Annotated in this window: 101 protein-coding genes (2 of these 101 only partly in view); 48 read left to right on the top strand and 53 right to left on the bottom strand. The window is 58.2% G+C overall.

Annotation, left to right across the window (positions count from 1 at the left end):
• The 4 genes from NH395_RS10280 to NH395_RS10295 all read right to left on the bottom strand — a co-directional run.
• On the bottom strand, positions 1-3322 hold the 5' portion of the coding sequence (locus tag NH395_RS10280) for an NAD-glutamate dehydrogenase (RefSeq protein WP_253024505.1). 1502 nt of this gene lie to the left of the window's left edge; the window shows 3322 of its 4824 coding nt (coding positions 1-3322); the start codon lies at positions 3320-3322; its stop codon lies beyond the left edge, outside the window.
• A 164-nt stretch (positions 3323-3486) separates the two neighbouring features.
• Complete coding sequence (gene trmA / locus NH395_RS10285) at positions 3487-4599, bottom strand: tRNA (uridine(54)-C5)-methyltransferase TrmA (RefSeq protein ID WP_253024507.1); 1113 nt, start codon at positions 4597-4599, stop codon at positions 3487-3489.
• Between the two features lie 40 nt (positions 4600-4639).
• On the bottom strand, positions 4640-5473 hold the full coding sequence (locus NH395_RS10290) for an aspartate/glutamate racemase family protein (protein ID WP_253024509.1): 834 nt from the start codon (positions 5471-5473) through the stop codon (positions 4640-4642).
• A 135-nt stretch (positions 5474-5608) separates the two neighbouring features.
• Positions 5609-6154, bottom strand: coding sequence for a hemerythrin domain-containing protein (locus NH395_RS10295; protein WP_066318002.1), 546 nt, complete (start codon positions 6152-6154; stop codon positions 5609-5611).
• A gap of 111 nt (positions 6155-6265) precedes the next feature.
• Between NH395_RS10295 and NH395_RS10300 the strand changes: the two genes are divergently transcribed.
• On the top strand, positions 6266-7600 hold the full coding sequence (locus tag NH395_RS10300) for a replication-associated recombination protein A (protein ID WP_253024511.1): 1335 nt from the start codon (positions 6266-6268) through the stop codon (positions 7598-7600).
• A gap of 30 nt (positions 7601-7630) precedes the next feature.
• Here NH395_RS10300 and lolA read toward each other — a convergent pair whose 3' ends face one another.
• Together lolA and NH395_RS10310 are read right to left on the bottom strand one after the other, a co-directional pair.
• Positions 7631-8287 (bottom strand): outer membrane lipoprotein chaperone LolA, encoded by a 657-nt coding sequence (gene lolA, locus NH395_RS10305; protein WP_253024513.1) that lies wholly within the window; start codon positions 8285-8287, stop codon positions 7631-7633.
• Between the two features lie 142 nt (positions 8288-8429).
• Positions 8430-11456 (bottom strand): DNA translocase FtsK, encoded by a 3027-nt coding sequence (locus tag NH395_RS10310; RefSeq protein ID WP_253024515.1) that lies wholly within the window; start codon positions 11454-11456, stop codon positions 8430-8432.
• A 130-nt stretch (positions 11457-11586) separates the two neighbouring features.
• On the opposite strand from NH395_RS10310, the gene aat reads away from it, so the two are divergent.
• From aat to infA, 3 genes are all read left to right on the top strand, one after another.
• A complete protein-coding gene (gene aat / locus NH395_RS10315; RefSeq protein WP_253024517.1) occupies positions 11587-12321 on the top strand; it encodes a leucyl/phenylalanyl-tRNA--protein transferase in 735 nt (244 codons plus the stop codon).
• A 59-nt stretch (positions 12322-12380) separates the two neighbouring features.
• Positions 12381-13115, top strand: coding sequence for an arginyltransferase (locus NH395_RS10320; protein ID WP_066318012.1), 735 nt, complete (start codon positions 12381-12383; stop codon positions 13113-13115).
• Positions 13116-13265: 150 nt separating this feature from the next.
• Entirely contained in the window at positions 13266-13484 is a 219-nt protein-coding gene (gene infA / locus NH395_RS10325) for a translation initiation factor IF-1 (RefSeq protein WP_066318014.1), read from the top strand.
• A 135-nt stretch (positions 13485-13619) separates the two neighbouring features.
• Here infA and clpA read toward each other — a convergent pair whose 3' ends face one another.
• From clpA to NH395_RS10340, 3 genes are all read right to left on the bottom strand, one after another.
• A complete protein-coding gene (gene clpA / locus NH395_RS10330) occupies positions 13620-15896 on the bottom strand; it encodes an ATP-dependent Clp protease ATP-binding subunit ClpA (protein ID WP_253024519.1) in 2277 nt (758 codons plus the stop codon).
• Positions 15897-16033: 137 nt separating this feature from the next.
• Entirely contained in the window at positions 16034-16342 is a 309-nt protein-coding gene (clpS, locus tag NH395_RS10335; RefSeq protein WP_085917897.1) for an ATP-dependent Clp protease adapter ClpS, read from the bottom strand.
• A 246-nt stretch (positions 16343-16588) separates the two neighbouring features.
• Positions 16589-18823, bottom strand: a complete 2235-nt coding sequence (locus NH395_RS10340) for an NADP-dependent isocitrate dehydrogenase (protein ID WP_253024521.1) — start codon at positions 18821-18823, stop codon at positions 16589-16591.
• A 237-nt stretch (positions 18824-19060) separates the two neighbouring features.
• On the opposite strand from NH395_RS10340, the gene NH395_RS10345 reads away from it, so the two are divergent.
• The 9 genes from NH395_RS10345 (at position 19061) to NH395_RS10385 (ending at position 27829) form a co-directional block, all read left to right on the top strand.
• Entirely contained in the window at positions 19061-19675 is a 615-nt protein-coding gene (locus NH395_RS10345; RefSeq protein WP_253024522.1) for a pseudouridine synthase, read from the top strand.
• Positions 19672-20115 (top strand): NUDIX domain-containing protein, encoded by a 444-nt coding sequence (locus NH395_RS10350; RefSeq protein WP_253024523.1) that lies wholly within the window; start codon positions 19672-19674, stop codon positions 20113-20115. The genes NH395_RS10345 and NH395_RS10350 overlap by 4 nt, the downstream gene beginning before the upstream one ends.
• Before the next feature lie 69 nt (positions 20116-20184).
• A complete protein-coding gene (gene mnmA / locus NH395_RS10355) occupies positions 20185-21339 on the top strand; it encodes a tRNA 2-thiouridine(34) synthase MnmA (protein ID WP_253024524.1) in 1155 nt (384 codons plus the stop codon).
• A complete protein-coding gene (gene hflD, locus NH395_RS10360; protein ID WP_092825785.1) occupies positions 21336-21974 on the top strand; it encodes a high frequency lysogenization protein HflD in 639 nt (212 codons plus the stop codon). The genes mnmA and hflD overlap by 4 nt, the downstream gene beginning before the upstream one ends.
• 42 nt (positions 21975-22016) lie before the next feature.
• Positions 22017-23402 (top strand): adenylosuccinate lyase, encoded by a 1386-nt coding sequence (purB, locus tag NH395_RS10365; RefSeq protein ID WP_253024525.1) that lies wholly within the window; start codon positions 22017-22019, stop codon positions 23400-23402.
• 113 nt (positions 23403-23515) lie between these two features.
• Positions 23516-24700, top strand: a complete 1185-nt coding sequence (locus NH395_RS10370) for a cupin domain-containing protein (protein WP_253024526.1) — start codon at positions 23516-23518, stop codon at positions 24698-24700.
• A gap of 1 nt (position 24701) precedes the next feature.
• The gene (locus tag NH395_RS10375) at positions 24702-25139 is read left to right on the top strand and encodes a GNAT family N-acetyltransferase (protein WP_253024527.1); all 438 of its coding nucleotides are present in this window, start codon (positions 24702-24704) and stop codon (positions 25137-25139) included.
• Between the two features lie 304 nt (positions 25140-25443).
• On the top strand, positions 25444-27042 hold the full coding sequence (locus NH395_RS10380) for an isocitrate lyase (protein WP_253024528.1): 1599 nt from the start codon (positions 25444-25446) through the stop codon (positions 27040-27042).
• Positions 27043-27361: 319 nt separating this feature from the next.
• Positions 27362-27829 carry a glycine zipper 2TM domain-containing protein gene (locus NH395_RS10385; protein ID WP_253024529.1) on the top strand — a complete coding sequence of 156 codons (468 nt, stop codon included), beginning with the start codon at positions 27362-27364 and terminating at the stop codon, positions 27827-27829.
• A gap of 97 nt (positions 27830-27926) precedes the next feature.
• Here NH395_RS10385 and NH395_RS10390 read toward each other — a convergent pair whose 3' ends face one another.
• A complete protein-coding gene (locus NH395_RS10390) occupies positions 27927-28205 on the bottom strand; it encodes a hypothetical protein (RefSeq protein ID WP_253024530.1) in 279 nt (92 codons plus the stop codon).
• 174 nt (positions 28206-28379) lie between these two features.
• On the opposite strand from NH395_RS10390, the gene NH395_RS10395 reads away from it, so the two are divergent.
• Positions 28380-28862 carry a peptidylprolyl isomerase gene (locus tag NH395_RS10395; protein ID WP_253024531.1) on the top strand — a complete coding sequence of 161 codons (483 nt, stop codon included), beginning with the start codon at positions 28380-28382 and terminating at the stop codon, positions 28860-28862.
• 75 nt (positions 28863-28937) lie between these two features.
• Here NH395_RS10395 and nikR read toward each other — a convergent pair whose 3' ends face one another.
• Entirely contained in the window at positions 28938-29339 is a 402-nt protein-coding gene (gene nikR / locus NH395_RS10400) for a nickel-responsive transcriptional regulator NikR (RefSeq protein WP_092825799.1), read from the bottom strand.
• Positions 29340-29425: 86 nt separating this feature from the next.
• Here nikR and NH395_RS10405 point away from each other — a divergent pair, with 86 nt between their 5' ends.
• From NH395_RS10405 to NH395_RS10425, 5 genes are read left to right on the top strand one after another with little or no spacing between them, the layout of a single operon-like run.
• On the top strand, positions 29426-31015 hold the full coding sequence (locus tag NH395_RS10405) for an ABC transporter substrate-binding protein (protein ID WP_253024533.1): 1590 nt from the start codon (positions 29426-29428) through the stop codon (positions 31013-31015).
• Positions 31006-31986: an ABC transporter permease gene (locus NH395_RS10410; RefSeq protein ID WP_253024535.1), complete on the top strand. Its 981-nt coding sequence runs from the start codon at positions 31006-31008 to the stop codon at positions 31984-31986. Before NH395_RS10405 ends, NH395_RS10410 begins: the two co-directional genes overlap by 10 nt.
• Positions 31983-32783, top strand: coding sequence for an ABC transporter permease (locus NH395_RS10415; protein WP_253024537.1), 801 nt, complete (start codon positions 31983-31985; stop codon positions 32781-32783). Before NH395_RS10410 ends, NH395_RS10415 begins: the two co-directional genes overlap by 4 nt.
• 20 nt (positions 32784-32803) lie before the next feature.
• Positions 32804-33619 (top strand): ATP-binding cassette domain-containing protein, encoded by an 816-nt coding sequence (locus tag NH395_RS10420; RefSeq protein WP_253024539.1) that lies wholly within the window; start codon positions 32804-32806, stop codon positions 33617-33619.
• Entirely contained in the window at positions 33609-34229 is a 621-nt protein-coding gene (locus NH395_RS10425) for an ATP-binding cassette domain-containing protein (RefSeq protein WP_253024541.1), read from the top strand. Before NH395_RS10420 ends, NH395_RS10425 begins: the two co-directional genes overlap by 11 nt.
• Here NH395_RS10425 and NH395_RS10430 read toward each other — a convergent pair.
• The 23 genes from NH395_RS10430 to ltnD all read right to left on the bottom strand — a co-directional run bounded on the left by NH395_RS10430 (position 34222) and on the right by ltnD (position 60893).
• Positions 34222-35406: an MFS transporter gene (locus tag NH395_RS10430; RefSeq protein ID WP_253024543.1), complete on the bottom strand. Its 1185-nt coding sequence runs from the start codon at positions 35404-35406 to the stop codon at positions 34222-34224. The two genes, NH395_RS10425 and NH395_RS10430, sit on opposite strands and share 8 nt — an antisense overlap.
• Positions 35407-35433: 27 nt before the next feature.
• The gene (locus NH395_RS10435) at positions 35434-36129 is read right to left on the bottom strand and encodes an NlpC/P60 family protein (protein ID WP_253024545.1); all 696 of its coding nucleotides are present in this window, start codon (positions 36127-36129) and stop codon (positions 35434-35436) included.
• 113 nt (positions 36130-36242) lie between these two features.
• Positions 36243-38705, bottom strand: a complete 2463-nt coding sequence (locus NH395_RS10440; protein ID WP_253024547.1) for a YbeU/YbeR family protein — start codon at positions 38703-38705, stop codon at positions 36243-36245.
• Between the two features lie 399 nt (positions 38706-39104).
• Positions 39105-40616, bottom strand: a complete 1512-nt coding sequence (locus NH395_RS10445; RefSeq protein ID WP_253024549.1) for an amidase — start codon at positions 40614-40616, stop codon at positions 39105-39107.
• A gap of 59 nt (positions 40617-40675) precedes the next feature.
• The gene (locus tag NH395_RS10450; RefSeq protein ID WP_253024551.1) at positions 40676-42373 is read right to left on the bottom strand and encodes a nitrilase-related carbon-nitrogen hydrolase; all 1698 of its coding nucleotides are present in this window, start codon (positions 42371-42373) and stop codon (positions 40676-40678) included.
• Between the two features lie 17 nt (positions 42374-42390).
• Positions 42391-43389 (bottom strand): acetamidase/formamidase family protein, encoded by a 999-nt coding sequence (locus NH395_RS10455; RefSeq protein WP_253024563.1) that lies wholly within the window; start codon positions 43387-43389, stop codon positions 42391-42393.
• Positions 43390-43517: 128 nt separating this feature from the next.
• Positions 43518-44237, bottom strand: coding sequence for an urea ABC transporter ATP-binding subunit UrtE (gene urtE / locus NH395_RS10460; protein WP_253024565.1), 720 nt, complete (start codon positions 44235-44237; stop codon positions 43518-43520).
• The gene (locus NH395_RS10465; RefSeq protein ID WP_253024567.1) at positions 44224-44946 is read right to left on the bottom strand and encodes an ABC transporter ATP-binding protein; all 723 of its coding nucleotides are present in this window, start codon (positions 44944-44946) and stop codon (positions 44224-44226) included. The genes urtE and NH395_RS10465 overlap by 14 nt, the downstream gene beginning before the upstream one ends.
• Complete coding sequence (locus NH395_RS10470; protein ID WP_253024569.1) at positions 44943-46046, bottom strand: hypothetical protein; 1104 nt, start codon at positions 46044-46046, stop codon at positions 44943-44945. Before NH395_RS10470 ends, NH395_RS10465 begins: the two co-directional genes overlap by 4 nt.
• Positions 46047-46919: a branched-chain amino acid ABC transporter permease gene (locus tag NH395_RS10475; protein ID WP_085917740.1), complete on the bottom strand. Its 873-nt coding sequence runs from the start codon at positions 46917-46919 to the stop codon at positions 46047-46049.
• A gap of 104 nt (positions 46920-47023) precedes the next feature.
• Positions 47024-48259, bottom strand: a complete 1236-nt coding sequence (locus tag NH395_RS10480) for an urea ABC transporter substrate-binding protein (RefSeq protein WP_253024571.1) — start codon at positions 48257-48259, stop codon at positions 47024-47026.
• A gap of 150 nt (positions 48260-48409) precedes the next feature.
• On the bottom strand, positions 48410-49060 hold the full coding sequence (locus NH395_RS10485) for an ANTAR domain-containing protein (RefSeq protein WP_253024573.1): 651 nt from the start codon (positions 49058-49060) through the stop codon (positions 48410-48412).
• Positions 49057-50235: a transporter substrate-binding domain-containing protein gene (locus NH395_RS10490; RefSeq protein WP_253024575.1), complete on the bottom strand. Its 1179-nt coding sequence runs from the start codon at positions 50233-50235 to the stop codon at positions 49057-49059. The genes NH395_RS10485 and NH395_RS10490 overlap by 4 nt, the downstream gene beginning before the upstream one ends.
• A 509-nt stretch (positions 50236-50744) precedes the next feature.
• On the bottom strand, positions 50745-51620 hold the full coding sequence (locus tag NH395_RS10495) for an NAD(P)-dependent oxidoreductase (protein ID WP_253024577.1): 876 nt from the start codon (positions 51618-51620) through the stop codon (positions 50745-50747).
• 30 nt (positions 51621-51650) lie between these two features.
• Positions 51651-53111 (bottom strand): aldehyde dehydrogenase family protein, encoded by a 1461-nt coding sequence (locus NH395_RS10500; protein WP_253024579.1) that lies wholly within the window; start codon positions 53109-53111, stop codon positions 51651-51653.
• A 49-nt stretch (positions 53112-53160) separates the two neighbouring features.
• Positions 53161-54438 (bottom strand): TRAP transporter large permease, encoded by a 1278-nt coding sequence (locus NH395_RS10505; protein WP_253024580.1) that lies wholly within the window; start codon positions 54436-54438, stop codon positions 53161-53163.
• Positions 54435-54998, bottom strand: coding sequence for a TRAP transporter small permease (locus tag NH395_RS10510; RefSeq protein WP_253024582.1), 564 nt, complete (start codon positions 54996-54998; stop codon positions 54435-54437). Before NH395_RS10510 ends, NH395_RS10505 begins: the two co-directional genes overlap by 4 nt.
• 59 nt (positions 54999-55057) lie before the next feature.
• Entirely contained in the window at positions 55058-56056 is a 999-nt protein-coding gene (locus NH395_RS10515; protein ID WP_253024584.1) for a TRAP transporter substrate-binding protein, read from the bottom strand.
• Between the two features lie 105 nt (positions 56057-56161).
• Positions 56162-57124 (bottom strand): D-erythronate dehydrogenase, encoded by a 963-nt coding sequence (gene denD, locus NH395_RS10520; protein ID WP_253024586.1) that lies wholly within the window; start codon positions 57122-57124, stop codon positions 56162-56164.
• 50 nt (positions 57125-57174) lie between these two features.
• The gene (gene otnI / locus NH395_RS10525) at positions 57175-57972 is read right to left on the bottom strand and encodes a 2-oxo-tetronate isomerase (RefSeq protein ID WP_253024588.1); all 798 of its coding nucleotides are present in this window, start codon (positions 57970-57972) and stop codon (positions 57175-57177) included.
• Positions 57973-58017: 45 nt separating this feature from the next.
• Positions 58018-58665: a 3-oxo-tetronate 4-phosphate decarboxylase gene (otnC, locus tag NH395_RS10530; RefSeq protein ID WP_253024590.1), complete on the bottom strand. Its 648-nt coding sequence runs from the start codon at positions 58663-58665 to the stop codon at positions 58018-58020.
• Positions 58662-59957, bottom strand: a complete 1296-nt coding sequence (otnK, locus tag NH395_RS10535; RefSeq protein WP_253024592.1) for a 3-oxo-tetronate kinase — start codon at positions 59955-59957, stop codon at positions 58662-58664. Before otnK ends, otnC begins: the two co-directional genes overlap by 4 nt.
• A 3-nt stretch (positions 59958-59960) precedes the next feature.
• The gene (ltnD, locus tag NH395_RS10540; protein WP_253024594.1) at positions 59961-60893 is read right to left on the bottom strand and encodes an L-threonate dehydrogenase; all 933 of its coding nucleotides are present in this window, start codon (positions 60891-60893) and stop codon (positions 59961-59963) included.
• Positions 60894-61058: 165 nt separating this feature from the next.
• Here ltnD and NH395_RS10545 point away from each other — a divergent pair, with 165 nt between their 5' ends.
• The 3 genes from NH395_RS10545 to NH395_RS10555 all read left to right on the top strand — a co-directional run bounded on the left by NH395_RS10545 (position 61059) and on the right by NH395_RS10555 (position 66240).
• Positions 61059-62093 carry a LacI family DNA-binding transcriptional regulator gene (locus NH395_RS10545; protein ID WP_253024596.1) on the top strand — a complete coding sequence of 345 codons (1035 nt, stop codon included), beginning with the start codon at positions 61059-61061 and terminating at the stop codon, positions 62091-62093.
• Positions 62094-62406: 313 nt separating this feature from the next.
• Complete coding sequence (locus tag NH395_RS10550; protein ID WP_253024598.1) at positions 62407-63717, top strand: sensor domain-containing diguanylate cyclase; 1311 nt, start codon at positions 62407-62409, stop codon at positions 63715-63717.
• A 72-nt stretch (positions 63718-63789) separates the two neighbouring features.
• Positions 63790-66240 carry an EAL domain-containing protein gene (locus NH395_RS10555; RefSeq protein ID WP_253024599.1) on the top strand — a complete coding sequence of 817 codons (2451 nt, stop codon included), beginning with the start codon at positions 63790-63792 and terminating at the stop codon, positions 66238-66240.
• Between the two features lie 77 nt (positions 66241-66317).
• Here the strand turns inward: NH395_RS10555 and NH395_RS10560 are convergent, their stop codons facing one another.
• Together NH395_RS10560 and NH395_RS10565 are read right to left on the bottom strand one after the other, a co-directional pair.
• On the bottom strand, positions 66318-67649 hold the full coding sequence (locus NH395_RS10560; RefSeq protein WP_253024600.1) for a four-carbon acid sugar kinase family protein: 1332 nt from the start codon (positions 67647-67649) through the stop codon (positions 66318-66320).
• Between the two features lie 22 nt (positions 67650-67671).
• Positions 67672-68718, bottom strand: coding sequence for a LacI family DNA-binding transcriptional regulator (locus NH395_RS10565; RefSeq protein ID WP_253024601.1), 1047 nt, complete (start codon positions 68716-68718; stop codon positions 67672-67674).
• Between the two features lie 131 nt (positions 68719-68849).
• On the opposite strand from NH395_RS10565, the gene NH395_RS10570 reads away from it, so the two are divergent.
• From NH395_RS10570 to NH395_RS10595, 6 genes are all read left to right on the top strand, one after another.
• Entirely contained in the window at positions 68850-70139 is a 1290-nt protein-coding gene (locus NH395_RS10570; protein WP_253024602.1) for a ribulose-bisphosphate carboxylase large subunit family protein, read from the top strand.
• A gap of 62 nt (positions 70140-70201) precedes the next feature.
• Positions 70202-71176 (top strand): TRAP transporter substrate-binding protein, encoded by a 975-nt coding sequence (locus NH395_RS10575; RefSeq protein ID WP_253024603.1) that lies wholly within the window; start codon positions 70202-70204, stop codon positions 71174-71176.
• Positions 71177-71250: 74 nt separating this feature from the next.
• Positions 71251-71766, top strand: a complete 516-nt coding sequence (locus NH395_RS10580) for a TRAP transporter small permease (protein ID WP_253024604.1) — start codon at positions 71251-71253, stop codon at positions 71764-71766.
• A 2-nt stretch (positions 71767-71768) separates the two neighbouring features.
• On the top strand, positions 71769-73061 hold the full coding sequence (locus NH395_RS10585; RefSeq protein WP_253024605.1) for a TRAP transporter large permease: 1293 nt from the start codon (positions 71769-71771) through the stop codon (positions 73059-73061).
• A 40-nt stretch (positions 73062-73101) separates the two neighbouring features.
• Positions 73102-74055 (top strand): NAD(P)-dependent oxidoreductase, encoded by a 954-nt coding sequence (locus tag NH395_RS10590; RefSeq protein WP_253024606.1) that lies wholly within the window; start codon positions 73102-73104, stop codon positions 74053-74055.
• Positions 74056-74446: 391 nt separating this feature from the next.
• The gene (locus NH395_RS10595) at positions 74447-76054 is read left to right on the top strand and encodes a gamma-glutamyltransferase family protein (protein ID WP_253024607.1); all 1608 of its coding nucleotides are present in this window, start codon (positions 74447-74449) and stop codon (positions 76052-76054) included.
• 143 nt (positions 76055-76197) lie between these two features.
• On the opposite strand, the gene NH395_RS10600 is transcribed toward NH395_RS10595, so the two are convergent.
• Positions 76198-77004 (bottom strand): FadR/GntR family transcriptional regulator, encoded by an 807-nt coding sequence (locus NH395_RS10600; RefSeq protein WP_253024608.1) that lies wholly within the window; start codon positions 77002-77004, stop codon positions 76198-76200.
• Positions 77005-77149: 145 nt separating this feature from the next.
• Between NH395_RS10600 and NH395_RS10605 the strand changes: the two genes are divergently transcribed.
• The 6 genes from NH395_RS10605 to NH395_RS10630 all read left to right on the top strand — a co-directional run bounded on the left by NH395_RS10605 (position 77150) and on the right by NH395_RS10630 (position 83946).
• Positions 77150-78169, top strand: coding sequence for an asparaginase (locus tag NH395_RS10605; RefSeq protein WP_253024609.1), 1020 nt, complete (start codon positions 77150-77152; stop codon positions 78167-78169).
• Positions 78170-78238: 69 nt separating this feature from the next.
• On the top strand, positions 78239-79243 hold the full coding sequence (locus NH395_RS10610; RefSeq protein WP_253024611.1) for a TRAP transporter substrate-binding protein: 1005 nt from the start codon (positions 78239-78241) through the stop codon (positions 79241-79243).
• Positions 79244-79308: 65 nt separating this feature from the next.
• Positions 79309-79830: a TRAP transporter small permease gene (locus NH395_RS10615; RefSeq protein WP_253024613.1), complete on the top strand. Its 522-nt coding sequence runs from the start codon at positions 79309-79311 to the stop codon at positions 79828-79830.
• Positions 79831-79845: 15 nt separating this feature from the next.
• Entirely contained in the window at positions 79846-81120 is a 1275-nt protein-coding gene (locus NH395_RS10620; protein WP_253024615.1) for a TRAP transporter large permease, read from the top strand.
• 25 nt (positions 81121-81145) lie between these two features.
• Positions 81146-82402: a M20 family metallo-hydrolase gene (locus NH395_RS10625; RefSeq protein WP_253024617.1), complete on the top strand. Its 1257-nt coding sequence runs from the start codon at positions 81146-81148 to the stop codon at positions 82400-82402.
• A gap of 140 nt (positions 82403-82542) precedes the next feature.
• Positions 82543-83946 carry an amidase gene (locus tag NH395_RS10630; protein WP_253024619.1) on the top strand — a complete coding sequence of 468 codons (1404 nt, stop codon included), beginning with the start codon at positions 82543-82545 and terminating at the stop codon, positions 83944-83946.
• Between the two features lie 112 nt (positions 83947-84058).
• On the opposite strand, the gene speB is transcribed toward NH395_RS10630, so the two are convergent.
• The 7 genes from speB to NH395_RS10665 form a co-directional block, all read right to left on the bottom strand.
• Positions 84059-85045, bottom strand: coding sequence for an agmatinase (speB, locus tag NH395_RS10635; RefSeq protein ID WP_253024621.1), 987 nt, complete (start codon positions 85043-85045; stop codon positions 84059-84061).
• Between the two features lie 10 nt (positions 85046-85055).
• Entirely contained in the window at positions 85056-86345 is a 1290-nt protein-coding gene (locus tag NH395_RS10640) for a M20 family metallo-hydrolase (protein WP_253024623.1), read from the bottom strand.
• A gap of 20 nt (positions 86346-86365) precedes the next feature.
• On the bottom strand, positions 86366-87085 hold the full coding sequence (locus NH395_RS10645) for an urea carboxylase-associated family protein (RefSeq protein WP_253024625.1): 720 nt from the start codon (positions 87083-87085) through the stop codon (positions 86366-86368).
• A gap of 82 nt (positions 87086-87167) precedes the next feature.
• Positions 87168-87980 (bottom strand): amino acid ABC transporter ATP-binding protein, encoded by an 813-nt coding sequence (locus NH395_RS10650; protein WP_290443799.1) that lies wholly within the window; start codon positions 87978-87980, stop codon positions 87168-87170.
• Positions 87973-88671 (bottom strand): amino acid ABC transporter permease, encoded by a 699-nt coding sequence (locus NH395_RS10655; protein WP_253024626.1) that lies wholly within the window; start codon positions 88669-88671, stop codon positions 87973-87975. Before NH395_RS10655 ends, NH395_RS10650 begins: the two co-directional genes overlap by 8 nt.
• Before the next feature lie 12 nt (positions 88672-88683).
• Positions 88684-89340, bottom strand: coding sequence for an amino acid ABC transporter permease (locus NH395_RS10660; RefSeq protein ID WP_253024627.1), 657 nt, complete (start codon positions 89338-89340; stop codon positions 88684-88686).
• Between the two features lie 26 nt (positions 89341-89366).
• Positions 89367-90197, bottom strand: coding sequence for a transporter substrate-binding domain-containing protein (locus tag NH395_RS10665; RefSeq protein WP_253024628.1), 831 nt, complete (start codon positions 90195-90197; stop codon positions 89367-89369).
• Between the two features lie 160 nt (positions 90198-90357).
• On the opposite strand from NH395_RS10665, the gene NH395_RS10670 reads away from it, so the two are divergent.
• Positions 90358-91311: a LysR family transcriptional regulator gene (locus NH395_RS10670; protein WP_253024629.1), complete on the top strand. Its 954-nt coding sequence runs from the start codon at positions 90358-90360 to the stop codon at positions 91309-91311.
• A gap of 141 nt (positions 91312-91452) precedes the next feature.
• Here NH395_RS10670 and NH395_RS10675 read toward each other — a convergent pair whose 3' ends face one another.
• The 6 genes from NH395_RS10675 to NH395_RS10700 form a co-directional block, all read right to left on the bottom strand.
• Complete coding sequence (locus tag NH395_RS10675) at positions 91453-92877, bottom strand: MBL fold metallo-hydrolase (RefSeq protein WP_253024630.1); 1425 nt, start codon at positions 92875-92877, stop codon at positions 91453-91455.
• An 889-nt stretch (positions 92878-93766) separates the two neighbouring features.
• Positions 93767-94993 carry an amidohydrolase family protein gene (locus NH395_RS10680; protein WP_253024631.1) on the bottom strand — a complete coding sequence of 409 codons (1227 nt, stop codon included), beginning with the start codon at positions 94991-94993 and terminating at the stop codon, positions 93767-93769.
• 26 nt (positions 94994-95019) lie between these two features.
• The gene (locus tag NH395_RS10685; RefSeq protein ID WP_253024632.1) at positions 95020-96327 is read right to left on the bottom strand and encodes a TRAP transporter large permease subunit; all 1308 of its coding nucleotides are present in this window, start codon (positions 96325-96327) and stop codon (positions 95020-95022) included.
• Positions 96328-96337: 10 nt separating this feature from the next.
• The gene (locus NH395_RS10690) at positions 96338-96838 is read right to left on the bottom strand and encodes a TRAP transporter small permease (protein WP_253024633.1); all 501 of its coding nucleotides are present in this window, start codon (positions 96836-96838) and stop codon (positions 96338-96340) included.
• The gene (locus NH395_RS10695; protein WP_253024634.1) at positions 96835-97464 is read right to left on the bottom strand and encodes a TetR/AcrR family transcriptional regulator; all 630 of its coding nucleotides are present in this window, start codon (positions 97462-97464) and stop codon (positions 96835-96837) included. The genes NH395_RS10690 and NH395_RS10695 overlap by 4 nt, the downstream gene beginning before the upstream one ends.
• Before the next feature lie 61 nt (positions 97465-97525).
• On the bottom strand, positions 97526-98662 hold the full coding sequence (locus NH395_RS10700; RefSeq protein WP_253024636.1) for a C4-dicarboxylate TRAP transporter substrate-binding protein: 1137 nt from the start codon (positions 98660-98662) through the stop codon (positions 97526-97528).
• A 171-nt stretch (positions 98663-98833) separates the two neighbouring features.
• Between NH395_RS10700 and NH395_RS10705 the strand changes: the two genes are divergently transcribed.
• From NH395_RS10705 to tal, 9 genes are all read left to right on the top strand, one after another.
• Positions 98834-99556, top strand: coding sequence for an AzlC family ABC transporter permease (locus NH395_RS10705; RefSeq protein ID WP_253024638.1), 723 nt, complete (start codon positions 98834-98836; stop codon positions 99554-99556).
• Positions 99553-99864 carry an AzlD domain-containing protein gene (locus NH395_RS10710; protein ID WP_085918921.1) on the top strand — a complete coding sequence of 104 codons (312 nt, stop codon included), beginning with the start codon at positions 99553-99555 and terminating at the stop codon, positions 99862-99864. Before NH395_RS10705 ends, NH395_RS10710 begins: the two co-directional genes overlap by 4 nt.
• Before the next feature lie 212 nt (positions 99865-100076).
• Positions 100077-100805, top strand: coding sequence for an SDR family oxidoreductase (locus tag NH395_RS10715; RefSeq protein WP_253024640.1), 729 nt, complete (start codon positions 100077-100079; stop codon positions 100803-100805).
• Positions 100806-100982: 177 nt separating this feature from the next.
• On the top strand, positions 100983-101921 hold the full coding sequence (locus NH395_RS10720) for an ABC transporter substrate-binding protein (protein WP_253024641.1): 939 nt from the start codon (positions 100983-100985) through the stop codon (positions 101919-101921).
• 61 nt (positions 101922-101982) lie between these two features.
• Positions 101983-103485, top strand: coding sequence for a sugar ABC transporter ATP-binding protein (locus NH395_RS10725; RefSeq protein ID WP_253024643.1), 1503 nt, complete (start codon positions 101983-101985; stop codon positions 103483-103485).
• A complete protein-coding gene (locus tag NH395_RS10730; protein ID WP_253024645.1) occupies positions 103482-104462 on the top strand; it encodes a ribose ABC transporter permease in 981 nt (326 codons plus the stop codon). Before NH395_RS10725 ends, NH395_RS10730 begins: the two co-directional genes overlap by 4 nt.
• Before the next feature lie 76 nt (positions 104463-104538).
• Positions 104539-106080: an FGGY-family carbohydrate kinase gene (locus NH395_RS10735; protein ID WP_253024647.1), complete on the top strand. Its 1542-nt coding sequence runs from the start codon at positions 104539-104541 to the stop codon at positions 106078-106080.
• Positions 106081-106089: 9 nt separating this feature from the next.
• Positions 106090-106821: an SDR family oxidoreductase gene (locus NH395_RS10740; protein ID WP_253024649.1), complete on the top strand. Its 732-nt coding sequence runs from the start codon at positions 106090-106092 to the stop codon at positions 106819-106821.
• Positions 106822-106838: 17 nt separating this feature from the next.
• Positions 106839-107792: a transaldolase gene (gene tal / locus NH395_RS10745; RefSeq protein WP_253024657.1), complete on the top strand. Its 954-nt coding sequence runs from the start codon at positions 106839-106841 to the stop codon at positions 107790-107792.
• Between the two features lie 19 nt (positions 107793-107811).
• On the opposite strand, the gene NH395_RS10750 is transcribed toward tal, so the two are convergent.
• From NH395_RS10750 to NH395_RS10760, 3 genes are all read right to left on the bottom strand, one after another.
• Positions 107812-108810 (bottom strand): LacI family DNA-binding transcriptional regulator, encoded by a 999-nt coding sequence (locus NH395_RS10750; protein WP_253024659.1) that lies wholly within the window; start codon positions 108808-108810, stop codon positions 107812-107814.
• A gap of 213 nt (positions 108811-109023) precedes the next feature.
• The gene (locus tag NH395_RS10755) at positions 109024-109656 is read right to left on the bottom strand and encodes a nucleoside/nucleotide kinase family protein (RefSeq protein WP_253024661.1); all 633 of its coding nucleotides are present in this window, start codon (positions 109654-109656) and stop codon (positions 109024-109026) included.
• Positions 109631-110698: a LacI family DNA-binding transcriptional regulator gene (locus NH395_RS10760; protein WP_253024663.1), complete on the bottom strand. Its 1068-nt coding sequence runs from the start codon at positions 110696-110698 to the stop codon at positions 109631-109633. The genes NH395_RS10755 and NH395_RS10760 overlap by 26 nt, the downstream gene beginning before the upstream one ends.
• Positions 110699-110984: 286 nt before the next feature.
• Between NH395_RS10760 and NH395_RS10765 the strand changes: the two genes are divergently transcribed.
• The 4 genes in view from NH395_RS10765 to NH395_RS10780 are tightly spaced (at most 41 nt apart) and all read left to right on the top strand, a layout consistent with a single transcriptional unit that may run on beyond the window.
• The gene (locus NH395_RS10765) at positions 110985-111992 is read left to right on the top strand and encodes a substrate-binding domain-containing protein (RefSeq protein ID WP_253024665.1); all 1008 of its coding nucleotides are present in this window, start codon (positions 110985-110987) and stop codon (positions 111990-111992) included.
• 41 nt (positions 111993-112033) lie between these two features.
• Positions 112034-113554, top strand: a complete 1521-nt coding sequence (locus NH395_RS10770; protein WP_253024667.1) for a sugar ABC transporter ATP-binding protein — start codon at positions 112034-112036, stop codon at positions 113552-113554.
• The gene (locus NH395_RS10775; RefSeq protein WP_253024669.1) at positions 113547-114566 is read left to right on the top strand and encodes an ABC transporter permease; all 1020 of its coding nucleotides are present in this window, start codon (positions 113547-113549) and stop codon (positions 114564-114566) included. Before NH395_RS10770 ends, NH395_RS10775 begins: the two co-directional genes overlap by 8 nt.
• A protein-coding gene (locus NH395_RS10780) for an ABC transporter permease (protein WP_253024671.1) crosses the window boundary here: on the top strand, positions 114566-115343 show its 5' portion. The gene runs 248 nt beyond the window's last position; 778 of the gene's 1026 nt are visible here — the first part of the coding sequence; its start codon is at positions 114566-114568; its stop codon lies beyond the right edge, outside the window. Before NH395_RS10775 ends, NH395_RS10780 begins: the two co-directional genes overlap by 1 nt.

Raw genomic sequence — 115343 nt, forward strand, 5'->3', positions numbered from 1 at the left:
CCTCTGCGTCGGTTTCTTCCGAGCCTTTGACGTAGGTACCGATGCCGCCATTCCAGATCAAGTCGACCTTGGCGACCAGCATGGCGCGGATCAATTCGTTGGGAGACAGCCGCGTCTCCTCAATGCCAAACACCGCCTGCATTTCAGGGGTAATGACAATCGATTTCGCGCTGCGGCTGAAAATACCGCCGCCCTGGGAGATCAATGTCTGATCGTAATCCTCCCAGCTGGAACGCGGCAGTTTGAACAAGCGCTGGCGTTCGGCAAAGGTAGCGGCCGGGTCCGGTGTGGGATCGACAAAGATATGCAGGTGGTTGAAGGCCCCCACCAATTTGATCGTCTCGGACAACAGCATGCCGTTGCCAAACACGTCGCCTGCCATGTCACCGATGCCGATCACACTGAACTCATCACGCTGGGTATCGATATCCAGGTTCTTAAAGTGACGCTTGACCGACTCCCAGGCCCCGCGGGCGGTGATCCCCATCTTCTTGTGGTCATAGCCGTTGGCCCCGCCGGACGCGAAGGCATCCCCGAGCCAGTGACCGTATTCCAGCGAGATTTCGTTGGCAATATCCGAGAAGGTCGCGGTGCCCTTGTCGGCGGCAACCACCAGATAGGCGTCATCTTCGTCGTGGCGTACCACCTGTTGTGGCGGCACGACATCGCCCATCACAAGGTTATCGGTGACATCCAGCAACGCCCGGATAAACAGCTGATAGCAGGCAATGCCTTCTTTCTGCTGGGCCTCGCGGTCGGCACTCTCCGGCATGCGCTTGCAGACGAAGCCGCCTTTCGCGCCCACCGGCACGATCACGGCGTTTTTGACCTGCTGTGCTTTCACAAGCCCCAGCACTTCCGTGCGGAAATCTTCGTGACGGTCGGACCAGCGCAACCCACCCCGGGCTACCTTGCCGCCGCGCAGGTGCACCCCCTCGACCCGGGGCGAGCAAACGAAGATCTCAAACATCGGGCGCGGCTTGGGCATCCCGGTGACCTTGGAAGGCTCAAGCTTGTAGGCAATGTAGTCCTTGGCGCGACCATTCTCGGTTTGCTGGTAGTAGTTGGTGCGCAACGTCGCCTGGATAAGCTCCATGAAGCGGCGCAGCAGTTGATCGTCATTAAGACTGGCCACCGCCTCAAGGTGCTCATTGATACGCGCTATGCAGTCGCTGGTGTCGTGCTCATCCAGACCTGGGTCGAAGCGCTGCTGGAAAAGCTCGACCAGCGTCTGGGTAATCACGGGATAGTTTGCCAGGGTGGTGGCGATATAATCCTGGGACATGCCAAAGCGAATCTGCTTCAGATAACGGGCATAGCCCCGGAGCATGGCCACTTCCCGCCAGTCCAGGCCTGCACCGATGATCAAGCGGTTGAAAGCGTCATTATCGGCTTCGCCCACCCAGATGCGCTTGAACGCTTCGCTGAACGTTTCGCGCATTTCCGACAGACTCATTTCGGCGCCGCTGTGCTCCAGCTCAAAATCATGGATCCAGTAGCGCTGCTGAGGGCTGTTGATGTCGTAGGGGCGCTCACCAATGACCCGCAGGCCAAGGTTTTCCATCATCGGCAGCACATCCGACAGCGGGATCTGCGACGCCCGATGAAACAGCTTGAGATTCACGCCACCGCTCTGCTCTTCCAGCGGCCGGTAGAGTGACAGCGCCAGGTCGTTTTCGCTATCCAGGGTCAGCAGGTGCTGGATATCGAAGACCGCCGTACGGGCGGTAAAGTCTTCGCGGTAGCTGGCAGAAAACGCCTCCTGGAATTGCTCCATGAGGTTGTTGGCCTGCTCTTCGCCGAACCCTTCGATCATCGCTGCCTGCAAATCATCGCGCCAGCTGCGCGCCAGGCGCGCAACTTTGTTTTCCAGGCGTTTCAGATCGTATTGGCTGGGTTCATCGCCGTTGAAGCGCAAGATCAGCTGGATACGCGCCAGTACCGACTCAGACAGGTAGGTATTGAAGTCCCCGAAGCGGGCGTCCAACTCCTCGCAGAGCAGGTGTTGAATGCGTTGACGCAAGTCAGTGGAAAACACGTCCCGCGGGACGAAAACCAGGCACGAATAGAACTTGCCGCTGACATCGGCACGAATGAACAGCCGCACCTGACGGCGTTCGCGAATATCCAGAATGCCCAAGGCCGTGCTGGCCAGCGCCTCGGTTTTCATCTGGAAGAGGTCATCGCGGGGATACACTTCCAGCACCTGGAGCAACTGCTTGCCGTTATGTCCTTGAGGGTTGAACCCGGCGATATCCATGACCGCCTTGAGCTTGCGGCGCAGCAGGGGAATATTGCGGGGCGACTCGTTATACACCGTGGCCGTGAACAGGCCGAAGAAGCGCCGCTCGCCAATGACGTTGCCGTCGTCGTCGTAGCGGTCGACGGTAATGTAATCGGGATAGGTGGGACGATGGACCCGGGAGTGATGAGCGCTCTTGGCAAACGACAGCAACTGCGGCACCAGCACATAGTTATCGTCGTCACCAATACCCTCTTCGGTACGGATGCGCTCGCAGTAGCGCGGCTGATCCAGACGGAACACACCCAGCACGCTGTCCGGGTCGCGGGTCAACTCACCGTCTTCAAGCAGGTATTCGTCATAGCCAAGGAAGGTGAAGTTATCCTTGAGCAGCCATTCCAGAAAGGCAATCGCCTCTTCGTGGTCGTCAGGGTCGATTTGCGGCGGGCAGTTTTTCTCGATCTCCTGAATCGAACTGCGAATTTGCTCGCACATGGCATCAAAATCACCCACGGCGGTACGCACATCGCGCAGGACCTCGTGAAGATTGTGCTCAATGGTGCTCAACAGCTCAGGATTGGTGTGGCGATCGACTTCGATCACCACCAGGGATTCACGCGCCTCGGGTGCGTTGGCATCACGGGGCGAACCAAGGGCTTGCAACTGGTGCTGGGCATCGCGGCTCACCGCCAACACCGCATTTTGAATGGCATGCACCGTTAAGCCGCGACGGTTGAGTTCGATCCGCACCGAATCGACCAGAAACGGCATGTCCTCGTGAAGCACCGCCACGAAGGTATGGGTCGACTGCCAGCCATGCTCTTCGAAATCGGGGTTGAACACACGCACTTTGGGGTTTTGAGGGTCGTGGTGCTGCAGGAACTGCCAAATCGACAGTGTCGCCCCATAAAGGTCATCCAGGCGGCGGTCAACCAGGTCTTCAACGGGCACCGTCGCGTAGAAGTGCCGCGCGAAGGCATCAATGGCCTCGGCGCGGGTCGGCTCCAAGCGATCGTGCAGACGTTCCTGTAGCTGCTTCAATAAATCTTGCCGACTTTCTTCAATCGCAACGTAATGCATCCATCACCTCTACTGCCGGGGCCATCACCTGGCCAAAAAAACGAAGGACAATAGGCCTTTAGGCCATCACTCAGGTTAGCTTACGCTACCCGCTGGGATCGCCCTAGCCACCTGCCTGGTTACTCATAGCGCATACCACTTATGCATCACCCTGCCGGGCATCATCATGGTGATGCGCGCCGTGTAAGCCATACCCCACATTCACAATGATCGGTAAATGGAAACTGGTCAAACAGCGCAAAGCGCTCAATCTTGTGGGTTTGCGTCAGTTGCGCCAGGTTCTCGGCAAGTGTTGCCGGGTTGCATGAAATATAGACGATTTGGGCGTATTCGCTGATCTGCTGGCAACTTTGCTCATCAAGCCCGGCCCGTGGCGGGTCCACCAACACCGTCGAAAAGTCATAGGTCTCAAGCGCCATTTCCGCTACACGGCGGCCGCTTTTGTCCCCTTTCAGTGCCAGGGCGAAATCCTCAGCTGACATCCGCGCCACCTGGGCATTGGTCACGCCATTGGCGGCCAGGTTGACGTTGGCACTGGCAACCGAAGTGCGCGAGATTTCCGTCGCCAACACGCGGCGGAAGTTATTCGCCAGGGCAATGGTGAAGTTACCGTTACCGCAATATAGCTCGACTAAATCTTCATGCTGACGCCCCGATGTCACGTCACTGGCCCAGCCCAGCATCGCCTGGCAGATATGCGCATTGGGCTGGGTAAAGCTGTTCTCGACCTGCTGGTAATGCAGCGTACGGCCCTTCACGTCCAGGCGCTCCCAGACGTGATCCCGGGTAAGCACCAGGCGCTGCTTGCGCGAACGACCAATGATCATGATACCCAGTTCTGCCTCTAGCGCGCGTGCCTCCGCTTCCCAGTCATCGCCCAGCGGACGGTGATAGATCAGCGTCACCAACGCCTCGCCGGAGAGCGTGGTTAAAAACTCGACCTGGAACAGTCGACGGCGCAGCTCATCGCTGGCCAGAAAGGCGTTGCGTAAGCGTGGCATCAGCCGGTTGATCGCCTCGCTGGCCACCGGAAACTGATCGAGCCGGATAACGCGCTTGCTCTTGGGATTCCCCGGAGTGACCTCGAACATGGCATAGAAAAGATCGTCGCCCTCATGCCAGATACGAAACTCACAGCGCTGGCGATAGTGGCTGGGCGGCGAGGCAAAAACCTCCAGGGTCGGCGGCTCGAAGGACGCAAAAAGGCGTTCGACATAGGCCTGCTTGTCGGCGAGTTGTTCGGCATAGCGTTCGGGGTCAACGACAGGAATAGCCAAAACGGCTCCTTTTTATATTCGTAAACAATATTCGTAAATATCAAGGCGCAAGGGTTAAGGGCTGCGCGGGGTGAAAACCATAGCGTGACAGACCCTCCGTTAAGTGCGGGGCCGGTGCCGTGGTAAAGCAACGTCCGTCCGCCGCACTCGTTAACAGCGCTCCCGCCACCTGGCCGACGCGCCGGGCGATGGCATCGCCGGAATCCACCCAGTTGAGTGGCACAGGGGCAAGCTCGACCAACCAGGGTTTCAACAGAGGGAAATGCGTGCAGCCCAGCACAATCGTATCCAAGGCGGGGGCATGCGGCCCACAGGTAGGCGGGACGGGCTCGGTGAGCTCTGGCTGAGCGGCCTGCCAGAGCGGCGCCATCGCTGCCTGGAGGCGCGCTTCATCGGGGGGATGACCTGCCAGCCAAGCTTCGGCTTCGCTCACCAGAGCATCTGCTGCGACCCTGGTCACCACGCAGTCGCTGGCAAAGCGGTCGATCAATGCCTGGGTGTAGGGACGACCGACGGTGGCCCTGGTGGCCAGCAGCGCGATATGGCGGGTCTGGCTGAGCGCCGCGGCCGGTTTTATCGCCGGTACCGTACCCACGACGGGAATCGTCAAATGCCAGCGCAGCCTTTCAAGGGCCAGGGTGCTGGCGGTATTGCAGGCGACGACCAGTACGCTGGGCTGGCAGGCCGCCACGGCGGCCAGACAAACCGCCACAATGCGGTCGGCAAGCGTGGCGTCGTCACGCAGGCCATAAGGCAGCCATGCGTTGTCGCAGGCATAGCAAAAACCGGCGTGGGGGTAGTGCTGCCGTAGCGCTGCCGCTACCGAAAGCCCGCCCACGCCGGAATCAAATATAAGAACAGGCCCCTGGCTCATCCTTTCACGCTACAGCCGATGCTTATGCCCACTATCGCCCCTGCCTATTGACCCAGTCTGCGTTTCATCAAGGCGCCTAGTTTAACACGCACGCGGTAGCTGATAAGCCATCTTCAGCCCGGTCAATAGACAAACTTACACGTTAGGCACATCGGCGCCGCGCAGCTCGGCATAAAGCTCCGGGTACGCCAACTGCAGACGCTCAAGCGATTGTTGAGCCTCAGCCGGCAACGACTGGCGCAACGCTTCCATATCATCTTCGCTAAAGTGCTTGTCGATTAACGGAAACAGCTCCTCACGCTCGTGACGCAAGTAGGCCCGGTGAGCGTCCAGGTAGGCTTTCAAATCGTCGGCAAACCTATCCATCGGCAGCACGTTATCCATCAGAATCATATCGATATCATTGGATAGCTGCTGCAGACGCGGGGTCAGTTGCCGATAATCCTCGGCCATTTTTTCGGTGAGCGAAGAGTACTCTGGGGCTACCTTACCCAGGCGTTCGACGCAGATCCGCTCCAGCGGCACGGCAAAGCCGTCCATATAGGACAAGATGTAATCCACCACCTCGCGCATGAGTTGAAAGTTGGGACGTTCGCCCTGAGCCAGCGTCTTTTGCTTGAGCTGCAGGACGTGCAGCATCCTTGCCATGTTGGCATGATCCGAACGCAGTTGGTTTAACATTGGGCCGTCTCCTTTATCGTCTTACGCCAAAGGTAGTCTGAGCAGACATGCTTTACCATACACCTTAAGATGACAAACCCAACAGATGGGTCAGCGATCAACGGAGCTTCCATGGATCTTTTCAGCCGCTCAAACCCAGCCGACGATGCCCCCTTAGCCTATCGGATGCGGCCGCGCCAGCTTAAAGACTTTATTGGCCAACAAGCCCTCGTTGGCCCGGATAAACCGCTTCGCCGCATGGCGGAGTCGGGGGTTGTCCGCTCGATGATCCTGTGGGGGCCACCGGGTGTCGGGAAAACCACGCTGGCAGAACTGCTCGCGCATGCGTCAAACGCCCATCTGGAGCAGCTCAGCGCCGTCATGGCAGGGGTGAAGGATATTCGTCTGGTGGTCGATCGTGCTCAACAGATCAACTCACCGACCATTTTATTTTTAGATGAAATTCACCGATTGAACAAGAGCCAGCAGGATGCCCTGCTTCCCCACGTGGAGTCTGGGCTTTTGACTCTGATTGGTGCGACGACCGAAAACCCGTCCTTTGAAGTCAACTCGGCCCTGCTCTCCCGGGCGCGCGTCTACGTGCTCAAATCGCTCACCGAAGACGAATTGATCAGCGTGATGCGCCAGGCACTGGATGACCCCGAACGTGGGCTGGGTAAACGCGCCATCGAGGTGGAACCTACAGTCTTGACCGCCCTGGCCCATGCCAGCGCCGGGGATGCCCGCCGCGCATTAGGCCTGCTGGAAACCGCCTGCGACTTCACCCTGCAGGAGGCAGGCCGCGAAAGGCTGCCCGAGAGCGTACTCAACGATGTGATTGGTCATCAGGCCAGTGCCTTCGACAAGCAGGGGGACGCCTATTACGACCTGCTCTCGGCGATCCACAAATCGGTGCGCTCATCGCGGCCCGACGCTGCCCTGCTGTATATGGCGCGCTTCATTCAAGGCGGCGGCGACCCGCTTGATGTGGTGCGACGGCTCAGCGCCATTGCCTCCGAGGACGTGGGCAACGCCGACCCTCGCGCGCTGCCACTGGTCATCGCCGCCTGGGATGCCTATTTACGCCTGGGCGACTACGAAGGCCAGCGGGCGATCGCCCACGCGGCCATACACCTGGCAGTGGCACCCAAAAGCAATCGCATTGACCAGGCCTGGAACAAAGCCCAGCAGTTCGTCCGCCAACAGCCCCAGTTGGAAGTGCCGACCTACCTGCGTAACGCGCCCACCAAGCTGATGGAGCAGCTCGGCCATGGCAAAGGCTACCGCTATGCGCACAACGAACCTGACGGCTACCCGGCCGGCAGTGCCCATGACTGCTGGCCGGATGAGTTGCCCAAACAGGCGTTTTACCAACCCAGCGGGTTCGGCCAGGAAAAGCGCTTTGCCGACATCATGGCCTGGCGCGATGCCCAAGACAAAGAGGCCGACCAGGCATCGGATGCCTGATCGGCCTCTGTTCAGGCGGTAAGGGGGAGGCTAGCGCTGGTCTTCGCGGATCACATCCGTGCCATCGGGGATGTCGAACTCGAAGCGCGAGTCGTCGATATCGCCATTGCGCTCGGCGTTGCTGAAGGTAATTGCCGTACGCTGGCCGGTGCTGTCGGTCATCCACAGCTCGGTGAGCATATCACCGTCGAAGACCATCTGTAGCTGCTCGAACAAGGTGTCGACCGAGGTAGGCACCAGGGTAAAGACGTCATCGCCACTGTCCTGCTCGTATTCGACCTCGTAGCTCTCCGTCAGCTCGCTGACCTGGCCTGATAGCAACAGCGCAGGCGTGTGGGTCACGCGCTCATCCAGCGCCTGAACGGTCACTTGTTCAAGGTCCGGGTCGTAGAGATAAACATCGTCACCGTCGGATACCACGGTTTGCGTATAAGGGGCTTCGACCTCCCAGCGCAACAGGCCGGGGCGAGACAGCCACATTTCGCCCCGCGCGTCCTGTAGCCGCTCGCCGCTACCATCAAGAATCTGCTGCTCGAACGATGCCTGATAGCTTTCCAGCGGGTCGAGGCGTTCGGTCAATCGCTCTGCTGCCTCATTGGCCATGGCCAACGGTGCCGTTAGCGTTAACCCCAGCGCGCTGGCAGCCAGCGCCAACGATGAAGGACGTCGAGTTTGCGTATCGCGCATGCGATCTCCCTAGGCAACCTTGCCAGATAAACATAACAGTGGATCAGTCGAACCACCCGGTCAGCCATTGAGACGCTTGTTTGATGACCAAGTTTCATCAATAGCCGGACTTTCACGCTTGTTGCACGTTTGACCGAGCGGCCTACTGGCCGACCGGCGGCGGTGCCAGCACTTCACGGGCACCGTTGGTACCCATTGACGACACCACGCCCGCGCCTTCCATGGCTTCCACCAGGCGGGCCGCACGGTTATAGCCAATTTTAAAGCGCCGCTGCACGGCGGAAATCGACGCTTTGCGCGTTTGCGTCACGAACTGAACGGCTTCATCGTAAAGCGCATCCTGCTCGGCATCGTCACTATCGCCGCCCTCGGCTTCCAGCCCGGTCAAGGCATCTGCCGATACGCCCCCCGACAGGATCTCTTCGATATACTCCGGCTCGCCGCGACGCTTCCAGTCTTCCACTATGCGGTGCACTTCGTCGTCGTCGACAAAGGCCCCGTGGATGCGATTGGGTGGGCCTGACCCGGCGGGCAGGTAGAGCATGTCGCCATGCCCCAGCAGACTCTCCGCGCCGCCCTGATCCAGGATGGTACGCGAATCAATCCGCGACGAGACCTGGAAGGCCATCCGTGAAGGAATATTGGCCTTGATCAAGCCCGTGACCACATCAACCGACGGGCGCTGAGTGGCGAGGATCAGATGGATACCCGCCGCGCGGGCCTTCTGCGCCAGGCGGGCGATGAGCTCTTCCACCTTTTTGCCCACGATCATGAACATGTCGGCAAATTCGTCAATCACTACCACGATGTAGGGCAGTTTTTCGAGTATCGGCGGCGTCTGGTGCATTTCCCAGGGTTGCGGTTCCCAAAGCGGATCCGCTACCTGGGCACCGGCGCGCTCGGCCTCGTCCAGGCGCGCATTGAAGCCCGCGATATTACGCACGCCCATGGCCGCCATCAGCTTATAGCGGCGCTCCATTTCGGCGACGCACCAGCGCAGACTGTTGGCCGCTTCTTTCATGTCGGTGACCACCGGCGCCAGCAAGTGCGGAATGCCATCGTAGACCGACAGCTCCAGCATCTTGGGGTCGACCATGATCAATTTCAGCTCGTCCGGCGTGGCCTTGAGCAGCATCGAAATCAGCATCGCGTTGACGCCCACCGACTTGCCCGACCCGGTGGTACCGGCCACCAGCAAATGCGGCATCTTGCCGAGGTTGGCCACCACGGGGCCACCGCCGATATCCTGGCCCAGGGCCATGGTCAGCGGTGATTTTTCCTGTTGATAGCGTTCGGAGTCGATCACCTCGCGCAGCCGGATCATCGCCCGGTGAGGGTTGGGAATCTCGATACCCACCGTCGGGCGTCCGGGAATCACTTCCACCACGCGCACGCTCTTGACCATCAGCGAGCGCGCCAAATCCTTGGCCAGATTGCTGATCTTGGAGACCTTCACACCGGCGGCAGGCTTGATTTCAAAGCGTGTAATCACCGGCCCCGGCCAGGTATCGACCACCTCGGCCTTCACGCCATACTCACGCAGGCGTACTTCCAGCAGCTCGGCCATATCCGCCAGTTGCTGGTCGGTGTAGTTGGGCTGATGAGGCTCCGCCGGGGTCAAAAGGCGCAAGCTCGGCACATCGCCTTCAGGGTCAGGGATATGCTCAAAGCTGGGACGCTGGTTCTGCAGATGTTCAACAGTCCACAGCGTCGGCCCGTTATCGGACACTTCCGCCTCGGCTGCGTCATCCGGGCTGAAGGTCGGCTCATGGCGCGCAGGCGCTGGTGTCGATGCCATGGGCTGTGACGCGAGCTCTTCATCCTCATCGTCCCAAACCGGCTCGGGCACGACTTCAGGCACGCGCTCTTTGGAACGGTCGGCTGTCAGCGGCCGAGGCTGTTCGGATGCTGGAGCATCCGCCGATGGCGACGCGGGTTCATCATCGGCAGCGGACAGCGGCGAGGTCGATGACGGCTCAACCTCTGCTTCCCGGCGTGAGGCGTGCAACGGAAACGGCACACTGGGCCCTTCTTCGCTGGTCGCTTCATCACTGGCCTCTTGCTCGCGGGACAAGGGCGTCAACGGCGCGTCCCGATGGCTCGTGTGGCGATCAGCCGAAGACTCAGCGGTCGGCGTCTCATTCAGCGAGGCCGCCTTCGAGGTGTCAGGGGTCTCAGGTGTGCGTGTAGCGCTTTCCGCTGTGCTCTCCTCAGGGGCTGAGCGCGGCTGAGGTTCTGCCTTGAAGGCCGTGGCCGACGGCGCTCGCGCAGCGGCCGTCCAGGGAATCGACGTATCCGTCGCGTTATCCTGTGCTGTCGCATCGTCTTCCGGTGAAGGCGCGGATACGGCGGGCTCACGGCGCTTCTTCCCGACACTGCTCTCAGCATCCTGCTCTGGCAATGGCGAGTGCTGCGCGGGCTCAGACGCGGGCCGCGCTGCTGCGCGCTGCTTGGCGCGCACACGCCGGGCCTCTCGACGCGCCTGACGGCGCGCTGACCACCAGCTTCCCAGGCGGCAGAGACGCCGCCCCACTTCGTCGGCAACCTGTAACCATGACATCCCGCTGAACAGCGGAAAGCCACTCAGGATAAGCGCGGCGGCAATCAGCCCCACGCCGCCACTGCTGACCAGCGGACGCAGCGCGCCGACCAGGCCTTCACCGAGAATACCGCCCGAGGCGTAGGGCAGCGGGCTTTCGGGGTTATAAAAATGCAGCGCGCCGAGCATGGTGGTGCCGAACATCAGCAGCATCATGCCACCGGCACGCACCGCCACGGCCACCGGGTCAAGCTCGAAGCGCACCTGGCGGGAACGCACCAGCCACCAGGCCAGATAGCCCACCATGCCAGGCCACCAAAGCGCGCTGGCACCCAGCAACGAATAGAGCACATCGGCAAGCCATGCGCCTACCGGCCCCATCCAGTTGCTGACGGCGGTTTCCGGGCCCTCGGACAACCAGCCGGGATCCGATGACGAGTAACTAAACAGTGCCAGTAATAAAAATGTACACACCGCCAGCAGCGCGACGACCACGCCATCCCGCGCAGCCCCCTGCAGACGTAACCCAAACCGACGCGCTTTGTCCTTGGCGGCATTGACCCGCGCAGAAGACCCACTTTGGCGCGTGTTACGCTGTGTTCGCTTGTCGACCGCTTTATTCACTTTCAAGCGACTCTCCCTTTTGCACCCCTTGGCGCCGTTAATCCACTTGCGAGTTTGTATCATACCGAGCATCCTGCTGCCGTCACAGGGCTTATCGATGCGGACTTGTGACCGTCGTTACCGACCGGAGCACGCAATGTTACCTTGGTTATCTTCGCCCATGCCTCACTTCCCTGCCGTCAGCTCGGCGCTGGACTCGCCTAACGGCCTGCTCGCGGCAGGCGGCGAATTAACCCCCGGCTGGCTGGTGGAGGCGTATCGGCGCGGCATCTTCCCCTGGTTCAGCGACAACGACCCCATCCTGTGGTGGAGTCCCGATCCCCGCATGATACTCCTACCGGAACATTTTAAGCAGCGCCGCAGCTTAACAAAAAAGCTGCGCAATGCGGGCTTTGAGATTACCGTTGACCAACATTTCGAGCAGGTGATCGACGCCTGCGCCGCCCCCAGGGACGACGAACCGGGCACCTGGATCACCGATGACATGGTTCATGCCTACTGTCAGCTTCAGGCGCATGGCATCGCCCACAGCATTGAAGTGCACCAGCATCAACGCCTGGTAGGGGGCCTTTACGGCATTGCCATGGGCCCGATGTTTTTCGGCGAGTCCATGTTTTCCCGGGTTCCGGACGCCTCCAAGGTGGCCCTGGCTCACCTTGCCAGTGCCATGCGCGAACATGGCGGCAAGCTCATCGACTGTCAGATGCATACGCCCCACCTGGCAAGCCTGGGCGCGACAACAGTCGCCCGGGCGGCATTCATCAGCTATCTTGAGAAGTGGTTGCCAGCGACTGATTTTAGCTTTTCAGCCTCACCGGAGAAGGCGCCCGTCGTGCCGCCCTCTCCGTGGCTGGATGCCATTGGCCGCTAGTTTTCCAGCCATGTTGACAGGCTAACGGCAATAACGTTGACCCCATCAGGAGGCAAATTGTGAGCAGCAACGCTCCCCGTCGGCTCGTACGCGACCTGCGCTTCTTTCTGACAGTGCCGCATGCCTGTAGCTACCTGCCCGACCAGGAAGCCACCACGCTGTTCCTGGATCCTCAGGAATCGCCCATTCCTGGCGTTTATGACTCGCTTTCCCTGCTCGGGTTTCGGCGCAGCGGGCGCCATTTATACCGCCCGCACTGCGAAGGTTGTAACGCCTGCCGCTCCGTGCGTGTGCCGGTGGAGCGTTTTGCGCCGAATCGTACCCAGCGGCGAATCAGCCGGCGCAATGAGGACATCACCACGCGGATTACCCCAGCGTACTTTGATGCGCGCCACTACGCGCTCTATGCTGACTATATCAATCATCGCCACGCCGATGGGGATATGTATCCCCCCAGTCACGAACAGTACCGAACGTTTTTGACCCTGGACGAACCTTACGCACAATTGATGGAGCTTTACCTGGGGGACAGGCTGATTGGCGTGGCCGCCTTCGATGAGCTTGAGCATGGGCTGTCGGCCATCTATACCTTCTTTAGCGTCGATGAAAGCCTCGACAAGCGCTCGCTAGGCACCCTGGCCATTTTGCGGCTTATCGAATTGACCCACGACAAGGGGCTACCCCACCTTTACCTCGGTTACTGGATAGAAGCGTGCCGCAAAATGCGTTACAAGCAGAATTTCACGCCGCTTGAGGTGCTTGATGGTCGCCAGTGGCGAGAATTAATTCGGTAATTCGCCACGCTTTTTTGCCTTGACGGCAGGCTTGCGGCACAATATAGCGCTATTCGAGATGGCGCCAAGCATTGGCCCCCGATGCCCAGTCATTTTGAGCATACCCAGTACGTTAAACCAGTACTTTAAATTAAGTGAGGAATTGCCTATATGGCACGCGAAGATCATATTGAAATGGATGGCGTTATTGTCGACACTCTTCCCAACACCATGTTCCGTGTTGAGCTGGAAAACGGTCACGTCGTCACAGCGCACATCTCCGGCAAAATGCGTAAAAACTACATTCGCATCCTGACAGGCGATAAAGTCAAGGTCGAGCTGACCCCTTACGACCTGTCCAAAGGTCGCATCGTGTACCGTTCGCGCTAAGGCGCCCAGCAGGTGTTACGGAACCCTGCCCACTCCAGCGTTCTGATTGCCCGCTCGCCCCAAACAGCTCGACCCAAACAACAACGCCCCGTCAATGACAGGGCGCTGCGTTGTTTGCTTCAACCTGCGCGCCCGTTAAGGCGCATCGGCCATTTCCGACTCGGTGGATAAGCGCAGCTCGCCTTCTTCCAGGCTGACGTGCACGATACCGCCCTGGTCGGCAAGCTCGCCAAACAGGATCATCTCTGCCAGCGGCTTTTTGAGCTTCTCCTGAATCAGCCGTGCCATCGGGCGCGCACCCATGTCCGGGTCATACCCTAGTTCCGCCAGCCAATCGCGGGCCATATCGTCGACTTCCAGTTGAACACGCTTCTCATCCAGCTGCGCTTGCAGTTCGATCAGGAACTTGTCGACCACGTTGCGCACGACGGACGTTGGCAGCGAATGGAACTGGATAATGCCGTCCAGACGGTTGCGGAACTCCGGCGAGAAAGTACGACGAATGACTTCCATCGCATCGGTCGAGTGATCCTGGCTTTGGAACCCGATCGAGCGCCGTGCTGCCTGCTCTGCCCCGGCGTTGGAGGTCATAATCAGGATAACGTGGCGGAAGTCGGCTTCGCGGCCGTTGTTATCGGTCAGACGACCGTGGTCCATGACCTGCAGCAGCAGGTTGAAGACTTCCGGATGCGCCTTCTCGATTTCATCCAGCAGCAGTACACAGTGCGGCTGTTTGGTCACCGCCTCGGTTAACAGGCCGCCCTGGTCGTAGCCTACATAACCCGGAGGAGCCCCGATCAAGCGGGACACGGTATGCCGCTCCATGTACTCCGACATATCGAAGCGCACAAGCTCGATGCCCATGATATGCGAAAGCTGCTTGGCCACCTCGGTTTTACCCACCCCGGTCGGGCCGGCGAACAGGAAGCTGCCTACCGGCTTGTCAGGCGACTTCAGCCCGGCGCGAGACAGCTTGATGGCGGCGGAAAGCGTATCGATGGCCTCGTCCTGTCCAAATACCAGCATTTTCAGGTCGCGGTCGAGCTTTTCAAGCAGCTTGCGATCCGAGCTGGACACGCTCTTTGGCGGAATCCGGGCAATCGACGCTACTACTGCCTCAACCTGTTCCACATCAATGGTGTCGACACGCACCTCTTCCGGCAGTAGACGCTGGTGCGCCCCGGCTTCATCAATCACGTCGATGGCCTTGTCCGGAAGGTAGCGGTCGTTGATGTAACGGTCCGCCAAGCGGGCTGCGCTTTCAAGCGCCCCATCGGTGTACTTGAGGGCATGGTGCTCTTCAAACCGCGAACGCAGTCCCTGCAGAATCTTGATGGTGTCTTCCACCGACGGCGCCATGACATCGACTTTCTGGAAGCGGCGCGCCAGGGCACGGTCCTTCTCGAAGATACCGCGGTATTCCTGGAAAGTGGTCGAACCAATGCAGCGCAATTCGCCCGAGGAAAGCAGCGGCTTGAGCAGGTTGGATGCATCCATCACCCCGCCCGACGCTGCACCTGCACCGATCACGGTGTGGATCTCGTCGATGAACAGAACGGCATTGGGCTGTTTGCGTAACTCAGCCAGCAGGCTCTTCAGACGCTTCTCGAAGTCGCCACGGTATTTGGTACCTGCCAGCAACGCCCCCATATCCAGTGAATACACCACGGCATCGGCAATCACTTCAGGGACATCTTCTTCGACGATACGCTTCGCCAGGCCTTCGGCAACCGCCGTTTTACCCACACCAGCTTCGCCCACAAGCAGCGGATTATTCTTGCGGCGACGTGCCAGAATTTGCACCACGCGCTCGAGTTCGTGGTCGCGGCCGATCAAGGGATCGATCTTGCCCAGCCGGGCCTGCTCGTTAAGGTTGGTGGCATAACCAGTAAGCGGATGAGCCGCTCCTTCGGCGCTGCCTTCCTCGGCTTCTTCACCTTCCTGCTGGGAAGGTGATGGCGATGGGCCGTGACCCGACACTTTAGAGATGCCATGCGCGATATAGTTGACGGCATCCACCCGAGCAACGTTCTGCTGCTTGAGGAAGTAAACGGCCTGACTTTCCTGCTCGGAAAAGATGGCCACCAGGACGTTGGCGCCGGTCACTTCGCTTTTCCCGGAGGACTGCACGTGGAACACGGCCCGCTGCAGTACTCGCTGAAAGCCAAGCGTCGGCTGCGTTTCGCGGTCGCCCTGCCCCTCAGGAATCAGCGGCGTGGTCGAATTGATGAAGTCCTGCAAATCGGACCGCAGCTTATCGAGGTTTGCCCCACAGGCCTTCAACACATCCATTGCCGAGGCGTTGTCCAACAGCGCCAGCAGCAGGTGCTCGACGGTCATGAACTCGTGGCGCTTGGATCGCGCTACGGTGAAGGCCGTGTTCAGGGTCAGTTCAAGTTCTTTGCTCAGCATGGCAGTCCCCTTTTCGCTACATCCTAGGGCATAGTGCCAACTAGGCTTGCGTCGGATCAGTTTAATCGACCGGCACCTTCAACATCGGGTACAAATCGTACAGTTGCAAGCCCACCTACCGATTTTTTTCAACGTTCTCAATCGGCGGCTTCAATATCGCTCATTAAAGGATGCTCGCACTCCTGGGCGTATTCATTCACTTGGTAACTTTTGGTTTCAGCAATGTCTCGGGTGAACACGCCGCAGGTCGCCTTGCCCTGGGTGTGTACCGCCAACATCACCTGGACGGCTTTTTCACTATCCATGTTAAAGAAGCCTTGCAGCACTTCGATGACAAACTCCATCGGCGTGAAGTCGTCGTTGTGTAGCACCACCTTGAAAAGTGGCGGCTGAGCCAGCTCAGGCTCGGCAGACTGCACCGTCAGGTCGTCGTCATAATCAGGCATATCGGGGCGCGTCATGCCTGCTTCAAGCGAAGGCGCGGCCGGGTATGAACTGTTAGTGTGGGACATAAGAAGCAAGGTTTTCATCTCTAAGCTGACGGGCAACATCTTAAACACATGGTGTGCTATGTATAAGACGTGCGCAATCAGCAAGGGTTCATGGAAACATCAAAATTATCACACTGCGCTGAACAAAAAACCCCCGCCCGGCTGGCGGACGAGGGTTATGCGCGTCGGGGCACGTAAGGATCAGTCGATCGCCACCATAGCCAGCGCGTTGTTGAGCGTTTTGCTCGGGCGCATGGCCTGGCTGGCTCGCTCACCGCTGGGACGGAAGTAACCGTCGATATCCACCGGCTGACCCTGAACGCTGTTGAGCTCATCCACAATAGTGGCTTCGTTGGCTTTCAGCGTTTCCGCCAGACGCGCAAACAGCGTTTTCATTTCGGCGTCTTCATCCTGCGCGGCCAGTGCCTCAGCCCAGTATAGCGCCAAATAGAAGTGGCTGCCGCGGTTATCCAGCTCACCCACCTTACGCGACGGTGACTTGTTGCTATCCAGGAACTTGCCGTTGGCTTCGTCAAGCGCATTGGCCAGTAGCTTGGCGCGGGCATTGCCGAAGGTGCTGCCCAGGTGCTCAAGCGACGCCGCCAGGGCCAAAAACTCGCCCAGCGAATCCCAGCGTAAGTGGTTCTCTTCGAGGAACTGCTGGACGTGCTTGGGCGCCGAGCCACCCGCGCCGGTTTCGAACAGCCCCCCGCCGTTCATCAGCGGCACGATGGACAGCATCTTGGCGCTGGTGCCCAATTCCATGATCGGGAACAGGTCGGTCAGGTAGTCGCGCAACACGTTACCGGTGACCGAGATCGTGTCCTCGCCCTTGCGGATACGCTCAAGGGATACTTTCATCGCCTCGACCGGCGGTAGAATACGAATATCCAGGCCGCTGGTGTCGTGATCCTTGAGGTAGGTTTCGACCTTCTCGATCAGTTGAGCATCGTGGGCGCGGTTGGCATCGAGCCAGAAAATCGCCGGTGCACCGCTCTCCCGGGCACGGGTGACCGCCAGCTTGACCCAATCCTGGATCGGCGCGTCCTTGGTCTGGCACATGCGCCAGATATCGCCCGCCTCGACCTCGTGGCTGAACAGCGTATGGCCGTTTTCGTCAGTGACCACCACGGTACCATCGGCGGGTATCTGGAAGGTCTTGTCGTGAGAGCCATACTCTTCGGCTTTCTGGGCCATCAGGCCGACGTTGGGCACGCTGCCCATGGTGGTCGGATCGAAGGCGCCATTTTTCTTGCAGTCTTCAATCACCGCCTGATAGATAGTCGCGTAGCAACGGTCCGGAATCACCGCCTTGGCATCCTGAAGCTCGTCGTTGGCGTTCCACATCTTGCCCGAATCACGAATCATGGCAGGCATGGAGGCGTCGATGATAACGTCGCTGGGCACGTGAAGGTTAGTGATACCTTTGTGAGAATTGACCATCGCCATCGGCGGACGCTCTTTGTAAAGCGCCTCGATATCGGCCTTGATGGTTGCCTGCTGTTCGCTCGGCAGCTTTTCGATCGAACTGTAAAGATCGCCAATACCGCTATTGGGATTGAAACCCGAAAGCTTGAGGGCATCGGCGTGCTCTTCTAGCACGTCTTTATAGAACTCCTCGACAACCATGCCGAACATGATCGGGTCGGAGACCTTCATCATGGTGGCTTTTAAATGCAGCGAGAACAGCACGTCGTTTTTCTTGGCGTCCTTGATCTGGCTGTCGATAAAGTTGCGCAGGCGGCGGCTGCTCATGCAGGCCGCGTCGATCACCTCGCCTTCCTGCACGGCCAGGTCTTCCTTCAATACGGTGTGGGTGCCGTCTTTCTGAGCCAGGTCAATCTTGAGCTTGGTGGCCTGCTTGATCACCGTGGACTGCTCGCTTCCGTAGAAATCACCTTCGCTCATGTGGGCCACGTGGGACTTGGAGTCGGCGCTCCACTCCCCCATGCGATGCGGGTACTTGCGTGCGTAGCTCTTGACGGACTTGGGGGCGCGACGGTCGGAGTTGCCCTCGCGCAGTACCGGGTTGACCGCACTGCCCTTGGCCTTGTCGTAACGCGCCTTGATGGACGCTTCTTCATCGTTTTTCGGCTCGTCCGGGTAGTCCGGCAGCGGGTAACCCTGACCTTGAAGCTCTTTGATGGTGGCCTTCAACTGCGGGCCTGACGCACTGATATTGGGCAGCTTGATGATATTGGCTTCAGGCGTGGTCGCCAGCTGGCCAAGCTCGGCAAGGTCGTCACTGACGCGTTGTTCGTCGTTCAACAGATCTGGGAACTGGGCCAGTATGCGCGCGGCAAGCGAGATATCCCGCGTTTCAACGATAATGCCCGCCGAATCGGTAAAGGCATCAATAATCGGTAACAACGAATAGGTCGCAAGCGCAGGCGCCTCGTCGGTGAGCGTATAAATGATCTTCGGCGTATCGGACATTTTTGCGTTAACCTCTTTTCTGTGTCGCTGTGATTATAAATTCGTAAGCTAAGCGGTTCATTAAGCAAGCAACCCTACCGCGAAGCGTGCGGAGCTTTTTTAAGTGGCTCCTTTTTCACAAGGTGATTGATCGGTGGTGGTGACGACGACCCCAGCGGCCACGCAGAAGTATACCAGCGCTGCACTTAAACCGCATGAGCGATTGTCGACAAAACGAAGGGCAGCCCAGACGAGACGATGAGCAACCTCTACCTATTGCATAAACCCTACCGCATGCTCTCCCAGTTCACCGACCCCCAGGGCCGCGCCACCCTGGCGGATGTGATTGACGTACCCGGCGTTTACGCGGCCGGTCGGCTCGACTACGACTCCGAAGGCCTGCTACTGCTCAGCGATGACGGCAGCCTGATCCATCGCATTGCCCACCCGCGCCATAAACAACCCAAAACCTACTGGGTACAGGTCGAAGGGCTCATAGACGATGCCGCGCTAACGGCCCTGAAAAGCGGCGTGACCTTGAAGGATGGGCCTACGCTGCCCGCCAAGGCGCGGCGTATGGAAGCGCCCGATCTCGCGCCGCGGAACCCGGCCATTGACCCCAAACGTCACCCGACAACCAGCTGGCTGGAGCTGACCCTCAGCGAGGGCCGCAACCGCCAGGTAAGACGCATGACCGCCCATGTCGGCTTCCCCACGCTGCGCCTCATTCGTGCCGCCATCGGCGCTTGGCGGCTTGGCGAACTGGCGCCCGGTGAGTGGCGCCGGGAAACCCTTCATGCGCCCCGAGGCACAACCAGGGCCAGGCACTCCAGCCAGCGCAAAGGCCCCGCGACAGGACGCAAGCGACCATGACGCAAACGCTTCACAGCACCTGTGCCTGCGTCATCCAGCGGGGCGAACGTTTCCTGATCGTCGAGGAAGAGCGCGGCGGCACGGCAACGGTCTTCAACCAACCAGCCGGACATATCGAGCCCGGCGAAGGGCCCATGGCTGCCATTTTACGCGAGGTCGCCGAAGAAACCGCCTGGCAGGTCACGCTGACCGGCTACCTGGGGCTCTACATATTCCATACCCCCCAGGGCAAAACCTTTCACAGTCATGGGTTCATCGCCACCCCCACGACGTTTCTCGCCACTCCGTTGGACACCGACATCACCGCGACCCACTGGCTGACGCTTGCCGAAATCCAGACGCTCGATAGCGCTGGCCGACTGCGCAGCCCCCTGGTGCTCACCCGCATTGAAGATGCTCTGAAAGGCAACGGCTACCCCTTGGGCGTCATCCGCGAGTGAAGCACTCGAAGCGGCATGGCTGCATCGTGTATAATAAGCGCCCAATTGCACACTCAACCGAGGATGGCGATGACATCCACCACTGGCACCACAATGCCTCAAAGTACGCCCGCTACGCCTGCCACCGGCAAGGTGATTGTCGGCATGTCCGGCGGCGTTGACTCCTCCGTCTCGGCCCTGCTGCTACTGCAACAGGGCTATGAGGTCGAAGGCCTGTTCATGAAGAACTGGGATGAAGACGACGGCACGGAGTACTGCACGGCGAAGGAAGACCTCGCCGACGCCGAGGCGGTGTGCGCCAAACTGGGCATCAAGCTGCACACGGCCAATTTTGCCGCCGAATACTGGGACAACGTTTTCGAGCATTTCCTGGCGGAGTACAAGGCAGGCCGCACGCCCAACCCGGATATCCTCTGCAACCGGGAAATCAAGTTCAAGGTGTTTCTCGAATATGCAGAGATGCTTGGCGCGGACAAAATCGCCACCGGTCATTACGTCCGTCAAGGAACCCGGGAAGGTCGCCCGCGCCTGCTGAAAGGCCTGGACGCTAACAAGGACCAGAGCTACTTCCTGCACGCCGTACCTGAAGCCGCCATTGCCCGCACGCTGTTCCCGGTCGGCGAGCTCGAGAAGCCCGCGGTGCGCGCGCTGGCCGAGCAGCACGACCTGGTAACCGCCAAGAAGAAAGACTCCACCGGTATCTGCTTTATCGGCGAACGGCGCTTCAGCGATTTTCTCAAGCAGTACCTGCCCGCCCAGCCCGGCATCATCGAAACCCCCGACGGCGACGTCATTGGTGAGCACATGGGGCTGATGTACTACACCCTCGGCCAACGCCAGGGGCTGGGTATCGGCGGGCTGGCCAACTACTCTGAAGACCCATGGTACGTCGCCGAGAAAAACCTGGATCGCAACGTGCTGGTGGCCGTGCAAGGCAAGCACCATTCGCTGCTTTACAGCGATGCCCTGGTCACAGAGCCAATGGACTGGGTGGCCGGTGAACCGCCGGTCGCCAAGGGACGCTTCACCGCCAAAGTCCGCTACCGCCAGAGCGACCGCGGCTGCGAGATCGCCACCCGGCCCGACGGCAGTGTCGAGGTGCATTTCGACGAGCCTCAACGCGCCGTTACCCCAGGCCAGTCGCTGGTTCTTTACGACGGCGATATCTGCCTGGGTGGCGGCGTGATTCACTCCACATGGAAGGCAACCGAGGCAGCCGCATGAACCCAACGCCGATACACCGCGCGCCGGAAAACCCGACCGCGCGCCAAGCCCTTGCGCTCGCAGGGGTCTTTCAGGCCGCCAGCCTCGTGGACGAACTGGCCCGCACCGGCCAAGTAGAGCCGCGCGCCTGGGAAACACTGATCGAAGCCACCAGCAACCCCAACCCGGAAAGCTTTGAAGCGATCTACGGCGGCCACCCCAACAACCTGCGCCAGGGGCTCGATACCCTCGAGATGCTGGTCGGCCGTGAACAGGCCAACCCGGTGGTGTTGCGCTATGGCTTCTCGCTGTTGCTGCTCATGAACAAGCTGCGCAACAACCGCAAAATGATGGATACCCTGGGGCAGAAAATGAGCCATATCCAGGACCAGGCGGAGCACTTCGGCGCCACCCATGAAAACGTGGTTGCAAGCCTGGGCGAAGCCTACCAGGAAACCATCTCGACGTTTAAAACCCGCATTGTGGTGCAGGGCGACCCATCGCTGCTTCAGACCCGCATGATGCCGGAGCGCGTACGTGCCTGCTTGATGGCCGGCATTCGCTTTGCGCTGCTGTGGCACCAGCAAGGCGGGCGCCGCTGGAAACTGATGTTCCAACGCAAAGCCCTGCGCCGCGCGCTGGATGACTTGAAATAACGCCTTTTACGCTCAACTGCTCTTACCTCTGGGAACCAAGCCATGCAACTCTCTGCCTTGACTGCTCTATCCCCCGTTGACGGCCGCTACGCCAGCAAAGCCGCCGCCCTGCGCGAACATTTCAGCGAATTCGGTCTGATTCGTGCCCGTGTCATTGTGGAAGTCCGCTGGCTGCAGCGCCTCGCCGAACACAACCAGATCGTCGAAGTACCGCCGCTTTCCGCCCAGGCAACGGCGTTTCTTGAAGAGCTGATCCGCGATTTCTCCGTGGCCGACGCCGAGCGCATCAAGGACATCGAGCGCACTACCAACCATGACGTCAAGGCGGTGGAGTACTTCCTCAAGGAAAAAATCGCCGACAACAGCGAGCTGCATGCGGTCACCGAGTTCATTCACTTTGCCTGCACCTCGGAAGATATCAACAACCTTTCCTACGGCGTGATGCTGGCCGATGGTCTTCAGGCATTGCTGCCTGTCATGCACAACGTGGCCGACGACATTGCCGCGCTGGCCATTGCCCATGCCGGGCAACCGATGCTCTCGCGCACCCACGGGCAAACGGCCAGCCCCACGACGCTTGGCAAGGAAATGGCCAACGTGGCCTACCGCCTCAAGCGCCAGCTCAAGCAGATCGCAGGCGTCGAGATCCTGGGTAAAATCAACGGCGCGGTGGGCAACTACAACGCCCACCTGGCGACCTACCCCGAGATCGACTGGGAAGCCAACGCACGCACCTTCGTGGAAGGCCTGGGGCTGAGCTTCAACCCCTACACCACCCAGATCGAGCCCCACGACTACATCGCCGAGCTGTTTGATGCCGTGTGCCGTTTCAATACCATCCTGATCGACTTTGACCGCGATGTCTGGGGCTATATTTCGCTGGGCTACTTCAAGCAGCGCACCGTGGAAGGCGAAATTGGCTCGTCGACCATGCCCCACAAGGTCAACCCCATCGACTTTGAAAACTCCGAGGGCAACCTTGGCCTGGCCAATGCGGTACTTGGTCACCTGGCGCAGAAGCTGCCGATCTCCCGCTGGCAGCGCGACCTGACCGACTCCACCGTATTGCGCAACCTGGGTGTCGGCTTGGCCTACGGCCTGATTGGCTACCATGCCAGCCTCAAGGGCATCAGCAAGCTGGAGGCCAACCCGGAGCGTTTGGCTCAGGACCTGGACAACAGCTGGGAAGTGCTCGCCGAGCCGATTCAAACCGTCATGCGTCGCTACGGTATTGAAAAGCCCTACGAAAAACTCAAGGAACTGACCCGGGGCAAGCGCATCGACCAGGCAGGCTTTGCCGCCTTCATCGACACCCTGGCGCTGCCCGACGACGCCAAAGCCGAGCTGAAAGCGATGTCACCGGCCAACTACATCGGCGATGCAAAAGCCCAGGCCGAAGCCATTCACCAGCGACTTGATGCGCTATAATTACGATCTACTAAAGTTATGATCTAGTTCAATCAAGGTCTACGCTAGTTAAGGTCTACTCTGGTTTGATTAGACCCACGGCTTTAAATGCCACGTTCGTTTAGGATACCACCATGCAACCTTCTGATAAGCCACTGACACTGCTCGGCGATTTGACCCCGGCGGAATTTCTGGCGAGCTATTGGCAACAAAAGCCGCTACTGATTCGCGGGGCAATACCCGACTACATCAGCCCCATCGAACCCGATGAGCTGGCCGGGCTTGCCTGCGAACCCGGTATCGAAGCCCGCCTGGTAGAAGAAGACGGACCCGACGGCGCGTGGCAGGTGTCCCACGGACCTTTTGACGAAGCCACTTTCGAGCGACTGCCGGAGCGCAACTGGAGCCTGCTGGTGCAGGCTGTGGATCACTACCTGCCCTCGGTGGCCGCCCTGCTCGAGGAATTCGACTTTCTGCCCCGCTGGCGGCTGGACGATATCATGGTCAGCTACGCACCGCCTGGCGGCAGCGTGGGTCCCCACGTCGACCAGTACGACGTTTTCCTGTTTCAAGCCAGCGGTCAGCGGCGTTGGCAACTGGGCGGCCAGACCCGTGATGACGCGCCGATCATCCCGGGGATCGACCTGCGCATTCTGGAAACCTTCGAAGTCGAAGAAGACTCCGACTGGGTGCTGGAGCCCGGCGACATGCTCTATCTGCCACCCGGCTGGGCGCATCACGGGGTTAGTCAGACCGACGACTGCATCACCATGTCAGTGGGCTTCCGGGCACCATCGGCGGATGAAGCGGTCACCTCCTACGCCGATTACCGTGGCGAACAGCTACCCGCCTCACTGCGTTACAGCGACGCCGGTCGGGCCCCTGCGGCTGACAGTGGCGAACTGGACGATGTCTCGGTAGAGCGCATGCGCCAGTTGATCCTGTCGACGCTGGATAACCCCCAGCAAATCGCCCAATGGTTCGGCCGCGCGATGACCCAGCCCAAGTACGTCGACCAGGTGGTCCCGCTGGATACGCCGATGAATGAAGCAAGTCTTGTCGCTCAGCTACAGGAAGATGGCCCGCTCTATCATATGCCCGGCTCGCGCTTTGCCTGGCGCACCGAGAATGGCGCCACCACGCTATTTGTCGACGGCGAAGGCTACACCTGCACAGAAGCGCTCGCCCAGCGGCTGGCATCTCCAACACCGCTGCATGAAGACGTGCTGGAGCTGCCGGGTGCCAAAGCGCTCATCACCCAACTTGTTAACGCGGGCAGCCTGAGTTGGCTGCAGGACGACGATGACGACGAGGAATAACATGCCCAGCGACAGCCTGCAGGTCATCCTTCAGGAAGGCGACTGGCAGGCGCTGGGCGACATCGCCAGCCATATCCGTCGCGTAGTGTTCATTGACGAGCAACAGGTGCAACAGGACGAGGAATGGGACGGCCAGGATCCCGCCTGCCATCATTTCCTGGCCTATCTGGACGGCAACCCGGTGGGCACTGCACGACTCCTGCCCGATGGTCATATTGGCCGCGTGGCGGTGCTCGCCGAGGCGCGCGGAACCGGTATTGGCGGCCAGTTGATGGCCGCCGCTATCGCCACCGCCCAACGCGTCGGCCACCCCAAGGTGGCCCTTAGCTCACAGCTCCATGCCCTGCCCTTCTATGAACGGCTCGGCTTCGTCGCCCATGGCGAGGTCTTCATGGATGCCGGCATCCCCCACCGCGAAATGACGCTGACCTTCAACTGATCGCTTTCCCGCTGATCACGAAATTCCACTACACAACTCACCCGCGTTGTCGCCCGGCTGTAGTCGAGCTACAACGCTGCCTGCCCCCAAGTGTCAATTGTTGCCCTCCTTCCCTTCAGGGATAGTGTCTTTACTGCAGTGCCGCAAGGACTGCCCTGAAAACCCGCTTACGACGTTCTATTAAGAGACTTATTTCTTAAAGACACGCCAAGCGAATTGAACGATGCTGAAAGCGACTTCGCAGGTGCAGCATAAGACACTGCTTACATGCGCATCGCCATTATAACCCCGGAGGGATTAGCTCATGACTGGACTGCTCGAAGATATCAAGGCACTGGCCCAACTACGTGAAGCGCAAGGCGGCAAGTGGGATAACATCAAACCCGAATACGCCGCGCGTATGCGTGCCCAGAACCGCTTTCACACCGGTCTGGATATCGCCAGGTACACCGCCAAGATCATGCGCGACGACATGGCCGCTTACGATGCCGACACCAGCAAGTACACCCAGTCACTGGGGTGCTGGCACGGCTTTATCGGCCAGCAGAAGATGCTTTCCATCAAGAAGCACTTCGGCACCACCAAGCGCAGCTACCTCTACCTGTCAGGCTGGATGGTCGCCGCCCTGCGTTCCGAGTTCGGCCCGCTGCCTGACCAGTCCATGCACGAGAAGACCTCGGTCGCCAACCTGATCGAAGAGCTCTACACCTTCCTCAAGCAGGCCGATGCGTGGGAGCTTAACCACCTGTTCCGCGCCCTGGACGACGCCAAAGAGGCAGGCGACAAGGCCAAGGAGCAGGAACTGATCAGCCAGATCGACAACTACGAAACCCACGTGGTGCCGATCATCGCCGACATCGACGCTGGTTTTGGTAACGCTGAAGCCACTTACCTGCTGGCCAAGAAATTCATCGAAGCGGGTGCCTGCTGTATCCAGCTTGAAAACCAGGTATCCGACGAGAAGCAGTGTGGCCACCAGGACGGTAAAGTCACCGTGCCCCACGAGGACTTTATCGCCAAGATCAACGCCGTTCGCTACGCCTTCCTGGAGCTGGGCGTTGAAGATGGCGTCATCGTGGCGCGTACCGACTCACTGGGCGCGGGCCTGACCCAGAAAATTGCTGTCACCAACGAGCCGGGCGACCTGGGCGACCAGTACAACAGCTTCCTCGACGGCGACGAGATCGAAAATGCCAGCGACATCAACAACGGCGACGTGGTCATCAAGCAGAACGGCAAGCTGGTCAAGCCCAAGCGTCTCGCCTCCGGCCTCTACCAGTTCAAGCCCGGCACCGGCGAAGACCGTGTAGTGCTCGACTGCATCACCAGCCTGCAAAACGGCGCTGACCTGCTGTGGATCGAGACCGAAAAACCCCACGTCGGCCAGATCGCCGCCATGGTCAACCGTATCCGCGAAGTCTGCCCGGATGCCAAGCTGGTTTACAACAACTCACCGTCGTTCAACTGGACGCTCAACTTCCGCCAGCAAGTATTCGATGCCTGGGAAAAAGAAGGCAAGGACGTCTCGGCCTACGACCGCGACAAGCTGATGGGTATCGAGTACGACAACACCGAACTTGGCCAACTGGCCGACGAGTGGACGCGCAACTTCCAGCGCGACGGCGCACGCGAGGCGGGTATCTTCCATCACCTGATCACCCTGCCCACCTACCACACGGCGGCGCTGTCCACCGACAACCTGGCCAAGGGCTACTTCGGCGACGACGGCATGCTGGCCTATGTCAAGAAAGTCCAGCGCGAGGAAATCCGCCAGGGCATCGCTACCGTCAAGCACCAGGACATGGCAGGCTCGAACATCGGCGATGACCACAAGGAGTTCTTCCAGGGTGAGGCGGCCCTGAAAGCAGGCGGCAAGGACAACACCATGAACCAGTTTGGCTGATACCCGACGCCAAACGTCAGCCTAAGGCTCGAACGCCCGGAAGATGGTTTTCCGGGCGTTTTTTTAGCTAACGGCTGCGCGATGTTTCACCTAACCTTGCACACTCTTTTCTTAATCAACAAACAGACTGTTTTACATGATAATTTTGCACGATTAGCTTGCATCGCTGTCCTATATAGCTAGGTTACATAGTCAGCACTGCAAACGACCGCTGTTCAACGTCAGCATTCTCAGGTATCTTGTTAGCGAACACTGTTCTAGAATTTAGTCGTGATGTTCCGTAAAGCGGGATGGCTGAATCAATCACCTGGAGGTTTCCATGAAGCGTTTACTCCCTATCGCCGCACTTAGCGTTCTTACGCTTGCCGGCTGTGCCAACACAGCGGGCTACTCAGGCGACGTGTATAGCGGTAACCAGGCCAAGACTACCCAAAATGTCAGAATCGGCACCATTGCTGCCGTGCGCCCGGTACAGATTCAGGCGGATAGTCGCACCGGCGGCCTGCTCGGTGGCGGCGGCGGCGCCATCATCGGCGGTTTGCTGGGTAACCAGATCGGCGGCGGTTCCGGTCGTCAACTGGCCACCGTTGCCGGTGCCTTGGGTGGTTCCATTGCTGGCACTGCTGTTGAAGACCGCGCCAACCGCATTGATGCCCTGGAAATGGAAATCCGCCTGGAAGACGGTACCGACGTCGTTGTCGTTCAGCGCGCCGACCGCCAGTTCCAGCCGGGCCAGAAAGTTCGCCTGATTGGCAACGGTGCCAACGCGAGCGTCGCCCCCTACTGATGATCAGTTGATGTAAATAACGGATCGCGGCACAAAAATCGCCCCCACCAGCATCGCTGAGGGGGCGATTTTCGTTGTGTTGCTTGGGTGGGCGTGATTAGTGAGGGGCTTTGCTGGACGCCAAACCGATCAACTTGTATATCACACCGCAAATAATGCCCAACAGAATGGCCACCAGCAGAATATCCACCGGGCGCACCAGTGCGGTCGCCCCCAGGACGGCAAGCGCCCCCACCCAAAGCCAGCGGTTATCGCCATGCGTTTTCAATGCCCGAGGCAGCATTTTATCCAACCCGGCACTGACGGTTTGCCAGCGCTGATTGACAAAATAGCCGATCAGCACAAGGGCGATTAGCCAGATGATAAATATGGTCATGTCATGCTCCGTAAAAGGTGCGGCGAAAAAAGTGTCAAGCTAGGGTAGCCCTGCACAATGCCGGGCGCAATACCGCAAAAAGCCAAGACATCGGAAAATCCGCCTCTACCCCCTGACAATCCAGCATTCACGCGTTACCATATTAAAGACATGCACTCACCGAAAGGTCATTTAATGCAAATTGCGCAAAACTCGGTTGTCGCGTTCCACTACACCTTAACCAATAATGAAGGTGAAGTGCTAGACAGTTCCGAAGGCCGCGAGCCCCTTACCTACCTCCACGGTTCAGGCAACATCATTCCTGGCCTGGAAAAAGAGCTGGAAGGACACGCTGCTGGCGAAAAGCTGAGCGTCCAGGTTGCCCCGGAAGAGGGTTACGGCGAGATTCAGGAACAGCTGATGCAGGAAGTTCCGCGCGATGCGTTCCAGGGCGTTGAAAGCGTTGAGCCGGGCATGCAGTTCCAGGCCCAGACCCAAGGCGGCCCGCTGATGGTCACCGTGAAGAAGGTTGAAGGCGACACCGTCGTCGTTGACGGCAACCATCCGCTAGCTGGCCAGCACCTCAACTTTGACGTTGAAATCGCCGAAGTACGCGAAGCCAGCGAAGAAGAAGTTGAACACGGCCATGTACACGGCGAAGGCGGCGAAGAGCACTAAGCTCAGCCCCAAGGCTGTTTTTCAGCCGACGCGTGACATGCGAAAAGGCGACCCAAGGGGTCGCCTTTTTTATGCTCATTCCTCAGGAATCAGCACCAAGCGGCCATGGCGGACGCTGCGTGACGAGGTGACTTCGGCGGCGAACCGCTTCAGCTGGTCGCTTTGGCCCTTGAGCAGCGCGACCTCCATGCAGCTTTGCTCGTTCAGGTGGACATGCAGCGTCGAAAGGGTGAGATCGTGGTGGGCGTGGGAATGGCGTGTCAGCCGTTTGGAGAGCTCCCTGGCCGCATGGTCGTAGACATACACCAGTGCCCCCATACATGGCGCCTGGGGTGCCGCTTCCTCGTGAACCTGTTGGAGCCCGCTGCGGGTCAAGTCGCGGATTGCCTCGGAACGGTTCTGATAACCACGCTCCCGCATCAGTTCATCCACGTCCGCCAGCAGTTCCTCATCAAGCGTGACCGTTACTCGCTGCATCGACTTCCCCTTTCAAAAATTGACCCCTGGCTGCCAGTATGATGATATTAAAAAAACATCATACCCGTCCCCCACAGGAAACGGCCATGGCGCTCGACTCAAGAACGATTCTACTCGGCTTGGCGCTCAGTTGCGTCACGCTTGCCAATGCCGCCGAAGCCAAAGACCAACTCGTGATGGCCATCGGCGGTGAGCCGGAACAGGGTTTCGACCCGCTACTCGGCTGGGGGCAATACGGCAATCCGTTATTTCAGTCGACACTGCTTTCACGGGGTACCGACCTTGCCCCTCAGCCGCAGGTCGCCACCGACTGGTCGCTCTCCGACGACCGCCTCACCTGGACACTGACGCTGCGCGACGATGTCCGCTTTGCCGATGGCACCCGGCTCACCGCTGACGATGTCGCCTTTACCTTCAATGCCGCCGCCGAGGCAGGCGGGAGAGCCGACCTGAGCGTGCTTGACAATGCCGAGGCCATTGACCCGTACACCGTCACTCTCACCCTGCGCGAGCCGCGCATCACCTTTATCGACCAGCTGATGACCTTAGGGATTGTCCCCAGCGCCGCGCGTGAGAATGGCTACGACGACCACTACGGCCGTGCCCCACTGGGTTCCGGCCCCTATCGACTGGTGGAATGGCAGGAAGGCGAGCAATTGATCGTCGAGCGTAACCCGCACTTTTACGGCCCCACTCCGCCGTTTGAGCGGCTGGTGTTCTTGTTCACCGGTGAGGATACCACCCTTAACGCCGTACGCGCAGGTGACGTCGACCTTGCCGCCCTGCCCCCGGCACTTGCCAGCGAACTCCCGTCAGACATGCAGCGCATTACGATGGAAAGCGTCGACAACCGCGGCATTCTGTTTCCCATGCAGCCGGATGAAGGCAAAACCGCCGACAATGGCGCGCCCATTGGCAACGATGTCACCGCCGATATTGCTATCCGCCAGGCAATCAACCTGGCGTTGGACCGCGACACCCTGGTGGACGTAGCGCTTGAAGGCTACGGCCGCCCGGCGTTCGGCCCCGCCGACGGCCTGCCGTGGAGCGCCCCCGACGAAACCCTGGCGGCGCCTGACCTTGAAGGCGCCATTCAGCGCCTGGAAGACGCCGGCTGGCAGCAGCGCGACGATGGCCTGCGCGAAAAAGACGGTCAAACGGCCCGCTTCCGGCTGACCTACCCCGCAGGCGACACCACCCGGCAACGGCTGGCCGAGATCAGCGCACAAATGGTCCGTCCGCTGGGCATCGACATGCAGCCCACCGCCCGCCACTGGGATGAGATACAGCGCGAAGCCCTCCATCAGGACGCCATCGTGATGGGTTTTGGCAGCCACAGCCCCCAGGAGATCTATTACCTGTTCCATAGCGCGCATAGCGGCAACGGCTTCTACAACAGCGGTTTTTACACCAATCCTGCCGTGGACGATCACCTCGACAACGCCCAGCGGGCCGCCAGCGCCGAGCAGGCTAACCGCCATTGGCGCAATGCCCATTGGGACGGCGAGACCGGCTATGGCGTACGCGGCGACGCGACCTGGGCATGGATGGTCAACCTGGAGCACATCTACGCCGCCGACAGCTGCCTGGACCTGGGCACCCTCGGCGTTGCCCCCCATGGCCATGGCTGGCCGATTACCGCCAACCTGCTGGACTGGCGCTGGACGTGCAACTGATCGCGACCGTCGCCGTTCGGCTGCTGCGCCTTGCGCTGGTACTGGTGTGCGTTGCGGCCGTGTCGTTTGGCTTGATGATGCTGTCGCCCATCAACCCGATTGACGCCTACCTGGGGCCGCAAATGGCCCAGGTAAGCCCGGAGCAGCGCGACCTGATTGCCGAGCGCTGGGGGTTCAACGAACCGCCGGTGGTCCAGTTTGGCCACTGGCTTGGTCAGCTCATCCAGGGCGACCTGGGGGTTAGTCATGTGTACAACCAGCCGGTGAGCGAGGTCATCGGCCAGCGTTTCAAACGCTCCATCGTATTGCTGGGCAGTGCCTGGCTGCTCACCACGCTGGTTGGCTTTGCCCTCGGGGTGGTTGCCGGGGCAAGAGAAGGCAGCCTGCTGGATAGCATCATCAGTACTTACGCCTACCTGACAGCCTCGACGCCCGCTTTCTGGCTGGCCATGCTCCTGCTGCTGTTATTTTCGGTGTACCTGGGCTGGACGCCGGTATGTTGCGCAGGCCCCACCGGCACCCTAAGCCAGGATGTCGGCCTGGCCACTCGGCTGCATCACCTGATACTGCCCGTCATGACGCTCGCGCTGGTCGGCATCGCCCCTATTACCCTGCATACCCGCACACGCATGATCGCGCTGATGAACTCCAACATCGCCACCCACGCCTTTGCGCAAGGTGCCAGCCGTTGGGATATCGCCTGGCGGCACGGTATCCGCCATGCCAGCCTGCCCGCCCTGACGCTCTCGCTGGCCTCGCTGGGAGAGCTGTTTGGGGGCTCGGTGCTCGTCGAGCAGGTATTTGCCTACCCAGGTCTTGGTGAGGCAACGGTTGCGGCCGGGTTGCGCAGCGATGTGCCCCTGCTGTTGGGCATCGCGCTGTTTACCGCGCTATTCGTGAGCGTGGGCAATTTACTCGCCGATGCGCTCTACGCGCTGATTGACCCCCGCATGCAGAAGGTGACGCCATGAGCCGCGCGCAGCCCAGGCGCGATGCGTTATGGAGGGGTGCCGCCATCGCCGTGCTGCTCATCGCGCTACTCAGCAGCCGCTGGTGGCTCGGCGACACGCCAGGCCAGATGCACTTTGACGCCCGCCTCGCCGCCCCAAGCCCGGACCACTGGCTCGGCACCGATGCGCTGGGCCGCGACCTATGGGCGCGCACCCTGGCAGGGCTGAGCTTGAGCATCGGCGTCGGCAGCCTGGCCGCGCTGATCGGCACCTTCATCGCGCTGGGCATGGCACTGCTGGCCATGCTGGGGCCACGCTTTGACGCGCTGGTCGCCCTGGTGATCGATACGCTGCTCAGCGTGCCGCACCTGATCCTGTTACTGCTGATTGCCTTTGCGCTCGGCGGCGGCACCCAGGCGGTGATTATCGCCGTGGCGGTCACCCACTGGCCCCGCCTGGCAAGATTACTGCGTGCCGAACTCCTCCAGCTTCGCCATGCCCCCTATATCGCCATGTCCAGAGCGCTCGGCAAGTCCCAACGCTTTGTGATGGTCTACCACTACCTGCCCCAGGTGCTGCCCCAATGTGTGGTCGGCGCCTTGCTGCTGTTTCCCCACGCCATATTGCACGAAGCCGCGCTGACCTTTCTGGGCGTCGGGCTTGACCCCAGCCAACCCGCCATTGGCCTACTGCTGGCCGACGCCATGCGCTACTTGAGCAGCGGCGTCTGGTGGCTCGGCCTATTCCCCGGGCTGGGGCTGTTGCTGGTGGTACTCAGTCTCGAACGGCTTGCCAGTCACTGGCGTCATGCGCTTTAGGCCCTGCAAGGAGAAATGACATGCTGACCATTGAACACCTGACCCTGCAGCTGCCGTATTACGCCCCCTGGTGGCGGCGGCGCTGGGCCGAGGTATTGAGTGACGTATCACTCGAGCTTCACCCCGGCGAGGTGCATGCCGTGGTGGGCGCGTCGGGAGCGGGCAAGAGCCTGCTTGCCCATGCGCTGCTGGGCCTTCTGCCCGAGCCCAAGCGCCAGACCGGCCGACTGACCTTCCACCGCCAGGTGCTGACCGCCGCGCGCCAGCGTCAGCTTCGCGGCCGTGAACTGGCCTTGATTCCCCAGTCTCTCGATGCGCTTGATCCCCTGGTCCGCAGCCAGCGCCAGGTCAGTTGGGCGGCGAGCCGCGCCGGGCATGCCAGAGCCAACGCCTGGCAGGCAGCCGGGCAAGCGCTCACTCACTACCAGTTGGATGAACGCAGCAAACAGGCCTTTCCCCATGAGCTGTCCGGCGGTATGGCGCGGCGGGTACTCGTCGCCATGGCCCACGTGAGCCACGCGCAGTTGATCATCGCCGACGAACCCAGCGTCGGCCTCGACCCACAGCAGCGCGACCGGGTGCTTGACGCCCTGGCGGCGCTGGCCCGCCAAGGTAAAGCGGTGCTGCTGATCACCCACGACCTGCGCCATGCCCTGCCCATTGCCCAGCGTGTCACCCTCATGCGCCAGGGGCGATGTGTCGAAACCGCCTTCGCCAGTGCCTTCCAGGGCGATGGCGACACCTTGACCACCGACTACGCTCAGGCGCTGTGGCAGGCGCTGCCGGACAATCATTTTGGCGTGGCACCCACCGCACAGGCCCAAGATGTTGCTTAGCGCCCACCGTTTACATCATGCGTTTGCCGACCAGGCGGCCGTGCTGGATAACGTGTCTCTGTCTCTGGAGGCGGGCGAATGGCTGGGGCTTAGCGGCAATTCCGGGGCGGGCAAGTCGACCCTGGGTCAACTGCTGGCGGGGCATCTCGCGCCCCAGGCGGGAACTATTAAGGTGGACGGCGCAGCGCTGCCGCGAGGCGGCTTGCAGCCCGTGCAATGGCTGCCCCAGTCGCCGGAGCTTTCGGTCAACCCACGCTGGCGGGTCAAGCGAATCCTGGAAGAAGCCTGGACACCCCCGGCGGCATTGCGTGAAGCCTTCGGGATCGAACCCGGCTGGTTGAACCGCTATCCCAGCGCGCTTTCCGGCGGCGAACTGCAGCGGGTATGCGTGCTACGCGCCCTGGCCCCTGGGGTGCGCTATCTGGTGGCCGATGAAATCTCCAGCATGCTCGACCCCCTCACCCAGCTTGCTCTTTGGCAAGCGCTCCGCCAGGTGGCGGACGAGCGCCAGCTTGGCGTGCTGGTGATCAGCCACGACGCGGCCCTGCTTGAACGCCTGTGCCCGCGTCGACTAACTCTCAGCGATGCGCAATTGCGCCCGTCTAGGTAGCCCGGCGCTCAAAGCGCCATAGCCCCAGCGCGACGGCAAGCGTTACGCTAAGCAGCAGCCACGACCCCAGTGCCACGCCCTGCCAGCCCGCCCATTGCCAGAACGGCTCCAGCCAGAAACCGCCAAGGCTGGCCCCCACATAGTAGAACACTAGGTAAAGCGCTGACGCGCTGCCCCGCGCGCCCTGAGCATGGCGCCCCACCCAGCTTGAGGCCAGCGAATGGGCCAGGAAAAAGCCAAAGGCGTTGACGGTCAAGCCAAGAATAATCAGCCACAGGGAATTCGCCAGCGTGATCGCCGTGCCCAGCATCAGGATCGCCACGCCCAGGCTCATGCAGGTCGCCGGTGAGAAGCGCTGGGCCAGCCGCCCAGACAGCGTTGAGCCGACGGTACCACCCAGATAGGTCAGAAATACCAGCCCCAGGCTGCTCGCCGCCAATTGATAGGGCGCCCCGGCCAGGCGGAAGGTAATGTAGCTGAACTGGTTGATGAAGATCAGGAAGTTGATGCCGCCCAATGCGTAGGCGGCAAGAAGAATAGGATTGCGCAAGTGCCCGGCAAGATCACCCAAGGCGACACGCAGCTGAAAGCGCTGCGGCCGAAACGCCTGACTGTTGGGCAGCAGCCGCCAGAACACCGCGCAGCCCACCAGCGTCAGCACGCCCACGGTTAGAAACGCCGCCGTGGGCCCGCCGATATCCGCCGCCGCGCCACCCACCACACGCCCGCTGATGCCGCCCAGCGAATTGGCGCCGATATACAGCCCCACCGCGCTGAGCAGCGCCGGTTTATTGAACTCGTCCCCCATCCAGGCGATCGCCACCGCCGGCAGGCCACCCAACACAAAGCCTTGCACCAGCCGCAGCGCCAGCAGGGTTTCAAAAGTGGGCGCAAAGGCCAGCGCCAACGAACAGCCCCCCGCCAGCAGTAAGGTGATGCGCATGATGCCTTCGCGGCCAATGGCATCGGAAAGCGGCCCGAACACCAGCAGCGCCAATGCCAACGACAGCGTGGCTACCGACATCAGCAGGCTCACGCCCAGGGTCGACACGCCATAGGTCTCTTTCAGCCCCGGCAGCAGCGGCTGCGGGGCATAAAGATTGATGAACACCAGAAAGGAGCCCAGGCACAGGGCAAAGGTCGCGCGCCACCAGGCGCGGGTGTTGGCTTCGATCATGTGACGCTCAACGGTGAGAAAGGCCCACTACATCGACCGAGAGGCGTTGAGCGACGACGAGTCCTTGAGCTTGGCCATATGTGAAGGCGCCAGCGGCCGCCGCGATTGCCAGTAGTAGCGTTTCCAGTAGACATTATCCAGGCTGGAGATAATCACTCCCTGGGAGGTAGACGCGTGCAGAAAATGCCCGTCGCCGACATAAATGCCTACATGGTTATAGGCCCCCGGCGGGCGGAAGAACACCAGATCGCCCGCCTGTAATTCCTGGCGGTCGATCGGGCGTCCCTCATGGACCTGCCCACGGGTGGAGCGTGGTAGCTCCAGCTCAAAGGTATCGCGGAAGATGTTGCGTACCAGGGCCGAACAGTCGATGCCACGCTGGGTAGTGCCACCGAGTCGATATGGCGTGCCGACCCATTGCTCATGCTGGGCCAGCAGGGCCTCTCGCACCTGTTCGGTAGGCGAGGCCTGCCAGTTACCGAAGGCATCGTATTGCCCATCGAAGGGCGACATCTGCGTCTTCCAGTCGTCGGGCAGCCCCGGCATCGAGCGGGCAAAATAATCATCGGGCGTATCGCCCTGCGGCGCACTGGTAGCACAACCACTCAGCACAACCACCATACAGCCAGCCATCGCCAGAGGCGCATGGCGTTCACGTAACTGACCAGAATAAAGATTGATAAAACGAGCAGCGGTGACAGCAATAGTTGGCAACGCAACCATGCGCGATCCCTCGTCAATAATTGAAAAAAATTACCAGTTGCCAGACCTATTCTTGGCTGAGCTAATACTGATCAAGCATGACTATAAGCCAAAATACCTACGTTAAGCGAGCCTCAATGCAAGGTACGCTGATCGCCGGGCAACGTATCGATGTGCAGCGGCGCAAAATGACGCGGCTTGTTGCCGGGAAAATCCAGGCTCGCCCAGGGTCCTGCCAGTATCGGTGCTGCGCACAGCCAGGCGACCAGGGCCTGCCGAAAACTGGCCAGAAAGCTCTCCCGCTCGGGGGTTTCCCCCATGCAGAACGAGAAACCCGCGTACATGCCAGCCGCGTAATCCTGCCACCCGGAGTAATGATCCGCCGCCAATTGGTAGGCACGCCCCAGCACATCGGCAAAGGCCGTGGATGACAGCCAGCCCAATTGACGACCGGCAATGGCCAGGTCGACAAGCTGGGCAATATCCCAGGCCGCCATGTCGATCTCGTTACACCCATCCTCGTTATCGCGTACGCGGCGCAGCCTCAGCAGGTGATGGCGATCCTCCTCCGCACAATCTCCGGACTCCAGAATGGCAATCTCGGCTTCCAGGCGCTGAGTATTGAGCGTGTAGGGCTCGTAATTGATCTGATATTCCTGGCGATCACCCGCCTCAAACATGGACGTCAAAAAGGTCTGCATATCGTCGGCGCTGGCCAGGTGGTAATGGCTTTCAACCCAGTCACGAATCTCCGCGCACTCACGGGGACTTTCCTGCTGGGGCTCGCTCCAGACCGCACTGTTCAGCGGTCCCACCAGCGACATCGCGGTAAACTGGCTGAGTGTCGGCCGCTCGCTGGGTTCGCGCCAGACATCGGCGCGCCAGTCCAGCCAGTGGAACAGGCTGCCCGGATCGTCCAGGTGCCAGGCAATTTCATTGCACAACGAGGCATGCTCGCTCTCCGGCAGGCAATGTTCCCAGGCAAGCCAGGCTTCCAGCATGCGTTTGGCGTTGGGATAAAAGCGGCACAAACAGCTGCGCAGCGAGCGCGCGTAATCCAGCAGCGCCTCCGTCTCGAGGAGTTCGCTGTTGAGGGCCATATGCAGGTAGAAGGCAAACTTCTCGGCCATGTGAATCGTTGCGGCATGACGACTGACGCCTTTCAGCGCCTGGCGCTGGGCGTTAACCGGGAAATCCGGCTGACCAAACAGCGTCGCGGAAGGCGGCATGACACCGTGGGCCGCGTCGGCGGCGAGCTGATTCAGATGATGCGCCTGAGCAGGCAGCCAGTAGCGCGCCATGGCCGCCGCTCCCTCGTCGGCATGCAACCCCAGGGAGCCATCCAGATACTCCCCCGCCTCGACGCGCTGCGCTTCGCTCAGCGGGGCCTCGGGATTGGCCAGCCGCAGCATGGCATCCGGCTCACGCACCCCCGCCATGGCCAGCAACCAGCGGTGTGGCGAGTTACGCCACTGGCTGAGCATTGCGTGCGAGGCCGCCTGAGTCTCCGCGTCCAGCAGGTCGTCAACGGCAACCTGCCAGGGGCTGAACGAGCCGCTAAGCAGCAGCGTCTCGCGTTCGGGCGGCGTCATGGCGCGCCGGTCGATACCGTCAAACAGGCTCTGACCCCGCCGATAGGCAACAATCACCGCCCGCCAGTCGTGGTAGCGGCGTTGCATCAGTTCGGCGGCGTGCGCCGCAAAGGCATCCGCCTCGGCCTGGGTCAGCCAGCCGCTACAGGCACCCGCCCAGGCCAGTTCGACCAGCCGCAACCAATCCCAGGCGGCCCATTCAAGGGGCTCTCCCTGGTTGACAAAGCGGCACAGTACGCTGGCATGGTGCGAACCGGGCTGAGCATTACGCTGCCATTCCTGGCGCTGGGCAGCGTCCATGGCAAGCAGATCGCGTGCTTCAACATCCCAGCGCTGGCGCTCCCCCTGGGTACCCAGCCACAACAGCCCGGTGAGCAGCTCGTCGCGACTGTCAATATCCCAGGCGGTACCCAACCAATTGACCGCATCCGGCCAATCCGCCTGGCTTGCCGGGTAATTGAGCAGCGGGCGAAACAGCGCACACAGCCGCCAGGGCCGAGCGCCAGGCGATGTGGGCCACAGGGCAACGTCACCGTGCTCGTGCAGCGCCGCCTCAAACATTTCCCAGGTGATCCCCGCGCCCTCGGCTTCCGAGTCCGCCAGCACCTGACAGGCATCGATAAAACGGTCATCGGCCCCGGTGGCCCAGCCACGCACGCCCAGCGAGCGGCGAACATCGCCCAGCCAACTGCGCAGGTCGCGATAGTCGCGGTGAATACGCTGCATCACGCAGCAGGCCCAGTCGCTGGCCTGCTCGGGGCTTATCCACCCGGCCGCACCGGCCAACGCCGCCCATTCCAGCGCCGCCAGCAGCTGATCCGCCTCGCCTGCCGGGGCATGCAGCGCAACCCACCATTGCTCGGCCAGCTCACCCCGATGGGCAATCCCCTGGCCCAGCAAACGCTGTTCCGCCGCCCCCGCATCCACCGATAAGGGATGCGGCGTAAAATGCCAATCGCACAGCACCAACTGCTGCGCCCACCAAGCATGTAACGCGTCGCCCAAGAGACACCTCGACAAAAAACCACCCACTGCCCGCAGGCAAGTTCAAAGCCGCTTAGTGTAACGGAAACAGCCCCAAAGGCCGATAGATGTCGAGTACAGGTTTTCGTCAGAGCGCAATTCATTGCGCGATCAGCAATGATCCTGCCACTGAAGGCTATCGCCTGTAGAAGGCCTTATTGCCCGACATCGCCGGGCTTCTACAGAGGCTGGGAGGCACCACTAAAGCATGTGCCGGTGGGGTTCGTAGGAGCGCAATTCATTGCGCGATTAGCAGTGATCCCTCCGCCGAAAGTCATCGCTTGTAGCCACCCCATCGCCCGACACGTCTGGCTCCTGTGAGGTTCTACGAACGAAGGTTCAAGGCCATATTATTACGCCACCAACACTGGACGTACACCGCTAGCCGATAGCGACCTGATAAGCATGGGCGACTTTCAGCACGGTCGCTTCATCCCAGCGTCTGCCCACAAGCTGCATGCCCACCGGCAAGCCGTCTGAAAACCCGACCGGCACGCTCATGGCCGGGTGCCCGCTAACGTCGAACGGGGCCGTGTTGTGCAGATTACCAAGCGCACCGGCGAGTGTGCTGGTGAGGTGCTTATCAGCCGGCCTGCTGACCGCTTTCATGGCGGTGGTGGGCATGATCAGCAGGTCATATTCCTGCAAGGCCTTGTCATAATCGCGAGCTAGCCGCCGACCGATATTCTGTGCCTTACCGTAATAATGGCGGTTATACTGCTCGGACATGTAGTGCCCCGCGAGTACCGTCATTTTCACGGTATCGCTGAAATCATGGCCGCGGGCGCGGCGAGCCCGCCCGTAAAAGTCCATCAGTTGCGTACTATAATGCCCACGCCAGTTGGTGCCGTAACCATCGCCTCTGACCATTAGTTCGGTCGCCCCCTCGAAGGCGATCGCGCTCCATAGCGCCAGACCGTCGCTGTGCATGGGCACCGACACCTCCGAGGCACGCGCGCCTACTTTTTCCAGCACGCTAACAGCTTCTTTAACGGCGGCGTCCACGTCGGGTTCACTGACACCGGCAATGCCAAATCCTTCGCGCAGGATGCCAATACGCAAACCAGTAAGGTCCTCGCTAAGCGACTCGGTGTAGGTTGCCGTGCGCACGTCGTACTGGCGAGGATCCAACCCATCCGGACCTGCCAGCACTTCCAGCATGCGGGCGCAATCTTCCGCGGTGCGCGCCATGGGGCCAACGTGATCGAGTGTCAGTTCAATGGGAAAAATACCCGTGTAAGGCACAAGGCCATGAGTGCCTTTAATGCCGTAACAGCCGCTCCACGAGGCGGGCAGCCGAATGGAGCCACCCTGGTCACCCCCTAGCGCCATATCCACTTCACCGTTGGTGACCACCACCGCGCTGCCGTTGGAGGAAGCCCCGGCCAGCCGGTCATGATCGTGGGGGTTGACCGGCTGAGGCTCGGGATAGCCGGTACAGCCGCCACCGTCAAAACAGAACGCAGGTACGGCCGTCTTGCCGATGATATGTGCGCCAGCGTCGAGCAGCCGGGTGACCACGGTGGCGTCTTCCCGGGGCACAAAACCTTCCATGACCGGCGAGCCATTCATCATGGGAATGCCTGCCAGCGCGATATTGTCCTTTAGCGCGACCGTTCGACCCGCGAGTGGACCTTCCTCGGCACCGGGTACGGAACACTTCCACGCCCAGCCGTTGAGTGGGTTATCGTCACCAACCGGGCGATAGCCCAATTCTGCCCGCGGATAGTTGACCGGCAGTGATTCATCCGCCAATTCATCAAGGCGATCATAAATGGCCATTGATCCCGCAACGGCGGTCTGGAACTCGCTCAATTCATCAAAGGAAAGGTCAAAACCGTAATAATCGGAAATGGCCGCCAAGGTATCAATGCCGGGTCGCTTCACACTCATGGTCAACTACTCCTGTACGCAGATGCTTGCCTGAAAAGGGATCCAGTTAGGGGGGGGCACTATCTCTCCAGTAATTCAAGGTAGTGGTGTGGCAGGCGCATCGCCACCAGGTCCTTGCGGCGCACAGCGCTGTTTGGGTAAGCCGATTCCAGGTTGCTCGTGTCAATGGCAAGCTGAACGCAGCCTGTGGCGCTGGTCAGCAGCGCCTCCTGGCGGGGAAAATGAAACGTATCCGGGCCGAATATACCACTCAGTCCGGGCAATCCCGCCTCGGGCATGTGCACATTGGCAAAAGCGAAATAGCAGTTGTTCTCGCCACCGCGGACCCGGTAATGGTGCCAATGGTGATCGTCCGGGCCGGTAGGAATCGGTGACGGTTGACGAATGCCCGTGCCGGGATGCGTACTATGAAATGGCCCGGGCAAGGCGGCTGGGCAAGCGATGACATCACACCCCCGCAGTGCCAGGATGCGCCCCGCCTCGGGAAAATCGGCATCGTGGCCAATCAGCATTCCTACGCGGCCAAGGGGCAAATCGCAGCTTACCCACCGCTCGCCTGGGGTCGCCCATTTACGATCAGCATCATTCAAGTGAATCTTGCGATACACCGCCATAACGCCCTGGGCGCCCACCACCGCGGCTGCATTGTAGAGGTTGCCATCCAACGTCTGCGCAAAACCGACCACATAATACTGTTGACGCTCCTCCGCAAGACGACGCAGCAAGCCGAAAACAGGGTGATCCAATGAGATAGGATTGATTGCGTCCGCGTTCAATCCCGTCAGGGCTAGCTCGGGCAACACCACAAGCTCCACGTGCCCAGCCTGGGCGATCAGTGAAATACATTGGGAAAGGTTATCGTCGAGGTGATTCGAGGGCGCAAATTGCGCAACCGCGATGGGGCTTGCTTTGCCCTTGGGTAGAGGCTGGTGGCCATAAAGCCTGAAAAAGTCCAGCGGGTTCCAGGCGTAAGTTTGATGCAGCAGTTCATGATAAAGGTCGGGCCGACGCTCAGCCGCCAACGGCCCGGTAACGCGGTCGGTATCAATCTCGCCCAGCACGATTCCATCGCCGTCATCGCGGCTCGCCTGGACATGGCCATCCGGATCAATTACGCAGCTACCGCCGCTGAATTGCACCCCACGTTCGAGCCCCCAGCGGTTACTCTCGATCAGGTAGCAGCCATTTTCCCTGGCACGACTGATCCAGTACGGTGCCGGTGCTCGCTCGGCGAGCCAATTGCTCAGATGGCAGATGACATCGGCGCCCCGCAACGCCACCAGGCGAGCAGTTTCGAGAAAATGAATATCCATGCAGATGAGCAGCGCAATACGCCCAAGCGACGTCTCGAACACCTGGTGGCCCGTATCGCCTGATGCCGCCCATTTAGGCTCGGCAATGTAGGGATGACTTTTACGGTGCTTGCCCAGATAGCCCTCAGGACCAACTAAGACAGCCGTGTTGTAGTAAAGCCCGTTGGCAGGCTCCACTTCTGGCAGGCCGATCACAATATAACAGTCATGCTTGGCCGCCAGAGCGGCGAAGCATTCGGTTGAAGGCCCTGGCACCGGTTCTACATAAGGGGCCACTTCTTCCCTGTCATACCAGCAGTAACCGGTAAGGCCCATTTCCGGCGTGATGATCAGCCGCGCTCCCGACGCAGCCGCCTCTTCCACCAACCGCTTCAGCGCATCGATATTGCGCTCTTTGGCAAACATTTCAGGCTCAAACTGCACCGTGGCGGCAAGGTATTTCATTGTTACCTCCCCGCTCGCTAGCGTGCTTGTCCAACGATGGACTTGAGAATGGAAGCGCCCAGCGTATATTTTGGGTCGACCATATTGCCCAACCGCACACGCCCGGCCTGGGTAAGCAGCATGTAAGCCTCGATCTCATCGAAATCGAACTCTGTTGCCAGCCAGCGAACCAGCTCTCGGTAGGCGATACGCGAGGCATCTTCCATCGGCCGTGCCGAACCAATGGTCATATAAAACTGCTCGTTTTCCAGACGCGGCCACTTGAACGTCCAATCTTTAATCAAGTCGACCTGTACGGTGGTCACGGTAGGATGCTCGATCGCTACGCCGCACAATTCACCGTCGCCCTGCGCCGCGTGGCAATCCCCCAGATACAGGTAGGCACCTTTCGTGTGCACCGGCAGATAGATCACCGCCCCCGGCGCCACATCGGGCAAGTCCATGTTGCCGCCATAATAGTCGGGCACCAGCGAACTGATCGACTCGATCTCAGGCGATACCCCAATAGTGCCGATAAAAGGCTGATACGGCAGGGTAATCTTGTCGGTCCACTTCACGCCGGCTTCAGCGTCAACCTCTACTTTTTTCACCCGTTCTGGCAACGGTGCGTTGAGTAGCGCGGTGTCCCCGGTTGCCACCAGACCACCAAATTCGGTAATCAGCGCCGTTGTGCCACAGGGTTGCGGGCCACGGGGCTTCATGTCGTGGATATATACCGCCAGGCAGTCTCCCTTCTCAGCCCCCTCTACGTAGATCGGCCCGTTCTGCGGATTGAGGTAAGGCAGATTAAGCAGCTCGCTGGGCTTGTCGCTTTCCGAGCGCAGTTTGCCTTCGAAGGCGTCATGGGTTTCCGCACTGACGATATCCCCCGGCTGAATATGCAGCACGGGCTTGGGGTTGGGACCGAGCGTATAGTGATACTGACCTTGAACCGCCTCTGTTAGTTGGTGGGTAGTACCCGGCTTACCGCTGGCGACGGCGCGACGCGCCATGATGGAATGATCAAACCAGTTCATTGTTCTACTCCTGTTTAGGTGCTTTTTAGCTGCTTTCAGTCATCGCTCCAGCGGCTAGGGGCCGGAGCTTGCGTCATGGTGAAATGAACCTACGCTTTGCATGCCCACCTTGGGGGCACGCCCTGCCCTCACACCGCCAGAATGCGACGCATGGCGTCACGGTCACTGAGCTGCACCTTCGCAAGCTCGTGGGTGATTTGCCCCTTGTCCATGACGTAGCAGCGCTGTGCCATGGTCATGATCATGTCCAGGTTCTGCTCGACGAGGAGAATGGTCACGCCCAGCTCGCGATTGAGCTTGAGGATGTTGCGCGAGATGTCCTTGACAATGTTCGGCTGGATACCTTCCGACGGCTCATCGAGCAGCATCAGCTTCGGCTTGCCCACCATGGCCCGGCCGATGGCCAGCTGTTGCTGCTGTCCGCCGCTGAAGGTGCCCGCCCGCTGATTCGACCGCTCGCGCAGGATAGGAAAGAACTCGTAGACCCGCTCATAGTCGACGCCCTCGCCGGGCTGCTGGAGCATCTCGCCGACCTTGAGGTTTTCCCAGACGGTCATGCGCGAGAAGACCTCGCGGCCCTGCGGTATATAGCCAATGCCCAAGCGCGCGCGTTCGTGGGATTCGAGCGCACTGATATCCTTGCCATCGAAGCGGATAGCGCCTTGGCGATGCCTGAGAAGCCCGATCAGCGTCTTCATGAGCGTCGTCTTGCCGACCCCATTGCGACCAATGACGGCCACTACCTCGCCGCGACCAACACTGAGGCTGACTTCCTGCAGAACAGAGGTGGTCCCGTAGCCGGACGTGACGCCCTCCACGCTCAACAGATGTTTACTATTCGTCGTCATCGGCTGTCCCCAGATAAATACGTGCGACCTCTTCGTTCGCCTCGATCTCGTTGATCGTGCCTTCCGCAAAGATCTCACCGAAGTTCAGCACGGTGACCTTGTGGGCAATCTGGCGGACGAACTCCATATCGTGCTCGACCGCCAACACGGACATGCCCTCGCGATTGAGCGCCTGGATCATCTCGCCCGTACGCGCGGTTTCTTCCGGCGTCATGCCCGCCGTTGGCTCGTCGAGCAGCAGCAAGCGCGGCTCAGTGCTCACCGCCATGCCAATCTCAAGCCACTGCTGCTCGCCGTGGGAGAGCTCACCCGCAAGCTCGCCTGCCTTATCGGTGAGCCTTACGAAAGCCAGGGCTTTGTCAATCGCCGCCGTCATTGAATCGCCATGCAGATGGTTCTGAACCGCGATCTGCATGTTTTGCCAAACGGACAGCTCAGCGAAGATACCCGGCACCTGAAATTTGACGGCAATACCCTGTTTCACACGCTCAAAGGAACGCAGCTTGGTGATTTCCTTATCCGAGAAGTAGATTTTCCCGGCGCTGGGTTGGTGCTCACCAAGCACAAGCTTGAAAAACGTGCTCTTCCCCGCACCATTGGGGCCAATCAAACAGCGGATTTCACCGGTCTCCATCGAGAAGTTCACATCCTGGGCAACTTTCACGCCGTCGAAATGTTTATATAAATGTTCGGTTCGCAGTAGGGTCACGACATTCCCTCCTTACGCTTACGTAGGCGGCCAAATAGCCTGACCAAACCCGGGATCAACCCTTCCGGCAAATAGACCACGATGACGACCAATAGCAGTCCCATGATGACGAAGGCGTAGTAGCTGCCGTAGATCGTCAGATTCTGGAAGATGCCCAACACCACCAAGGTGCCTACCAGCGTCGCGGTAAGGTCTTTGCGACCACCCACTGCCACCCAGATAATGGGCAAGGCAGCAGCCGCCAAATCCATGTTGGAGGGGCTGATGTACTGCCCCCAGGCGGTATAGAGCACGCCGGATAGACCCGCCATCCCGCTGCCAATAACAAAGGCGATCAACTGATAACGGCGTATGTCGTAGCCCAGCATTTCAGCACGATGCGGATTCTCACGAATCGCCACCAGCACATTGCCGAATCGCGAATTGACCAGCACCCGCAACCCCAGGTAGCAAAGCACCAGCAGGGCCAGAAGCAGGTAATAAAGCGGCACGCCCGAATACAGCGCGATATCGCCCCCCGCCCAGGGAATGGTCAACGGCGGCATACCGGTCATGCCATTGTCGCCCCCCAGCCGCGCATTGCCGATCGCCCACTGCGAGCCAGCGGTCTGTGCCATAAAGGTGGCAAACACCAGCGTGGTCGACAGCGTGACGATACCCAGGAATACGCCGCTGATTCGCCCGTAGAAAAGAATGTAACCAAGTAGCGCCGCCCCCAGGCACGACACCCCAACCCCAATCAACGCGCCGACGAGGGTCATACCGTAAGCCGCGCCAAAGTTAATCGTGACGACACCGTACGTGTATCCGGCAAGCCCGAAGAAGGCGGTCTGACCAAAGCTGAGCGACCCCGTGTAGCCCCAGATCAACGACAGCCCAAGCGCCATGAATACCCAGCAAAAGAAGTAGGCCGTATTACCGACGCTCCAGGCATCCGCAAAGGCGGGGTAAACGATGGCGGCCCCAATGGCCAAGGCAAAGCCAACCCAAAACAGCGGGCCGCGACCCAGTGTTTGCGGACCGTTAACGAGTCGCATCCAGTTGGGCACTCGAGACGACGAAGGTGTCGTCACCGATCCTTCTCGCTGCAACATACCCATTTATGTACGCCCCTTGAGTAACCAGCCAGACAGGCCTTGTGGGAGAATGCGGATAACCACCATGACGGTTATTAATAGCCCCACCTGGCCTATTAGCTGCCCTTGCCAACCGGTCAGAAAGGCTTTGATAACCGCGAGTGTGGCCGCCGCTGGAGCGGTACCCAGGAACACATCCGCGCCACCGACAACCACCGTCACGAAGCTCTCGACCAGGAAATTGGCACCCAGCGTCGGCACGATGGAAATCGTCGGTGCATAAAGCGCACCGGCCAACCCGGCCAAGGCCGCCCCGAGGCCAAAGGTAAGGGAGTACATACGTCCGGTGTCGATACCCGCCGCTTTCGCCATGTGCGGTGCTTGAATGGTGGCGCGCGAGTGGATGCCGAACGTCGTATGGTGAAACAGCACATACAGGCCAACGAGAAGAAGCACGGCGACCCCAAGCAGCACCATCCGATAGGTAGAGTATGTGTAATCGCCCACCGAAAAGCTGCCAAGCGGCGTACTGATGCCTGACATGCTGGAGCCAAGCAGGATCAGCGTGCCCTGGGTAAGAATCAGGCTGATCCCCCAGGTGGCCACAATAGAGTCCAGCGGCCGGTGGTAGAGGCGATGGATGATCGTGCGCTCTAGCACAATACCAAGTATCCCGGCGGCCAGACTGCCACACAGCATCGCGATGGGCAGTGGCACCCCCAGGCGTGCCGTTACCACCGTGACGTAGGCGCCGCACATGATGAATTCACCATGAGCCAGGTTGATAATGCCCATCATCCCGAAGATCACCGCAAGCCCCATGGCGGATAGCACCAGAAAAGCAAACGCATCCCCAAACTGATAGAACGCTGTGAACGCTAAATGTAGGTATTCCATATCCAGCTCCTGGGCAGGAAATGCCCGCGAGGTTTCCCGCTTAATGCAAACTCACAAGCCAGGCAGGGTGACGTTCACCACCCTGCCAGGACGATGCGTGATATTTACTCGTTGGGAGGGCTAGAGGGGGTGTACTGGGCACTCGGGTCGTCCTGGGTCAGGTCGCAACCATTGTCACCCAGCCAGTACGGCTCGATATTTTCCCAGGTTTCAGGGAAAGAGATCTCGTGGTTCTCATCCACTTTCGCCAGGAAGATATTGTGAGACATATGCTGGCTTTGTGGATCGAGACACACCGTGCCAGAAGGGCCATCAAAGCAGACATCACCCTCGGCGATGACGGCGCGAAGGTCTTCCTTGTCGGTCGACCCATCGGCACGCTCGACCATCTGCTTGTACAGATACATGGCGATATACGAATTGGCGGCTTCCTGATTCACATAGGGCGTATCGGGAAAGCGCTCATAGAATTTCTCAACAAACGCATTCGCCTCAGGGGTATCCACTTCTTCGATGAAGTTCGTTGTCACGAACATGTTTGCAAGGCTTGGTGGCGCAAACCGCTTATGCTCGTAGCCCTGCCCAACGTTCACCGATGAAGCCATGGGGATCCCAAGGTCTGCAGACCCCGCTTGCTCGTAGTAGGACGCCTGATTGGAACCGACCAGCAGAGTAACGACAAAGTCCGGGGCTTCAGCCTGGATATTTTGGATGGTCTGCGAGAACTGGGAAACGTCCAGAGGGATGAACTCCTCGCCCACGATTTCACCACCTTCCTCCTCTACGATCTGGCGCACCCACTCCGCCGAGATCTGACCAAAGTTATAGTCCGCGGCAATCGTATAGACATTCGGACCATACTCTTCCATCATCCAGGGAATCAGCGTCGAAAACTGCTGCTCGGGAACCGCGCCGGTCACGATCATGTTGGCGTCGCACACACCGCCTTCATACTGGTTGTTATAGAATGCCAAGCCGTCGAACTGGTTGACGATGGGTCGGTACGCTTCCCGTGATGACGATGCAAACCCAGCGAAAACGGTGTCCACCTGATCACGCTGCAGGACCCGGCGCATCAACTCCTGGTAACGACGGTCATCCGACTGCGTATCGTAAACGACCAGCTCGACCTCACGACCCGCAATACCGCCCGCATCGTTGATTTCCTCGGCCGCCAACTCAATGGCACGCACCTTGGCCTGCGTCACCGCGGCAAAGTTGCCTGACTGGTCCTCAAGCACACCAATCTGGATAGGATCATCCGCTGACACCTGGGTCACGAAAGTGCCCGCCAACAACGTCGTCAAGGTGGCCGTTTTCTGAATTGTTGAGTATTTCATTTGTATACCCCTGATGTAGTTTTACTTTTTCCTTCCTCGCCGTCCTGCAGCAAAACAGCTCCCTAATCGCCTCTGCCTAAAATGAGAAGCGATCTTTTGCTCTTGAAGCCTGACCGATATATTCCGCTTCGACCGATCTCAATCAGTCCGCTATAAATAACCGTTCAACCGGGTCTCCCGAAGTCGATGGACCGCGTCGATCTCCTCTTTGAGGGCCGCCACCGCAATCTCACCCGAGACGATCATTGCCGCCAAATCCTCAAGGGATAGCCGTCGGTTCATGCTCGCCGACCGCAACAGAGCAAAGGCGTCATTGACCGAAATTCCGATATCCTCGATGAGCTTGATCGCCGCCGTGCAGACGACCTGGCGGGCACGAACCTGCTGTTCCAGACGCTGGAGTTTTTGCTCGGTCTGACAGGACTCGTTATAGGTTTGGTAAGCGATGATGAGACTGGCCAGAATACCGGCCTTGCGTAACGGCTTGGTCAAATAGCCGCACACGCGACGCTCGATAAACCAATTGACTGAACTGGGCGCATCCGAACCGATCAGGGCAACCGCCGGCCCCTGGACACTATCGATCATGCGCGTGATGCTGCCGAATTGGCGGCCCAGGTCATCGTCAAAGAACACAAGGTCAAACGGCTTGTCGGCCTCCGCCTCATCGTGACTTTCATGAACGACCGGGGTGACACCCAGCTCCACAAGGAACTGAGTCAGCACCGCTCGATCCTTTTCAGCGGCACACACAATTAATGCCCGATGCCCTCTGAAGTTGCGTCGTGTGGTAACCGTCATCGCACGATCCTCAAACCAATGTTGTTCTGGGCAATGGGCGTTTCCGGCTGTGCTGGCCCTGATCCACATGCTTCCGCCCAGACAAGATAAGGATCCGGACGAACAGGTGCGCTTGCTTCTGAAATCACCTCAAACGTTGCGTCTTCGCGGGATATCCCCAGCCGAACAGTCAAGTAACTGTGATTACTTTCAGGATCGACATGCACCCTTCCCTGAGGGGCCTGGAACGATGCTCCATGCAAGGCTTTTTTCACCCGGTCAATATCCACGGAATCAGCGCCAGCCAAAGCAAGTGCGAGTAGATGCACGGTGTTGTAGGAAGCCTCTGCGTCGGCACTCGGCAGGGCATCATGGCCGTAACGTTGGCGATAACTGGCGACGAACTGCTCGTTAACCGGCGTGTCGATCGTCGAGAAGTACACACTCGATGCGAGATGCCCAGCACATGCCTGCGGACCAATCTGGGCAAGCTCCGGCTCGCAGAGCGTACAGCTGCCAACCACGGTCTTTTGTAGCGCTGTGTTTTCACCCCGCGCCTTGGCAAACGCGCGGTAGAAGGCATAACTGGACTCACCAATCAGCATGTTCATGATGAAGGCGGGACGTTTTTCGTGAACCTCCTCGATGATACGAGCCACATCCAGATCGCCGACCTGCAGGTAGCGCTCGGCAATCATCTTGCCGCCATGCGCCTTGGTCAGTTCGCGGATGATGCGGCCGTTTTCCCAGGCCCACACGTAGTTGGAGCCCACAAAATAGACATCGCGGGTGATATGGGTGAGCACATGGTCCATCAGCGGCAGCACATGCTGGTTCTGAACGGCGCCGGTATAGATAACATTATTATTGGTCTCAAAACCTTCGTAGTGAGACGGATACCACAGCAAGCCATCGTATTTTTCGAAAATCGGGATGACCTCTTTGCGACTGGAAGACGTATAGCAACCAATCACATGCTTCACGCCCTCATGGCGCAGCAAACGCCGCACGTGGGTGCTGTAAGCAGCGTTGTCACCGGCTGGCTCGCATTCGATAGGTACAAGTTCAAAGGGGAAGCGTTTGCCCTGGTTGACCTCTTCCAACGCCAGCATCGCCCCATCTCGCATTGAGCGGCCAACGGTGGCGTAAGGGCCCTGGGTGGAAAAGAGTATGCCAACCGGAATACGACTGTTCATTGAACGACCTTCCTGTTTGCGGACATAAAAAAAGGGCTCACAACGCTACCTGACGGTAACGATGGGAGCCCTATTGCTCTGTGCTCTTTCGGCATATGCCGACGCACAATATGTCTATTACAGAATTTAGATTGTGACCCTTTATCGACTTTGTCAACCCGCTGACAATATTTTTTAAAGTCGAAGATCACATCCTAAACATCTTACTACTCAGCTAAAGCAACAAGCGTGCCAACTTATCAACGCCTGCCATACCGTCTTTTCCACATGCTTCACCAAAAAACGATGCGCTTTTTTGACTCAAAAGAAAGTCTCTACGCCCCGAACAGGTGCAATCAGTTCTTTAAGAGCGCAATTCATTGCGCGATCAGCAATGATCCTGCCACTGAAGGCTATCGCCTGTAGAAGGCCTTATCGCCCGACATCGCCGGGCTTCTACAGGAGCTGGGAGGCACCACTAAAGCATGTGCCAGCGGATGAGGAACTTTCCGTTTACTCGGCACCGACCGCTAAGTTCGCTTCTCCAGAACGCCTATCACCTCCGGCACGGCTGCTGTTGTGTCGTCGATAGACGTATAAAGGGCATGAACAGCCTCGGCGACGCCACGCTCCACCCCCAATTCGTTGGTCATGGCGTGATAGTAACCGAGGTCTTTAGTGGCATTGGCAACGGTGAACTTGAAACCAGAGGGGTCATGGTCAACGATATAAGGACGCAGTCGCTCAAGTACAACGCCACCTCCACCACCCGCTCCCAGCACTTCCAATAGTGCGCTATCGCTGATACCCGCCTTGCGAGAAGCAGCCGTGGCCTCGGCAAGCACCGCCGAAAAGCCCAACGACACAAAGTTATGCAGTAGCTTTAGCGTATGCCCGGCGCCCACGTCCCCAGCATGGGCAATGTTTTCGGCAAACCCTTGCAGTAGTGGCAGGGTTTCATCGAATAACGCCGTCGGGGCGCCGACAATCAGATTAAGCCGCCCCTCTTCCGCTTCTTTAGGGGTACGCGTCATCGCCGCATCCATAAACCGGCCACCTGCCGCCACCACCCTGGCCGCCACTGTTTCCGTCGAACTGGGTAGTGCGGTAGAACAGTCGACGACGACACTACCGGCCTTTAAGCCTTCCAGCACGCCGTTGGGCTCAAAGAGCACCGCTTCTACTTGCGGCGATCCGGTGACGCATAAAATCACCACCTCTGCCTTCTGCGCCACTTCCCGGCCCGACCTCAGCGGGGTGGCGCCGGCGGCCATGAGATCATCCACAGGCTGATTGCCTGGATGTTCAAGAAAGCTGACCTCATGGCCTGCACGCAGCAGGCTATTGGCAATACCATGGCCCATCAGGCCCACACCGACAATGCCTACCTGTCGAGATGTTGTCATTGTTATCGCTCCCTTTATATTGCTGACATCCTAGTTGTGCTTGATCGCGACGGTCTTGATCCGAGTATAGCTGCGCAAGCCTTCAAAGCCCTTTTCCCGGCCATGGCCAGAGCGGCCAACGCCGCCGAACGGCAGTTCTATGCCACCGGCTGCACCGTAGTTATTGACGAACACCTGGCCGCTGCGAATGCCTTTTGCCAAGCGTAGCTGGCGGCCACCATCACGCGTCCATATCCCAGCGCAAAGGCCAAAATCCGTGGCGTTGGCCAATTCGAGGGCTTCTGCTTCATCTTCAAACACCTGCACTACCAGCACGGGGCCGAACAACTCCTCGTGCAGCACTGCATGCCCTTTGGGAATGTCCGTAAGCAGCTGAGGAACTGCGAAATGACCGCCAGTGGGTGCATTGGGCGCTAGCTGACCCTTTGCCACCACCCGGATACCATCCGCTTCGGCGGCAGCCAGACGCGCGTCCAACTTGGCTTTCTGACGCGCATTGATCAGCGGGCCACAGTCGGCATCCGCCTCACCTGCATCACAGCGCAGGGCCGCGAAACGCTCACAAAGTTGCGCGACGACACTATCGGCGATTTCGCGCTGAACCAATAGGCGGCTGCCTGCTGAACACGTCTGCCCAGCATTTTGAATAATCCCTTTTATGACGGCGGGAAGCGCAGCGTCGAGATCCGCATCCGCGAACACCAATTGGGGTGATTTGCCGCCTAATTCCAATGTGACCGGAACGTGATGCTGCGCGGCCGCTTGGGCGACGTAAGTGCCCGTTTCAGGCGAGCCCGTAAAAGAGAGATGATCGATACCAGGGTGTGACGCCAACGCCGCACCTGCCTCAGAGCCAAGCCCTGGCACCACATTAAGCGCACCGGCGGGCAAGCCATGGTTCACGGCCAGTTCCGCCAAGCATAAAACGCTCAAACAGGCGTCTTCCGCCGGTTTGAGCACCACCGTGTTGCCTGCCGCCAACGCCGCAGCCACACAGCGCCCAAAAATCTGTGACGGGTAGTTCCAGGGAATAATCTGCGCACATACACCGTAAGGTTCGCGCAGCGTCATCACGGCAAAATCGGTTTCAAAAGGAATGGTTTCACCATGGAGCTTGTCAGCCGCACCACCGTAAAAGCGAAAATAGCGGGCACAGGCCGCTATATCGCCCTTCGCCTGGGTCATGGGCTTGCCGGTGTCGGCACACTCAAGCCGCGCCAGCTGTTCCTGATGTGCTTCGATAGTATCGGCAAAACGAAGTAACCATTCACTGCGCCTGCGGGCAGACCAACTGGCCCATTCACCCGACTGGCCGGAAAAAGCTTGCTTCGCTGCCTTTACCGCGGCGTCTATATGGTCGGATTGGCAGCGCGCAATACGTGCCAGGGGTTCGCCCGTGGCAGGTGCTTCTACCTCCAGCGTGGTGGCAGAATTCACCCAATCACCACCAATGAGGGCCTGTTGGGGCGGTAAATACGTCGTCTTCAACATGAAATACTCCTGTTATTGTCCTTGTTCGATGCGCTTCAAAGCCGCTCACCTAACCATAAAGAAAATCCACCAACCCAAGTGAAATCCACGGCATATAGGTAATCGCCATCAAACACGCCAATATCACCAGTACAAAGCGAATCAACCAGGGCAGCATCTGATCGATCGATATCTTGGCCACCGCACAAGCCGCGAATAGGTTCACGCCCAAGGGCGGTGTAATCATCCCAAGGGCCAGGTTAACCACCATCACAAGACCGAAATGCACGGGATGAATCCCGAACTGCATCGCGATCGGGGTCAAAATGGGGGCCAGCACCAGAATGGCGGCGGACGTTTCAATAAACATACCGACGACTAAGAGCAACCCATTGACCACCAACAGGAACATCATGGGGTCACTGATCGTATTGGTAACCAGGGTAGCGATTTGCGCAGGGAGTCCCGTGCGGCTGAGAAGAAAACTAAACAGTGAGGCCGCCGCAATAATCAGCATGACGGCGGCGGTAGAAATCACGCTTTGGCGAAAAATCGGCCACACATCGTCTATTTTCAATTCACGGTAGTAAAAACCACCCACGATGAGGGCAAAGAATACGGCCACGGCCGATGCTTCGGTTGGGGTGAAAATACCACCGTAAATCCCCCCGATGACGACCACCGGCATGAGCATTGCCACCCACGCACGCTTGACCGAGACCATAAAGCCGGTGCTGTCTTTATAGTCTTCTTTGCCAAAGCCCCGCACCTTACAGAACAGATAAAGGAAGATGATCAGCGCGCTACCGATCAATATGCCCGGTCCCACGCCTGCAAGAAACAGCTGCCCAATAGACGTATCGGTACTCACACCATACAAAATCAACGGAATGGAGGGCGGAATAAGCACACCCAGCTCTGCCGATGTCGCCTGAATGGAAGCCGCCAACGGTCTGGGGTAGCCATGTTTCACCATGGCGGGAATCAAGATGGCACCAATCGCAAAGGTTGTGGCCACACTTGACCCTGAGACGGCTGCAAACATCATGCATGTCAGCACACAGGACATCGCCAGTCCGCCCTGGACGCGACCCACGATAGACTTTGCCAAATCCACCAGGCGCTGGGATATCCCCCCTGCCGCCATCAAGTTACCGGCGAGAATAAAGAAGGGGATGGCCATTAATGGAAATTTATCAATGCCAATAAACATCTGCTGCGGGACCAGCAGCAATGGCAGACGCGTGAAGAATTCAATGCCGATAATCGATGCCAGCAGGATTGAAATGGCAATCGGCACACCGACCGTAAACAGGATAATCAAGGACAGACCAATCACCATGTTCATGGCTGCGATCCTCCTTTGGGCAAGTCACCCTCTTGGGGCAGTTCTGCCTCCGGTAGCGTCTCGCTATTTTCCGGTCCCACCTTTTCTCGATCACTCAACTGCGCCAACAACCTTGCAACGGCGGCAACGATCGCAAAACATGACCCCACGGGGATCGCCGCATACGCCCATGACATCGATATATTCATGCCGGACATGGTCTGGCTGCTTACACGCAGCGTCATCTGAATTCCGTAATGAATCAGCACGCCAAGCACCAAGAGGCAACACACCACAATGACGACTTCCAACAGCTTCATAAAACGCGGCGGTACGAGTTTATAAATGACCTCCACCGCCATCATGTAACCACCACGAAAGGTCGCCGCCGCGGCCATGAACACACACCAGATCATTGCCGTACGCGAGGCAACTTCAGACCAGGTAGAAGGCGCATTAAAAATAAAGCGAGTGAGGACTTGGTAAAAACTTAGCGTCACTGATATGGCTAGCATCACCACTGCAATGAGCAGGGCTAAGCGTGTTAAATGGCTTTCCAGACGAAGAAATACCGCTAGCATAGATGGTCACCGTGCAGAAACGGCCTCCAGAAGACTGGAGGCCGAAGTGGAGGAAGTCCTCAGCAGTTGCTGGCTTTTTCCTGAACGCGCTCAAGCATTTCGTTGCCGTACTCCGAGGTAAATATCTCGTAAGCTGGCTTTACCGCTTCCTGGAAAGGCGCAACGTCAATATCCGTTTTGACCGTCATGCCTTTCTCTTGGAGCAGCTCCACACCTTCACGCTCCAGGCGGGAAACTTCTGCACGCGTTGCTTCAGCCGAGGCTTGCGCTGCCTGCTCGAACCAGCCTCGCTCCTCCTCGCTTAAACCATCCATGAAAATGGGCGAACCAAGCACGACAGCCGGTGAATAGACGTGCCCGGTCAGTGAAAGGTAGTCCTGCACTTCCCAGAAGTTGGTGGCCACAATTACGGTGATCGGGTTTTCCTGACCGTCCACGGTACCTTGCTGAAGTGCCGTGAAAAGCTCAGGGAATGCCATGGGTGTCGGCCGTGCGCCCATTTGACGAAACGCTTCCTGGTGCACCGAATTTTCCATTGTGCGAACGCGCAAACCTTCTGCGTCCTCTGGCGTTGCGATCTCACGCTGGCTGTTGGTCATATGGCGGAAGCCATTTTCCGACCAAGCCAGGCCAACCAGGTCGTGATCACTCATTTTGGCGAGGAGCTCATCACCCAGCTCACTGTCCAGTACGCAGCGCGCTTCTTCGTAATCTTCAAATAGAAATGGCAAATCAAGCACGTAGGTTTCCGGCACGAAGTTACCTAACGGCCCCGTTGACGTGATCACAAAATCGACCGTGCCGATTTGTAGGCCTTCGATCATTTCCCTCTCACCGCCCAGGGATCCCGACGGATGTTCGTTAACGGTATAGGCCCCGTCGGATAGCTCCTCCAGCGTCTCCTTGAAGGCGTCTGCACCTACCGAGTAATGCGACGAGGAAGACAGGGTATGCCCCAGATTGACTTCCGTTGCCGCATGAGCCTGTAGGGCAACGCCAGTGGTAGCAATGGCAGCGATAGCGGCCACGAGTGAGTGACGAGCAAAGTTTTTAGTCATCTTGATTCCCTCTTTTGTTGTTGTGAGGGTGGGTTTTTTGGGCAAATCGCCAGATGTGCGAACTTGGCCCAGGCAATTACCTACGGCGGTCAGCCGCGTAGGAACTCAAGCGCGTTCTGTCACGAACGCATCAATAATCTGTTTGAAGTTTTCATCGCCCTCAAAGCCAAGTCGTGTGGCTTTTGCCGTGTTAAAGCGCGCAGGCCAGCTCGCGACAATGGATTCGATGCGCGGGTCAGGCTCATGGCGTACTAATGAAAAGGCTTTCTCTCCCGCTGCGTCACGCAGCGCCTCCAGCATCTCGGCCACCGTGATGGTGATGCCTGGCAACATGAACGCCCGAAAAGCACCTAGCGCCTCACCCGGCACCTCTGCGCCGTGGACGAGCGCATCGACGACCTTACCCGGCGACATCACGAACATGGGCAGTTCCACCGGCACAGGGCAGATCGCTTCTTCGCCATTCAGCGGTTCGCGTAAAATACTGGAAGCAAAGCTGGACGCAGCCGCATTCGGCCGCCCAGGTCGAATGACAATCGTGGGCAAACGCAGCACAAGACCGTCAACCAAACCTCGGCGGCTGTAATCGTTGACCAACAGCTCCGACATGGCTTTCTGAGCGCCGTAAGAGTTTTGCGGGTGAAGTGCCGTCATATCATCCAGCACCTCGGGCAGGTCTCCGCCATAGGCCGCCACCGAACTGGCCATGATCAGGCGGGTGTCACTCAATTCCCGCTTGCGACAGGCTTCCAACAGCGCACGGGTCGCATCGAAATTGACCCTTAGCCCCAGGTCAAAATCCGCTTCGGCCGCCGAACTCACAACGGCTGCCAGGTGGTAGATAACCTCCGGGCGTTGCTCAAAAACGCTATCCAACGCGCCCGGCTGGGTAATATCCATCGCCATGGATGTCACCGCGATATTGCCGGCTTCGGGCTGCGGCGCTTCCACCTGATCAATCAGCGTTAATCGTGTAATGGGGTGCTGGCGAAGCTCACCACGCTTAAGCAGTTGCTTTACTAAACGCTGGCCGAGAAAACCGGCTGCACCGGTAATGGCGATATGCATCTTTATGCTCCTGATAGACGGCTATTTTTGTTCATGTACGTTAAACCCGCTCAGTGGCTCGTCAGCCCCCACGGTTCGCCCCAGCCCAAACCCGCGTGCGTTTCGGCGCGTGGTCGATATTCGCAACCAATCCAGCCGCGATAGCCCAATGCCCTCAAGCGGTCAAAAATAGCGGGATAATGGACTTCACCCCCATCCGGCTCGTGGCGCTCGGGCACGCCGGCGACTTGAATATGGCCGATGGCACTGAACTGGCGTTCAAGGTGGTGGATCAAGTCGCCATCCATGATCTGGCAGTGATAAAGATCAAACTGGAGCTTTAAATTTTCCGCACCTACCTCTTTTATGACGGCCATGGCCTGGGCCTGGCGGGATAGAAAGAAGCCTGGCATATCGCGGGTGTTGATCGGCTCGATGAGAATCTCTCGCCCCACTTTGGCCGCCTCCCCCGCCGCAAAGCGAAGGTTGCGAACATAGGTGACATGATGCTCAGCCTGGGTGGCGTCATCAGCGTCCGCCGGAAGCAAACCGGCCATGGCATGGACGCGTGGGCAGTTGAGGGCTTCCGCGTAACGTAATGCCTCAACCACCGAGTAACGAAACTCCGACTCGCGGCCGGGCAGACTGGCCAGCCCACGCTCTCCGGCCTCCCAATCGCCTGGCGGCAGATTGAATAACACCTGCTCCAGCTGGCATTCTTGCAATGCTTGGCGCAACGCTTCAGGAGAAAACGCGTAGGGAAACAAGTACTCCACGCCTTTGAAGCCCGCATTCGCGGCGGCGGCGAAGCGATCTAGAAATCCGTGCTCGTTAAACAGCATGCTGAGGTTGGCAGCCAATCGAATCATGGTGGAACTCTTGTTATTTAATGTTTATTACCCGCAAGATCGTTATTAATCTCGCGGAAACTTGGCTTCAAGCTCAGCCACCTGTTCCGGCGTTAGCCCCCGGGGGTTCTGGCCGCGTAACAGCAGGTAGAGCTTGGCCGTCTCTTCCAGCTCTTCGGTGGCATACACAGCAGCATCAAGGTTTTTCCCCGCCACCACCGGCCCATGGTTGGCCAGAAGCACCGCGCTGTGCTTACCCGCCAGGCCACGAACCGCGTCGCCGAGCTTGGGGTCCCCCGGCATGTGATAGGGGACGAGAGGCAGCTTACCGACCCGCATCACGTAATAAGCCGTAAGCGGTGGAATACAGTCGCATTGGTCTATTTCAGGCAGGCACGAAACGGCGACCGAGTGGGTAGAGTGCAGATGCACAATCGCGCCTGATTGCGGCCGCTCGGCATACATCGCCATGTGGAGGAACTGCTCTTTGGTGGGCTTATCGCCACCCAGCAACTGGCCTTTCTTATCCAGATGGGAAATGCGCGCTGGATCCAGTCGACCCAAGCAGGCGTTCGTGGGTGTCATCAGCCAGCCGCCATCATCCAGGCGGACGCTGATGTTGCCGCTGGATCCCATCGTCAGGCCGCGATCAAACAACGACTTGCCCAGGATGCTGATCTGCTCCCGCAGGCTGTTCTGGTCGTGAATGCTCATGCCAGCACCTCGAACGCTTTTGTAAAGAAATCGACGCCGCCGAAGTTCCCGGACTTCAGCGCCATGGAAAGCGGTGCTTCGCGACCGGGTAGCGGGGCCTGGGTCCAGGGCACGCCGGGGTCGATCTGCTCACCAATATGCAAGGCCGTAATCCCCAACGCCGACACCACGGCACCTGAGGTTTCGCCCCCGGCCACCAGCAACCGGCCAACACCCTCCTTGACCAGTGTGACCGCCAATTGGCTGAGCGCCTCTTCTACCAGGGCGCCAGCACGCGCCACGCCTAGCGCTTGCTGCGCTGCATTCACCTTTTCAGGCACCGCCGAGGCGTAGATCAGTAGGGGGGCCTCCTGAGACAGCCGCTGACGAGCAAAGGCCAACGCCTTTTCCTGCTGCCCTCCTTCAGCCAACGCCAACGGATCAAGCGCAAAGCCACCATCCGGGTGTTTGGCCAGAAAATCCTCCACCTGGGCAAGCGTCGCACGGGAACAACTGCCGGAAAGCACCAACGCACTTCCCGTGGCGGGAGATAAACGCCCTGGCTCATTGATGGTATCCAGCCAGCCATGGGCCCGGTACTGGGCAGGCAGCGCCTGCCCCAGACCAGAGCCGCCAGTGACCAAGAGCATCAAAACAGTCGCTTCAGCGAGGACGTCCAGATCCTTTTCATCCAGGGAATCGCAAATGACGTGACGTACCTCCTTGTCGGCGAGTGCCGATAAATGCCGACGCGTTGCGTCAGCGCCCTGGGCGAGTAACGCATGGTTGGCCAACCCCACTTTGTGCGGTGTTTGCCGGGAGAGCACCCGCACCAAGTCCGCATCCCGCATGGGGTTCAAAGGATGGTCCTGCATGCCGCTGTCATTGAGCAAACGGTCGCCCACAAACAGATGGCCCTGATAAACCGTACGGCCATTGACCGGGAAGGCGGGCACCATCACGGTTTGAGAAGCCCCTAAAGCGTCTAGCAACGCATCAGCGACCGGGCCGATATTGCCCTGGTCGGTGGAATCAAACGTGGAGCAGTACTTGAAGAACACTTGACGGGCACCCTGCCGACGGAGCCAGTCCAGCGCCGCGATGGAATCGGCCACGGCCTCATCCACCGGACATGAGCGAGACTTCAGCGCCACCACCACCGCATCGATATGCGTCAGGTCAATATCTTCCCGGGGCACACCGATGACCTGCAGGCAGCGCATGCCACCCCGCACCAGGTTATTGGCAAGATCGGTCGCCCCAGTGAAGTCATCGGCAATGGCGCCCAGTACGATGCGAGATCCCATCCCCATGGTTCAGGCTCCCTGGTGGTCGTTGGCGGCTTCGGGCAACTCGATACCTGATAGGCGCTGATAAACTTTAATCACCGACGAATCATCGTCGCGACCAAAACCGGCACCGCTGGCGGCGGTAAACTGCTGCAGCGCACTGGCCGCTACCGGCGTCGATAGCGATAGTTCGCGCCCGGTTTGGTGGACGATATTGAGATCTTTAACAAAGATATCCACGGCCGAAAGCGGCGTGTAGTCACCATTCAGAATATGTGGCACCCGGTTTTCGAACATCCAGGAATTGCCTGCCGAGTGGGTAATCACCTCGTAAATGACGTCAGGGTCGAGTCCCATGCGAATCCCCAGCGCCATGGCTTCAGCGGCGGTGGCAATATGCACGCCGGCCAAGAGTTGATTGACCAGCTTCATGCTGGAACCCACCCCAGGGGCATCGCCAAGGCGATAGACCTTGGCGGCCATGGCGTCGAGCACTGGCTGGCCGTAGGTAAAAGCGTCCTCAGCGCCGGACGCCATCACCGATAGTTCGCCGTTTTTGGCTTTAGCCGCACCACCGCTGATCGGCGCGTCGAGGAACATCACCCCCGCGGCGGACAAACGTTCACCCAGCTGTGTTGCATGGCTGGGCGCCACCGTCGCACACTGGATGATCAGGCTACCCGGCGCCAGATGGCTTACCACCCCCTGTTCACCGAACAGCACCTGTTCAGCCTGGGCCCCGTTAACGACGACCACCAACACGATATGGCAGTGAGCAAGTTCAGCAGGGGTTGCCACGCTTTTTCCCCCGGCTGCCGCAAAGGCATCACGCGCCTCGGCAGAAATATCACACCCGGTCACGTCAAAGCCCTGCTGATGCAGGGTGGAAGCGGTTCCCATCCCCATAGCACCCAGGCCAATAACACCTACTTGAAGTGATTGTTGATTGTCTTGACTCACTGGCTGCCACCTCAATTTTGTTGCGTTGGTTGCCATCAACACGGCGCTAATTTTTTAGATTGTCCGTTATTTCAAGGCTATGATAGCGCTGTCATGATAGCGCTATCATTCTTTTTAGATTATTATTTTTACATTGACAAGCTAAACATCAGGCCCATACAACCAATGTCTAAAGATCTCTCACATACCCCTAAACATCGACGCCACTCCGATCAGGTCACGCTCAGCCAAGTCGCCAAATCGGCTGGCGTGTCGCCCATTACGGCATCGAGAGCACTCAACAACCCAGCCAAGGTTAGCGACACAACCCGACGCAACGTTTTAGCGGCCGTGGAACGCTTGGGCTACGTGCCTAACCTGGTTGCCGGGAGCCTGGCCTCTTCTCGTTCAAAGCTGATTGCCGTCATCGTGCCGTCATTGATCAATAGCGTGTTTGTTGAAGTCATCAAGGGTTTGCAGGAAACGCTGGAAGCCGAGGGCTATCAGATACTGCTGGGTAATACCGACTACGATCTGGATCGCGAGTATCAGTTAGTGCGCACCTTCCTAGGCTGGTCCTGCTCGGCACTGGTCACCGCCGGACTTCGCCATAACAAGGCCTGCCACAAACTTTTGGCAAACTGGGAGCATCCCATCATGGAAGTGATGGAACTTGGCAAAGGCATGGATCTGAACGTTGGTCTTGATCACGTCGCTGCAGGCCGCTGTATGGCCAGCCACCTGGTTGATAAAGGCTATCGGGATATTGTTTATGTGGGGGCACGGCTCGCGCAGGATTACCGGGCAAGCATGCGTTATGAAGGGCATAAGGCAGTGTTGCAAGCCCATGGCATTGACGCTCCAATCATCGAACTCGACACCCTGGGCAGCCTAAAGGCAGGCTCCGAGAGCCTGGATCAGGTGTTTGCGGAACACCCCAAGACTCAAGCCATTCATTTCGCCAACGACGATCTGGCGGCTGGCGCGTTGCTTGCTGCTCAACGCCGTGGGCTGAATGTCCCCAATGACATCGCTATCGCAGGATTCAATGGCCTGCCGCTTGGACAGCACGTCACGCCCCAACTGACCACGATACTGTCTCCCCGGGAAGAAATGGGCCGTCTAGCCGCCAAAGAGCTGATCCGTCGGCTAAGCGGTAAAAATGTTGTCCGCCGCCAGCATGATGTCGGTTTCAAGCTCCAACTGGGTGGGAGTACATAGCACAGCCATTAACTCCCACACTCCTCCACGCAAAAACCTGACAACACAGGAAAGTTCTCCGCAACGTATTATGGTAAGTTTGTCAAGTGGTCAGGACTGGCTTTATGCGGCTAGGATTTTCAGCCAAGCTGCGCCATCATTTCTCAGCAAGTCGGTTAGACGTGATGCAATGGGCTTCTTATCGGTAACCTGATGGTTTGCTGAATAACGCGAAACAGGCACGATTGATGAAGCCATTCGATATTAATTCAAGTTAAACGGGTGCCCGTCAGTAAATGATGCTATCAGTGTTTTTTTGGCAGAGAGGTTCACCATGAATCTTTCCTCCGAATTGCGTTTGCAGGCGATTATCGATGGCACAAGAGCTGGCACCTGGGAATGGAATGTCAAAACCGGGGAGGTGATTTTCAATGAACGCTGGGCCACCATGCTTGGATACACATTGGAAGAAATTCAGCCACTTTCCATCGAAACCTGGAACCGTGCCTGCCATCCCGACGACTTGAAGCACTCCTATGCGCTGATCGACCAGCATTTGAACAACCAAATTCCCTTCTATGAGTGTCTATGCCGGGTACGTCGCAAAGACGGAAGCTGGTGCTGGATTCAAGACCGCGGCATGCTGGTCAGGGAACCGGATGGCACGCCCACCGACTGGATGATGGGCACACACATCGATGTTTCCATCGAGCAGGAATCCCGACAGCATCTTGCCCACCTGGCCGCCTCCGTACCAGGCATACTCTTCTCCTTCGAGATGGTTTCTCCGGTGGCTTTGCGCTTCACTTACGTTAGCGAACGTTCTTACAGCTACTTTGGCCTTGATTGTAAAGCCATTGAAAAAGACCCTTGCTTATTTTTCGATGCCATTCATCCGCTTGATTCCGCAGCCGTCCAAGCCGCCGTCAGAGGTTGTTACACGTCCTTATCAGAGGGTGCCTGTCAATTCCGTATGTTCGTCAATGGAACAGAACGTTGGTTCCGAGCAGTCGCGTGCCCTATTCAAGACCCGCTCGGCAAACTCATTTGGCATGGTATGCTGACCAATATCGATGACCAAAAACATCTGGAAAATACACTGGCCCACCTGTCCATTACCGACGAACTGACGGGACTGTTTAACCGGCGCTATCTGACTCAATCGCTTAACGACGCCATGGCACTTTATCAGCGATACCAGACACCTTTTTCGCTGATCAGCCTGGATATCGACCATTTCAAGCAAATCAATGACTCATATGGCCATTTGGTGGGTGACCGGGTGCTGACCAAAATCAGCGAGCTGATGAAGCAGCGTTTACGAGCGACCGACATCGTCGGTCGTATGGGCGGTGAGGAGTTTTTGGTCTTGTTACCCAACACCCTTGGGGAAGAAGCCAGACAAGTGGCAGAAAACCTGCGTCTGGCGATCAATCAAAGTGAGTATTTAGCAGAAGACAACTCACCTTTTGCGGTCTCCGTCAGTGGCGGTGTTCTGGAAATGACAGAAACGATCACCTCCGTCGAAGACTTGCTCAGGCGCTCTGACAGACTGCTCTATGAAGCCAAAGAGGGTGGCCGAAACAGGGTTCTTGCTGAGCAGACTACTGCAGAAAATCAAGGCCTGCCGACATCCTTCGGATAGCCCAGGCATATGCTAGAGCCCCAGTTTCCAGCAACCGCACGGTAACGCCACTCCCCTTAAGGTGCTTTAAAAATGTTACACCCGCCAGACTACAATGATCTCTTTACTGATCTACTAGAGGCACTAGAGACGGTCTGCGATGCCGTTTGTGCGGCGGTCATAGTTAAAGACGAAAATACGCCAAGCCATCGCATCGGTGACCCCGACGCTGCACAGCTGCTTATGAACCTCGACAGTGTCCAGGCGACGCTGGCTGACGGCATTCCTCGGTCGGAAATACCACCGCCTGACGCCTCGCTGAACGGCGCGGCTTTCATCGCGGTTGAAGCACTGAGCACTCCCCATCAGGACACACAATCGACGGTGGTTGTGTTTGCCGGTAAACATGCAGAGGATATCGAACGGGCCGTCCCACTCGTGCATGCCCTGACCACGGAAACCGCCAACGAGCTCATGTTCCTTCGGCAGACACCTCTTTTATCGGCGGCTTTTGCGGAAGTCGAATGTGGCGTGACGATTGCCGATCCCAACCTTTTCGACACACCGATCATCTATGCCAACGCCGCTTACGAGCGCATGACAGGATACCCCAGAGCCGAGATATTAGGCCGAAACTGCCGCTTCCTCCAGGGAGAGCATCGCGACCAACCTGGCATCCAGATTATGCGCAACGCTCTAGCGCGAGGGACCGACTGTACCGCCACCGTGACCAACGTTCGCCGCAATGGCGAACTGTTTGAAAATCAAGTCAAACTCCGCACCATCCGGGCGGACGATGGCAGCATTTCATACATTATTGGCATTCAGGTTGACGTCACTAAAGAACACTCGGCCCTAAATGCACTGGCCCAACAAAAGCGGCGCTTCAGAAGCCTGATTCAAACCCAGGCTGGCTATATCTGGCTGATGGATGCCGAGGGTGAGCTTATAGAAGCTCCCGAGCAATGGTTGGAAATAGCCGGTCTGTCATCTAGCGGCTCCCTCGACATGGCGACGATTCGCAGTGCGATAGCGCCGGAAGCCGTGGAAGCCTTTCGCAACGGCTGGAGCGAGGCCCTTAGAAACAAGACCTCGTTTGAGGTGGTCTACCAGTTACCGGCTCAAAGCCCCTCGCCTCGGTGGTTCATGGATCGCATCTCGCCGGTACTGGATGAGGATCACCAGCTCGTCGAGTGGATTGGCACCTCCCAGGAAATCACCCAGCTAAAGCGCGCTGAAAAAGACGTTGAAAATGCTGCTTATAAAGATCGACTGACCGGCCTTCTATCTCTGGAAGGCTTTGCCAGGCGCCTGGACGTACAGCTAAGACAGAAAACGCTACACCCCGCCAGCCCATTACTGGTGATCGACATCAAGGCGCTTAGAGAAATCAATAATACCCAGGGGCACGACGTCGGGGACGAGGTACTGCAGGAGGTCGCCCAGCGCTTGACGGCAGAGATTGGTGAAAATGGTTTGATCGCACGTACTGGCGGTGGTGAATTCACGGTTCTGGCGACTCAAGAGCATCAGCGAACCCGGCGCCAATTGCGCGAAAGCATGGCAGCCGTCTTTGATGTGCCGTTTGAAATCAGGGGATTCGCCTTTCACGTCGAGGCGTCGTTCGGCTATACACGTATACGGACCACTGCCGACGATGCCAGAAAGCTGATGAACGACGCCACGCTGGCCATGCATATCAGTCAGCATAACCCGACCTTGACCTGGACCCAATACACCAAAACCCTCGAAGAGCAAACCCGCAAGAACGTGGACATCACCATGAAACTGCGCCACGCCATTGCAGCCGACCAACTGACACTTTACTACCAACCCCAGGTCGACCTAGCGAGCGGTCGCATTGTCTCAACAGAAGCATTGCTACGCTGGCAGCATCCCGAGATTGGCTTTATTCCGCCGGATCAGTTCATCCCCCTGGCAGAACAAAGCCAGCTGATTGGCCCAATTGGCGATTGGGTGATACGTCAGGCCTGCCGCGATATCAGGCGCTGGCATGACGCTGGCATCCCCGTCACCCCAGTATCCATCAATCTGTCGCTGATCCAATTCCAGCTCGGCTCTATGCCCGATACCGTTCAAAAGGCGCTATCCGACTACAACATCGCGCCGGAATTGGTGATGCTGGAAATTACGGAGAGTGTCTTCGAGCAACACTGCCAAACATTGCAGCATGACCTGGAAGCCTTGACCGCAATGGGCGTTCGCCTGTCGCTGGATGACTTCGGCACAGGCTATTCGTCGCTTGGGCATTTAAAGGACTACTTCTTCGACGAAATAAAAATCGACAAAAGCTTTATCAGTCAACTAGACGACAACCCTTACCGCCAGGCCATCGTCAAGGCAGTGATCGTCATCGCTGAAGCGATTGGCGCTGATGTCGTCGCCGAAGGACTGGAGTCAACAAGTCAGATAGCGATAGTCCGGCAGCTTGGATGCAGCAAAGGCCAGGGCTATCACTACAGCCGCCCGGTACCCGAGCCGCGCTGGCGCCAATTACTGATGGAGCAAATACCGCTCGGCTAGATTCTCGACGCGTTCACCCATGCTTTTCATATCATGAGTAAACGCAAATGCTGATTGCTGGGGTATAAAAGCCATCCTCAAGTAGCAGGATGAGCCGTCCCGCGCTTGACCCGCACCAGCAACTCCTCCCCGCCGATCTGGCCGCCCTTGAGTACGACCTCCAGCCCGTCGACCGGCGAGTCGGTGGCTACCAGCCGGCACAGATGGCCGCCCTGAGCCTCATCGAAGGCCACCAGTTCCAGGGCATCTGCCCCGAGTTGCCGCATGGCATGGCTCGAGGTATCACCACCCGCAAAAACAACACGTTGAAGGTCGCCTGCCTCTCGCAGCTCGCGGGTCAGTCGGGCGAAAACCTCGCCAACAGCCGTCGCCAGTCGCTCGGTTGAAAGGTCAGCAATGACATCCGTGTCGCTGCGCGTGGTCGCCACAGCGACATCATGACCCTCGCGGAACATGGCCATCACTTGGCTGGCCAGCCGCCGGGCCACGCCTGGCGCATCGCGCATCGCCTCTTCGGGCTGCAGTGGCAGAACGCAACCGCCCTGCGACTCGAAATGCGCCAACTGCATGCGGGTCTGGGGGGAACAACTGCCGGATAGCACCAGCAACCGCGACACGCCTTGATAGATGGTCGGCAACGGATGGCGCTCCACCGTGTCGCGGGTCAAGGAACGGCCCACGGCATCCGCCAGCCCCTGGGCAGCAACCGCAAGCGTAGAGCGGTGCTCGGCCAGGCGCAGAATCAGCTCGGCGGCGTGTTGCAGTTCGGACTGATCGGTGGCATCAAGGACCACGAAGCGCTCCGCCTCAACGGCCGACCACAATGCCTCCCAGCCGCCGCCCGCCTGACGATAGTCGAGCAGTGTGACCGCCGCCGACGCAATTGTCGTCTGCGAAGCCAGATGATGACGCAAGTCCGCCTCGTTCATCGGGGTCGAGGGGTGATGCGCCATGCCTGGATGCTGATCCAACCGACATATCTCGCCCTGGTAGCGGGTGAACAGGTGGGAAAATGCGGTGTATCGCCCGAAGTCAGGGGTAGCGGGCATCACAGGCAGAGCGCAGCCCGGCCAGCGTCGGCGGGCCAGTTCCATTACATGCCCGATGCTGCCCACCGTCGGTGATGAATCGAATGTGGAACATATCTTGAACTGCATGAGCCTAGGGGCGATCGCCTCGATGACCGCCAGGGCCGGCTCGACCTCGGCGGTAATTGCCGACGGCGTCAACCCACGAGCCGTCCCCGCCAGCCCTACCACATCCAGTTCCGTTGCCAGGTCGAAGATCGTCTCGGGCGCAGCAGTGGAGAAAAACAGTCGTCCACGAAATCCATGACGGCAGAGCTGAGCCAAATTTTCCGTCGAACCGGTGAAATCATCGCCATAAAAGGCAACCAGTGGTCTTGTCATTGTTAGCCCCTCTTTCCTGGATTCAGGTGCTTTCTCGCACCTTAAGCTCGTAGCCTATATCAACTCTCGATGAGGCAGGCGACCCGCCCTCCAGCTTCGCCAGTAGCATTTTCGCGGCCTCTACGCCCATCTCGTATCGGGGCACGGTCACGGTTGTCAGGCGTGGCGTCAGGTGCTCACCCAGCGACAACCCCAGGTACCCACCGATGGCGATATCCTGTGGCACCCGTACGCCAATCCGATTGGCTTCCAGAATGGCCCCAGCCGCCAGGTTATCGTTGGCGAAATGCAATGCCTGAAGATCAGGACGTACGTCCAACGCCTCGAGAAACAGTTGTCGCCCTACCTCATACGACGAAGGCTGGTCATCCTGAAACAGTACGTCACTTTCTATCCCAGCTGCTTTCAATGCCTGACGATGTCCTTCGTACCTCAGGCGGGCACGATAATCGTGCGCCATGCCAGTTCCCAGAAAGGCGATGCGTTGATAGCCCTTCTCGACCAGGTGCCTGGCCATGCAGGCTCCCGCCTCGGTGTTTTCAACCCCAATGTTCATATCGATGCAAGTCTCACCCAACTCCATGATCTCGACTAAAGGACGTCCCCAGGCCTTCAGCCTACGTTCAGCGCTCTCGCGATGACGGAGACCGGTCATGATCATCCCTGAAGGCGAATAGCCGAGCACCGTATCGACCAGGGAAGCCTCACGTTCCAGATCAAAATCGGTGGAGCCCAACAGCACCTGATAACCCGCAGGTTCAAGGGTCTGCTGGATGCCATGGATCACCTCGATATAGGTCAATATCGACAGTGACGGCACCACCACCGGGATCACTTTGGTGCCTGCCGACGCCAGACCGCCAGCGATCAGATTGGGTACATAGCCCAGTGCCGACACGGCATTGTCGATACGCTCGCGCAAACCGGCAGAGACATTCTCGGGCGTATTCAAGGCGCGCGACACCGTGATCGGCGCGACCCCTGCCTCCCGCGCAACATCCTTGAGCGTGACTCGGTTATCACCCTGATGACGGCGACGTTCTCGCCCGCCCGTCTTGTTGGTTGACATACCCTTCTCCTATCTATCCCAGTTTGCGTTCCTGGAAGTTTATCCTATGATGAAAAAAATGGTAGCGCTACCAAATCACCAGTGCTAGCTTTTTGGATAGCCATTCGAACCAGTTGGTGAGGAGTAAGCAAATGGCGAGCCAGCCATCATCCGTTGACATGCCGCGCATCAGCGCCAGCTACCGCATCGAAACGCCGCTTGATCCAGAGCGCGCGGCCCTGGCGATGGCTGGCGAGCAGTCCTCCGGTACTTTCCTCAAGCTGGCAGGAGAAACCGATGCCCTGCGCGAACGCCATGCCGCCAGGGTAGAAGCGGTTTCCTCGCTGATGGCATGTGATACGCCTTCACTGCCTGGCTGCTTATCCGGTGACACCTACCAGCAAGCGGATGTCACCTTGTCATGGCCGCTCGAGAATATCGGGGCCAGTCTTTCCAACCTGATGGCGACGATTCTTGGCAACCTCACTGAGCTACGGGAGCTTTCCGGATTCCGGCTGACGGATATCGCACTGCCCGATACGTTCATCAAAGCAATGCCCGGCCCCCAGTTTTCGGTTTCCGGTACACGGCAATTGGCGGGCGTCGACCGGGGCCCGCTGGTGGGCACCATCATCAAGCCCAGTGTAGGCCTCTCCCCCGAGGAAACCGCCGCGCTGGTCAAGCAACTGGTGGAAGCTGGCATCGACTTTATCAAGGATGACGAGCTGATTGCAGATCCCCCCTATTCGCCGTTAGCCGAGCGTGTCTCTGCAGTGATGCGAGTGATCGAGGACCACGCTCAGCGTACCGGGCGCAAGCCCATGTATGCCTTCAACATCACTGGCGACCTCGATGAAATGCGCCAGCGCCATGACCTGGTCCGCGACCATGGCGGTACCTGTGTCATGGCCAGCGTCAACTGGATCGGCATGGGGTCGCTGACAGCACTAAGGCGTCATGCCCAATTGCCGATTCATGGCCACCGCAATGGCTGGGGTCTGTTCTACCGCCATCCGCAGCTTGGCATCGATTATCGCGCCTACCAGACATTACTGCGCCTGGCCGGTGCCGACCATCTGCATGTCAACGGCCTCGGCAGCAAGTTTGCCGAGGCCGATGCTTCGGTGATCGACTCCGCCCGCGCCTGCCTGACCCCATTGCTCGAAGCGCCTGGCCGCGACGATCGTGCAATGCCGGTATTTTCGTCGGCACAAACGATCCATCAAGTACCCGCTACGTTCGCGGCTCTCAAGTCGACGGATCTCATTTACACCTGCGGCGGCGGCATCATGGGTCACCCCGATGGCGTTGCCTCTGGCTGCCGAGGCATTCGTGCCGCCTGGGACGCGACCTCCCGCGGAATACCGCTGGAGGAATACGCTAAACAGGAACCCGACCTTGCGGTCGCGTTGCGGGCCTTTAGCCGCCCGTTTTCAGGATGAAGCAACACCGATACGCCACAACAACATCAATACGCCACGACAACATCAAAGAGGTAAGTACCATGAAGACAATAACAGCAAGCAGCATCTTCCTCGTTGGCCTCGCGGCCTTTGGCACGACGACAACGGCCTCGGCCGAGGAGATGGCCATTGCCATCCACGTCGAACCGTCGCATCCCATGTTCAAGGTGGGCGAGCGACTCAAGGAGAGCATCGAAGAAAAGACCGACGGCGAATTCTCGATCACCCTGCTGGGGACCGAGGTAGGCGGCGAGCGTGACCACCTCGAGGGTGCCAGTTACGGGGAGTACGCTATCGCCTTGGGTGGTTCAATGCCGATGACCCTATACGCTGAGGAATTCGCCGCCGCCGACCTGCCCTTTGTCTACGGCTCCAGCGAAGAAGCCCGTGAGGTCTACAGCGGCGAGACCGGCGAACTGCTCAACGAACAGCTTATCGCCAACGGCAACATGCGTCTCGTCGGACTATCCGCACGCAATCCGCGCAACCTGACGTCCAACTTCCCAGTCGAGACGCCAGAAGACGTTCAAGAGGTGCGCATGCGGGTGCCCGAGATCGCGCCCTGGATCCAGATCTGGGAAGAAATCGGTGCTCTGCCCAGCCCCATCGCCTGGCCCGAAGTTTACACCTCGCTGCAGACCGGGGTGATCGATATGCAGGAAAACCCGGTTGACCTGATCCACGCCGGCAAACTCTACGAGGTACAGAGCCATATCAACCGTACCGAGCATGTCTATTCTTTCTTCCATTGGCTGATGAACGAGGACTTCTACCAGGGACTTTCCGATGAAAATCGCGACATCATCATCGGTGCGATCGATGAAGCGACCAGCTGGGGTAACGACATGGTCGCCAATGGCCAGGCCGACCTCTACGCGGAGCTTGAAGAACTCGGCATGACCATCGTCGAGCCGGATGTCGACGCCTTCCGCAGTGCAGCCGAACCCGCGATTCGCGACATCGCCGACAGCTATCATCCTGCGGTGCGTGACTACGTCTTGTCACTCGTCGAGTAACCGCAAAGGGCGAACCGTCACTTTCGGCGGTTCGCTCCCTCGTCCATTCCGATGCACATCACCCGGAGGCGCCCGTGAAAATCTCGGAACGCGTTACCCGTGCACTTGATCTGTTCTGGAAGTTGCTGACCGGGGTTGTGATGACAGCTTTCGCGCTGATGCTGATCATCATGGCTGTTCAAGTCATCTCACGCTATGCCTTGGGCATTGCCGTGTCCTGGACCGATGAAGCCTCGCGCTATCTCTTCCTGGCCGAAATTTTCCTGGGGTCGGTGCTCGCGCTGCGCTACCAGGAACATATTCGCATCACCATCGTGACCGACATCCTGAGCCCTCCCTTGCGCAACATCATCGCCAGCGTAGCCGATGTGATCTGCGTGCTGGTGCTGCTGATGCTCGTCGCTGGTGCCTGGAACATGATGGACAGAACGGCCGGCATCATGGCCAGCACCTTTCAGATGAGCTTTTCCTACATCTACCTCATACAGATGATTTCCGCGTTGCTCATGATCGCGCTCCTGCTCGGTGAACTTTACCAGCGACTCATGGGCCTCCCCCAACCCACCATCGAAGATGGCAGGAGTGACTGACCATGGAAGTTTTCGTCATCATGTTCGTTGGCTTGATCATTCTGCTGATGCTCGGGGTTCCCGTGGCATTCGCCATGATCGCCTCTTCGGCCCTTGTGCTGGGCTATACCCGTGGCTTTGACGCCATTCCCATGGAAATGATCTCACAGCGGACACTGTACGGGGTCAACAGCTTTACCCTCCTGGCGATCCCCGCCTTCCTGCTCATTGGCCGCCTGATGAACAGCGCCGGCATCTCGGACCGTGTCTTCGATGTCGCCCGCACCATGGTCGGCCACTTCAAGGGGGGGCTGGGACATGTCAATGTCGTCGCCAGCATGCTGTTCGCAGGCATGTCAGGCTCGGCGGTTGCCGATGCTGGCGGACTCGGGGCGCTGGAAATCAAGGCGATGGAAGACGACGGCTACCCGACTGGTTTCAGTGCCGCCGTCACCGCCAGTTCGGCCACTATTGGTCCGATCATCCCACCCAGCATCCCCGCGGTCATCTACGGCGCCCTGGCCAATGCCTCGATTGCCGCCATCTTCCTGGCCTCCATCATTCCCGGGCTTTTCATGGGAATAGGACTGATGGTGATGGTCGCCATCATCTCTCATCGGCGCGGTTTCCCGACACGGGCAAGGGCACGTTTCAGCGAATTTACTCTCGCCCTCACGCGGGGCGCACTGCCAATGTTAACCCCCCTGATTATCATCGTGGGGATCCTCTCGGGCGTGTTTACCCCTACCGAGGCGTCGGTGGTAGCGCTGATCTACTGCCTGATCATCTCGTTTCTGGTCTATCGTTCGATCGACATACGCGAGTTCCTGAATATCCTGCGCGCCACCGCCATTGATACCGCCGCGCTGCTCTTTATCATCGCCGGGAGTGCGCTTTACAGCTGGGTGTTGGCACGTTACCAGGTGACCGCTCTAGTGGCGGATTTTCTGCTGGCAACGGTGACCGACCCACTCGGCCTGCTGCTCTTGCTGGCCCTGTTCATCCTCCTGATTGGGCTCTTTATTGACTCGGTTCCGGCGCTGTTTCTGCTGACCCCGCTACTGGTACCGGTGGTAATGCAATACGGTATCGATCCCGTGCATTTTGGGGTGGTCATGATTTTCACCCTGATGATCGGCTTGATCACACCGCCTGTCGGCACGGTGCTGTTCACGATACAGAAGATCACCGGCATGCCGTTCTCGGACCTGGTACGGGAAATACTCCCGTTCTACATACCACTTTTCGCGGTATTGCTGATCATCATCCTGTTCCCAGCGGTCGTCATGTTTCTACCCAACCTAGTACTCAACTAGGACAGCAACGCCTGTCCAAGACAACGAGGAGATTCACATCATGTCTGTTCTCATTACGGGGGGGCTTGGCCACGTCGGCTCCTGGGCGGCCTACCAACTGGCCAAGCAAGGCAAGCAAGTCATCATCTGCGACATGGCGGCAGGCCATTTCGATCGACTGGGGCTCGACTATCTGGAGGAGGTACGCGACAAGCTAGTGCTGGAAGCCGTCGATGTCCTCGACTATCACAGTATGTTCGAGCTTTTCCTTCGTCATCAGGACGAACTGGAAGGCGTCATCCATGGGGTCTCGGTCATCGCCGGACCCACGTTCCAGCAACGGCCCTTCAAGAACATCTCGATCAACGCGATGGGTACCCTGAATGTACTCGAAATCTGTCGAATTCTGGGTATCAACAAGGTCGTGAACATGAGCTCCGGCGCCGTCTACGGCGATGCCCCGGGCCCCCAAAGCGAAGCGACGCCTTACAAAGCAACCGATCTTTATGGGGCCACCAAGATTGCCGGTGAGCTCTATGGCCTGCAGTACAGTGACACCTACGGAATGGACGTACGCAACGCAAGGCTGTTCTTCGTCTACGGCCCTGGCAAGCGCCCATCACACATGCATATGGTCTACCAGGGATTGTTTGGCCCGTTGGAAGGGCTCGACGATATCCAGGCACCCAACGGCGCCGAGCAGGCCCTGGACTGGACCCACGTACACGATACGGCGGCCGGCATCGTCAAATTGTTCGAGAAAGACAGTGTCGTCCAGCGCAATTTCAACATCTCCAGCGGGGTCAGCGTCGACCATCTGCAGATCGTCGAACACGTCGCCGAGATCACGGGCAAGCGGGCCAACGTCAAGCTGGGCCCCGGCCCCTTCGTGGTCAGAGGTGCACCGCTGGATATCTCGCTGGCCCAGCAAGAGCTTGGCTTCACGCCCAGGTTCACGGACATTCGTGAAGGCATTCGCGACTACTGGGAGTGGCTGAAAACCAACGCCAATTGAGAGAGGAAACAACGAGAGCCCAAGGGACGCATTCGCCGCACGACCTGCGAGGAATGCGTCTGATCCCGCGAAAAAATGGCTGGCCACCCCAACTGGCCATCGCCTGCGACGCTCATACGGCCACTTTCCTACCCAACCCCGCCATCAGAACCGACCATCTCGCCTGAACAACGATCAAGCACTGAGGGATCACCCGGCGCAATACCTATGGCCACATGAAGGGCGAATGGCCTGCCACTGACTCATCACATTCAAGGTTGACGCTGCTTTCTGCCACAACATATATTCTAGAAAAGATAATCGATTTTTTAGAAGAAAAGATAACACCATCACCAAAATCAATTTTTAGTACGAAAGCTCGACTGCCGACGCCAAAAGCAAGGAACCCAGAATGCAATTCGATGCGCGTTATTACCCAAGCCCCTCCCGCCGTATGGCAACCTTTGGTCGTCGTGGCATGGTCGCCACCTCGCAGCCTCTCGGTGCCGAAGCCGGTATGCAGATCCTGCGTCAGGGTGGTAACGCCGTGGATGCGGCGATCGCCACCGCTGCCGCCCTCACCGTAGTGGAGCCGACGTCCAACGGCCTGGGTAGTGACGCTTTCGCCATCGTATGGATGAACGGCGAACTCCACGGCCTGAATGCCAGCGGCCCCGCGCCACAATCGGCCACAATCGAGGCCGTCAAAGGAATGGGTCACGACGCCATGCCCGAGCACGGCCTCATTCCCGTGACGGTCCCCGGCGCTCCCGCTGCCTGGGCCACGCTGTCGGAACGTTTTGGTCGCCTGCCGTTTGCGGATCTTCTGGCACCGGCCATTAGCCTGGCCGAAGAAGGCTTCCCGGTCTCTCCCTTGGTCAGCCAGCTATGGGAAGACGGTTATCAGGCCTTCAGCTGCCACGACGAAGCCGCTTTTAAGCCGTGGTTCGACACCTTCGCGCCCAAGGGGCACGCGCCCCGCCCGGGCGAGATGTGGGCGTCGCCTGATCATGCACAAAGCCTGCGCTTGATTGCAGACACCCACGCCCGGGCTTTCTATGAAGGCGAACTGGCCGACCGTATCGACGCCTTCTTCCGTGAGCACGGGGGACTGCTGTGCAAAGATGACCTCGCGGCCTTTGCACCGGAGTGGGTAACCCCCATCAGTACGCGCTATCGCGATCATGAGATCTGGGAAATCCCGCCTAACGGCTGCGGCATGATCGCGCTTCAGGCACTCGGCATGCTCGAGCACCTTGGTGAGGAAGGAAGAGACCCCGTCGAGACACTGCATCGCCGCATCGAGGCCACCAAGCTTGCCTACGTGGACGGGCTGCATCACATCACGGACCCCGAGGCAATGAAGCCCAGCGTCGCTCAGATGCTGGACACTGACTACCTGAGGAGCCGTGCTGCCACCATCGGTGAGAAAGCAATGGATCCAGTGCACGGCAATCCCATCACCGGTGGCACGGTCTATCTCGCCACGGCGGACGCCGAAGGCAACATGGTTTCCTTCATCCAGAGCAACTTCAAAGGCTTCGGCTCAGGCATCGTCGTCCCGGGCACGGGCATCAGCCTCCAAAACCGCGGCTGGTCCTTCAAGCTGGATGAGGGCCACACCAACGCTCTGGCGCCTGGCAAACGCACCTACCACACCATCATTCCTGGGTTTATCACCCGCAACGGCCAGGCAGTGGGACCGTTCGGGGTCATGGGGGGCTTCATGCAACCCCAGGGCCATGTCCAGGTCATCACGGGGATGCTGGATGATGCCCTGAACCCACAGGCAGCGCTGGACACACCACGCTGGCAGTGGACGGGAGGGCGCACTGTCGAAGTCGAACCCCACTTTCCCGACCACCTTGCACAGGCTCTCGCGCGCCGAGGCCATCACATCGTCAAGAAAGCAGATTCCGTGAGTTTCGGTCGTGGGCAGATCATTCTGCGCGACGCGGAAACCGGGGTGCTCTGCGGCGGCACTGAGCCCCGCACCGACGCCGCGGTACTGCCCTGGTAACCGCCCGGGCATGAAGCCGAGCGGAACGGTGTTGCGGTCGGCAATGCAATCAAGATGCCTTCATCTCAAAGTCGACGTTATATGTCACATCATCTTCTTCAAAATCCGTGTCAAACGCCAAACCATTTGTATAACGAAACTTCCTAATCCACATAAGTAAGGTTAGTTTCCCAGCTTTTACTGCTCATATCGATAGCCGCCTGCACGCCTGCGGCATCCCCTGACTGAAAAGCAGCATATATCGCTTTATGATCTTTCAACGCCACTTCAGGCAATGTCTGCATCGATGTCTCGAGCGCTGCTTCGATCAATTGAATCAGCGTCTCTCCCACCCGAATGGTCATAGGATTATGGGTAGCCATCAAGATCGCACGATGAAAGGCAACATCGTGGTGGGCAGTTTGTTCTTTGTTCGCAATAGCGTCTTCCATGTCATTGATTGTTTGACATATACGCGTGTGATCGGCTGGCGTGGCATTGTGCATGGCCTGAAGGGTATAGGCAGGCTCAAACATCAAGCGAAACTCCATGACATCTCGCGTCATCCCTCGGGCAAGGATCATCCCGAAGGCCATAGGGTCCACAATGGGGTCACCTGGTTCACGACGAATCATGGTGCCCTGGCCACGACGAACCTCAACGACTCCGATCGCCTGTAGCATCTTGATGGCCTCACGCACACTCGACTTGCCAATACCCAAACTGTGTGTGAGCTCGTTTTCCGAGGGCAGGTAGTCGCCAGGTTGTAACTCCCCACGAATCAATGCCGCTTTGATCCGCTCAAGAATCTGCATGGCGACGGAACTGCGCTCCATGGAACCGCCAAAGGGGTCGCTCGAGCTGGATCTCGCGGCGACACGAGGTTTCAGACTCATGTATTTTCTCGCTTTGTCAGTCTTTCCGAATTTTATCAAATGAAACAAATAGCTGGCGTGCCATTGTGCTAACAATCAAGCGTCTCAAGCCATTTCGTTGAAACCGTATGAACCAGGACGTTGACCATTATAGCTTGCAAGAGTGCTGAGTCTTTGACTAGAGTCATTATCATGATATCAGACATCTGATGTCTGCCATGAGAAGATATTGGACATCACAATGACTAAATCGAAGATCGTAGTACTAACCACAGGTGGCACCATTGCCAGCAGCCGAACAGATTCAGGGCGTCACCGTTCAGGTGCCCTAGAAGGTGAATCGCTACTGTCTCAAGTCGCCTTGCCGGTGGAACTTACGGTACAGGTCGAAGTGAAATCAGTTCTTCAAAAATCAAGTAATGCCATCACCCTAGATGACTTGATGATGCTAAGGGCTCAATGTAAGGCGCTCTCTGAGTCCCCTGAGGTTATGGGCATAGTCATCACGCACGGCACCGATACGCTCGAAGAAACAGCTTTCTTTCTGGACATCACGCTTTCCGACCAAGTCCCCGTCGTGATTACAGGATCTCAGCGCGCCCCCCACGAACCTGGCACAGATGCCTTTCGCAATATCGCCGATGCCATTCAGCTAGCCGCCTCACCTCGGGCCACAGGGCTTGGCACGCTTGTGGTATTTAACCAGACAATTTTTGCCGCCCGGCAAGTTCGTAAGGTCAATACCTTCCAGTTGGCGGGCTTCGCTGCTCCAGAAACAGGCCCCCTCGGTTACATTGATGGCTCTCGAGTACACCTCGCTGCCAAGCCAATACGTCCGCAGCCCATAAGTAGCTCCCTTGCGAACACGCTACCGCGAGTTGACATATTGCCTGCATACCTCGGGGCCTCCCATGATCTGATCGAAGCGGTTATCCACCATGGCAGCCAGGGAGTGATCATCGACGCTCTGGGGCGAGGTCATGTACCGCCTAACTGGAGCTCGCCAATCGCTCTGGCAGTCTCACAAGGTACGCCCGTGGTGATTGTCAGCAGTTGCCACGCTGGGCCGATAGAAGCCGTTTATGAATTTGATGGCAGTCTCTGCGACCTCATGGCCGCAGGCGCAATACCGCTACAGGATATCAGTGCCCGCAAAGCCCGACTGGCACTCTCCGTTCTGCTTGCCTCATCCCCCAATGGGCCGATTGAGGCGAGTTTGAAAACGCTGACTAGCGTAGATGCGGCAAAACATGACGAATAAGTATCACGCATTGTCAGGTCTGCAAGCCAAGTAGTAATGGACACACCCAACGACCTTTAGAGGTACGATATGAATAAGAAGTTAATGAAGACATCAATGGTTGCCGCCGTGGCAGCTGCAACTTTCGGGATGAGCCAGGCTAATGCTGCCGAATACAATTTTACGTTCGCTCACGTCCTGATCGAAGACACGCCCAACGGCAAAGCGGCCCTACGCTTTAAAGAGGAGGTCGAGGAGAACTCAGACGGACGTATCAGCATCCAGGTGCTGCCTGCCGCTCAAGTGGGCGGCGATGTAGAAATCATTGAGCAGATCCAGATGGGCCTTGTGGATATAGGGATTCCACCGACGGCCACGCTTGGTAATTTTGAAGAGCGTTTACAGATTCTCGACTTGCCGTTCCTGATTTCCGATTACGACACCATGGTAGAGCTTCTTGACGGCGAGGTGGGCCGCGAGATTCTCGATACCCTGGATGATCAAAACATGTACGGGGTGAACTTCTGGGGCGCAGGCTTCCGTCACATGACAAACAATGAACGCCCTATCGAGACGCCCGAAGACCTGGAGGCCATTCGCATGCGCACCATGCAGGCCCCGATCATCATCTCCACCTACGAAAACTTCGGCGCCAATGCGACAGCCATGGCCTTCACAGAAGTGTACAACGGCCTGCAGCAAGGTGTGGTATCAGGTCAAGAAAACCCACTGGCCAATATTTACACCATGCGTTTCCATGAAGTGCAGGACTACCTTTCCTTGACCAGTCATGCCTATCACGCCTACGCGGCCGTGATTAATACAGATTCGTGGAACTCACTTCCTGAAGACCTTCAGGAAGTCATGCTAGACGCCTTCGAAAGTGGTCGCGATGCATCTCGTGAACTCACCCTAGAGGATGAAAAGGAAATACTCGCGTCTCTAGAAGAAAGTGAGATCGAGATCAACGAGATTACGGACGAAGCTCGCGAAGCCTTCGTCGAAGCCAGTATTCCGATCCATGAAGAGTATGAAGACGTGGTAACGACCGAATTGCTTCACAAGGTCTACGACGTCGTCGGCATTGATTACTGAGACTCGCAGGGCGCCTTTATGGCGTCCTCTCTCGTTCACGCGTTTTACCAAGAAATGGCCAAACCATGTTCGCAACGCTAAACAAGATTCTTGACCGCCTGGAAAGCATGGCAATGGTGCTCTTTATGTCCGTTGCCACCCTCCTTACATCTGTCCAAGTGGTCTATCGCTACGGCTTCAATAGCTCGCTGTTCTGGGTTGAGGAGGTCGTCATTTACTCCATCATCTGCATGAGTTTCGTTGGTGCAAGCATGGGCGTTCGACACGGCGCGCATATATCTGTCGACGTGCTCAACGCCTTCGCGCCTCCTGCTGTCAATCGCTGGCTTCATATTACGGCGGCCGCGCTAGGGATCGCATTTGCTGGCTTCATGATCTTCTATGGTTTTCAACTGTTCTTCAGCACGTTGGGAAGAGGTCAGTTGACGGCCGCCCTGCGTTTACCAATGGCTTGGTTTTATCTGCCAATCGCCATATCGGGGCTGCTACTGATCGTCCGATACCTTTGGGTCATCCATGAAGCCTGGACCAAACCACCGGTTAGTCTCGCTGAAGAGCTTGCCGCTGCAAAAGACAAGCTCGTCTAACGCCTGGAGTTCGTTATGATTACAGCACTTCTACCAATCTTCTTTGCAGTGCTGCTATTAGGGCTGCCGATTTTTGCTGCCTTGGCATTCGCGGTCTTTCTTGCTATTCAGTTTTTCGGCAGCACAGATCCCGTCATTGTGCCAATGCGCATGTTTACCGGGATGAACAATTTCTCGCTGATGGCGATCCCGTTCTTCATCCTGGCGGCGGAACTGATGCGCATTGGCGGTCTCTCTGAGAGGCTTATCGAACTCGCCAAGGCTCTCGTGGGATGGGTGCCAGGTGGTTTGGCTGCTGCCACCGTCCTCTCCTGCCTGTTGTTTGGGTCCATTTCCGGCTCCAGCCCAGCAACCGTTGTCGCGATCGGCTCAATCATGTTCCCCGCTCTAGTCGCGGCAGGCTATGACAAGCGCTTCGCGATCGGCCTCATTGCCACTGCCGGGACACTTGGGCCAATCGTTCCCCCAAGTATCGCTCTGATCATTTATGGCTCTGTGACCGGCACTTCAGTGGGACAACTATTCGCCGCTGGCCTCCTACCCGCCATCCTGATCGCCTCGCTGCTGATTGCCTACTGCATCATCTATTCCTCATTCAAAGGCTACGCTCGCGAGCCCTTTCCTACGCTTAAGGAAATCACGGGGGCATTCAGATCTGCCGTTTGGGGGCTGGGGCTCCCCTTCATTCTGCTTGGCGGCATCTATAGTGGCGTTTTCACTCCTACCGAATCTGCCGCAGTCGCCTGCATGTATGGCCTTTTTGTAGGCATGGTTATCTACCGCACCATAAGCTTGAAGGACCTATTTGGTACACTGCGCAGCTCAGGACTTACGTCAGCGACCTTGCTTCTTATTACCGCTGGTGCGTCGGCCTTCTCCTGGCTGTTAGCGATTACTGGCACACCCACACAGCTCGCTAATGAGGTGCTCTCGCTAACAGATGAACCCGTGCAGGTAATGGCACTATTTAATGTCGTGATGATCATTGCGGGGTTCTTCCTCGATAGCGCCTCAGCCATTATCGTCCTCTCGCCCCTGCTCGAGCCGATTGCCGGTCGCGTCGGCGTCGACTCCGTACACTTCGGCGTCATCACCCTGGTAAATTTCTCGGTGGGCATGATCACTCCGCCGGTAGGTCTCAACCTCTTCGTCGCAATGGCGATCTCCAGGATGTCGCTGGTGGAAGTCTTTAAAGCCTGTCTGCCGATGATCCTGATGATGTTCATCGCTTTGATCATTCTCACTTATGTGCCAATGCTCAGTACCTGGCTGCCGTCGCTGATCTACTGAGCGGTCTTCATAGGAGAATTAGACAATGAACACATCTACATCACTGGCCGAAAGCGTCGATGGACAGCGTTTCTGGGACAACATGCTGGAGCAAGCAACGATCGGGGCATTAACGCCCCGGGGCCTGCGCCGCCTAGCACTGGATGACAATGACAACCGTGCCCGCTGTTGGCTAGTCGACCAGAGTCGCACACTTGGCTGCGAAGCGTTCTACGATGCCATGGGGAATGTTTTCCTTCGCCGAGAGGGCCTGGATCCTAGCCTGCCACCACTATTGATTGGCAGCCATCTCGATAGTCAGCCTAGCGCTGGCAGTTATGACGGAACGCTCGGGGTGCTGGCGGGTCTGGCGGTGCTTCGTGCACTCCATGCAAGCGACCTCCCTCATCAGCGGCCGGTAGAAGTCGTGTCGTGGACCAACGAAGAAGGCGCTCGCTTCGCGCCTGGTGCATCGGGATCCTCTTGGTTCGCTGGCCAGCGTGAGGCGGCAAGCATTTTCGACGCTATCGACGACAACGGTGTACGCTTTGCTGATGCACTAACGACTTGCTTAGCGCAGCTCGACGCCCACAAGGTGAACTATCGCCCTGAGCCGTTTATCCCCTCCGCCTTTCTTGAGCTTCATATCGAGCAAGGGCCAGTGCTGGAATCGCTCGGAGTGCCCGCGTGCGCGGTAAAAGGCATTCAGGGCGTTAACTGGTACAGCATAACGGTAAAGGGCCAGGCCAATCATGCAGGCACCACACCAGAGCACGCTCGACGAGATGCCTTTACTGGCGCTCATGGGCTGATAACCGCACTTCGTGAGGCCGTGGCCGAACACGGCGAGTCGGTACGATTCACCATCGGCAAGTTTGCCCTGGAGCCCAACGCGACCAATACCATTCCTCAGCAAGCGACGTTCAGTATCGACCTGCGTCATCCCAGCGCCGCTGTTCTTGCATCACTGGATAGCGCTTTTCAGCGCCTCACCGCCGAGACATGGGCCGGTTGCAAGGCCGAGTTGACCGTCAACTCGCAGGTGCCGCCGGTGGAATTCGACGAACAGTTGGTCGATATCCTCGATGCCAGCGTCAAGAAGTATGCTCCCGATGCCCCAACGTTGATATCAGGTGCCTTCCATGACGCCATTCATCTAGCACACAAATGTCCTACCGCCATGCTGTTCATGCCTTGCCGATCAGGGGTCAGCCATCATCCCGATGAGCATATCGAACGCGAGGATGCCGAGGTTGCCGTCAAAGCATTGGCTGATGCCGTCGACACTCTGCTGGCCTGTTAAGTCATTCCCGCTTGCTCACAAGGACAAGAACCATACGACTTGCAGATGTACTGGCCGACCAAGGCGGCCATCTTGACGGGTAATGCCGCCGTCGAGGTGGAATCAATCTTCGAAATTCGCTAACAACAAGGAACCCCAACATGATGACACCGACGCTCCAACAACCTTTGCGGACCTTACACAAGGCACTCCGCGATGGCAGCCTTACCGCCGTTGAAATCACGGAAAGTGCCATTCAGGCCTACCGAACCCGTGGTCAGCAAGATCACGCCTACAAAACCTGGAACGGTGACGCCGCCCTGGCCTTCGCTCAGGCAACCGACGCCATTCTTCAGCAGGGCGGCGATGCAGGCAGCCTTATGGGGGTGCCCGTATCGGTCAAGGATATCTATGCCGTGCCCGGTTTGCCCACCTATGCGGGTTCCTCGCGACGCCTGCCATCTGAGTGGGAAACGCCTGGGCCAGTAGTCAGCACCCTGCTCAACCAATTACCTGTGATCATGGGTAAGACCCACACCGTCGAGTTTGCCTTTGGCGGTTTGGGTACCAATGCTCACCACGGCGCCCCCAGAAATCCTTGGGATCCGGTTGCACATCGCACGCCGGGTGGCTCGAGCTCCGGTGCTGGCGTTTCTCTGGCGAGCGGTACAGCGGCCCTAGCTTTCGGTACCGACACCGCTGGTTCAGTTCGCGTACCCGCCAGCATGACTGGCACGGTCGGCCTCAAGACCACCGCGGGGCGCTGGTCTACGGCACAGATCGTGCCGCTTTCGACGACACTGGACACACCAGGGCTTCTGGCTCGACGCGTAGACGATCTGGCGTTTGCCTTCGACGCCCTCGACCCTGCATTAAGCCATAGTGCAGGCACTGTACCGAAAACGCCCGACCTTGCTGACCTGACCTTTGGCGTTCCAGAAACTTTTTTCTGGGACGATTGCAGTCCGGGTATAGCGGAGGCCGTGACTGATGCCATCAAGCAGCTAGAAGCCGCCGGTGCAAGAATCGTCACTCTAGAACTGCCGAATACCGACGACGCCTTCACGTTATTCCAACAAGGGGGAGTAGCCGCCGCCGAGCTCGCTGCCTTCCTTCACACCTCACTACCAGACGCCATCGAGGCACTGGATCCCAATGTCGCTGCCCGAATTGCCGCTGCCGACGGCATGCCCGGGTGGGAATACGTTCGTCGTCGTCAGGTAATTGATCAGATCTCAAGAACGGCAGGCGAGCAACTAAGCCAAGTAGATGCCATCCTGACACCCACCGTGGTCATCACCCCGCCAACACTTGAGAGCTTGGAGCCCGAGGGCGCCTACCCAAAGGCCAACATGAAGGCGTTGCGCAATACCGTTATGGCCAACTTCATGGGGCTATGTGCACTCACCCTGCCAATCGGCAAGGACGCTGCCAACATGCCCGTCGGCCTGCAAGTGATGGCTGGTCCATGGCAAGACGCCAGATTACTGGCCATTGGCAAGGCAATAGAGGAACGGCTGGGCAATAGCTTAGACATTCTCGGTCAGGTGCCACACGGCGCTTAACTTATCGACGTTGCATCGGCCACGAAATGACCTTCAAGTGCTAAACGCTCCATATTGTTAGAACAATACGGATGGCTATAGCCGTCTATGGTTTGTCACTCAGAGAAGCATTTTAGGTTCTTGCGTTATCAACCCCGTCAGCCATCAAGCAAAGCAGCTCATACATGAGAGTAGCGCCCATCAATGCCGTGATACCGCTGGGATCAAAGGGGGGTGATACTTCTACGACATCAGCCCCAATGAGCGGTAAACCGCGGAAGCCACGGACGAGCTGGAGTGCTTGCAGGCTGGTGAGGCCGCCGACCTCGGGTGTACCGGTGCCAGGGGCGAACGCGGGGTCGATGCTGTCGATATCGAACGACAGATACACCGGCCCATCGCCGACGACACGTCGGGCTTCCGCGATGACCGCGTCCATACCCAGCGCATCCACTTCTTCCATAAACATGACGCGCATGCCAGTGTCATGAGAATAGTCCCAGCCTTGCGTCGTGTTCTGGGCACCACGAATGCCGATCTGCACGGTGCGCTTGGGGTCGATCAGGCCCCGTTCACATGCGAGCCGAAACGGGCCGCCATGGTGAAATTTTGATCCCTGAAACTCGTCCCAGGTATCGGTGTGGGCGTCAATCTGGATCAAGCCGACGGGGCCGTCGGCCGCTAAGCCGCGTAAAATGGGAAACGTGATTGAATGATCGCCACCAGCGCTCAGCGGAATAACACCGGCGTTTCGAATGGCCGTGTAATAGGCAGCAATATCATCAGAGACTTTTTCAAGGTCATAGATTGAGGAGAATCGAACATCGCCGATGTCAGCGATGCGTGCCTGGGCAAAGGGATCCAGTCCGGTAACGTGATGCGCGCTACGCATCATGCTCGACTGGTTGCGAATGTCACGCGGTCCGTGGCGGGTGCCGGGACGATTGCTGACACCGCCATCAAAGGGAATGCCCACCAAGGCAATATCCAGCGCTTCCAAGGTGTCGGCAAGCGGGGCCCGCAGGAAGCTTGCGATCTCTCGATAACGGGGTTCGTGGCGGGGTAGGTAAGGTTCGCCAGTGGCGGCATTTCGGCGGGTACCGTCTGTACCTTTTACCATTTTATGCTCCTTATCGGCTTAAGCGCGCCAAGCTGGCAGCTAGCAGTTGCGTGCCTACGACGGCGTCATCGAGTTCGGTATGTTCATCCGGGTGATGACTGAGACCATGGTGACAAGGCACGAACAGCATGGCGGTTGGGCAATGGTTGGCGAGGTGAATGGCATCATGAAAGGCCCCCGATACCAAGCGAGGTGCTGTGATCCCAAGCTCACCTGCAGCGGCATCAATCTGAGCCGTCAGGGCGTCAGGAAAGGCCACCGGCTCAATGCGCGATAACGCGGCAAGCGTTACCCGGCAACCTGCCCAGGTGTGTTGCGTGATGTCATCGAACTTGGCTTCCAATGCTTTGAGTGTTGCTGCCTCGGGGTGTCTTAAATCGATACTGAAGGTGACGCGGTCAGGAATCGTGTTCACCGAGCCAGGGCTGACATCGAATTTGCCGATGGTAAAGCGCACGCGGTCTTCGCTATCCCGTGCCGCTTCCCGTAGCGCGGTTGCCACTGCGCAGGCTCCCTCGAATGCATCGCGACGATGGGCACGGGGTGTGGTGCCCGCATGGTTGGCAGTACCTGTGACGGTGACTTCAAGCCAACTAACGCCCTGAATGCCCTCGACGACCCCCACAGAGGCCCCCTCGCGCTCAAGGATGGGGCCTTGCTCAATGTGCAGCTCGATAAAGGCGTGCATAGGCGTCGCCAACGAACGACGCGGTACGTCGGCGGCGTCCATTTCGGCCAAGCACGTATCTAGGGCATGCCCCATCGTCACGCCCTCGCTATCTTTAATCCGCCGGGTTTCCTCAAGGCTTCGCACATTGCAGAAAACCGCTGACCCGGAGGTGCCTGGGGAGAAACGCGCCCCTTCTTCGTTGGTCCAGCTCACCAGTGACAAAGGGTGGCGTGGGGTAAAGCCAGCCGCTTTGAGCGCGCGAAGTGCTTCAAGACCGGCTAATACCCCCAATGCACCATCGTACTTGCCACCTGCCGGTTGGCTGTCCAGATGACTGCCTGTCACGACAGGGGCTAACTCGGGGTCGCTGCCGGGTAGGTCGAGAAATACGTTCCCCATCGCGTCGACGCTCGCTTGAGCGCCCAGTTCGCTGGCCTGTTCAACAAGCCAGAGACGTGCCCTGGTGTCATTGTCATCCAACGCTAAACGCGCCACACCGCCGTCTTCGCGAGCACCGATCATCGCAAGCGTCGCCAGGTCATTGGCCAATCGCTGCGGGTTGACGGCGGCCGCAATCGCAGGCGAATCACAAGCGGCAGGATCGTTGGATGAGGCAGGCTCGTTGACCATTGAGTTCTCCGTGGTTGCGTTTATTCGTGAACCTCGAAATGCACTTCTACCGGCTCGCAGTCCTCCCCATTGATCGGGATGATGTCCTGAGGGCAAGACGACATGGCCACGACACAGTCCATTTCAGCGCGCAGGTCGACGTAATCACCCGGCTTAGACACAGGCGGGCACCAGTCAACGTTCATCTGATCGTTAACCGGGATGTTCATCCACAGATTGAACGGTTGGGGAACTTCGGGGGCATCAATGCCAATGGCTTTCATGGCCAGGCGCAGGTTATCAGCGCAATTGTCGTGGTAATCCTTGACGCCTAATGTCATGTAGCGAAACAGGTCGCAGGCGGCCATTAGCGTATCGTGAATGCCCGGTGAGGTATCCGCCGTCAGGGTCATGATCGGACGGCGACGGTTGCTTATCAGCGGGTCGCCGACTTTGGGGATTAACCCGCTGAGCCAGGCACGGCCGTGCTCCCAGGACATGAATTCGTTGAGATTGTGGGTGCTGAACGCCCAGGTATCGCACACCTGGGTTCCGTGCGTATTGATGATGCGGATAGTTTGTCCCGCTTTTAGACGCACTGCTCGGCCACCCCGGGCAGCCACTTCATAACGCTCCCCCAGGACCGGCGTGCCGTCTGGAGAGATTGGCGTGTCCAGGGTGTGGTTGTGCCCGCAGGGCTCAGTGTTGCTTTTGGGCAGTTGCTCAATACGCGCATGATCAAAGGGTGTCGCAGTATTCATAGGGTTCTCCAAGGGTGGTGGCAATAGCCTTTACGTTGTTGTGAAAAATGAATGACACTTGTTGATAGACGCAGTACGTCCGTTATTCGATATTTCGCTCGCGCCAGGTGTTAAGAAATTGCTGAAGGCGTTCGCTTTGGGGGTGGCGGAATAGCTTGTCCGGCGCGCCGCTCTCCACCACGCGGCCTTGATCCATAAAGATCACCCGGTCGGCCACTTTTGCGGCAAAGCCCATTTCGTGAGTGACCACCACCATGGTCATGCCGTCGGCAGCCAGCTTATTCATTACCTCCAGCACTTCCCCAACCAGCTCAGGGTCGAGCGCGGAAGTAGGTTCATCGAAAAACATCACTCGGGGCTTCATGGCCAGCGCTCTGGCAATGGCGACTCGCTGCTTCTGCCCGCCAGAAAGGCTCTCGGGAAAATGCCCGGCACGGTCGGCCAGGCCGACTTGCTCAAGCATGGCCATGCCCTCCTCGTCAGCCTCTCGGCGCGAGAGGCCGTTGACCAGTCGCAGCGCTTCGGTCACGTTCTCAATCGCGGTGCGATGCGGCCATAAATGGAAATGCTGAAACACCATGCCGACGGGAGCACGCACTTCGTCCACGCGCTTTTCACTGGTGCGAACGCGTTTCCCACCGCTGTCTTCGTAGCCCAATAGTTGGCTGTCTATATAAACGCTGCCGTGGTCATAGGGCTCCAAAAAAGCCAGGCAACGCAACAGGGTCGATTTACCTGAGCCAGAAGGCCCTATCACACACACCACCTCGGAAGGCGAAAGGCTGAAGTCGATATCGGTCAGCACCTCAAGGTCGCCAAATTGCTTGCTTACGCCCTGCGCCTCGACGATCGCTTTTTGTCGGGTAGACGGTGTTGTCGCTAACGAGTCAACCATGGGCATGGCGGGTACCTCCTCGTGGTTGGATGGGGCGTGGTTGACGGTTGGCCAAGCGCTTCTCCAGTGCATAGCCACCTCGCGCAATCAGTTCAATGATCAGCCAGTAGAGCAAGGCAACCGCCAGGTAGGGCTCAATGACTTGAAACGTCTGATTGACGATAGACGTGGCATTTTTGGTCAGGTCATCCACCGAGATGATCGATATCAGGGCAGACTCCTTCACCAAAATGATTAGCTGGTTGGTGCTAGGCGGCACTATCAAACGCGCCATTTGAGGAATCTGGATGCGGGTTAACACATGCCATGGGGAAATACCGAGCATGCGCGCCGCTTCCAGGTGCCCTTTTGGAACCGACTTGAAGCCGCCGCGATAAATTTCAGCAAAATATCCCGCGCCATACAGGCCGATGCCGACAACGCCAGCGACGCTCGCGCTTAAGGTCAAGCCGATGCTGGGGCCGCCGTAGTAGAGTAAAAACAGCAGAATCAGCAGGGGAATCCCGCGGCATAGCTCGACGTAGCAAGCCACCGGATAGCTGAATATCCGTGGGTTCGCGAGCCTGAGGGCGGCAAGCACCAACCCCAGCGAAAGGGCCAGCAAGCAGCCTAGAAAGCAGATCCAGACCGTGTTCCACAAGCCTTGTAGAATAAGTTCACGTGTTTCCCATAGGATGGTGATATCAAACATTCAGGCGCTCCCTTATTCGGTGGCCAGACCGCCGACCATGCGGCGTTCCAGGTAAGCGCTGACGCGGGCCAGCACCAGGTTCACGGCCAGATAAAGCAGCGCCGCCGCCAAGTACGTTTCCAGTGGCTGAAACGTGCGCGATGCAATCTGCTCACTAACCCGCATCAATTCCGTGACCGCAATTACCGAGATGAGCGAAGAGTTTTTGAGGATAGTGATGATTTCATTGGTCAGGGGTGGCAACGTCAGGCGGAACACCTGAGGCATGATGATGCGCTTTCGGATTTGCCAGGTAGATATGCCTGCCATTCGGGCGGCTTCTATTTGACCCGCAGGAATGTGGCTGATCCCGCTACGAAAAATTTCCGATTGAAACGCCGCCGTGTTCAAGGTGAGCGTCAGGATTGCGGCATAAATAGGCGCTATCTCGATGCCCACTTCCGGTAGCAGGTAGTAGACCAACAGCAACTGCAGCAGGATGGGCGTCCCTCGCCAGAAGCTCCGGTAAAGGCCGCATGGCCAGGCTAGTAGGCGATGGCGGCTCATCAGCCCGAACGCCATCAAGACACCGAATACCAAGCCCAATGCGATGGCGGAAAGCGAGACCACCAGTGTGGTGGTCAAGCCTTCAGCAAGGGCCGGATAGTGGTTGAGCAGAATCTCAAACATGTGGCACTCAGAGCGGTAGTGGCGGGTTATTCAGCGGAAGGAAGTTCGTCAGGCAGCTCCATGGGGGAGCCGAACCATTTTTCCTGTAGCTCGGCGAGCGTACCGTCTTCATTGAGTCGCTGGATTTGCTCGTCCATAAAGGCATTAAGCGATGCGCTCTCTTGATCATCACGGCCCGCCCAAGAGAAGTAGACCGGATCCCCAAAGGTGCCGACCACCTCAAAGACCTCTGGGCGCGTACGCTCGGCTTCCAGCAGGTTAGGCAAGCTGTTGATGACCACATCGACACGGCCGGTGCCCAGCTCGGCATAGGCCTCATCGACGCCAGTGTAGGTGCGAATGTCCTCAACCGGCGTGCCTACTGCCTCTAGCTCAGCGGCTAGCGCTTCCAGTGCGTCCAATTGCGCGGAACCCGACTGGGCTGCCGCCACTTTGCCCGCGATGTCTTCAGGGGAACTGATATCGTCTTCACCGGTGCGTTTAAGGATCGCCATGGTGGCATCGGCAATGGGGGCGCTTAGGTGATAGCGCTCCATGCGTTCAGGGGTGGCGGTCACGGAGGTGATGACATAATCAAACCGCTCGCGCTCCAGACCCGGCAGAATGCCTTGCCACGGCAGGTCCATGCGGATCAATTCCACGTCCTCACCAAGCTCAGGCATGATGTATTCCATGACGTCAGCTGAATAGCCGACGATTTCACCGTCTTCAATGTATTCAAACGGGGCAAAACGCGCTTCAGTGCCGACCGTAAACGTGCCCTCTGAGCGAATATCGTCGAGCAAATCGCTGTGGGCGGTGGAGGCAAAGCTGACGCTGAGCAGTAAACCAGCGGTAATAGCCGTTGTGGGATGCATGGGGATCTCCTCGGACAAGTGATGCTCGGATCTCAGTGGCGCAGGCCATCTGAGCAACAACACCTTGAGTTAAGCAGGAACCATGCAACAATAAAATTGCTATCTTTCGATGTTCACTCCCGTTTTATTGATGTTAAACGCACTAACGTAGAGCATTCTCATGAAGCTTTCAGCTGCCGATCTTAAAAGCCTTTCCGTCTTTCTGGCCGTTACCGAGCATCGTGGTTTTGCCGGTGCGCAAACGGCGCTCCACATGAGCCAATCCGCGGTCAGCTTTCACATTCGAGCGCTTGAAGAACGCGTGGGATTTACCGTCTGTCGACGGGGAAGGCAGGGGTTTGAGCTGACCGAACGGGGTGCCATTGTCTATGAGCGTGCCAAATTACTACTGGCGTCGGTCGATGATTTTGACAGCGAGATGAGCGAGTTACGCAGTTCCGTCTATGGCACCCTGCGCTTAGGGGTGGTCGATAACACGATCATGGATGTCGACCTTGATCTGCAGGGCGTTATTGGTGAGTTTTTACGCAAAAACCCCAAGGCACGCCTGAATATCAATGTGAGTAGCCCCGACCGTTTGATCGGTGAAATCGCCAACGGAGAGGTGCAGCTCGGGATCTTGCCTGAAACCGCCCAAATGGAAGGCTTGCAGCATCGTCAGGTCTATACCGAGGTGCATGGCATCTATTGCGCGAAACGCCATCCGCTGTTTGAACGCGACAGTCGTCAACTCACGGTGGAAGAAGTGATTCAACATGCCTTTGTGGTCAGGCCTTACGCCAACCTCCAGGAGCTCAAGAGCTTCCCCAATGCCCACGTTGGTGCGCATGCCTCCAACATGGAGGCCCAGGCATTGATGATATTGAGCGGCCACTTCATTGGCAATTTACCCCATTACTACGCCGCTCATTGGGTTGAACGTGGTGAGCTCAAAGCGCTATTGCCCGATCAGGTGGAAATTGCTTCGCCCTTTTGTGTCGTGACGCGTGCAGGTCGGCGGCCCTCTCTTATCGTGCGGACCTTTATCCAGGAACTCGTCTCCAGGCTTTGGCAACAATCGCACCTGATTGATGCCGATAAAGGCGAGGACTTCATGGTTGATGGGGACAGTTAGGCTGGGCATCACCGCTTTTACTGGCAGTGGAAAGAGACCTTGCCGATCTGAACAATGACGGCCTGGATGTAGTGGGATCGTTTACCAGCCCATCAGGAACGCAACTTACTGCGCGATCCGGATTACTCCCGCCACAAAACGTTACTCATGCACCGAAGGCAAAACGACATTGACCGGCCGACCGGCTTTATCGGCCATTGCTTCGATGGATTCTTTCAGTGCCTGACGTGCGTGGTCATCGCCGTGAACTAAACGCACCTCGCGCGGCCAGCGGCGCATCCGCTTGATGAAATTAAGCAAGTCGCGCTGCCCGGCATGGGCCGAGTAGCCGCTGATGGTGGTGATACCCGCCCGAATATTCACCCGCTCACCATCAAGCGCCACCCAACCACCTTCCGGCCCGTACCGCTGAATATCCCGCCCTGGCGTACCGGCGCCTTGATAACCCACAAACAGCACCTGATGACGCGGATCGCCCAGCATCGCCTTCAGATAGTTCACCACGCGCCCGCCCGCGCACATACCGCTGGCGGCAATCACCACCGCCGGGCGGCCGCTTTCAGCCAGGTAGCGCACGGTTCGCTCATGGGTCTCGTGCTCATCCACCGTGTACACATTCTCGAAGCTCAGCGGGTGCCTGCCCGAGCGCAAACGGCGCTGCGCCTCGGCGTCCCAGAACGGCTTCAATTGGCGATACACCCGCGTAAAGCGCGCCGCCAGCGGTGAGTCAACAATCACTTCAAGCGAGCGCCAGTCAGACGATGGCGGCGCGGCATGCACAATGGTTTCCAGCTCATACAGCAGTTCCTGCGTGCGGCCAATACTGAACGCCGGAATGATCACCGTTCCCCGGTTAGTCAGCGCTTGCTCGATGGCATTTTTCAGCGCCAGCCCGCGCTCGCGGCGACCTTCATGGTTGCGGTTACCGTAGGTGGACTCAAGCACCAGCACATCCGCCTGATACGGCGATTTCGGCGCAGGTAGCAGCGGCGTGTAAGGCGCACCCAGGTCGCCCGAGAACACCGCCCGCTGTTTGATGCTTTTCAGCTTATCGTTCAGCGCCACCTCAACGTAGCTGGAGCCCAGAATATGCCCCGCCCGCTTGAGCTTCACCCGCATGGCAAGGGTGTGATCGTCCACTAGCGTGTGCCATTTACCATAGGGAAGCGGTACCAACTGCTTTTGAAGCTGCGCCTGAAACTGCTCGATCAACCGCGCATTGCGGGTAAAGCCAATCTTCAAGGCATCCTCGATCACCAGCGGCAGCAACACAGCCGTTGGCTCAGAGCATAGAATGGGCCCTTTAAAGCCCGCGGCCAGCAAATACGGCAGACGGCCCACATGGTCAATATGCACATGGGTAATCACCAACGCTTTCAGCGTGCTGATATCAAAGCCCACCTCAAGCTGCGCCAGGCTATCCTCGGCGGCGTCTTCCCCCTGGAACAACCCGCAGTCCACCAGTAGCGAGTGCTCACTGCTCGCCATCAGTTGATGACAGCTACCCGTTACCCCGCCTGCCCCACCGTGATGACGAATCTCCGGCCACGTAGTCTGCGCGCCCATCTTGATATCCCTATTTAGCGATCCCTAAATAAAAAACGTATCACATTAAATAAAAAAGCGCCTGGCAAAGCCAAGCGCTTATAGACCAACCGATCGCTACAGGGCTGGCAGTGTTACCAAAATCTGTTGCAGGCGGGTTTTGTAGGAGCTCAATTCATTGAGCGATCAGCAATCATCCCGCCACCGAAGGAGATCGCCCGACAAAGTCTGGCAACTACAGGGCTGGAAGACTCTACTAAACCAAGTGCAAGTGGGGTTCGTAGGAGCTCAATTCATTGAGCGATCAGCAATCATCCCGCCACCGAAGGAGGTCGCCCGACGAAGTCAGGCTCCTACAGGGCTGGAAGACTCTACTAAACCAAGTGCAAGTGGGGTTCGTAGGAGCTCAATTCATTGAGCGATCAGCAATCATCCCGCCACCGAAGGAGATCGCCCGACGAAGTCTGGCTCCTACAGAGCTGGAAGACTCTACTAAACCAAGTGCAAGTGGGGTTCGTAGGAGTTCAATTCATTGACCGATCAGCAATGATCGAGCCACCAAGGGCTATCGCCCGACGAAGTTTTGCACCTACAGGGGCTGACAGGATCCACTAAACCAAGTGCAAGTGGGGTTCGTAGGAGCTCAATTCATTGAGCGATCAGCAATCATCCCGCCACCGAAGGAGATCGCCCGACGAAGTCTGGCTCCAACAGGGGCTGAGTGCCAACTACCAGCGCATGTGCATCGGGGGTTGTAGGAGCCCAATTCATTGGGCGATCAGAAAGGATCAAGCCACCAAAGCGATCCCCCGACGAAGTCTTGTATCGCGCAGGTCGAAAGACCCATGGTAACCAGCACTTGACCAAAGAGGCCTTATAACGGCCTCTTCAGCACATATTACGCAGTTAACTACAGTGTATTTTTATAAAAGGCACCGTCTTTCATGATGAGCATCAGTTGTTCATCCGGCTGGGTAAGCACATTGATGTCATCCAATGGATTATCCTTGAGGATAATGATGTCCCCGCGTGCGCCTGGAATAATCTCGCCAAAATCGCCAACGTAATCAAAGGCATCAGCGGCATTGCAGGTCGCGGTACGGATCAACTCATCGGTTGGCACCACATCTTTGCGAAGATGAAATTCATTGAGCTGATGACGCTGCATTCGGCCCAGCAAGTCCGTGCCGAATAGCATCTTGACGCCATGGCGTTGTGCCATTTCGAGCGCCTTACCGCCCGCATCAAGAACATCAAACACCTTGCGTTGTAAGTGCTCCGCCATACCGGCCTCAACGCCTTCCTTGGCCAAGGCATCATAGGTGGCAAGCGTCGGCGTCAGGTAGGCGTCGTGCTTGATGAACAAACGGCAGCTCTCTTCATCCATCAGGTTCCCGTGCTCAATGGTTTTGACGCCCCGGGGAATCAGCCGGTTGATGGCGCGTGCCGTATAGGCATGGGCCATGGTATGGATATTGGCCGCCGTCGCTTCCTCGACGATAGCGTCGATTTCCTCGATAGAAAACTGAGTGCTATCGATACGATCCGTAGGCGAAGAAACGCCGCCGGACGCCATGATCTTGATCTGGGTGGCGCCCTTGCGGATCTCGTCTCGGGCGGCACGGCGCACTTCGCTGACACCGTCGCAAACCCGGCCCAGGCCAGAGCAACAGAAGCAGCCTTCGAAGGTTTGTTGCCCCGGCCCGCGCATATCGGCATGCCCACCCGTCTGTGAAAGTGCATTGCCAGCGTACATGATGCGCGGCCCAACCAAAGCCCCTTCATCGACCGCCTTCGCCAGACCGTAATCGGCACCACCGGCATCCCGCACAGTGGTGAAACCACGCATCAGCATATCTTCCAGCAGCTCACTCGACTTGGCGCCGACATAAAACGGCGAAAGCGTTTCAAGCAAGGCGAAATTGGGCGTTATGGCCGTCACATGGACATGAGAATCAACCAGACCCGGCATCAAGAAATGCCCACGGACATCAACGACCTGGTCATCATCACCATCCAACTGAGCATCACTCACCGCAACGATACGGCCCTCTTGTACACGCACCTGCTGGTTGGCAAGCACCTTCCCGTTACGCGTATCAATAACGTTGGCGTTAATAAAACGAGTTGATTTCATTGGAATTCCTTTTAATAGAGCGAGCGTTAAAACATTTTTTGTGGGAGATAAAGTGACAGTGCTGGAATCAGCACGATCAATAACAGGGCGATAATGTCCATGACGATGAACCAGCTTACGCCTCTGAAGACTTCAGAAAGAGTGACGCTTTTACCCAGCGCACCCTTGATGACATAAACGTTCAGCCCGATGGGCGGCGTCACCAACCCCACCTCGAGCAGCTTGACGACGATAATCCCGAACCAGATCAAGTTGAGATCAGCGCCTTCGACCAATGGCAGGATCAGCGGCAGCGTAAGAAGCAACAGGCCGATGGAGTCAATGAACATTCCCAACACCAGATAGATCAGCGCTACCGCGAGAATGATCCACCACGTCTCGGTGCTGACACCCAGAATCAGCTCGGAGAAGGCAGCAGGCACCCCACTCATGGCGAGAAAGCGAGTAAAAAACAACGAGCCGATCAGGATTATGAAGATACTCGCAGTGCTCACCGCCGTGCTGACCAGCGCCTCCTTGATAGCCTCCATGGTGAGGGAACGCCGCGCAAAGGCGATGACGGCCGCGATGGTAGTGCCCACGGCGCCTGCTTCGGTAGGCGAGAAAACACCGAGAAAAATCCCGCCCAGTACAGAACCAATCAGAAGAGGTAACGGCCAGATATCTTTAAAGGCATCCCATTTCTCGTCCCAGGTGGAACGCACATCAACGTTGCCAGCCAGGCTCGGGTTAAGCTTGGTCCTCACCATGATCATGGCGATATACAGCAGCGCCGAGAGAACCCCCGGAATAAAACCGGCCATGAACAGCTGGCCCACCGAAACCTGAGCGTAAACACCGTAGAGCACCAGCAGCACGCTGGGAGGAATCAAGGAGCCCAAGGTGCCTGACGCCGCCACGGTACCTGTAGCCAGCCCCTTGTTGTAGTTGTGCTTGAGCATCTCGGGGACGGCAATGCGCGACATGGCCGCCGACGTAGCAACACTGGAGCCAGAGGCGGCAGCGAAGAAGGCGGATGCCATCACACTGGAGACCGCCAAACCACCAGGCAATCGAGCCAGGTAAAGCCGCATGGCATGGAAGAGCCCCTTGGTCATGCGGGTACTGGTACACAAGTAACCCATGAACAGGAACATGGGCGCAGCCGTCAGTTCCCAGGTGCCCGCAAAGTCGAACGGCGTGGCCGAAATCATGCCCCAGGCCACCCGCATATTGGTCAACTCACTGATGCCGATGATCGACACAAGCCCCAGGGCGATGCCAATGGGCACACGCAGGGCGATCAGGGCCAAGGCAATGGCAATGCCTGCCACGCCTATTTCGATATTACTCATGGGGGTACTCCTACAGGGCTCGGCGTAGACGCAGCGCCTTGATCATATTGGCGATGATGGCCAGGCACATGGCGGCAAAACCAACCGGTAACGCCCAGCGGCTAGGCCAAAGATAGAACTGGAAATTCGCCATGGCAGTTTCCAGCCTGAGCGTGGCCTCCAGGGCATCGAGATAACTCTGGTAGCAGAGCATGCCGAAATAGATCAGGCCGAGCGAACTGGCAAACAGGTAAAGCACTAGCTGCAAGAAAGGTGGGAGTCTTCCGGCGAGTACGTCGACACTGATGTGCTCCTGCTGGAGTTCGACATAGGCCAGCGGCAGAAAGACCACAGCAACCATGTAGTAGAAAGAAACAAATTCCAGCGTCCCCGCGAACGACTTCCCGAACACGTATCGAAGCGCTACGTCCAGCGAGACATGCAACGCCATCAGTATCAAGAAGAGCGTTGCCAGCACCAGGGCGCTTTTAGCAAACCAGTGGCTCAGAGACTCGAAGCGCTCGATAATCATGCGGGTTCACTCCTCGTCGAATCCGAGGCAGAAAAACCCAGTTTCAGAAGCGTCTCTTTCCAGAAAATCAGCATATCCCTGTAAAGTTCAGGGTCATCACGCCATATGCTCTGAGCCCCCATGCCTCGCATCATGCACAGGGTGGCATTGAGGGCGACCCGGTTCTGATGCGATGTGTGTTCCGAACTGGAAACTAACTGCTCCCAGATTTTCTCCAAGGAGTCATTGAACCTTGCGGCAAGCGGCACGAGTGCACTCATTATATCGGGGTCGGTGCGCGCATTAGTCAGGAACTCAAGGGTCACCATGTACATGTCCCCCTTGAAATGCTCATGCAAGGCCTTCAACAGGCTATCGAAGTTCATCCTGCCTTCGCTGACGCCTATCGCCATCTCCCGGACGCTTTCAACCTCACGGTTGAGCAAATCCTCGAGCGCAGCCTGCATCAACAACGTTTTAGAGGGGTAGTGATGAACCAAAGCACCGCGAGAAACACCGGCCTGACGAGCGACATCAACGGTAGAGGTCGCACGAATGCCCTTGGCAAGAATGCATTCAATCGTCGCTTGCGTGACCCGGGTCTGGGTTTGGTGTGAGCGCTCTTCCTGGTTCTTTCGCTTTGTCATGGCGAACCCTTACCTTTCTCGGCCATGGCCGCCTCGGTGAGGCGACCTGGGGGTTTAAGCATTAATAAATACCGTAGTCTGCAGGAAGTTTGTCGAAGATTTCTTCCATTGCCAGTTCAGCTAAAGCGTCTTCGTCTTCGCGGTCAACCTCACTGATCAAGGCTTCCCACTTGTCATAGGTGGCCAGGAAGTCATCGATCAGCGCCTCCGGGTCTTCTACACCGTATTGATCGCGGGCCTTGTCATAGACATTTTCCAGCGCTTCTTCACGGAACGTTTCGACAGACGCCATCAGGTCTTCTTCAGGCTGGTAAATATTGGTTCCGTTTGCTTCAGCCTCTTCCATGGCGGCTTCAGCCGCGCCGATGTATTGAACCACCATGCGCGTCATGGCCTTGGCGCTCGCTTCCTTGAAAACCTCACGCTGCTCATCGCTTAGGTCAGCCCAGAAACCGGAGTTGAAGCCCCACTGAGGGCCTGACCAATACATACCGGTAGGCAGAAGAGTGGTGTGCTCGGCGACCTCCCACAGCGAGCGATCAATCAGATCGTTGACCGCATTAGTCGCACAATCCAGTGAACCGCGGTCGAGCCCGCTGTACATCTCGCTGGAAGGTACGTTGACCGGCGTGCCACCCGCTTCTTCGACCCATGCAGACACCGTGGAACCGGCCGTGCGGATGCGCTTCCCGCGTAGCTCGTCAAGGTTGCGCACGGGTTCGCGGCACATCAACACATAGGGCGGGGTGTTGTAGGCGCCAAGGTAGACGATATCCAGTTCTTCCCACTCGGCAAGTTGCGTGGGATTGTTCAGGCTGAAGTCGGTAACAGCCAGCACACTGATCAGCGGATCAGAGTAGTTGAACCCCAGCTCCTGCACGGCATTGGCTACCGGCATTTCGGAAGGCGTGTAAATAGCCGCGTGATGAGCGACTTGAGCAATATTATCCTGGATCCCTTGCAGGCTAGCGCGGGGGGCTAACAGCACCGTCCCGGTATACACATCGGGTTGAAGTTCACCATTGGAAAGCTCTTTCACCGTCTCAGCCCACTCAATGTAACCATAGCGAGAGAAAGGGTGCTGTTGGTCATAGAAGGAATTGGCGATGAAGGAAGTCGATGCTTGTGCTGAAGCCACGTAGGCAGGCAGCGCCAGAGCGGCGACGACGAGCGGTAGCGTATTGCGAGTAACGTTCATACAGTTTCCCCGGCCGAGTTAATCGACAGTTTGTTGCTATTATCTTGCTGTATATAGGGCGGCACCTAGCGGATTGGCGAGTGCACGTTATTCAATGTAGACTTCAAGAAACAAAAAAACAAGCAGGTCTGTTTGTTTTTAAGGGCCTGCCGTTTTGCGAAAGGTTACGCGATGACATCAAAGGAAAACCCGACTCGACTCGATAGAGCGGGCACCTGGAAAGGGATACGCCTGATGCTGCCGCTGGCGGCTTTCACGGTGGCGTTTGGCTTGGCGTTTGGCGTTGCGGCCGTGCACCAGGGGCTCGCTGATTGGGAAGCGATGCTGATGAGCCTTTTTGTGTTTGCCGCACCGTCGCAGTTTGCAGCCCTGGAGTTGTGGCACTCCCCCCTGCCCTTGCTGGCGTTAGCCGCGATCACCCTGGCCATCCATACCCGGCATATGCTGATGAGTGCAGCACTCTACCCCTGGCTCAAGCCCTTGCCGCGCCGTCAGCAATTCGCCATGGTGATCCTGCTCACCGACTCGAACTGGGCCATGGCCCTGGGGGAATATCACCGGGGTGAGCGTAACCTGGGCGTTCTGCTGGGGGGAGGGATCGCGCTATGGAGCGCTTGGGTGGTAGGGACCGCCATCGGGCTGGTATTTGGTGGCGGCATCACCGAGCCAGAACGGTTCGGTCTTGACGTGATCATGCTCTGCTTTCTACTCATGATCGTAGTAGGAGGAAAGCCCCGGGCCATCATGGCCGTCCCCTGGCTGGCGGCCGCCATCAGCGCGCTCATGGCGTACTGGTGGCTCCCCCCCTATCTGCACGTCATGGTAGGCGCCCTGACGGGGGGAGTGATCGCCGTGCTGTTGCCCGGGCGCTGGTTCAGGGAAACTGGCTCATGAGTTCGCTGCAGGTCTGGCAATCGTTATTGGCGATCTCATTAATGGCCCTGATCGCCTACGGCTCCAGGGTCCTGGGGCTGTTGATCATGGCAACGGTGCCTTTAAGCCCCCTGGTACGGCGCTTCGTCGATGCCATGTCAAGTTCAGTGCTGATTGCCGTGATAACGCCCATGATCGTGCATGGAGACGGAGGCGCGCGGCTTGCAGCCGTTGCAGCCGGGGCGGTAGCGATTGGCCTGCGAAGCCCCCTGGTATCAATCGCGGTAGGGATAACCTGCGCGGCATCCTGGCGGTGGTGGTTTTCCTGAAAGTAAATGACAAAACCTAGTGGGCACCTGCCCTCCCCCCAGCCACTACGCTAGACATTGGTCTACCCTCCATTGATTTGCCCATGGCGGACGACTAGTGTTCATTAATGTTGACGTTAACATTCAAAAATATCAGCACTCACCCGCTGTACAAATGTTTGTCTAACGTCAAGTTGCTTTAACGACAAAAGACAATTAAAGGAGAGAGTTTGATGGCTAATGAATTGGAAGGAAAAGTAGCCGCCGTCACCGGCGCGGCATCGGGCATTGGGCTTGCGACTGTAAAGGAGATGATTGCATCAGGCGCTCGCGTCGTACTGGTTGACCGCGACCAGGCCGCTCTGAAGGCAATCTGTGAGGAGTTAGGCGATGCTGCGATTCCTCTGGTCATGGACTTGCTCGATCCCAAGGACTGCGCAACGCTGCTGTCTCAGATCCTGGAGAAAGCCGGCCAACTCGATATCTTCCACGCCAATGCGGGTAGCTACATCGGGGGTGACTTGCTTGACGCTGACCCAGATGCCATTGACCGCATGGTGAGTCTCAATGTCAGCGTCGTGATGAAGAACGTCCAGAACGTCTTGCCCCACATGATTGAACGCGGAACGGGCGACATCATGGTGACAAGCTCGGTCGCCGGGCACTTCCCTGTCCATTGGGAGCCGGTCTACGCCTCCTCCAAATGGGCCATGAACAATTTCGTCCAGACCGTGCGTCGCCAAGTCCTGAAACATGGCATCCGTGTGGCTTCGGTTTCACCGGGCCCTGTCAACAGTGCCTTGCTGGCTGACTGGCCAGAAGAAAACCTGCGCAAGGCGAAAGAGTCAGGCAGCATTATTGAGCCAACGGATGTATCTGATGCCGTCATGTACATGCTGACTCGCCCTCGCAATGTCACCATTCGTGACATGGTGGTCCTGCCCAGCAATTTCGATATGTAAAGTAAACCTCGGAGAGAGTGATCAGGCGTTAGTAGACATTGGTCTGAGTTCTATTGCTTTGTCATCAGGACTCTTCTAGCTTTTCAATGTTGACGTTAACATTTCAATAAATGTCAGCTCTCTTGCATCTTGCAATGCCACAACAGCAATGCCACAACAACAAATCTGGAGCCAACCATGAAAATTAATGATATCGCAGTACCCTTTCGCAAGACGGCGCTCATCGCCGCCAGCGCCGCCGTTTTGACTGCAGGAACCGCCACGGCCGATGAGCATAACCTCAAGATCGGCATGTCTTTCCAGGAGCTTAACAACGAATACTTCGTGACCATGCAAGCGGCACTCGAGAGCGCCGCCGAGAGCATTGGCGCCGAAGTGATCACCACCGATGCCCGCCACGATGTCTCCAAGCAGGTCAGTGATGTCGAGGATATGATCCAGCAAGATATCGATATCCTGCTACTCAACCCCGCCGACTCGGTCGGTGTCGAAACGGCGGTGCTGGCTGCTGAGGAAGCAGGCGTCACCACCGTTGCCATTGACGCTCAGGCCGAGGGTCCCGTGGACGGCTTCGTGGGTTCCAAGAACTACGACGCCGGTTATAAAGCCTGCGACTACCTGGCCCAGGAACTCGACGGAGAAGGTCAGGTGGCGCTACTGGACGGTATTCCGGTCGTGCCTATCCTTGAACGTATCGAAGGCTGCAACGATGCGCTTGCGGAATACGACGGCATTGAGGTCGTCGACAAGCAGAATGGTCGCCAGGAGCGCACCCACGCCATGTCCGTGACCGAGAACATGATTCAGGCCAATCCCGAGCTCGACGGCCTGTTCAGCGTCAACGACATCGGCTCCCTGGGTGCCCTGATCGCCATCAACTCCAGCGGCAACGATATCAAACTGGTGAGCGTCGACGGCCACCCCGAAGCCGTTGCCGAGATTCAGAAAGAAGACTCGCAGTTCATTGCCACCTCGGCACAATACCCCGCCGACATGGTGCGTGTGGGCCTGGGCCTGGCGCTGGCCAAGCATTGGGGCGCTGAAACCGCACCCGCGGAAATCCCTATCGACGTCGAGCTGATTGACCGAGATAAAGCCGCCGATTTCAGCTGGTAACCCTGATACCACTGACGCTGACAACGTGTGCCGCCGCCAGGCGGCACATGAGGGTATTTCCATGACTCCATTACTTTCCCTGAGGCACATCTCGAAGTCGTTCCCCGGGGTGAAGGCCCTGCAAGATGTGTCGCTCGATCTCCACGCTGGCGAGGTGCATGCCCTGCTTGGCGAGAACGGGGCTGGCAAGTCGACGCTGATGAAGATTCTCTGCGGCATCTACCGTCAAGATGAAGGAGACATCATCATTGATGGCAAGCGCTGCGAATTTCACGGGTATCAGGATGCGCTGGACGCCGGTATCGGCATTATCTTCCAAGAGTTCAGCCTGATCCCCGATCTGGACGCCGTCGACAATATTTTCCTGGGACGTGAAAAACGCAACCGATTAGGGCTACGTGACCGACGTGGCATGGTCGCCGAAGCTCAGCGCTTGTTCGAGCGTCTCAATGTGAGCATCCCCCTGGACTGCCCTATCGTTGAGCTGAGCGTCGCCGACCAGCAGTTTATCGAAATTGCCAAAGCACTATCGCTGGATGCACGCATCCTGGTACTTGACGAGCCAACCGCCACCTTGACGCCCAGTGAAGCCGATCACCTGTTCAGCATCATGCGCGAATTGCGCAAGCAAGAGGTCGGCATGGTGTTTATCTCTCACCACATGGAGGAAATCTTCACTATCTGCGATCACGTCACCGTGATGCGTGATGGTGAGAAGGTCTATGACGGTGACACCGCCTCGACCACTCCCGATGACCTGATCGAAAAGATGGTCGGACGACGTGTCGAGAACCTGTTCCCCGAATACCGGTGCGATGCCGACCGCGCTGACGTGGTACTGGACATTGAATCGCTACGCCTCGACCCCGAGGGTCCCGAGTATTCATTGAAACTTCATCGTGGCGAGATCCTTGGCTTCGCAGGCTTGGTAGGCTCCGGTCGCACCGAGCTCGCCATGGGGCTTATCGGTGCGACACGTCCCGTACATGCCAAGGTCAGCATGGAAGGCAAGCCGATCAAGCTCCGCCACCCGGCAACCGCCCTTGAGCAGGGAATCGGGTTACTACCGGAAAGCCGCAAGACCCAAGGCCTGATCCTGCCATTTTCTTGCCGCGACAACATCTCCCTGAACAACCTGGCGCAATTCCAGGGCGCCTTGCCGTTGATCAAACGCCGTCAGGAGTCAAATATTGCCGCCGACCTGATGAACTCGGTGCGGGTAAAAGCCCCTGGTCCTGAAACACCGGTCAGCAACCTTAGTGGTGGCAACCAACAAAAAGTGGTCATCGCCCGCTGGCTGGGTCACCAGTGCAAGGTGTTGATCTTCGACGAACCTACCCGGGGCATCGATGTTGGCGCCAAATCGGAAATCTATGCCTTGATGAAGGAGCTCACCGCACAGGGCGTGTCGATCATCATGATCTCCTCAGAACTACCCGAAGTGCTCGGCTTGTGTGACCGCGTCGCGGTCTTCTATCAAGGCCGGATCGCCGCCGAACTCGAGGGCGAACATCTCAGCTCACAATCTATCATGCACCATGCTACTGGGGGACTCAGCGCATGAACCAGCTTGCATCTACTCCCGGCTCCGCCCGTCAGTCACTCAAGATGCGACTGGCTCGCTGGCGCCGAACGCCAGTCTTCTACCCGTTGATCGGTTTCATCGTCGTCTTCGTCGCCATGGGATTGATCAATGACAACTTCCTGTCAGGCAGCAATCTGGCCAACCTGGTGCGCCAGTCGTCGATCATCGCGATCATCGCCGTCGGCATGAGCCTGGCCATCCTCACCGGCGGCATCGACCTGTCGGTCGGCCCGGTCATGGCGCTATCGGGAACGCTCATGGCCGGCATGATGGTGGCCGGGTTGCCACCCTCGCTGGCGATCGTGCTCGGGCTCTTGGTAGGTGCCGCTTTCGGGGCCTTCAATGGTGTCTTCGTCGCCTTTGCGGGGATGCCCCCGATCATCGTCACCCTGGCGACCATGGGCATCGCCCGTGGCCTCGGGTTGATCTACACCGGCGGCTATCCGATCTCCGGTCTGCCGGAGGGGTTTGCCTTTTTCGGGCGCGGCAGCGTGGCCGGTATCGAGACGCCGATCCTGATCATGATTGCCGTTTATGCCGTCGGTTATGTACTGCTCAGTCATACATCGACCGGTCGCTACCTGTATGCCATCGGTGGCAACGAGGAAGCGACCCGGCTGTCCGGTATTCGCGTCTCCCGCTACAAACTGCTGGTCTACACACTGAGCGGTACCACGGCCGCTATCGCCGGCTTGATTCTGACCTCACGGCTCATGAGCGGGCAGCCCAATGCCGGGGTCGGCTTCGAACTCGACGCCATCGCCGCCGTGGTGCTTGGGGGCGCCGCCATCACCGGGGGGCGCGGCATGATCCTGGGTACGCTAGTCGGCGCCATGCTGCTGGGCGTGCTCAATAACGGCCTCAACCTGATGGGCGTGTCGCCCTACCTCCAGACCGTCATCAAGGGCTTGATCATCCTGCTGGCGATCTATATCAGCCGCAAGCGCACGCTGTGAATTTCGACATACGCTTTGGCGAGATTCAGCCCCGCGTCGATAGTCGAGAGTCGAGAGTCGAGAAAAGGAGAGCTGCATGGAAACTGTGATCGGTATCGATATTGGCACCCAGAGCACCAAGGCGCTAGTGCTCGATGACAAGGGCCGGATACTGGCCGAACATAGCCGGGGTTATCGCGTTGACACGCCGCATCCACTCTGGGCTGAACAGTGGGCGGATGTGTGGTGGGAAGCGGTGCTCGACTGCCTTCGCGACTGCCTGGCTGACCCGAGGGTCGACCCCCAGCATGTCAAAGGCCTTTGCGTCAGCAGCCTTTACGGCGGTTCGGGTATCCCGGTCGACGCGGATATCCGGCCCGTCTATCCCTGCCTGATATGGATGGACCGTCGGGCTGAGGCTCAGGTGCAGTGGGTGAAGGCGCAAGTCGACCTCAGCCGGTTGGGGGATATCACTGGCAACGGCGTGGACAGCTACTACGGGTTCACCAAGATGATGTGGCTCAAGGCCGAACGCCCCGAGGTCTGGGAGCAGACCCGTTATCTGCTGCCGCCCAACAGCTACATCAACTACCGTCTGAGTGGTGAAATCGCTATCGATCACAGCTCAGCCGGTAATATCGGCGGTATCTACGACCTGGAAAAACGCGCATGGTCGACGGAAATGCTCGATGCGCTGGGTCTTGACCGAGACAAACTGCCGGACCGGCTGGTGGACTCGGGCGCGACAGTCGGTGGCCTGGAGCCATCGCTGGCCGAATCGCTGGGCCTGCAAGCCGGTATCCCCGTGGTCGCCGGTGGCGTCGATGCGGCGATGGCCACGCTGGCGGCAGGGGCGACTCGTCCAGGCAACCACATCGCCATGATAGGGACCAGCATGTGCTGGGGGGTGATCAATCGGCGCGTCGATGCCCGGCAGGGGCTCATCAGCATGCCGCATGTGCTGAATGGCGGCCAGGACCTTTACACCTTCGGCGGGGCCCTGACCGCGGGGGCTTCCGTCAGCTGGTACGTCGATACCTTCTGTGGTGAGGACAAGGCCGTCGCCGGTGAGAGCGGGAGTGCCTTTGAACGTCTCGAGCCGCCCGCGCGCGAACTCCCCCCGGGGGCCAATGGCCTGCTCTTCCTGCCCTACTTGATGGGCGAGCGCAGCCCCGTATGGGATGCCCATGCCAGCGGCGGTTTCATCGGGCTCAGCCTTTATCACCAGCGCCATCATCTCTACCGAGCCGTGCTGGAAGGCGTGACCTTCGCGCTACGGCACAACATCGAAGCAGGCTCCCAACAGGGAGTAACCCTCGACGACCACCTGATCGTGGTCGGCGGTGCCACTCAGTCGGATCTATGGATGCAAATCATCGCCGACGTGACCCGCATGCCCGTCTACACCTACCGCGAGAGCGTTGAGGCCGCGCTGGGTGCTGGCCTGCTGGCCGGTCAGGCTTGCGGTTTGCTCGACCTCGCCCAGCCGCTACAGCATGGCACCCTCGTCGAGCGCGCCACGCCATGCGAGACGGCGGCGTGTCGATACGATGAACTCTTCACACTTTATTGCCAGCTCTATCCGACGCTCAAGCCGATCATGCATCAGCTCAATACCCGCCACACACAGAGCGAGTGAACGTATTCCATGAATTTCGAACTGCAGAATCAACGCATTCTCGTCACGGGCGCGACCAGCGGTATCGGTCTCGACATAGCCAAAGCCCTCGCCGAGCTGGGCGCTAACCTGGTGCTGATAGGCCGTAATCAAGACATTCTCAGCGAACTTGAGCAGTCGCTCGGGGCGCTTACCCTGGCCGTCGATATTACCGATGAAGCGGCAGTCACCGCGGCCTTCGCTGAGATGCCTGTCATTGATGGCCTGGTCAACTGCGCGGGCGTCTCGATCCTCGACGACGTTCTCGACGTCAAGGCGAAAGACCTTGAGCAAATCATGGCCACCAACGTCACCGCCAGTGCCGTGGTCGCCCGGGAGGCCGCACGTCACATGATTGCGAATGGTCGCCAGGGGAGCATCGTCAATGTCTCCAGTCAGGCGGCCATGGCGGCCCTGCCGGGGCATCTCGGCTACTGCGCGTCCAAGGCGGCCATGGATGCCATGACGCGGGTGCTGTGTCTCGAACTTGGCCCCAAGGGCATCCGCGTCAACAGCGTCAACCCGACGGTGACACTGACCCCCATGGCCGAACGCGCCTGGTCAGACCCCGCCAAGCGCGACCCTATGCTGGCAGCCATTCCCCTGGGGCGCTTTGCCGCTCCTCGTGAAGTGGCGCTGCCGGTTGCCTTCCTGCTCAGCTCGGCGGCCTCAATGATCAGCGGTGCCAGCCTGCCCATAGACGGCGGCTTCACGTCTCACTAATGCCAAGGGGAAACTCCATGACCTATCAGCTCGATGCGCTTCGTCAGCACTCCATGGTGGTCGCCGACACAGGTGACCTGGAGGCCATTCAGCGCTACCAACCGCACGACGCCACGACCAACCCATCATTGCTGCTCAAGGCCTTTGAGTTACCGGGGTACCAAGCATTAATTGATCAGGAACTCGCTGCCGTCAAAGCCGAACCCCGCGACCAGCAGGCAGAACATGCCGTGGATCGCCTCGCCGTGGCCATGGGCAGCGAGATTGCCAAGCTCATCCCTGGCCGGGTATCCACCGAAGTGGCCGCGAAGCTGTCCTTCGATACCGAGGCCAGCATCCGCAAGGCCCACGAGCTGGTAGCGCTCTACGAGAAGCGAGGGGTGGCCAAAGACCGAATATTGATCAAGTTAGCCTCCACCTGGGAGGGCATTCGTGCCGCAGAAGTGTTGGAGAAAGAAGGCATCAACTGCAACCTGACCCTTCTGTTCAGCGATGCGCAGACCCAGGCGTGTTTTGATGCGGGTGTGTTCCTGGTGTCTCCCTTCGTCGGCCGCGTCACCGACTGGTACAAGAAGGAGACCGGGCAAACCTTCACCCCCGAAAACGACCCCGGCGTACAGTTCGTGCGTGGCGTCTGCGAGCGGGTCAGTCAAGGCGGTTACGATACCGTGGTGATGGGCGCCAGCTTCCGCACCGCCGACCAGGTGCTGGCACTCGCCGGCTGCCCACGGTTGACCATCTCGCCGGTGTTGCTCGAAGAACTGGCGACGACACCGGGCGAAGTTAAGGCCAATGTGTTGATGACACGCAATGGCGGCCCACGGCCAACACCGCTCAACGAGCCTGCTTTTCGTTGGGGACACAATCAGGACGCCATGGCCAATGACAAGCTGGCCGAGGGTATCCGCCGTTTCGCCTATGATCAGTCGCGCCTTGAAGAGCAGATTGCCCAGCGCTTGGCTGCCCTGTGATGTTAAGTTCCCGCGCGACTTACTGAATCAGCGTGGCAGAGATCGTGACCTCACGGCCATCGGTGGTGGGGTCTTTTATTTGCTCGAAGAGCAATCGAAAGGCTTCATGCCCTAATTGGTAGGTGTCGTGCACTGCGCAGGGGATCGATACATCGAAAATATCGGCATAGGGAAGCCGATCGATGCCGACGACGAGCACATCATCCCGTGATACGTGGGCATCGTGCAGGGCCCGCATCGCCCCCAGCGTGATCAACTGGTTGAAACCGAATACGGCGTCGGGGAGCTTATCCTGGCGAAGATGGGCGGCCATGTCGCGATAGGCGGGCTGTAAGGTATAGTCGCCTGGGCGTTGCTCCAATGACAAAGGAACGCCCGCCTCCTCGTAAGCCGCTTTGAGACCAGCCAGCCGATGCCGTGTGATTTGCGAGCCACTGGGTCCTGTTAGTGTCAGCACGCGTTCGATGTTCTTCTTTACCAGCCACTCGCCAAGCAATCGCCCGGCCAGGTGGTTGTCCAGTACCACACGGCTGAAGTCCGTCACATCCAGCGTTCGGTCCAGCATCACCACCGGCAAGTTGGCCTTACGCAGCCGTTCCAGATAATTGGGTCGGTAACTGGCGTCGTCAGAGACAGGCGACAGAATGATCCCCGCCACCTGATAACTGAGCAGGGTATCGATCGCCACTTCTTCAAGTTCTGGCGAGCCATCGGTGTCGATCAGCATGATGGTGTAGTCATGCTCCTTGGCCGCACGTGAAATGGCCTTGATCACTTCACTGTAAAAAGGGTTATCCACGCTGGCTGTCACCAGCCCAATGAGCCGGTTCTTGCGACTTCGAAGATGGCTGGCGAAGGCATTCGGTACGTAGCCCAGCTCGTTTGCCGCAGCCAATATTTTCTCACGCGTCTCTGGCCTGACCTTCTCAGGCTTTTTCAATGCACGCGACACCGTCATGTTGGTCATACCCACATGTTTGGCGATATCGGTGATAGTGACTTGGCTGCGTTTCGTCATGATGTACGACTCGTATATCAAGGATACAGTGCAAGACCAACGATCCAATGCCCTGGCAGTTGGAGCCGGGAATACAACAGGGTCAGTGCTTAGTAGCGCCTTCAAGCTTTCAATTGGCGGGAGCCACCTCAGTCGGTCTTGCAGCGATTGACCGTACCTTAACGTATTACCTTCATGAAGTGGCCATCATCATTGTCAGGCAAGCTCAGGCTGTCAAACATTGTAAAGATAGAAATCAGGAATGCTACTCTGCTGGACGACTAAACGCATATTTGGCAAGTCATTGCCTTCCAACTTGGCCCGACGTTGCGCATCGGGTAGATGAGTCCAGCGCTGACCCAAGCGCTGCTCAAGTGTATGTTCAGGCACCTGAATAAAAACACGCAAATCCATCTGGTCAGACAACGTCACCCACTGCGGGTCATCCAGCAGTAGGTAGTTTCCCTCAACGATAACAAGGCGCACCTCAGGGCCGATCATACGGGCGGCGGCTCGCGAAATTTCCCTGGTTCGATCAAATACCGGCACGGCTACGGCGGTGCCATCATCAGCCGTAATACGCTGTAGCATCACATGCAGGCCATCAACATCGAAGGTATGAGGAGCGCCCTTGCGACCCAAGTCACCGCGTTCCGACAACAACTCATCATCGTAGTGGAACCCATCCATGGGCAGAATCGCCACGTGGCCAGGAGAAATTGACGAAAGCGCATCAAACAATCGTTTGGCAATATAACTCTTGCCTGCCCCGGGCGGCCCTGCCAATGCGACAAGCCGACGCTCAGGCCCCTCTAACCAGGGGGTAAGACGTACAACCAGTTCATGAAGGTTGATAGTATTCAGCATCCGGCTGCTCCTCCTGCAAAAACTGAGACTCGGAGGGATTACCAATCACTAAACGTGGCGGAATAACCACCACTTCACCGGCACGCTCGGCGCTGCCATCAAACCACTCGAAACAGGTTTGAATCATTGTTTCCATGTCCTGCCTCAGCATGATGGTATCGAGCGGTAAACAGGCAGCAAAAGGGTCCCAGTCAAAGCAAGCCAGGCGGGCATGACGAACCCGTTCGGGATAGGCGTGCCAGAACATGGCAAACCCCTCAAAAGCAGTGATCGAGTTAACCAACAACGCCGCAGGAGGCTTGCCGCCATCGGTAAAAAGCGCCTCCAGTGCGGCTTTGGATGCCAGAGGGCTGTACCCACAGCGCAAAATATCGCCTGGCTCGACGGTACGTGAATGCTCACGGCATACCGCCATAAACCCCTCCACCCGCTGGTCCGTTGCGTACTCGTCCTCCCGCCCTCCGAGAAAAATCACGCGCTCGCCCTGAGGAATATCCTTCAACAACATACGGGTCAGATTACGGGCCCCCCCCACGTTGTCCGTCACCACAGAAAACGTATCAGCTCCCGGCAAGTCGACATTGACACAACGCACCCCCCGAGCACGGCATAGCTGATTCAAGGGCTCCGGATGGCGCACGCCTGCAATGACCAATAGCTCTACCTGTTGGCCCACCAGAGTGGCGGTCACTTGTTCCTCAATATCCTGATCACGCTGAGTACTCACCACGATCGGCACTAAGGAACGTCGCCGCGCCTCACTCTCAAAGTTCTCGATCAGGCCAGCAAAAAAGCGATTGCGGTGGTGAGGTACGATCATACCGGCCAGCGACGAGCGCTGCATGCGGAGTCCCCGGGCACGCTGATTCGGTTGATAATCCAGTTGCTTGGCCAACGCAAGTATATGCTTTGCTGTCGCCTCCTTGATCCGATGCTGCTGCCAACTACCGTTGAGCACAAAGCTGACCGCCGAGGTAGAAGTGCCCGCCGCACTGGCAATATCCCTGATCGTGGTTCGCCCTCCCGGCTTTGCTCTGGTCATATTGATCTCCGTGATATAAGCGCTGAATCACCATGCCATGCTCTTTTTGAAGAGACAAGCTAAAAGGTTTTAGCTTCAGGTCCCAAATATGCGCCAAGCGGCTTGACGAAACAAGCTAAAAGGTTTTAGCTTTTAACTGACAGAGGCAGCATTGGCTCTGATAACAGGCTCCCAGCCAGCAACGTACATATCCGTTCGATCTATAAAATCAACAAACAAGATCCGTAAACAAGATCAACAAACAAGATCCGTAAACAAGATCAACAAAGATAACGGGAGAACAAACATGAACCTCAGCAAACTTTCACGCCGCGCGTTCAAGCTCGCCGCCAGCTCAGCCATCATGGCCCTCGCTTCTGGCGCTGCCATCGCCGATGACAGCCCCACCATAGGTGTTGTGGCCAAGATCGGCGGAATCCCCTGGTTCAACGCCATGGAAAGTGGCATTGAAGAAAAAGCCGAGGAACTCGGGGTTGAAGGCTTCATGGTCGGACCTACCAGTGCAGATCCAGCCCTTCAGGTACGTGCCATCGAAGACATGATCGCCCAAGGCGTGGATGTTATCGGCGTAGTGCCCAATGATGCTCAGGTACTTGAGCCAGTGCTTGCCCGAGCACGTGACCAAGGCATCATCGTGCTTACTCATGAATCGCCTGACCAGCAAAATGTGGCCTGGAACTTCGAGCTTGCCTCAGCCCAGGGGTTTGGTGAGGCCTACGGCGAGCGCCTGGCCGAGCTGATGGATGGCAGCGGTCAGTATGCGGTATTTGTTGGCGGACTTTCCGTTCCTCTGCACAACGCCTGGGCAGACGCCGCAATCGCCTATATCGAAGATAATTACCCGGACATGAGCGCCATTGGCGACCGCTATGGCGTGGCCGAGGATGTGGACGCCTCCCGACGTACAGCGCTTGACCTGATGCGGGCCAACGACGACCTCGGTGGCATACTTGCCTTTGGCAGCCAAGGGCCGATTGGTGCGGCACGCGCCGTAGCGGAACGCCGCCTCAGTGGCGAGGTTGTCGTGCTTGGCCCGTTCTCACCAGGCCAGGGACGCCGCCTGCTTCATGACGGCGTGTTAAGCGGTGGCTTCATGTGGAATCCTAAACAGGCTGGCGAAGTATTTGTCACTCTTGGCACTCTGCTGGCCAATGGCGAGACGCTGGAAAGCGGCATGGAAGTCGAAGGACTCGGCGTGATTGATCCGGACGTAGAGAGCCGCAACATCATTGTCGACCAGCTGATCGAGATCAATAGCGAAACCGTCGATGAACTGGCCGCCCTCGGCCTCTAACAGCGCCTAGCTGTCCCCCAGGAGCACGCCAGAGGTCAACCATGAACCATAAACTAGCTGGGGCTGATGAGCAGCCCCCTGAGTTGCTGCGCCTTGAGCACGTATCCAAGCGTTTTGGCGGTGTACAGGCGCTTGACGATATCTCCTTTAACGTCATACCAGGCGAGGTACTATGCCTTGCCGGAGAAAACGGTTGCGGGAAATCCACGCTGATCAAAACCATCAGCGGCGTACACCAACCAGAACCCGGCGCCATCATGCAATGGGATGGCAAGGACATGCTCGGGTTAGGTCCCTCCCAGGCAAGAGAAATGGGCATTCAGGTCATCTGGCAAGACCTTGCCCTATTTCCCGAAATGAGCGTGGCCGAAAACATAGCCTTTGAACAGAACCTTGGCACTCGCGTGGGCTTGGTAAACTACGCGACCATGCGTCAAAAGGCCGCCGATCTACTCCAAAGGTTAGGTGTATCTATCGACCTGGACGTCAGGGTCGACTCCCTGTCCATTGCCAACCGCCAGCTCGCCGCCATCGCCAGGGCCCTGATTGCTGACGCACGCCTGGTTTTCATGGACGAGCCTACCGCCTCACTGTCGCGGCACGAAACCGAAGCCCTCATCACTATCGTCCGAAAGCTGTCCGAACAGAATATTGCCGTAGTGTTTGTAAGCCATCGGCTAGCGGAAGTTCTGGATATCTGTACCCGGGTCACAGTGCTGCGCGACGGTCGCTACGTCGGCACCTACTCCACCAGCAACATGACCCAATCACGCTTGACCGAACTGATGACGGGCCAACGTTTCGATTACCAGACGCGCCCAGCTCCAGCCCAACAGGGCGACCCGCTACTGAACGTTAAAAATCTCTCCCGCAGTGGGGAGTATCACAATGTAGATCTCGATATACACCCTGGAGAAATCGTCGGGCTAACTGGCCTGCTTGGCGCGGGCCGCACAGAACTCGCACTATCGCTATTCGGAATGCGACGACCCGACGAAGGCCAGATTGTGTTCGAAGGCAAGCCGCTTCACATGGCCTCAAACCGGGATGCCATCAAGGCCGGGATTGCCTATGTATCCGAAGACCGGCTATCGCTTGGCCTGATCCAACAGCAACCCATCGGCGATAACACTGCCATTACCGTGCTTGGTCGCCTGCTAAACCCGCTCGGTTTGCTCTCACCGAAGAAAAAAAAGCGTCTGGTGGATGACTGGATTCACCGCCTGAAGGTCAAGATTGGCGATACCCGCGATCCCATTTCCAGCCTGTCTGGCGGTAATCAGCAGCGCATCGTACTTGCCAAATGGCTAGCCACCGAGCCAAAACTATTAATTCTCGACAGTCCCACCGTCGGTGTGGACGTCGGTGCCCGTGCCGGTATTTTCGAAATCGTGACCGCCCTTGCAGAGCAGGGAGTGGCGATTCTGCTGATTTCAGACGAAATACCTGAAGTCTATTTCAACTCGGACCGCGTGTTGCACATGCGTGATGGCCGTTTAATAGAGGAATTCACACCCGCGACGACCGAGCTTACGCACATTGAGGAGGCTGTTCATGCATAAATTTATTCCTCGTGTGGGTGGTACCGAGCTATGGCTGATCGCCGTGATCGTGTTGATTTGCATCGCGCTATCACTCACCACCGATACCTTTCTGACGCTGGTCAATATCCTGGACCTCCTTAACTACTCCGCAGTCAACGTGATCTTCGCTGCGGGCCTTTTGGTGGTGCTGGTCGCCGGTGGTATAGACATCTCCTTCGCCGTGGCCGCCTCGGTCGTCCAGTACCTTACTGCCACCACCTTGATCAGCATCGGCGGCGGCAACTGGGCTATTGGTTTTGGCTTAGCCATTGGCTTTGGCACTTTGCTAGGTGCCATCAACGCCGCCTTTATCTATCACTTCAAAATCATCTCGATTGTCGTGACCATCGCCACCTTTAACCTGTTCTTCGGCTTGCTGATGTTTCTAACCGACGGCGCCTCGATTTATCTACTACCGGACTGGGTGGTTGACCGTGTCGTATTCTTCGAACTGGAAACCAGCAACGGCTGGGCCGAACTCACCCTGCCCGTTTTCGTCATGGCAGTGGTGCTATTTGCCACTTGGCTGCTGCTTAGGCGCCTTAACATTGGCCGCCAGATATTCGCCATGGGCGACAACCCCGAAGCCGCACGGCGACTGGGGATAGGCATTGGCAAGATGCACTACCTGGCCTACGGCTGGCTGGGTGCTTGCGCCGGCATCGCAGGGCTCATGCAGATGCATTACGCCCAAGAGGTCGTGCCCAATGCCATGTACGGGCGAGAGCTTGAAGTGCTTGCCGCTGTCGTGCTGGGCGGAGCACGCCTGGGAGGCGGGCGCGGCACGCTGCTGGGGGCAGTGCTCGGCTTGGCCCTGGTAGCCATTACTCAAAACGGCCTCAACCTGCTTGGCATTTCCTCTTACGCTTTCCGAATGATCGTGGGGGCCACTATTTTGATCGCTATCTGCATGTCAGGGGATACCCTCGATGCCCTGCGCACGCGCCTTAAACGCACGCGTGCCACAACCCGTCATGGGGAGGTAGTGTAATGCACTCATTTGTAACGCAGCTTTTCTCTCGCAACGCCTCCAGAGGTAGCCCCTCATCTGGCCCAGCAGGAGAACTGATAGGCATAAGCATTGTTCTGTTGGCGCTGCTGATCCTGTTCAGCTCGTTATCCGACCGCTTTTTTACCGGCGCTACCTTTTCCTCCATCGCCTTCCAGCTACCTGAACTAGGCCTGCTGGCACTGGCCATGTTGATCCCCTTGCTCTCAGGCGGGCTCAACCTCGCGATTACTTTCTCCGCCAATATCTCAGCGCTAGCGATGGCTTGGGTAATTGGCTGGCTGGGTGGTACGGACGCGGGCATGACAGGCATTCTACTCGGCATGTTGGCCGCCATACTCAGCGGCGCACTGATCGGGTGGGCGCTGGGGGCCATTGTTGCCTACACTGGCGCGCACCCTATTCTCGCCTCACTGGCCATGATGATATTCCTGCGCGGATTAGGCGAGTTTCTTACCCGTGGCGGCAGTATTTCAGGTTTCCCCGAAGAACTTGCCTATCTTGGCCAAGGCACACTGTTTGGTATTCCCATTCCACTGCTGATTTTCGGCCTCAGTGCTGCTATTTGGGCGCTGATCCTCAACCGCACCCGGTTAGGATTCTCGATCTACATGCTGGGTTCAAACACAGCCGCTACACGCTACTCAGGCATCAGCACAAGACGCACCCTCACCATGGTGTACGTACTGTCCGGCATCATGTGCGGTATCGCGGGCATCATCATGGCCAGCCGCTTCAACTCGGTGCGCGTTGGCCATG

The sequence above is a fragment of the Halomonas sp. Mc5H-6 genome, assembly GCF_024124705.1.
Classification (GTDB): domain Bacteria; phylum Pseudomonadota; class Gammaproteobacteria; order Pseudomonadales; family Halomonadaceae; genus Vreelandella; species Vreelandella subterranea.

Excerpts from the sequence above, each read along its gene's own strand:
- NH395_RS10290 (WP_253024509.1), bottom strand. The coding sequence starts at position 5,473 with ATGAGCCAGGGGCCTGTTCTTATATTTGATTCCGGCGTGGGCGGGCTT.
- NH395_RS10295 (WP_066318002.1), bottom strand. The coding sequence starts at position 6,154 with ATGTTAAACCAACTGCGTTCGGATCATGCCAACATGGCAAGGATGCTG.
- NH395_RS10300 (WP_253024511.1), top strand. The coding sequence starts at position 6,266 with ATGGATCTTTTCAGCCGCTCAAACCCAGCCGACGATGCCCCCTTAGCC.
- lolA (WP_253024513.1), bottom strand. The coding sequence starts at position 8,287 with ATGCGCGATACGCAAACTCGACGTCCTTCATCGTTGGCGCTGGCTGCC.
- aat (WP_253024517.1), top strand. The coding sequence starts at position 11,587 with ATGTTACCTTGGTTATCTTCGCCCATGCCTCACTTCCCTGCCGTCAGC.
- infA (WP_066318014.1), top strand. The coding sequence starts at position 13,266 with ATGGCACGCGAAGATCATATTGAAATGGATGGCGTTATTGTCGACACT.
- clpA (WP_253024519.1), bottom strand. The coding sequence starts at position 15,896 with ATGCTGAGCAAAGAACTTGAACTGACCCTGAACACGGCCTTCACCGTA.
- clpS (WP_085917897.1), bottom strand. The coding sequence starts at position 16,342 with ATGCCTGATTATGACGACGACCTGACGGTGCAGTCTGCCGAGCCTGAG.
- NH395_RS10340 (WP_253024521.1), bottom strand. The coding sequence starts at position 18,823 with ATGTCCGATACGCCGAAGATCATTTATACGCTCACCGACGAGGCGCCT.
- NH395_RS10345 (WP_253024522.1), top strand. The coding sequence starts at position 19,061 with ATGAGCAACCTCTACCTATTGCATAAACCCTACCGCATGCTCTCCCAG.
- NH395_RS10350 (WP_253024523.1), top strand. The coding sequence starts at position 19,672 with ATGACGCAAACGCTTCACAGCACCTGTGCCTGCGTCATCCAGCGGGGC.
- mnmA (WP_253024524.1), top strand. The coding sequence starts at position 20,185 with ATGACATCCACCACTGGCACCACAATGCCTCAAAGTACGCCCGCTACG.
- hflD (WP_092825785.1), top strand. The coding sequence starts at position 21,336 with ATGAACCCAACGCCGATACACCGCGCGCCGGAAAACCCGACCGCGCGC.
- purB (WP_253024525.1), top strand. The coding sequence starts at position 22,017 with ATGCAACTCTCTGCCTTGACTGCTCTATCCCCCGTTGACGGCCGCTAC.
- NH395_RS10370 (WP_253024526.1), top strand. The coding sequence starts at position 23,516 with ATGCAACCTTCTGATAAGCCACTGACACTGCTCGGCGATTTGACCCCG.
- NH395_RS10375 (WP_253024527.1), top strand. The coding sequence starts at position 24,702 with ATGCCCAGCGACAGCCTGCAGGTCATCCTTCAGGAAGGCGACTGGCAG.
- NH395_RS10380 (WP_253024528.1), top strand. The coding sequence starts at position 25,444 with ATGACTGGACTGCTCGAAGATATCAAGGCACTGGCCCAACTACGTGAA.
- NH395_RS10385 (WP_253024529.1), top strand. The coding sequence starts at position 27,362 with ATGAAGCGTTTACTCCCTATCGCCGCACTTAGCGTTCTTACGCTTGCC.
- NH395_RS10390 (WP_253024530.1), bottom strand. The coding sequence starts at position 28,205 with ATGACCATATTTATCATCTGGCTAATCGCCCTTGTGCTGATCGGCTAT.
- NH395_RS10395 (WP_253024531.1), top strand. The coding sequence starts at position 28,380 with ATGCAAATTGCGCAAAACTCGGTTGTCGCGTTCCACTACACCTTAACC.
- nikR (WP_092825799.1), bottom strand. The coding sequence starts at position 29,339 with ATGCAGCGAGTAACGGTCACGCTTGATGAGGAACTGCTGGCGGACGTG.
- NH395_RS10405 (WP_253024533.1), top strand. The coding sequence starts at position 29,426 with ATGGCGCTCGACTCAAGAACGATTCTACTCGGCTTGGCGCTCAGTTGC.
- NH395_RS10415 (WP_253024537.1), top strand. The coding sequence starts at position 31,983 with ATGAGCCGCGCGCAGCCCAGGCGCGATGCGTTATGGAGGGGTGCCGCC.
- NH395_RS10420 (WP_253024539.1), top strand. The coding sequence starts at position 32,804 with ATGCTGACCATTGAACACCTGACCCTGCAGCTGCCGTATTACGCCCCC.
- NH395_RS10425 (WP_253024541.1), top strand. The coding sequence starts at position 33,609 with ATGTTGCTTAGCGCCCACCGTTTACATCATGCGTTTGCCGACCAGGCG.
- NH395_RS10430 (WP_253024543.1), bottom strand. The coding sequence starts at position 35,406 with ATGATCGAAGCCAACACCCGCGCCTGGTGGCGCGCGACCTTTGCCCTG.
- NH395_RS10435 (WP_253024545.1), bottom strand. The coding sequence starts at position 36,129 with ATGGTTGCGTTGCCAACTATTGCTGTCACCGCTGCTCGTTTTATCAAT.
- NH395_RS10445 (WP_253024549.1), bottom strand. The coding sequence starts at position 40,616 with ATGAGTGTGAAGCGACCCGGCATTGATACCTTGGCGGCCATTTCCGAT.
- NH395_RS10450 (WP_253024551.1), bottom strand. The coding sequence starts at position 42,373 with ATGAAATACCTTGCCGCCACGGTGCAGTTTGAGCCTGAAATGTTTGCC.
- NH395_RS10455 (WP_253024563.1), bottom strand. The coding sequence starts at position 43,389 with ATGAACTGGTTTGATCATTCCATCATGGCGCGTCGCGCCGTCGCCAGC.
- urtE (WP_253024565.1), bottom strand. The coding sequence starts at position 44,237 with ATGACGACGAATAGTAAACATCTGTTGAGCGTGGAGGGCGTCACGTCC.
- NH395_RS10470 (WP_253024569.1), bottom strand. The coding sequence starts at position 46,046 with ATGGGTATGTTGCAGCGAGAAGGATCGGTGACGACACCTTCGTCGTCT.
- NH395_RS10475 (WP_085917740.1), bottom strand. The coding sequence starts at position 46,919 with ATGGAATACCTACATTTAGCGTTCACAGCGTTCTATCAGTTTGGGGAT.
- NH395_RS10480 (WP_253024571.1), bottom strand. The coding sequence starts at position 48,259 with ATGAAATACTCAACAATTCAGAAAACGGCCACCTTGACGACGTTGTTG.
- NH395_RS10485 (WP_253024573.1), bottom strand. The coding sequence starts at position 49,060 with ATGACGGTTACCACACGACGCAACTTCAGAGGGCATCGGGCATTAATT.
- NH395_RS10490 (WP_253024575.1), bottom strand. The coding sequence starts at position 50,235 with ATGAACAGTCGTATTCCGGTTGGCATACTCTTTTCCACCCAGGGCCCT.
- NH395_RS10495 (WP_253024577.1), bottom strand. The coding sequence starts at position 51,620 with ATGACAACATCTCGACAGGTAGGCATTGTCGGTGTGGGCCTGATGGGC.
- NH395_RS10500 (WP_253024579.1), bottom strand. The coding sequence starts at position 53,111 with ATGTTGAAGACGACGTATTTACCGCCCCAACAGGCCCTCATTGGTGGT.
- NH395_RS10505 (WP_253024580.1), bottom strand. The coding sequence starts at position 54,438 with ATGAACATGGTGATTGGTCTGTCCTTGATTATCCTGTTTACGGTCGGT.
- NH395_RS10510 (WP_253024582.1), bottom strand. The coding sequence starts at position 54,998 with ATGCTAGCGGTATTTCTTCGTCTGGAAAGCCATTTAACACGCTTAGCC.
- NH395_RS10515 (WP_253024584.1), bottom strand. The coding sequence starts at position 56,056 with ATGACTAAAAACTTTGCTCGTCACTCACTCGTGGCCGCTATCGCTGCC.
- denD (WP_253024586.1), bottom strand. The coding sequence starts at position 57,124 with ATGCATATCGCCATTACCGGTGCAGCCGGTTTTCTCGGCCAGCGTTTA.
- otnI (WP_253024588.1), bottom strand. The coding sequence starts at position 57,972 with ATGATTCGATTGGCTGCCAACCTCAGCATGCTGTTTAACGAGCACGGA.
- otnC (WP_253024590.1), bottom strand. The coding sequence starts at position 58,665 with ATGAGCATTCACGACCAGAACAGCCTGCGGGAGCAGATCAGCATCCTG.
- otnK (WP_253024592.1), bottom strand. The coding sequence starts at position 59,957 with ATGGGGATGGGATCTCGCATCGTACTGGGCGCCATTGCCGATGACTTC.
- NH395_RS10545 (WP_253024596.1), top strand. The coding sequence starts at position 61,059 with ATGTCTAAAGATCTCTCACATACCCCTAAACATCGACGCCACTCCGAT.
- NH395_RS10550 (WP_253024598.1), top strand. The coding sequence starts at position 62,407 with ATGAATCTTTCCTCCGAATTGCGTTTGCAGGCGATTATCGATGGCACA.
- NH395_RS10555 (WP_253024599.1), top strand. The coding sequence starts at position 63,790 with ATGTTACACCCGCCAGACTACAATGATCTCTTTACTGATCTACTAGAG.
- NH395_RS10560 (WP_253024600.1), bottom strand. The coding sequence starts at position 67,649 with ATGACAAGACCACTGGTTGCCTTTTATGGCGATGATTTCACCGGTTCG.
- NH395_RS10565 (WP_253024601.1), bottom strand. The coding sequence starts at position 68,718 with ATGTCAACCAACAAGACGGGCGGGCGAGAACGTCGCCGTCATCAGGGT.
- NH395_RS10570 (WP_253024602.1), top strand. The coding sequence starts at position 68,850 with ATGGCGAGCCAGCCATCATCCGTTGACATGCCGCGCATCAGCGCCAGC.
- NH395_RS10575 (WP_253024603.1), top strand. The coding sequence starts at position 70,202 with ATGAAGACAATAACAGCAAGCAGCATCTTCCTCGTTGGCCTCGCGGCC.
- NH395_RS10585 (WP_253024605.1), top strand. The coding sequence starts at position 71,769 with ATGGAAGTTTTCGTCATCATGTTCGTTGGCTTGATCATTCTGCTGATG.
- NH395_RS10590 (WP_253024606.1), top strand. The coding sequence starts at position 73,102 with ATGTCTGTTCTCATTACGGGGGGGCTTGGCCACGTCGGCTCCTGGGCG.
- NH395_RS10595 (WP_253024607.1), top strand. The coding sequence starts at position 74,447 with ATGCAATTCGATGCGCGTTATTACCCAAGCCCCTCCCGCCGTATGGCA.
- NH395_RS10605 (WP_253024609.1), top strand. The coding sequence starts at position 77,150 with ATGACTAAATCGAAGATCGTAGTACTAACCACAGGTGGCACCATTGCC.
- NH395_RS10610 (WP_253024611.1), top strand. The coding sequence starts at position 78,239 with ATGAATAAGAAGTTAATGAAGACATCAATGGTTGCCGCCGTGGCAGCT.
- NH395_RS10615 (WP_253024613.1), top strand. The coding sequence starts at position 79,309 with ATGTTCGCAACGCTAAACAAGATTCTTGACCGCCTGGAAAGCATGGCA.
- NH395_RS10620 (WP_253024615.1), top strand. The coding sequence starts at position 79,846 with ATGATTACAGCACTTCTACCAATCTTCTTTGCAGTGCTGCTATTAGGG.
- NH395_RS10625 (WP_253024617.1), top strand. The coding sequence starts at position 81,146 with ATGAACACATCTACATCACTGGCCGAAAGCGTCGATGGACAGCGTTTC.
- NH395_RS10630 (WP_253024619.1), top strand. The coding sequence starts at position 82,543 with ATGATGACACCGACGCTCCAACAACCTTTGCGGACCTTACACAAGGCA.
- speB (WP_253024621.1), bottom strand. The coding sequence starts at position 85,045 with ATGGTAAAAGGTACAGACGGTACCCGCCGAAATGCCGCCACTGGCGAA.
- NH395_RS10640 (WP_253024623.1), bottom strand. The coding sequence starts at position 86,345 with ATGGTCAACGAGCCTGCCTCATCCAACGATCCTGCCGCTTGTGATTCG.
- NH395_RS10645 (WP_253024625.1), bottom strand. The coding sequence starts at position 87,085 with ATGAATACTGCGACACCCTTTGATCATGCGCGTATTGAGCAACTGCCC.
- NH395_RS10650 (WP_290443799.1), bottom strand. The coding sequence starts at position 87,980 with ATGGTTGACTCGTTAGCGACAACACCGTCTACCCGACAAAAAGCGATC.
- NH395_RS10655 (WP_253024626.1), bottom strand. The coding sequence starts at position 88,671 with ATGTTTGATATCACCATCCTATGGGAAACACGTGAACTTATTCTACAA.
- NH395_RS10660 (WP_253024627.1), bottom strand. The coding sequence starts at position 89,340 with ATGTTTGAGATTCTGCTCAACCACTATCCGGCCCTTGCTGAAGGCTTG.
- NH395_RS10665 (WP_253024628.1), bottom strand. The coding sequence starts at position 90,197 with ATGCATCCCACAACGGCTATTACCGCTGGTTTACTGCTCAGCGTCAGC.
- NH395_RS10670 (WP_253024629.1), top strand. The coding sequence starts at position 90,358 with ATGAAGCTTTCAGCTGCCGATCTTAAAAGCCTTTCCGTCTTTCTGGCC.
- NH395_RS10675 (WP_253024630.1), bottom strand. The coding sequence starts at position 92,877 with ATGGGCGCGCAGACTACGTGGCCGGAGATTCGTCATCACGGTGGGGCA.
- NH395_RS10680 (WP_253024631.1), bottom strand. The coding sequence starts at position 94,993 with ATGAAATCAACTCGTTTTATTAACGCCAACGTTATTGATACGCGTAAC.
- NH395_RS10685 (WP_253024632.1), bottom strand. The coding sequence starts at position 96,327 with ATGAGTAATATCGAAATAGGCGTGGCAGGCATTGCCATTGCCTTGGCC.
- NH395_RS10690 (WP_253024633.1), bottom strand. The coding sequence starts at position 96,838 with ATGATTATCGAGCGCTTCGAGTCTCTGAGCCACTGGTTTGCTAAAAGC.
- NH395_RS10695 (WP_253024634.1), bottom strand. The coding sequence starts at position 97,464 with ATGACAAAGCGAAAGAACCAGGAAGAGCGCTCACACCAAACCCAGACC.
- NH395_RS10700 (WP_253024636.1), bottom strand. The coding sequence starts at position 98,662 with ATGAACGTTACTCGCAATACGCTACCGCTCGTCGTCGCCGCTCTGGCG.
- NH395_RS10705 (WP_253024638.1), top strand. The coding sequence starts at position 98,834 with ATGACATCAAAGGAAAACCCGACTCGACTCGATAGAGCGGGCACCTGG.
- NH395_RS10710 (WP_085918921.1), top strand. The coding sequence starts at position 99,553 with ATGAGTTCGCTGCAGGTCTGGCAATCGTTATTGGCGATCTCATTAATG.
- NH395_RS10715 (WP_253024640.1), top strand. The coding sequence starts at position 100,077 with ATGGCTAATGAATTGGAAGGAAAAGTAGCCGCCGTCACCGGCGCGGCA.
- NH395_RS10720 (WP_253024641.1), top strand. The coding sequence starts at position 100,983 with ATGAAAATTAATGATATCGCAGTACCCTTTCGCAAGACGGCGCTCATC.
- NH395_RS10725 (WP_253024643.1), top strand. The coding sequence starts at position 101,983 with ATGACTCCATTACTTTCCCTGAGGCACATCTCGAAGTCGTTCCCCGGG.
- NH395_RS10730 (WP_253024645.1), top strand. The coding sequence starts at position 103,482 with ATGAACCAGCTTGCATCTACTCCCGGCTCCGCCCGTCAGTCACTCAAG.
- NH395_RS10735 (WP_253024647.1), top strand. The coding sequence starts at position 104,539 with ATGGAAACTGTGATCGGTATCGATATTGGCACCCAGAGCACCAAGGCG.
- NH395_RS10740 (WP_253024649.1), top strand. The coding sequence starts at position 106,090 with ATGAATTTCGAACTGCAGAATCAACGCATTCTCGTCACGGGCGCGACC.
- tal (WP_253024657.1), top strand. The coding sequence starts at position 106,839 with ATGACCTATCAGCTCGATGCGCTTCGTCAGCACTCCATGGTGGTCGCC.
- NH395_RS10750 (WP_253024659.1), bottom strand. The coding sequence starts at position 108,810 with ATGACGAAACGCAGCCAAGTCACTATCACCGATATCGCCAAACATGTG.
- NH395_RS10755 (WP_253024661.1), bottom strand. The coding sequence starts at position 109,656 with ATGCTGAATACTATCAACCTTCATGAACTGGTTGTACGTCTTACCCCC.
- NH395_RS10760 (WP_253024663.1), bottom strand. The coding sequence starts at position 110,698 with ATGACCAGAGCAAAGCCGGGAGGGCGAACCACGATCAGGGATATTGCC.
- NH395_RS10765 (WP_253024665.1), top strand. The coding sequence starts at position 110,985 with ATGAACCTCAGCAAACTTTCACGCCGCGCGTTCAAGCTCGCCGCCAGC.
- NH395_RS10770 (WP_253024667.1), top strand. The coding sequence starts at position 112,034 with ATGAACCATAAACTAGCTGGGGCTGATGAGCAGCCCCCTGAGTTGCTG.
- NH395_RS10775 (WP_253024669.1), top strand. The coding sequence starts at position 113,547 with ATGCATAAATTTATTCCTCGTGTGGGTGGTACCGAGCTATGGCTGATC.